Annotated in this window: 77 protein-coding genes, 1 tRNA gene, 3 pseudogenes, 1 riboswitch and 1 other annotated feature (2 of these 83 cut by a window edge); of the genes and pseudogenes, 74 read left to right on the top strand and 7 right to left on the bottom strand. The window is 38.4% G+C overall.

Annotated features, from left to right (window positions below):
• Positions 1-15: a sequence feature (most likely nonfunctional fraction of RNA operon), on the top strand; it begins 893 nt to the left of the window's first position.
• Between the two features lie 317 nt (positions 16-332).
• From FXF36_RS14700 to FXF36_RS14625, 15 genes and pseudogenes are all read left to right on the top strand, one after another.
• Positions 333-403 (top strand) — tRNA-Trp (locus FXF36_RS14700).
• Positions 404-773: 370 nt separating this feature from the next.
• Positions 774-1,061, top strand: coding sequence for a helix-turn-helix domain-containing protein (locus tag FXF36_RS14695; protein ID WP_243143528.1), 288 nt, complete (start codon positions 774-776; stop codon positions 1,059-1,061).
• Entirely contained in the window at positions 1,048-2,244 is a 1,197-nt protein-coding gene (locus tag FXF36_RS14690) for a type II toxin-antitoxin system HipA family toxin (protein ID WP_151625372.1), read from the top strand. The genes FXF36_RS14695 and FXF36_RS14690 overlap by 14 nt, the downstream gene beginning before the upstream one ends.
• A gap of 350 nt (positions 2,245-2,594) precedes the next feature.
• Positions 2,595-3,179, top strand: a complete 585-nt coding sequence (locus FXF36_RS14685; protein WP_151625370.1) for a 50S ribosomal protein L25 — start codon at positions 2,595-2,597, stop codon at positions 3,177-3,179.
• Between the two features lie 284 nt (positions 3,180-3,463).
• Entirely contained in the window at positions 3,464-3,586 is a 123-nt protein-coding gene (locus tag FXF36_RS16955; RefSeq protein WP_317617414.1) for a HepT-like ribonuclease domain-containing protein, read from the top strand.
• A gap of 71 nt (positions 3,587-3,657) precedes the next feature.
• Positions 3,658-4,116: a 2-thiouracil desulfurase family protein gene (locus FXF36_RS14670; RefSeq protein ID WP_151625368.1), complete on the top strand. Its 459-nt coding sequence runs from the start codon at positions 3,658-3,660 to the stop codon at positions 4,114-4,116.
• 52 nt (positions 4,117-4,168) lie between these two features.
• A complete protein-coding gene (locus tag FXF36_RS14665; protein WP_151625366.1) occupies positions 4,169-4,591 on the top strand; it encodes a hypothetical protein in 423 nt (140 codons plus the stop codon).
• 43 nt (positions 4,592-4,634) lie between these two features.
• Positions 4,635-5,354, top strand: a complete 720-nt coding sequence (locus FXF36_RS14660) for an NUDIX hydrolase (protein WP_151625364.1) — start codon at positions 4,635-4,637, stop codon at positions 5,352-5,354.
• A 175-nt stretch (positions 5,355-5,529) separates the two neighbouring features.
• Positions 5,530-5,937, top strand: coding sequence for a hypothetical protein (locus FXF36_RS14655; protein ID WP_015549251.1), 408 nt, complete (start codon positions 5,530-5,532; stop codon positions 5,935-5,937).
• A 1-nt stretch (position 5,938) separates the two neighbouring features.
• On the top strand, positions 5,939-7,108 hold the full coding sequence (locus FXF36_RS14650; RefSeq protein ID WP_151625362.1) for a hypothetical protein: 1,170 nt from the start codon (positions 5,939-5,941) through the stop codon (positions 7,106-7,108).
• Positions 7,109-7,131: 23 nt separating this feature from the next.
• Positions 7,132-7,480 (top strand): annotated as a pseudogene (locus FXF36_RS16950) (ATP-binding protein); the annotation flags it as partial.
• 41 nt (positions 7,481-7,521) lie between these two features.
• A complete protein-coding gene (locus FXF36_RS14640) occupies positions 7,522-8,157 on the top strand; it encodes an MBL fold metallo-hydrolase (protein WP_151625360.1) in 636 nt (211 codons plus the stop codon).
• Positions 8,158-8,193: 36 nt separating this feature from the next.
• On the top strand, positions 8,194-8,406 hold the full coding sequence (locus tag FXF36_RS14635) for a hypothetical protein (protein ID WP_151625358.1): 213 nt from the start codon (positions 8,194-8,196) through the stop codon (positions 8,404-8,406).
• Positions 8,407-8,412: 6 nt separating this feature from the next.
• Positions 8,413-8,781, top strand: a complete 369-nt coding sequence (locus FXF36_RS14630; RefSeq protein ID WP_151625356.1) for a zinc ribbon domain-containing protein — start codon at positions 8,413-8,415, stop codon at positions 8,779-8,781.
• A 125-nt stretch (positions 8,782-8,906) separates the two neighbouring features.
• On the top strand, positions 8,907-9,386 hold the full coding sequence (locus FXF36_RS14625) for a YbaK/EbsC family protein (RefSeq protein ID WP_151625354.1): 480 nt from the start codon (positions 8,907-8,909) through the stop codon (positions 9,384-9,386).
• A gap of 369 nt (positions 9,387-9,755) precedes the next feature.
• Here FXF36_RS14625 and FXF36_RS14615 read toward each other — a convergent pair whose 3' ends face one another.
• A complete protein-coding gene (locus tag FXF36_RS14615) occupies positions 9,756-10,658 on the bottom strand; it encodes a nucleotidyl transferase AbiEii/AbiGii toxin family protein (RefSeq protein ID WP_151625352.1) in 903 nt (300 codons plus the stop codon).
• A complete protein-coding gene (locus tag FXF36_RS14610) occupies positions 10,642-11,268 on the bottom strand; it encodes a DUF6088 family protein (RefSeq protein WP_151625349.1) in 627 nt (208 codons plus the stop codon). The genes FXF36_RS14615 and FXF36_RS14610 overlap by 17 nt, the downstream gene beginning before the upstream one ends.
• 231 nt (positions 11,269-11,499) lie before the next feature.
• Between FXF36_RS14610 and FXF36_RS14605 the strand changes: the two genes are divergently transcribed.
• The 9 genes from FXF36_RS14605 (at position 11,500) to FXF36_RS14565 (ending at position 19,186) form a co-directional block, all read left to right on the top strand.
• Positions 11,500-11,799 carry a nucleoside triphosphate pyrophosphohydrolase gene (locus FXF36_RS14605; protein WP_243143527.1) on the top strand — a complete coding sequence of 100 codons (300 nt, stop codon included), beginning with the start codon at positions 11,500-11,502 and terminating at the stop codon, positions 11,797-11,799.
• Positions 11,799-12,908, top strand: a complete 1,110-nt coding sequence (locus tag FXF36_RS14600) for an HNH endonuclease domain-containing protein (RefSeq protein ID WP_174819756.1) — start codon at positions 11,799-11,801, stop codon at positions 12,906-12,908. Before FXF36_RS14605 ends, FXF36_RS14600 begins: the two co-directional genes overlap by 1 nt.
• Before the next feature lie 172 nt (positions 12,909-13,080).
• Positions 13,081-13,293 carry a hypothetical protein gene (locus FXF36_RS14595; protein ID WP_151625347.1) on the top strand — a complete coding sequence of 71 codons (213 nt, stop codon included), beginning with the start codon at positions 13,081-13,083 and terminating at the stop codon, positions 13,291-13,293.
• 45 nt (positions 13,294-13,338) lie between these two features.
• The gene (locus tag FXF36_RS14590; RefSeq protein ID WP_151625345.1) at positions 13,339-14,847 is read left to right on the top strand and encodes a type I restriction-modification system subunit M; all 1,509 of its coding nucleotides are present in this window, start codon (positions 13,339-13,341) and stop codon (positions 14,845-14,847) included.
• 9 nt (positions 14,848-14,856) lie between these two features.
• The gene (locus FXF36_RS14585; protein ID WP_151625343.1) at positions 14,857-15,222 is read left to right on the top strand and encodes a hypothetical protein; all 366 of its coding nucleotides are present in this window, start codon (positions 14,857-14,859) and stop codon (positions 15,220-15,222) included.
• 65 nt (positions 15,223-15,287) lie between these two features.
• A complete protein-coding gene (locus FXF36_RS14580) occupies positions 15,288-16,427 on the top strand; it encodes a restriction endonuclease subunit S (protein ID WP_151625341.1) in 1,140 nt (379 codons plus the stop codon).
• Positions 16,428-16,471: 44 nt separating this feature from the next.
• Entirely contained in the window at positions 16,472-17,566 is a 1,095-nt protein-coding gene (locus FXF36_RS14575; RefSeq protein WP_151625339.1) for a PDDEXK nuclease domain-containing protein, read from the top strand.
• 79 nt (positions 17,567-17,645) lie between these two features.
• Entirely contained in the window at positions 17,646-18,632 is a 987-nt protein-coding gene (gene xerA, locus FXF36_RS14570) for a site-specific tyrosine recombinase/integron integrase (protein ID WP_151625336.1), read from the top strand.
• 11 nt (positions 18,633-18,643) lie between these two features.
• A complete protein-coding gene (locus tag FXF36_RS14565) occupies positions 18,644-19,186 on the top strand; it encodes a restriction endonuclease subunit S (RefSeq protein WP_167511407.1) in 543 nt (180 codons plus the stop codon).
• Here the strand turns inward: FXF36_RS14565 and FXF36_RS14560 are convergent.
• Entirely contained in the window at positions 19,183-19,953 is a 771-nt protein-coding gene (locus tag FXF36_RS14560; protein ID WP_202880048.1) for a restriction endonuclease subunit S domain-containing protein, read from the bottom strand. The genes FXF36_RS14565 and FXF36_RS14560 overlap by 4 nt on opposite strands.
• Between FXF36_RS14560 and FXF36_RS14555 the strand changes: the two genes are divergently transcribed.
• The 31 genes and pseudogenes from FXF36_RS14555 (at position 19,916) to thrC (ending at position 46,728) form a co-directional block, all read left to right on the top strand.
• Positions 19,916-20,788: a hypothetical protein gene (locus tag FXF36_RS14555; protein WP_151625332.1), complete on the top strand. Its 873-nt coding sequence runs from the start codon at positions 19,916-19,918 to the stop codon at positions 20,786-20,788. The two genes, FXF36_RS14560 and FXF36_RS14555, sit on opposite strands and share 38 nt — an antisense overlap.
• Before the next feature lie 10 nt (positions 20,789-20,798).
• Positions 20,799-23,894 carry a type I restriction endonuclease subunit R gene (locus tag FXF36_RS14550; protein WP_151625330.1) on the top strand — a complete coding sequence of 1,032 codons (3,096 nt, stop codon included), beginning with the start codon at positions 20,799-20,801 and terminating at the stop codon, positions 23,892-23,894.
• A 65-nt stretch (positions 23,895-23,959) separates the two neighbouring features.
• Complete coding sequence (locus tag FXF36_RS14545; protein ID WP_151625328.1) at positions 23,960-24,901, top strand: bacteriophage abortive infection AbiH family protein; 942 nt, start codon at positions 23,960-23,962, stop codon at positions 24,899-24,901.
• A complete protein-coding gene (locus tag FXF36_RS14540) occupies positions 24,888-25,112 on the top strand; it encodes a restriction endonuclease subunit S domain-containing protein (RefSeq protein WP_151625326.1) in 225 nt (74 codons plus the stop codon). Before FXF36_RS14545 ends, FXF36_RS14540 begins: the two co-directional genes overlap by 14 nt.
• Positions 25,113-25,132: 20 nt before the next feature.
• Positions 25,133-25,507, top strand: a complete 375-nt coding sequence (locus FXF36_RS14535) for a hypothetical protein (protein ID WP_151625324.1) — start codon at positions 25,133-25,135, stop codon at positions 25,505-25,507.
• A complete protein-coding gene (locus FXF36_RS14530; protein WP_243143526.1) occupies positions 25,507-25,854 on the top strand; it encodes a hypothetical protein in 348 nt (115 codons plus the stop codon). Before FXF36_RS14535 ends, FXF36_RS14530 begins: the two co-directional genes overlap by 1 nt.
• A gap of 611 nt (positions 25,855-26,465) precedes the next feature.
• Positions 26,466-26,786, top strand: coding sequence for a DMT family transporter (locus FXF36_RS14525; protein WP_151625322.1), 321 nt, complete (start codon positions 26,466-26,468; stop codon positions 26,784-26,786).
• A 205-nt stretch (positions 26,787-26,991) separates the two neighbouring features.
• Positions 26,992-27,255 carry a hypothetical protein gene (locus FXF36_RS14520; protein WP_151625320.1) on the top strand — a complete coding sequence of 88 codons (264 nt, stop codon included), beginning with the start codon at positions 26,992-26,994 and terminating at the stop codon, positions 27,253-27,255.
• Between the two features lie 240 nt (positions 27,256-27,495).
• On the top strand, positions 27,496-27,624 hold the full coding sequence (locus FXF36_RS16755; RefSeq protein ID WP_263008651.1) for a hypothetical protein: 129 nt from the start codon (positions 27,496-27,498) through the stop codon (positions 27,622-27,624).
• A 229-nt stretch (positions 27,625-27,853) separates the two neighbouring features.
• Positions 27,854-28,801 carry a hypothetical protein gene (locus tag FXF36_RS14515; RefSeq protein WP_151625318.1) on the top strand — a complete coding sequence of 316 codons (948 nt, stop codon included), beginning with the start codon at positions 27,854-27,856 and terminating at the stop codon, positions 28,799-28,801.
• Positions 28,795-29,037, top strand: a complete 243-nt coding sequence (locus tag FXF36_RS14510) for a hypothetical protein (RefSeq protein ID WP_151625316.1) — start codon at positions 28,795-28,797, stop codon at positions 29,035-29,037. Before FXF36_RS14515 ends, FXF36_RS14510 begins: the two co-directional genes overlap by 7 nt.
• Before the next feature lie 126 nt (positions 29,038-29,163).
• Positions 29,164-29,364, top strand: a complete 201-nt coding sequence (locus FXF36_RS16810) for a DMT family transporter (protein ID WP_317617413.1) — start codon at positions 29,164-29,166, stop codon at positions 29,362-29,364.
• Positions 29,365-29,420: 56 nt separating this feature from the next.
• Positions 29,421-29,981 (top strand): flavin reductase family protein, encoded by a 561-nt coding sequence (locus FXF36_RS14500; RefSeq protein ID WP_151625311.1) that lies wholly within the window; start codon positions 29,421-29,423, stop codon positions 29,979-29,981.
• A 315-nt stretch (positions 29,982-30,296) separates the two neighbouring features.
• Complete coding sequence (locus FXF36_RS14495; protein ID WP_090552674.1) at positions 30,297-30,644, top strand: type II toxin-antitoxin system RelE/ParE family toxin; 348 nt, start codon at positions 30,297-30,299, stop codon at positions 30,642-30,644.
• A gap of 6 nt (positions 30,645-30,650) precedes the next feature.
• A complete protein-coding gene (gene relB / locus FXF36_RS14490; protein ID WP_151625309.1) occupies positions 30,651-30,962 on the top strand; it encodes a type II toxin-antitoxin system RelB family anti-toxin transcriptional regulator in 312 nt (103 codons plus the stop codon).
• Between the two features lie 528 nt (positions 30,963-31,490).
• Positions 31,491-32,612 (top strand): ribonuclease III domain-containing protein, encoded by a 1,122-nt coding sequence (locus FXF36_RS14485; RefSeq protein WP_167511406.1) that lies wholly within the window; start codon positions 31,491-31,493, stop codon positions 32,610-32,612.
• A 9-nt stretch (positions 32,613-32,621) separates the two neighbouring features.
• Complete coding sequence (locus FXF36_RS14480; protein ID WP_151625305.1) at positions 32,622-33,083, top strand: hypothetical protein; 462 nt, start codon at positions 32,622-32,624, stop codon at positions 33,081-33,083.
• Positions 33,084-33,151: 68 nt separating this feature from the next.
• The gene (locus FXF36_RS16405) at positions 33,152-33,328 is read left to right on the top strand and encodes a hypothetical protein (RefSeq protein WP_167511405.1); all 177 of its coding nucleotides are present in this window, start codon (positions 33,152-33,154) and stop codon (positions 33,326-33,328) included.
• Positions 33,324-33,431, top strand: a pseudogene (locus FXF36_RS16945) (WYL domain-containing protein); the annotation flags it as partial. The gene FXF36_RS16405 and the pseudogene FXF36_RS16945, both read left to right, overlap by 5 nt.
• A gap of 233 nt (positions 33,432-33,664) precedes the next feature.
• Positions 33,665-33,967, top strand: a complete 303-nt coding sequence (locus FXF36_RS14470) for a GreA/GreB family elongation factor (protein WP_151625303.1) — start codon at positions 33,665-33,667, stop codon at positions 33,965-33,967.
• Positions 33,968-34,116: 149 nt separating this feature from the next.
• Positions 34,117-35,262, top strand: coding sequence for an exonuclease SbcCD subunit D (locus FXF36_RS14465; protein WP_151625301.1), 1,146 nt, complete (start codon positions 34,117-34,119; stop codon positions 35,260-35,262).
• Entirely contained in the window at positions 35,259-37,910 is a 2,652-nt protein-coding gene (locus FXF36_RS14460) for an AAA family ATPase (RefSeq protein ID WP_151625299.1), read from the top strand. The genes FXF36_RS14465 and FXF36_RS14460 overlap by 4 nt, the downstream gene beginning before the upstream one ends.
• A gap of 118 nt (positions 37,911-38,028) precedes the next feature.
• Positions 38,029-38,940: a DarT ssDNA thymidine ADP-ribosyltransferase family protein gene (locus FXF36_RS14455; RefSeq protein WP_167511404.1), complete on the top strand. Its 912-nt coding sequence runs from the start codon at positions 38,029-38,031 to the stop codon at positions 38,938-38,940.
• 18 nt (positions 38,941-38,958) lie between these two features.
• Positions 38,959-39,651, top strand: coding sequence for a DarT1-associated NADAR antitoxin family protein (locus FXF36_RS14450; protein WP_151625295.1), 693 nt, complete (start codon positions 38,959-38,961; stop codon positions 39,649-39,651).
• 256 nt (positions 39,652-39,907) lie between these two features.
• Complete coding sequence (locus FXF36_RS14445; RefSeq protein WP_243143524.1) at positions 39,908-40,447, top strand: Fic family protein; 540 nt, start codon at positions 39,908-39,910, stop codon at positions 40,445-40,447.
• 70 nt (positions 40,448-40,517) lie between these two features.
• Positions 40,518-41,435: a J domain-containing protein gene (locus FXF36_RS14440; protein ID WP_151625293.1), complete on the top strand. Its 918-nt coding sequence runs from the start codon at positions 40,518-40,520 to the stop codon at positions 41,433-41,435.
• Positions 41,436-41,473: 38 nt separating this feature from the next.
• Entirely contained in the window at positions 41,474-42,331 is an 858-nt protein-coding gene (locus FXF36_RS14435; protein ID WP_151625291.1) for a hypothetical protein, read from the top strand.
• Positions 42,331-43,017 (top strand): DUF4230 domain-containing protein, encoded by a 687-nt coding sequence (locus FXF36_RS14430; protein ID WP_151625289.1) that lies wholly within the window; start codon positions 42,331-42,333, stop codon positions 43,015-43,017. Before FXF36_RS14435 ends, FXF36_RS14430 begins: the two co-directional genes overlap by 1 nt.
• Positions 43,018-43,306: 289 nt before the next feature.
• Positions 43,307-44,665 (top strand): ATP-binding protein, encoded by a 1,359-nt coding sequence (locus FXF36_RS14425; RefSeq protein WP_151625287.1) that lies wholly within the window; start codon positions 43,307-43,309, stop codon positions 44,663-44,665.
• Positions 44,666-44,719: 54 nt separating this feature from the next.
• A complete protein-coding gene (locus FXF36_RS14420) occupies positions 44,720-45,121 on the top strand; it encodes a (deoxy)nucleoside triphosphate pyrophosphohydrolase (protein WP_151625283.1) in 402 nt (133 codons plus the stop codon).
• 116 nt (positions 45,122-45,237) lie between these two features.
• The gene (gene thrC, locus FXF36_RS14415) at positions 45,238-46,728 is read left to right on the top strand and encodes a threonine synthase (RefSeq protein WP_151625281.1); all 1,491 of its coding nucleotides are present in this window, start codon (positions 45,238-45,240) and stop codon (positions 46,726-46,728) included.
• Between the two features lie 227 nt (positions 46,729-46,955).
• Here the strand turns inward: thrC and FXF36_RS14410 are convergent, their stop codons facing one another.
• Both FXF36_RS14410 and FXF36_RS14405 read right to left on the bottom strand, forming a co-directional pair.
• Entirely contained in the window at positions 46,956-47,723 is a 768-nt protein-coding gene (locus tag FXF36_RS14410; RefSeq protein ID WP_151625279.1) for a hypothetical protein, read from the bottom strand.
• Positions 47,716-48,300, bottom strand: coding sequence for an RNA polymerase sigma factor (locus FXF36_RS14405; protein ID WP_151625277.1), 585 nt, complete (start codon positions 48,298-48,300; stop codon positions 47,716-47,718). The genes FXF36_RS14410 and FXF36_RS14405 overlap by 8 nt, the downstream gene beginning before the upstream one ends.
• 239 nt (positions 48,301-48,539) lie before the next feature.
• Between FXF36_RS14405 and FXF36_RS14400 the strand changes: the two genes are divergently transcribed.
• From FXF36_RS14400 to FXF36_RS14335, 14 genes and pseudogenes are all read left to right on the top strand, one after another.
• Positions 48,540-51,452 (top strand): glycosyl hydrolase 115 family protein, encoded by a 2,913-nt coding sequence (locus tag FXF36_RS14400; protein WP_151625275.1) that lies wholly within the window; start codon positions 48,540-48,542, stop codon positions 51,450-51,452.
• 160 nt (positions 51,453-51,612) lie between these two features.
• Complete coding sequence (locus FXF36_RS14395) at positions 51,613-55,494, top strand: endo-1,4-beta-xylanase (protein WP_167511403.1); 3,882 nt, start codon at positions 51,613-51,615, stop codon at positions 55,492-55,494.
• 128 nt (positions 55,495-55,622) lie between these two features.
• The gene (locus FXF36_RS14390; RefSeq protein WP_151625271.1) at positions 55,623-57,287 is read left to right on the top strand and encodes a bifunctional metallophosphatase/5'-nucleotidase; all 1,665 of its coding nucleotides are present in this window, start codon (positions 55,623-55,625) and stop codon (positions 57,285-57,287) included.
• 154 nt (positions 57,288-57,441) lie between these two features.
• The gene (locus tag FXF36_RS14385) at positions 57,442-59,556 is read left to right on the top strand and encodes a SpoIIE family protein phosphatase (protein ID WP_167511402.1); all 2,115 of its coding nucleotides are present in this window, start codon (positions 57,442-57,444) and stop codon (positions 59,554-59,556) included.
• Positions 59,557-59,647: 91 nt separating this feature from the next.
• Positions 59,648-59,744: riboswitch (THF riboswitch) on the top strand.
• Between the two features lie 69 nt (positions 59,745-59,813).
• A complete protein-coding gene (locus tag FXF36_RS14380) occupies positions 59,814-60,335 on the top strand; it encodes a folate family ECF transporter S component (RefSeq protein ID WP_151625267.1) in 522 nt (173 codons plus the stop codon).
• On the top strand, positions 60,328-61,602 hold the full coding sequence (locus tag FXF36_RS14375; RefSeq protein WP_151625265.1) for a bifunctional folylpolyglutamate synthase/dihydrofolate synthase: 1,275 nt from the start codon (positions 60,328-60,330) through the stop codon (positions 61,600-61,602). The genes FXF36_RS14380 and FXF36_RS14375 overlap by 8 nt, the downstream gene beginning before the upstream one ends.
• 42 nt (positions 61,603-61,644) lie before the next feature.
• Positions 61,645-62,709 carry a tRNA 2-thiouridine(34) synthase MnmA gene (gene mnmA / locus FXF36_RS14370; RefSeq protein WP_151625263.1) on the top strand — a complete coding sequence of 355 codons (1,065 nt, stop codon included), beginning with the start codon at positions 61,645-61,647 and terminating at the stop codon, positions 62,707-62,709.
• A 146-nt stretch (positions 62,710-62,855) separates the two neighbouring features.
• Positions 62,856-63,545 (top strand): annotated as a pseudogene (locus FXF36_RS14365) (methionine ABC transporter ATP-binding protein); the annotation flags it as partial.
• Between the two features lie 100 nt (positions 63,546-63,645).
• On the top strand, positions 63,646-64,305 hold the full coding sequence (locus FXF36_RS14360) for a methionine ABC transporter permease (protein ID WP_151625259.1): 660 nt from the start codon (positions 63,646-63,648) through the stop codon (positions 64,303-64,305).
• A 235-nt stretch (positions 64,306-64,540) separates the two neighbouring features.
• On the top strand, positions 64,541-65,260 hold the full coding sequence (locus tag FXF36_RS14355; protein WP_243143523.1) for a LytR/AlgR family response regulator transcription factor: 720 nt from the start codon (positions 64,541-64,543) through the stop codon (positions 65,258-65,260).
• Positions 65,261-66,619, top strand: coding sequence for a sensor histidine kinase (locus FXF36_RS14350; protein WP_151625257.1), 1,359 nt, complete (start codon positions 65,261-65,263; stop codon positions 66,617-66,619).
• A gap of 305 nt (positions 66,620-66,924) precedes the next feature.
• Positions 66,925-69,285, top strand: coding sequence for a glycoside hydrolase family 3 C-terminal domain-containing protein (locus FXF36_RS14345; RefSeq protein ID WP_151625255.1), 2,361 nt, complete (start codon positions 66,925-66,927; stop codon positions 69,283-69,285).
• Positions 69,286-69,311: 26 nt separating this feature from the next.
• The gene (locus FXF36_RS14340; RefSeq protein WP_151625253.1) at positions 69,312-69,863 is read left to right on the top strand and encodes a GtrA family protein; all 552 of its coding nucleotides are present in this window, start codon (positions 69,312-69,314) and stop codon (positions 69,861-69,863) included.
• 198 nt (positions 69,864-70,061) lie between these two features.
• A complete protein-coding gene (locus tag FXF36_RS14335) occupies positions 70,062-72,989 on the top strand; it encodes a glycoside hydrolase family 3 protein (protein WP_151625251.1) in 2,928 nt (975 codons plus the stop codon).
• Here the strand turns inward: FXF36_RS14335 and FXF36_RS14330 are convergent.
• Both FXF36_RS14330 and FXF36_RS14325 read right to left on the bottom strand, forming a co-directional pair.
• Entirely contained in the window at positions 72,934-74,355 is a 1,422-nt protein-coding gene (locus FXF36_RS14330) for a HAMP domain-containing sensor histidine kinase (RefSeq protein WP_167511401.1), read from the bottom strand. The two genes, FXF36_RS14335 and FXF36_RS14330, sit on opposite strands and share 56 nt — an antisense overlap.
• Entirely contained in the window at positions 74,352-75,062 is a 711-nt protein-coding gene (locus FXF36_RS14325; protein ID WP_151625247.1) for a response regulator transcription factor, read from the bottom strand. Before FXF36_RS14325 ends, FXF36_RS14330 begins: the two co-directional genes overlap by 4 nt.
• A gap of 177 nt (positions 75,063-75,239) precedes the next feature.
• Here FXF36_RS14325 and FXF36_RS14320 point away from each other — a divergent pair, with 177 nt between their 5' ends.
• From FXF36_RS14320 to FXF36_RS14300, 5 genes are all read left to right on the top strand, one after another.
• Positions 75,240-76,784: an efflux RND transporter periplasmic adaptor subunit gene (locus tag FXF36_RS14320; protein WP_167511400.1), complete on the top strand. Its 1,545-nt coding sequence runs from the start codon at positions 75,240-75,242 to the stop codon at positions 76,782-76,784.
• A complete protein-coding gene (locus FXF36_RS14315) occupies positions 76,762-77,526 on the top strand; it encodes an ABC transporter ATP-binding protein (RefSeq protein ID WP_151625244.1) in 765 nt (254 codons plus the stop codon). Before FXF36_RS14320 ends, FXF36_RS14315 begins: the two co-directional genes overlap by 23 nt.
• Positions 77,520-78,773, top strand: coding sequence for an ABC transporter permease (locus FXF36_RS14310; protein WP_151625242.1), 1,254 nt, complete (start codon positions 77,520-77,522; stop codon positions 78,771-78,773). Before FXF36_RS14315 ends, FXF36_RS14310 begins: the two co-directional genes overlap by 7 nt.
• Positions 78,774-78,851: 78 nt before the next feature.
• Positions 78,852-79,907, top strand: coding sequence for an HAD family hydrolase (locus FXF36_RS14305; RefSeq protein WP_167511399.1), 1,056 nt, complete (start codon positions 78,852-78,854; stop codon positions 79,905-79,907).
• A 375-nt stretch (positions 79,908-80,282) separates the two neighbouring features.
• Positions 80,283-82,999 carry the 5' portion of a S8 family serine peptidase gene (locus tag FXF36_RS14300; protein WP_151625238.1) on the top strand. 1,654 nt of this gene lie beyond the right edge of the window, so 2,717 of the gene's 4,371 nt are visible here — the first part of the coding sequence; it begins with the start codon at positions 80,283-80,285; its stop codon lies off the right edge, out of view.

Genomic DNA, 82,999 nt, shown 5'->3' with positions numbered 1-82,999 from the left:
ATACTAATAGATCGAAGGTTTATTCTAAAAGAGATGTAAGCGTGTTCTCGAGCACTGTATGAAGTTTTGAGGTTGTTATTAGCGTAATCCTTTATGGGGCGTAGCTCAGTTGGGAGAGCACCGCCTTGCAAGCAGGGGGTCAAGAGTTCGAATCTCTCCGTCTCCATTAAGTTCTTGTAGTACCTTGCAAGAACTTTTTTTATGAGAAAAATTTGAAAAAAATGTGAAGTTTTTGTGATTTTTCTCTTGAAAGCGACTAGATATTGTGTTATTATCATTAAGTCGCGTGGGTGAGGGACTCAAATCAATTTTGGGTTTTTCGCTTACGATTTAGGGGACTGGTCAAATGGTATGATAGGGGTCTCCAAAACCTTTGGTGGGAGTTCGATTCTCTCGTCCCCTGTTTGACTAAAGTGCTATAAACGTTGATTTTACGGCGTTTATGAGCACTTATTTTTTTGCTCATAAATCAAAAGTCACCGATTAAAGTCACGTAAACGTTCATGCAATGACACATATAAATACAATTAAAAATCCGAGGCTTTGAAAAAATCTCTGTAAATTTAATATAAGACATTCAAGATAGGGTCTTCTATGATAAATTTTTTAAACATCAAGGAGGCCCATTTTATTATGATATCCAAACAGCTGAGCCAGCTATATGAAGTAAAGCCGCTGAGTAAAATTGTCGAGAAAAAATGCTACTATAATGGCAAAACATTGGAAAATATAAGTAATAGTGATATAATAGTAGCAATTACGGGAGGTAAAATATGGATGTTAATATGAATTATTTATGGGATACACCAACAGATGTTGCTATGAGATTAGCAAGCAGGCTAAAAAGTATCCGTAAAAGAAAGAAAATCACACAAAAGGAGTTGGCCGGAAGAAGCAATGTTAGCTACGCTACACTTCGAAAGTTCGAAAAAACAGGGCAGATTTCACTTGAATCTTTTATAAAACTAGCAATGGAGTTGGGGGTCATTCAAGAGTTGAATTCACTTTTTACAGAACCTGTGTATACCAGTATTGAGGAGGTTATAAATGCGAGTAAATAAAACGCTGGATGTTTACTATCATGGGATGCAAGTAGGAACACTTGCAGAAACTCCAGATAAAAGAATTGCATTTCAATACTCATCAGAATGGCAGAAAAATGGATTCTCTATAAGTCCGTTCTCGTTGCCATTGCGAAATGATGTATTTGTGCCTAATGAACGTTCATTAGAGCGTTTTGGTGGATTGTTTGGGGTATTTGCAGACAGCTTGCCTGATAGCTGGGGCCAATTATTATTAGATAGACATTTAGAAACACTGGGAATAACAAGAAGTGGAATATCTACAATAGAAAGGCTTGCTTATGTAGGGAAGAATGGTATGGGAGCACTTGAATACCTGCCGTCCAAAGAATCCGATTTCGATTTCAAGGGTATAGGACTAGATTTTGATACTATTGCTAAAGAATGTGAAAATATCCTTTCATCTAAAGAATCAAATCAACTGGATATACTTTTTAAAATGGGTGGGTCTAGCGGTGGAACCAGGCCCAAAATTCTTATTTCTGAAAACAATAGGGACTGGATAATAAAGTTTCCATCAAAGAGTGATCCAGAAATAAGTGGGAAAAGAGAATTTGATTATTCATTGTGTGCAAAGGGTTGCGGTATTTCTATGACAGAAACCGAATTGATTCCATCAACTGTATGCGAAGGATATTTTAAAACTGAGCGTTTTGACAGAAGAGATGGTGAAAAGATATTTACAATTACATTTGCTGCGCTATTAGAAGCTGATTTTCGCGCACCATCATGCGATTATGAGACATTCTTTAAATTGACTAAAGTGCTGACAAAAGATGCAATTTATGACAAGGAGCAAATGTATCGCATTATGTGCTTTAATATAGCTGCTCATAACAGAGACGATCATACAAAAAATTTCTCATTCACACATTCGGACTTAAATGGATGGAAGCTAGCTCCTGCTTATGACATTACATACAGTGACACATATTGGGGAGAGCATACTACATCTGTAAATGGTAAGGGAAAAGATATCACTAAGGAAGATTTGATTAAAGTTGGATGTGATGCTGGATTGACAGAAAAATTCTGTTTAGATTGTCTTGAGGAAATAGAAGAAAAAGTAAAAATGTTAGATAACTACCTTAAGCCAAATCATAGAAAAACAAAAGAGCATATCCATTTCAAGGAACGCATTTCAGAAATCAATGGTCTATAAAAAATAAGATATTCATAAAAGAAATGTAAAGTTAGGAACAAAAAATTTTGACTGCCGAGTAAAGGATGGAGGGGTAGTTCCAGAGGTATCTTGAGGATGGCCTAGCAGTGAAAATCGTGGAAGTGTCTCTTGAGCAAATTGCTTCTTATGGATTAAGGGAAGAGCTGATTAATCAGGGCTATCATCCATGTGGTAGATGCCATCCGTAAATACTCGAATATTAGACTTGACTATTTTAAAGAAGAGGACTATAACATAGTCGAACACGAGAAAATACGAAACGCCAATTGAATATCGACATTCCGCAAATTTCCCTGCTCAAATATTTGTATTTTAGGAGGAAGAGACAAATGGATACTTACAGAGTACAAAGACGTGACATGGAAAAGAAAGCAAAGAGGTTGAGAAGAGAAGGCTACGTTACAGGTAACCTGTTCGGTAAGGATATCGAACAATCAATCCCACTCCAGTTCGAGGTTAAAGAGGCTGAAAGCTTAAGAAAGAGTGGACACACTCAGATGACCCTTGATTTGGAAGGAAAGAAGTACAATGTGTTACTTAAGGAGCTACATTATGATGCAGCCAAGCATCAGATTGTAGAGATGGATTTCCAGGAGCTTGTTAAAGGCGAGGTTATCCATGCAACAGCAGAGGTTGTTCTTGAAAACAAGGAAGCAGTTACAGAAGGTGTTTTAGAGCAGCTAGTATCAGAGGTGGCTTACAAAGCAAAGGCCGAAGATGTAGTTGAGAAGATTGAAATAGACTGTAGCTCACTGAGACTTGGTGATACAGTAACGGTTGCAGATCTTGCTATTTCAAAGAATAAGAAAGTTGATGTAACCACAAACGCTGACCAAGTAGTTGTTGAGGTTATTGCAGCAAAGAATCAGGTTGCTGATGCTGAGGATGAGGATTCTGCTCAGGCAGCTTCATAGGGAATAGTGTCGTAAGGAGTCTCCAAGTTGGAGGCTCCTTTTTAACTGCTCATTTCAAAAGTTGGCATAGCATCGATGACATGGTGAACAATTGTGAACATATGCAAAGAGGACCAGTTTGTGCTATAAATGTGGGCTGCATGAAGCCTTGGATGAATTATGAGCCTAGGACATTAAAAGAAATTATAGATGGTTACAGCCTTTGCACCTGCTAATATAAAAGATGTAAAAAGTGCACTATAATAAAATGAAATATTAAAGGATGGTATAAAAATATATGGAAAATGTTAAGTATGATGGCTATTACTTGGGGAGATATATTTGGATTACGAAATAAAATAGTTCAGGATTATGGGCAGGTGGATTTAAAGATTGTCTATAAAACATTAGTGTATGATAATTTATAGAAAAATATTGCTAAAACTGTCATAATTGAAAGCAAATGAAGAAGTGACATCAATTAGTGGAGACAACCAGAATGAAAATCATGGTTAGTGCTTGCCTGCTAGGGCAGAATTGCAAATACAATGGTGGCAACAACTACAGCAAGAAGATTGCACAGTACACAAAGGGGCACGAGGTGATTCCAGTTTGTCCAGAGGTGGCAGGTGGGTTGACTACTCCTAGGATACCTTGTGAGATTGTGAATGGGGTTGTCACTAATAAAAATGGCGAAAGCAAGGATAAAGAATTTAGAACTGGTGCTCAGCTTAGTCTGCAGAAAGCACTGGATGAAAAAGTAGACATGGTGATTCTTCAATCAAGAAGTCCTTCTTGTGGAGTGAAGCAGATTTATGATGGCAGTTTCACAGGAAAGCTCATTGATGGCCATGGAGTGTTTGCAGAGCTGCTGATTCAGAATGGAATTAAGGTGTTGGATGTGGAGGATGCTAAAAAGTATAAGACGGTTGAAGCTATTAGGCGGGTTCATCCATAGGAGGAACCGGTGATTAACGCGATAAAACTTAGTTAGTGATGGGAGAATTATTTTGAAAAAGGGGATAAGAATTCTATATTTCATAACTGTCGTAATAAGTGCTTTAGTAGGTCTTTGGCATTTCTTTGTACCATGGATGTTTCAATGGTACGACTATCTCCCGATGCAATATGAGAACCTAATAGTGGGTATAGATTATACGAACTATTGCTTCTCTTTATTGCTGTTTGGACTAAGTGTCATGCTTATAGTTTTAGGAAAAAGAGCATTGGCAATGAATCGTGAAGTGATTTATTTTTACTTCTTCCTAACAGTGGTTTGGATATTTAGAGCATGTCTTGCCAGCTTTATTGAACCGTGGCCATTACAACCTATTCCAGCAGCTGCAATTGGACAGTTGATTGCTTCGGATATTTTGGCAGTTATGATGGTAGTTGTAAGCCTGAACTTTATTAAAGATATTAGAAGGAATTGATGAGATTAGCACCTAAGAAAAAGTAGAAAGAGATAAGTGCATAATGACAGAAGAGATTTTTGACATCGTAGATGAAAAGGGACAGCCTACAGGAGAGACAGTGACTAGATCGCAGGCTCACGCTGAAGGTGTTAGACACAGAACTGCTCATATATGGGTGGTTCGTGACAATGGAGACAAAACGGAGGTACTTTTGCAGAAGAGAGCTTTAAACAAGGACTCTTTTCCAGGCAGATATGATACTTCATCAGCTGGTCATATCCAGGCGGGTGATGAGCCGTTGGAATCTGCAATAAGGGAGCTTTCTGAGGAGCTTGGTATTCAGGCTGATACAGATGATTTGAATTTTGCAGGAACATTTCCTATTCAGTATGAGAAGGAATTTCACGGCAAGATGTTCAAGGACAATGAGATTGCATTTGTATATGTGTATGATGAAGATGTAGACATTGATAAACTTACTATCCAGAAGGAAGAACTGGATAGCGTGGAATGGTTTGACCTGGAGGAAGTGTATCAGGCTTGCCAGCCACCGAGGGATGAGAAGTTCTGCGTTCCTATGGGTGGGCTGGAGATAGTTCGTAAATACGTTAGTAATCAAGAGAATGTGGCTAAGAGTATGTCTTTAGGAATATCTATGGGTATGCTTTTTGGAATGGCTATTGGAATTACCACTCACAAGATTGGCACATGTATGTGTGCAGGAATGATGTTGGGAATGATTCTTGGTTTGGTCAATGGAACAAGGAGGATTAGAGGCTGATTTAGTCAGTCTCTTTTTCATTGGATTTTATTTTTACATTTTAGAGAATGCTTGAGTAGTGCGGTTAGGCTGCTGAGGGAGTTTGTTGAGGGATAGGGATATTTCTTGACAATGCTTACATATATAGATACACTATACATACAACTATAGTGTATCTATATTACGAGGGAACAATATGGGAGCAACATATACAGCAGCACAAAAAGCTGCAACTCAGAAATATATAAATTCTACAGATCAAATAAGAGTTCGTACTGGTAAGGGTAATCTAGATTTTATTAAGAATCATGCCAAGGATATGGGAGAAACTCTTGGAGAATTTGTAAATAGAGCAATAATAGAGGCAATCTATCGTGACAGAGGAGATATCCTCGTTGAGAAAACACATAGTGATGAGTATGGGATATCTGGAAATCTACTTTTATCAAGTGATAATCATTATGAAATTGATTTTGTCTCGGATGGTAGAAGAATGATTAGGGTTTTGGATAAGCAGAATGATGTACCTTCAAATTATATTTCTGATTATGCTTGGATGGCGTTGGAAAACGAGTATGAAAATGAATTGTTAGGTGGTGAGTAAGATGGCAATGTATACACTTATGCGAAAAAATGAAGAAATAATGATGCTTCAAATTGGCGATGATGGAAATATCGTAAAACTTGGTAAAAAGTCTAATACTGCCATTTCGCCATTGCAGAACAGAACAAGTCCTAGAGGAATTATAGAATGGTGGAGAGATAGAGCAATTCCAATTAAGCAAGGAAAGATTGAAAAGATGCTTAGGGAAAATGGAATTGAGACAAATGGATTATATCTTACTCATAATTTGGGGTTGAGTTTAACGGATTATTATTGGATTAGGCCAATTGGCTCTGAGTTAACCTGGGAAGATGTTAACCTCTTTGACAATGATTTTAAAGAGAATTTGCTCCTTGGAAAGATTAATTATAATGATAATGAGGTTGAGGAATATCAGCCTAATTCTTCATTGCAAGGAAATCTTGAAAAGACTTGGATTATCGACAATGGAATTAGAAAACTAGTAAAAGGAAATCATGATATATATTCTAGCGAGAGCATAAACGAAGTTATTATTGGTGACGCGATTGTAGCACAAGGTCGTGATGCTGTAACATATTCGTTGCTTCACATTGATGGAAAAAATTATGATTATGGATGTATATCAAGCTTGTTTACATCACAGCAAAAAGAACTTGTTTCAGCTTATGCAGTAATGACTAGTGAACTTAAACCTAATAACATTTCTGGATATGAACATTTTATTAATGTTTGTGATAAGAATGGGTTAGATAGAAATATTGTTAGAGAGTACTTGGAATTTGAAATTCTTATTGATTTTATTTTTAGTAATAGAGACAGACATCTGACAAATATTTCAATCTTACGTGATGCAGATACCCTTAAGTTTATCTCTATGGCTCCAATTTATGATAGTGGTAAGAGTATGCTTGTGGGACGAGATATAGTACCAGTAACAGATAAATTTGTATTATCTCAAGAGTCTCAGGGATTTAGGGAGCATGAACTAGACCTATTAAAATATGTTCAAAACAGAAAGCTAATCGATGTAAATTTACTTCCTAAAGTAGAATATATTGAAGAAATGTACCACAAAGATTCTCAAGTTAGTGAGGAACGAATTAAGTTTGTAAAAGAAATGTATCTACGAAAAATAGATATGTATGAAAGATTTGCTAATGGAGAAAATTTGAGTGCAATAAGATTCTAAGGATAATTGAATAACATTACATGGAAAGCTTTGTTATACAAAAAGGCGAAAGATATGATATTAAGGGGCGTAAATACATAAGTACGCCGTCTAAGTACTATTATACAGATTTGGGGTTGAGAAATGCTCTTTTGAATTTTCGTCAATTTTGTCGTCAATCAAGGTAGCAAGAGATATTATATTCAGTCAGCATATGCATTGCCAAGTCAAGAGAAAATAGATCAGGAACAGGCATCACTAATCAAAATACCAGATTCATTTAAAAAGATTATAATTACTAGTGGAAATACACCAGTATGGCAAAATGAACAGGGGATTACTGTTATGGGACTGTTTGACTTTTTATTGAATGAAAATAGCCTTGATTCTTAATGTGAAATAATAACAGCTTATTGCTAAGTAAGGGTACACTAATGACAGATAAGATTAAAGTATTTAAGCACAACAGTATTTGCATTGATGTTGGAGACAGGGCGGTTTATGTAGATCCATTTGAGATGGATGAAACACCTCGTGATGCTGCATTTATATTAGTTACTCATGACCATTATGATCACTTTTCGCCAGAAGCCATTGAAAAGGTCGCTAATAAGAATACAGTGTTAGTTGTTCCTGAAAAAATGAAAAGCAAGGCAGCGGAAGTTGCAGCAGTGGTGGGCAAGATTGAATATGTTAATCCTGGTGCAAGTTATGAAGTAGAAGGATTACAGTTTGAAACTGTTGCTGCGTATAATATTTTAAAACCATTTCATCCAAAGAGTGCTGGTTGGGTTGGCTACATCATTTCTGTAGATGGAAAACGTATTTACGTAGCGGGAGATACTGATGCTACTAAAGAGGCTAAAGCCGTAAACTGCGATATTGCCCTAGTGCCAGTTGGCGGAACTTATACTATGGATGCAAAGAAGGCAGCTGAACTAATCAATACAATTGCACCAGAAGTGGCTATTCCTGTTCATTATGGTCTGATAACTGGAACTTCTAAGAATGCGGGAGAAGAGTTTTCTAGGTTAGTAAAGTTGCCTGTAAAGGTTGAAGTAAGGATATAGTAGAGGGAAAAATAAGTTAGAAAGAAGGAAATTAGCTTGAAGTACATTGTAAAAAGAATCCAAGAAGCAGATTATGGCTGTGAGGAGAGACCAGAGGGATATCAGTTTCAGGTGTTGCTCCGATTACGTGACGAGACAGGACAGGAGATTGATATGGAGGTGGCAGACGCAGAGCTGCTGGCCAAGGATATCAATGAAGGCGACTGGGTATTCTTTGATAAGGATAATGAGATTTTTAAGGAAAAGTAGAGGCTTATGTTTTTTATAATGGGAATTACTGATGGTCGCAAAGACTTTGATTTTAGTCAGACCGTAATATGCGATAGCTGTGGAAAGTATGGAAGATATCAGGTCTTCACGATATATACAGTCTTATCGCTTTTCTTTATTCCTACATTCAAATGGAATAGAAGATATTATGTTCAGATGAGTTGTTGTGGTACAGTCTATGAACTTGATCCGGAGATAGGAAAGCGAATAGCCGCAGGAGAAGAGCTTCAAATAAAACCACAGGATCTAACCAAGGTGAGCCAGGGCAGAGGTTTCTTTAAGCGTTGTAGAAATTGTGGCTATGAGACAGCTGAAGATTTTGATTATTGCCCAAAGTGTGGGTTGAGGTTTTAGCGTTCTTAGTAGAGAAAATGGTTTTGGCAGATTATAGATGAGATTTATAACTAGCAATAGAAATCTTTTATTTCCTGCTAATAGCATTGCTTCGCTATAATTGAATTTAACATGGAGGTATAGCGATGATTAATGAGAAGGTAAAAGCATTCCTAGATGAGAAGTCTCTGGGGGACAGGCTCACTGAGCATACAGAGACTATTGATACGGTGGAGCATGCTGCTCAGCAGATTGGTTGTAGCGAGCCAGAGATTGCGAAGACATTGTCATTTGTAGTGGATGAAAAGCCGGTTGTGGTTGTTATGGCTGGCGATGGCAAGGTGAACAGCTCAAAGTTTAAATCTTACTTTCATACCAAGCCTCATATGATTCCACGTGATCAGGTGCAGGAGATTACAGGCTTTCAGCCTGGTGGTGTTTGTCCTTTTGCTGTGCCTGAGGATATTCCAATCTGGCTGGATGTTTCTATGAAGCGATTCGAATATGTTCATCCTGCAGGAGGCAACGAGTATACATCCGTAAAGATTACTCCAGCAGAGCTTGAGAAAGCATCTGGAGCTGAAGGATGGGTAGATATTTGTAAAGGCTGGGAAGATGATGTATAGGATTTGCCAGGTTTGAACCTATGAAAGATACTGCGGAACTTCAAAAGTTGTACCTTTCAGATGGAGCGAAGGGCTCAGGTCTTGGAATTGATACAATAGCTTTAGAAAAAAAGTAAAGGACACAAGTAAGGGGACCATCCCTAGCAGGGCCTTCCAGGCCCAGGTCTGCCCGAGCTCCACAGACCACTCGCTGACGCGAGCAAGGAAGGATGGAGATCGGCTACGCCGATGGGAAAGAGGTATTATATGCATACATCTAGAATTTACAATGCTTTGAGGGGTGCCTTGAAGCATTGTATTTTTTTGTATGGAAACCTGTTGCAATGAATTAGGTTCCAGTGACAAAACTTTCACGAATTTGACGTATGATTAAAAAATATCTTTTGTAAACTCCATTATAAATGCCTTCACATCTTGATATGAAATCTCATCAGAAATAAGGTTTCTGGTGGTACGCTCGTAATCATTTTCGTAGAAATCTTTATCACAAAATTCTTTGATTGTTGCAGCTATATTTACGCTAGGCTCGGCGGAAGGAGCTACATTATCTTTTATTTCTAATCTATGATTACGAACCTCAGTGACAAGAGATTTGAAATTTTCATCTACTGCAACTTGCTGTCCAAGCTTATAAATATCATATAGATGGCGTGAGTTTCTTGCAGCTTTGTTTTGAATGTAGTAGTCACATAAAGCAAACAGCTTATCAATCAATGTTCGCTCTAAAGATTGCACCTGCATAGGAAATGGCAGAAGATTATACTCTTCAATTAATTCGGGTTCCTCATCTTTTAAAGCTTCATAGATATAGTTTCCTATCATTCTCTCTTCGGTTGGAAAAGCATAAGACATTAGGGCAGTTTCCAGCTTTACATATGTAGTCAAAAAAGGATTATCTACTATGGAGCTATATGCAAAATCGTAGTGATTGTAATCTTTATTACTTTCAATAGAATCCCAGTTTGCTATTGTAAATCCTAATTTATCTGCAATGGATTTTAAGATATCGTATTTAAGATTCTTTCTTCTGCTTTTCCCTAAATGCTCAGTGAATGTGATATCAATATCTTCTGAAAAACGATCTATTACTCCAAAGGCCTTCGAAAGAGAAGTGCCGCCTTTAAAGCAGATAGGATAATCACATGAAGAAAGCTCCCTGAGGATAATTGTGACATAGTAATCCTTCTCTATGATATCTTGGGCTTGACCCATCTTTTCTGCAGTAAGGGCGACAATATCGCCAAATAATTCTTTATCATTGTGCAAGTACATTGTCTAACCTCAATTCATAATAAAATTTGAATGCTGTAAGTGGAAACTTCCTTATATATTCATCCACGTCGCTTCTTTTTATGTTATGTGATTCAATAAATTTCAAAAAGCATTGTCTGGCTTCTTCATAATCATAATCTAAATATGAGTCTAAATCCGACAATAGATACAGCATTTGTAATATGTAAACATTTTCATCGGTGATGGTTGTAAGTGGTTTTTTTACATTAAATTTTCTGTTACCAATGATAACATCCCTAGGGGCTGAGTTAGTGTTGTTACTTACTATCTCAACTACATGAGGAACCTGAGTAGAGATGCCAATCTGATTTGCAAAGGTATTTCCAGTATAGAATCCATCAACCTTTCCATTCTTGACTATAAACCTATATTTGGCAACGGTATCTGCTGTTGGTCCAACTGCTGATTTAAGCCTGGTTTTCTTTGGAATATAATAAATGCCATTATCATACTTAACAAGCAACCCCTTTTTGCATAGCGTTGATAGTTGCTGGGTAAGGGCTGGCTTTGAAATGGTGCCATCATATATATCTGAGAAGAAGATTGGCTCACCTTCTTTATATTTATCTTTTATGTAGTTGTATATCATATCATCACCGCCTTAACAATCTGAAATATATAATATAATTCGTTAAGTATATATTAGCATGTTATTAGAATATGTCAAAGAAATAATTATTCAGGAGGACAAAATCATGGGTAAAGTTAGATTGGGTAGTCAGTTACAGAATGAGGACGAATAAAATAAGCCGCATAAATCCAGCTTTTATGCTATAATTTTACTAGCGTTTTGCTCAATAAATTCACAGGGGAAAATATATTGGGAAAATTAGTAAGGGACAAGATTCCTCAGATAATTAAGGACGATGGGAAGCGCCCAATAATTAGGACTTTATCCACTGAGGAATATTTAAAGGAATTAGATATAAAACTTAATGAGGAAGTGGCAGAATACCAGGCGGACAAATCTATAGAGGAGATGGCCGATGTACTAGAGGTACTAAATGCTATATGTGTAGCTAGAGGCTATTCTTTAGAGGAGCTAGAAAGGGTTCGTAAAGAGAAGTGCGAAGCTAGAGGCGCTTTTAAAGATCGTATCTATTGGGAGGGTAATCGCTGATGGTTCTGCCTTATTCTGATGAACTTCATATAGAATATCTTAGTAGACTTTTTGATAATACCAGCGAGTGCTACAAATTTTTCTGGTTTAAGGCGATTCTTGAAAAGGTAATTGCTGGCACCAATGAAATATCATTCGAAGAGCTTGTGGATGATATGATTGCGAATGCTTGGTATATGGTTACAGAGTACTGTCTGAACCTAGGGCCAAAGGATACTCTGGAGGATGTTGTAAAGCTCATCCAAAAGAAAAATCCTAGCTTTAAATCCAGCATCAAAAAGTCCGACCTTTTAGCGTATCTATCAGAAACAAAAGATAAAGAAATCATTTCAAAGAAGAGGACATTGATACTCAATGTACCTTATCGCCTTCAGGCTCCTTTTATGCCAGGAATAAAAGGCAAGGCCTGGGATGTTCCAAAAGATAATCTTGTGGAAAATATTAATAATCACAGTCACATTATGTATTACTTCTTGGGGCTTAATGGCCTGTCATCACGAATCATTGTGAGGGATGACTGGGCTAATTATTTCGTGAAAAATCAAGAGATAATACGAGGCTGGCTAGAGTATAATATGATTCTCTATCTGCAAAGAAGAAATCCAAACGTGCCTGGCATAGCAGACAAACTATATCCACCGCAGGAAAGAAAGCTGGATGATGTTAAGAAATACTGGAAGCTGATTTTGACGGTTTCTCCAGAGCCAGTGAAGGAGATTTATGGCGAGAACATTCTTACTTCAAAGGATATTTCTATAGATCATTTTGTGCCATGGTCGTACGTGGCACATGATGAGATGTGGAACCTGAATCCTACCACGAAAAGCATCAATAGTTCGAAGAGCAATAATCTGCCAGACTGGAATACCTATTTTAAACGCTTGGCAATGCTAGAGTATCAGTCGTACAGAATGATGCGTGAGTATGATGTGGTGCATAAAGAGTTTGAGAAATGCGCAAAGAAACATTTCAATGATGATAGATTAAGATATCGTATATACGAATCTGATATTGAATACGAACGATTTGAAAGGGAACTGGAGGCAGTGGTACTTCCGGTTTATAAGTCTGCTCAGAACTGCGGGTTTGGGGAGTGGAGGTATAATTAATAAAGATGGATAGATATAAAGTGATGTCGCAAACCATAACAGAAAAATATAGATTAGATGAAGTCAAAGAACTGCTAACAACTATTGAATCTCAAATATTACCTATAACAATATGCATACTGAATATGAACTCGCTTGTCTCGCTACGCATGCATCATGTTTTGGTAATAGAATGAATATTGGAACAACACATCATGGTATAGACATGAGAGCAAGAGATACTGGACATGAAGAGGCTTTGTTTCTTGCTATTTCATCGTTGATTCCATTGGTAGGATGCACTTATGAATGTTTGAGAGTTGATGCTACCTTTGTTCTTGAAAAGCTTAACAAATTAGCTATTCTTTATTTGAAAATGCTTTTGAAACAGACTAACATAGACTAATTATTTGGTAAACTAGTTATTAATTGATATGGAGGAAACAAAATAATGGCAGATAAGACAAATGCAAATATTGGATTTGAGAAACAACTGTGGGATGCCGCATGTGTGTTATGGGGACATATCCCCGCAGCAGAATATAGAAAGGTTATTATTGGCCTTATTTTCCTTAGATACATTTCTGCAGCTTTTGATAAGAGATATCAGGAGCTTGTCGATGAAGGAGATGGATTTGAAGATGATATTGATGCATATACTATGGAAAACGTCTTCTTTGTTCCGGAAGAAGCAAGATGGAGTACAATCGCTTCAGCTGCTCATACACCAGAGATTGGAACAGTAATTGATAATGCTATGCGAGCAATCGAAGCAGATAATAAAGTCCTCAAGAATGTATTACCTAAGAACTATGCGAGTCCAGATCTTGATAAGAGAGTCCTTGGCGAAGTCGTAGATATATTTACTAACAATATTGATATGAGTGACACTGAGGCAAGTGAAGATCTTCTTGGACGTACTTATGAATACTGTATCGCGCAGTTTGCAGAGAAGGAAGGCGTAGGTGGTGGAGAATTCTATACGCCATCAAGCGTGGTTAAGACATTAGTTTCTATTCTTAGACCTTTTGAAAACTGTCGTGTATATGATTGCTGTTGTGGATCAGGTGGTATGTTTGTTCAGAGTGCAAAGTTTATTGAAGCTCATTCTGGAAACAGAGGATCTATCTCTGTATATGGTCAGGAAGCAAATGCAGATACATGGAAAATGGCAAAGATTAATATGGCTATCCGTGGTATTGATGCAGACTTTGGACCTTATCAGGCTGATACATTTACTAATGATTTACATCCTACACTTAAGGCAGATTTCATTCTTGCTAATCCACCTTTTAACTATCATCCATGGAATCAGGAAAAGCTTACAGATGATGTTAGATGGAAATATGGATTACCACCAGCAGGAAATGCCAACTATGCATGGATTCAGCACATGATTCATCACTTGGCACCGAATGGAAAAATTGGTTTGGTACTTGCAAATGGAGCTTTATCTACACAGACAAGTGGTGAAGGAGAGATTAGAAAAAATATTATTGAAGACGATCTGATTGAAGGTATCATTGCAATGCCTACTCAGTTATTCTATAGCGTTACTATTCCGGTAACACTTTGGTTTATTTCTAAAAATAAACAGCAGAAGGGAAAAACGCTGTTTATAGATGCCAGAAATATGGGCCATATGGTTGATCGTAAGCATCGTGATTTTGATGATGAAGATATCCAGAAGCTTGCGGATACATTTGAAGCTTTCCAAAATGGAACACTTGAAGATGTTAAAGGTTTCTGTAAGGTCGCAACTACAGAGGAGATTGAGAAGCAGGATTATATTCTTACTCCAGGTAGATATGTAGGTATTGAAGAGCAAGAAGAAGATGGCGAGCCATTTGAAGAAAAAATGGATAGATTAACATCGGAACTTTCGGAGATGTTTGCAAAATCTCACGAGCTCGAAGATGAGATTAGACGAAAGTTGGGGGCTATTGGCTTTGATTTATAGAGGTATGAAATGAATACAATTGCATTAAGATTTGCAGATAATTTTGCACCAGATATGGGGACGATTGCTGCACATAGTGAATTGATAGAAAAGTATGGATATGTCTGGTATGGAAAGCTTGGATCAGCTGTTTCCCAGAAAGTAATAGATGAAATTATGAATAATAATATTCCTAAAATATTATTGATTCATAGTGGAAAAACGGGGAGATATTGGGCATATATAGAAAAGATTCAACATGAGATACCTGATAAGGAAAAAATACCAGAATACTATAGACATAATGCCGGTAATTTTAAAACTTGGTTTAAAGTGATACGTTTTGAAAACGCTTCAAGTAATGTTTTGAGTGTGTGTAAAGTAAAATCATCTTAAAGACCATTAGCAGAGGTCTCAAAGAGTAGTATGAGTCCATATTTTATTATACAGGTGGAAGGTGAATGATGGAAAAAGTAACATATTTGATTGAGGATATAGCAACAGTTTCTGCAGGCGGAGATCGACCGGATATAGTATCCGAGGTAAAAACCGAGAAAACTATGGTTCCTATATATTCAAATGGAATGGATAATGATGGGTTATATGGATATACCGACAAGGCAAGGGTAGAAGGGGATTCCGTTACGATTTCTGCGAGAGGCGTAAATGTCGGAATGGTATGTTATCGAGAAGAACCTTTTTTACCAATAGTAAGACTTCTATCGCTAGTTCCTAATAGAAATATTGTAGACGCGAAGTATTTATACTATGTTTTAAAAAATATTTCTTTTAGTGGAACTGGTTCTGCTCAACCACAAATTACTGCACCAATGATTAGAAAACAGGAAATAGTAATTCATAAAAATCCTATAACTCAAAAAAGAATCGCTAAAATTCTTTCATTATTTGATAGAAAAATACAGGTAAATGAAACTGTAAACGATAATTTACTTCAGCAATCTCTTTGTATTTATTCAGAAATGATTGGTAGTAGAAGCAAAGATGGATGTATAGGTGACTACTGCAGTATCAAGTCTGGCTTCGCTTTTAAAAGTAAATGGTGGCAAGATTCAGGAGTTCCTGTCATAAAGATTGGATCCATAAACCAAGACTGTTTGAACTTGTCTGATTGCTCATATGTATCAGAGGATAAAATATCACTTGCTAATGATTTTATAGTAGGTGGCGGTGATCTACTTATTGCTATGACTGGCGCAACAATTGGTAAATTTACAATGGTTCCTAAGGTGTCCGAGACAATTTTGGTAAATCAGCGTGTTGGAAAGTTTTTCCTTGGAGATAATCCAATATCTAGACTGCCTTTTATTTATTGTACGCTTAAACAACCAGAAATAGTATCGGAAGTGATCAACCGCGGTCAAGGAAGCGCTCAACCTAACATTAGTGCTTCTGACATCATGAGTATCCCGTGTGTAATTCCTTCTACTGAAGTAATAGATGAGTTTAATAAATCCACATCACAGATGTTTGAACTTATCATAAATAATCAGTATGAAAATGCGGTTCTTGGAAACACAAGAGACTCTATATTACCTAAATTGATGTCCGGAGAGCTAGATGTCTCTGAACTCAATCTTTAGGCCACTAAATTATCGTTTATATTAACCAAGAAAGGACTTATGAAATGAATACAATCATTAAATATGAAAATACAAACAATCTGGTTAAGGACATATGCACTATTATTGATGAAGCTAAACATTTTGCATATCAGACTGTTGATACTACATTAGTCCTTAGAAATTGGTATATAGGGAAACGTATCGATGAAGAGGTGCTTGAAGGAAAAGACAGGGCAAAATATGGAGCTGAGGTCGTTGATAAATTATCAATGGAACTGACTGGTATTTATGGAAAAGGGTATTCAAAACGAATACTGTATCAGTGCTTAAAAGTGTACCGTATGTTTCCAAAGATTGTGAACGAGGCTCGTTCACAATTGATACCAAATGAAAAAATGAACGAGGCTCGTTCACAATTGGGCTTGCTTTCATGGACACATTATAGAATATTAACACAGGTAGAAGATACAGCAGCTAGACAATGGTACGAAAAAGAAGCTTATGAGCAAGTTTGGAGCACAACAACGTTGCAAAGAAATGTTTCTTCTCAGTATTATTATAGAATTTTAAAATCACAGGATAAGCAGGCTGTTGAAGATGAGATGAAAGAATTGACATCGTCTTATCAGAATAAGTTGGAATTTATAAAAAATCCTGTTATTGCAGAATTCTTAGGGATGCAACAAGATACATCTTATCTTGAATCAGACTTGGAGCAAAGTATTATTGATAATTTGCAGAAATTCCTAATGGAGTTAGGGAAGGGTTATGCATTTGTTGCAAGACAACAGCACATTCATACAGAAAAGGAAGACTATTATATCGATCTTGTTTTTTACAATTACATATTAAAGTGTTTTGTTCTTATTGATTTAAAAACAAAGAAGATTACACATCAAGATGTTGGGCAGATGGATATGTATATCCGCATGTATGATGAGCTAAAAAAAGCATCAGATGATAATCCAACTTTAGGGATTGTCCTATGTACAGACACCGATGAGGACATAGCAAAATACTCTGTGCTTCATGAGAACGAGCAATTATTTGCTTCAAAGTATAAATTATATCTTCCGACAGAAGAGGAGTTAAGAGCTGAGATTGAGACTCAGAAAGAATTTTATTACTTGCAGAAAAAAGATGAAGAAAAAGAGTAAATAAAACTCTCATAGGCGGCGGGAGTAAATATACGGAACTGCCGCCCGTATCGTTCTTACATATATAAGGAGTAACGATATGAGAGATGAATTAATTTCTGAAGTAGTTCAGAGAATGTTGCCATACCTTGATAACAAGCAATTGGTAAATTTGCAAAAAAATTTAAATCAAGTTCTTCAAAGATATGATGTGGAACTTATTAATGGTGGCAACTCAGAAAATGATAGCCAGGAATTGGTAGAAAAATTTATTTCAGCGAAAAGAGTAGAAGGTTGTTCTGAAAAGACGCTGAAATATTATTTGGCAACAATTGAAACCATGATTTGCGGATTGGAGAAAGATGTCAGAATTATTCAAACAGAAGATTTGAGAAAATATCTTACAGATTATCAGATACAAAATGGCTCAAGTAAGGTGACTATTGATAACATACGAAGAATATTATCAAGTTTTTTTGCGTGGTTGGAGGATGAAGATTACATTATCAAGAGCCCTGTTAGGCGTATTCATAAAGTTAAGACTGTAAGTAATATAAAGGAAACTTATACAGACGAAGAACTTGAATTGATGCGTGATAACTGCGGAGAGTTAAGGGATTTGGCAATTGTAGATATGCTTGTGTCAACAGGTATGCGTATAGGAGAAATGGTTTTGCTGAATCGTAAAGACATAAATTTTAACGAGCGCGAATGTATTGTTCTTGGCAAAGGCGGTAAGGAAAGAATAGTCTACTTTGATGCCAGGACAAAAATACATTTACAAGAATATTTGAAAAACAGAGTAGATGATGATCCTGCTTTGTTCGTAACGTTAAGAGCACCATATAAGCGGATTCAAATTGGTGGCATTGAGCATCGACTCAGTGAAATGGGGAAGCGTCTAAATATTTTCAAAGTGCACCCGCACAAATTCCGGCGGACACTTGCTACAATGGCTATTGATAAAGGAATGCCGATTGAGCAATTACAAAGATTGCTTGGGCATCAGAGAATTGATACGACTTTGCAGTACGCAATGGTTAAACAGAGTAATGTTAAACTAGCACATAAAAAGTATATAGGATGAATAGGAGACAAATGAAGGCAGATTATAGAACTTTATCATCATTGGTAAATAGAAAAATTGGATATGGAATTGTACAACCAGGAGCAAGTGTTGTAGGTGGAGTTCCGATAGTAAAGGTATTTAATGTTATAGCTGGTTTAAATTCTTTAAGTGAACTTGATACAACAACAAAAGAAATTGCTGAGAAGTATTCGAGGACTTCGCTTCATGGGGGCGAACTAATTGTTAGTGTTGTAGGGACAGTTGGAAAAACTGCAATTGTTCCCAAAAGCTTCGAGGGGTGTAATTTGGTGAGGGCAACAGCGTTAGTAGATATACCAGATATGACTAAGGCATTATGGGTAAAGTATTTTATAGATTCAAACCAAGGGCAAAATTATATAAACACTAATCTAAATACAACTGTACAACCAACGTTAAATATTAAATCTCTCGAAGCAATGCCGATTCCGTTTTATGACGAATGTTATATAAAATGTGCTGTAGAATTGCTATCAAATATAGATAGTAAAATAAAAATTAACACGCAGATAAACGATAATTTAGCGGTCTAAATGTCAAGGTCTGAAACGTTAATCTCACCAGACATGAACTTTGGTAATAAAGAATCACGAAGTTTGGCAAGCTGTACATTCTCTTCAATGATTGATGCCATTTTCTGATACAAAACCGAAACGGCATCATCTAAGGGTTTTAATATAGAAAAGTCCTTCGGCATCATTAATGAATATTCAGGCAATGCTTTTTTACTTAAGTGCAAAACAGTAGTCCCATTTACATAGCCAAGACAATGACTCTTGAATTGCTGAGTTTGTAACAAGGCTGCGATTAAAAACTGTGATACCTGCGGATGCTTCGGCAATACCTTAACAACATCCATAGAAAATATGATGTCTTGGTAACCAGAGAGACTTAGTACAGGTTCTGCATTACCAATTACTTCAGCATTTTGAGTGAGGTCTGTATGAGCAACAAGTGTATCAAATAAAGTAGCGTGGTGCTCTGGTTTAAGCTTACTTGATGGAACAATTTCTTTATAACCATCAAGTTTGAAACCACCTTTGCGGTCAAAGTTTTTAATAGTTGCCATTGCAATTGATGAATCTTGAAGTTCGGCACCTTTATATGAGTAACCGCTTATGAATTGAGCAAACGATGATAATGGAGTTAATTTCCAATCGTTGGGGCATGCTCCTCCAAAAGGGGCATAATCGTTAAGCCATGCGTTGCATAAAGTATGTATTTGCTCAGCTAAATTATCGTTTATAAGAATAGGGGGAAATATGGGAAAAAGTGATATACAAATATTAAATGATAACATTTTAAGTATTACCAAAACGCAGGAAACCAAAGAAATTATTGATAAACTTACAATAGTGCTTCAACCACTGATAGACGCGAGTAATTTGATTGCTAAAGAAATCAAATTAGATTTTCTCCAAGAGCAAATTGATGAATATTTATATAAAGCCAAAGAGGATGCAGGACTATCACAGCTAGAATTTGAAGAAAAGTATTTAAATGAAAAAGCAGATAGTGAAAATTTGGGTAGAAATGGTTGGGTTGTCACTGAATATGGAAATCCTAGAGAAGTTTCTGAGTGGAATACATTATTAAAAGTTAAAGCACCCGAAAAAATAGTTGAGTATTTCGAAGGGGATTATCTATATGTGTTTACAAGTATTATAGATAATTTGAGCAAAAAATATATTAATGGTGCAGATAAGATCTATTTTGGTAAATCATATGATTTTTATATTAAAGAAGATTATATGTCCTCTGCAATGTATTTAGTTGGCTTAATTGAACAACGTTGTAAGAGTTTAATTAACTTTGGTGATTATAAAAAATATAACAAGATGTTTTCTGAAAAAGGATTTGAAATACAGCTAAACAAACATTTTAAAAATGTGTCAGGACATATTGTAAAGCGTTTTTTATTTTTGCAAATGTATCCTTCATTGATATCGTTTCTAAATAGATTGTTTGTTGATGGTGATTATAAATTTGAGAATGGTATAGAACCTCCGTATATTAATAGAAATTGGTTGCTTCATGGGAGAAGTACTAGGAAGATTGAAAAATATGAATGCATTCAGTTATTTAATGCGTTAAGTGTATTAGAATTTGTTTGTGAATTAAGCGAGAAAAAATAGGTGGGGAAATATGACAGCATTTTACACAGAAGCTGATTACGAGAATTCAATAATTGAGCTTTTTCAAAACATGGGCTACAGATATTTATATGGTCCTGATGTGGAAAGAGATTTTAACAGTCCAATTTATGAACCAGAATTAGTGGATGCATTAAATAGGATTAATCCAGATATGCCATCGGATGCGATTAATGATGCTTTGTTTAAACTTAAAAATTTCGAGAATGCTGAACTTGTTCAGAAGAATGAGTTGTTTATGGATTATCTTCAGCACGGGGTAGAAGTAAGATATACAATTAAAGGTGAAGAGCGCTCAGGATTAGTCTATCTTGTTGATTATAATAATGCCGCCAACAATTCTTTTATTGTTGCTAATCAGTGGACGTTTATTGAAAACAGCAATAAACGCCCTGATGTTTTATTGTTCTTAAATGGTCTTCCAGTTGTCTTAGTTGAGTTAAAGTCACCTTCTCGTGAGGAGACAGATGCATCTGAAGCTTTTCTTCAGATTCGTAATTATATTCATGAAATTCCATCCATGTTTATATACAATTGTATATGTGTCATGAGTGATCATCTCACATCTAAGGCAGGCACCATAACATCTGGTGAAGACAGATTTATGGAATGGAAAACTAAAGATGGCAATTATGAGAATACACAGTATGCTCAGTTTGATACTTTCTTTGAGGGTATTTTTGAGAAAGAAAGATTCTTAGATATTATAAAGAATTTCATATGTTTTTCGAGTGATGGAATAAAGAAAGCAAAGATTTTAGCCGGTTATCATCAGTATTTTGCTGTAAATAAAGCTGTACTATCTACTAAACATGCAACAGAGACAGATGGTAAGGGCGGTGTTTTCTGGCATACACAAGGTAGTGGTAAATCCTTATCTATGGTTTTTTATGCTCATTTACTGCAGGATGCATTAGAGAGCCCTACTATCGTTGTAATCACAGATAGAAATGACTTGGATGATCAGCTCTATGGTCAGTTTGCTAAGTGTAAAGATTTCTTGCGTCAAGAACCTGTTCAGGCTGAGAGTAGAGAACATTTAAAATCTCTCCTGGACGGTCGTCAGGCGAATGGAATTATTTTTACCACAATGCAAAAGTTTGAAGAATCTGATGAACCTCTTTCAGAACGAAGAAACATTGTTGTAATGGCAGATGAAGCACATCGTGGTCAGTACGGTTTAAGTGAAAAGGTTGATGCTAAGACTGGTAAGATTAAAATTGGTACGGCAAGAGTTATTAGAAATAGTTTACCGAATGCTACATATATAGGATTCACTGGTACACCTATTTCCAAGAAAGATAGAAGTACTAGAGAAGTTTTTGGGGATTATATCGATGTATATGATATGACTCAAGCGGTAGAAGATGGAGCTACTCGTCCTGTTTATTATGAAAGTCGTGTAATCAAGCTCAAATTAGATCAAGACACTTTGAATCTGATTGATACAGAATACGATATTATGGCTAATAATGCAGATCCAGAAGTCATTGAAAAGAGTAAACATGAGTTGGGACAGATGGAAGCTATTCTTGGTAATGAAGAGACTATTGCTTCGTTAGTTGATGATATTCTTGAACATTATGAAAACAATCGTGAGAACTTACTAACTGGTAAAGCGATGATTGTCGCATATTCTAGAGCAATTGCATTAAAGATATATAGACAGATATTAAAGAAAAGACCGTCTTGGACTGAGAAGGTTGCTGTAGTTATGACAGATAGTAACAAAGATCCAGAGGATTGGAAGGAAATTATAGGGAACAAGCGGCACAGGGATGAATTAGCAACTCAGTTCAAGGATAATGAAAGTCCGCTTAAGATAGCTATAGTTGTTGATATGTGGCTTACTGGATTCGACGTACCATCTTTGGCGACAATGTACATATATAAGCCAATGGAAGGCTATAACTTGATGCAGGCAATCGCACGTGTTAATAGAGTATTTAAGGATAAAGAAGGCGGTCTTATTGTTGACTATGTTGGTATAGTTTCTGCTTTAAAGGCTGCTATGAATGACTATACATCACGCGACAAGAAGAACTACGGTGATACAGATGTAGAAAAAGTTGCATATCCTAAGTTTTTGGAAAAAATGTCGGTATGTAGAGATTTGTTTTACGGATTTGACTATTCTAAATTTGTAACGGGAACAGATTTAGAGAGATCGAAAGCAATAAGTGGTGCGGTCAATTATATTGTTTCACCTAAGAAAGAGAGCGATAGAGAAACATTTTTGAAAGAGGCACTTATGCTTCACCAGGCTTTGTCGCTTTGTTCATCAATTGTAGAAGAAGAACTAAGAATTGAAGCAGCCTTCTTTGAATCTGTAAGAGTACTGGTTATGCGTCTTATTAATAAGGGAGAAGGACCAAAGATTTCTTTACCGGAGATGAATGCTCGAATCAATGCTTTACTTGAGCAGAGTATTAAGAGCACAGGAGTAATAAATCTTTTTTCTGATGTAAATGGGGAGTTTTCGTTGTTTGACCCTAAATTCCTAGAAGAAGTTGCCAAGATGAAAGAAAAAAATGTGGCCGTTGAATTGCTTAGAAAGCTAATTTCTGAACAAGTTATAGTGTATAAGCGTACAAATGTTGTTAAATCTGAGAAATTCAGTGAAATAATTCAGCAAGCTATGAATAGATATTTAAATGGCATGCTTACAAATGAGCAGGTTATTGAAGAGTTACTGCAGCTGGCTAAGCAGATTCAAAATGCCCAGAAAGAGGGAGAGAAGTTAGGCCTTACTGCGGATGAACTTGCATTTTATGATGCACTGACGAAACCACAGGCAATAAAAGACTTTTATGAAAACGAAGAACTAATTGCTATAACTAAAGAACTTACTGAAGCCTTGAGAAAGAATAGAACTATCGATTGGCAAAAGCGCGATTCAGCAAGAGCGAAGATGCGCATGATGATTAAGAAGCTCTTACGAAAGCATAAATATCCGCCAGAAGGTATGGATGATGCCGTGCAAACAGTTATGCTTCAGTGTGAACTTTGGACTGATAATTCTGAGATATCAGATGAACGAGTTACAAACTATGCAAATCGTTTGAATCAGTTTATTAAAGAAATCTAGAATTAAATTGTGATGGATTATAACTATACTTTTGGAAGGATAGACTTGTTTATTGAGAATAATTGATGAAAACTTTATTTATTATTGGAAATGGGTTTGATTGTTATGGTCATCAGTTGAAAACAAAATATACTGATTTTCGCAGATATATTATTAATAATTATCCAGACTATAACTACGATTATGATGGTCTTATAGAGTCCACTTTGATGCCAGATGGTGATAATGGGTATGATATGGATGCTTTAGTTGGTTCTATCATTTCTCTTATGGATAATTGTGCTAAGCCAGATTGGTCTGAATTAGAAGCATCGGCGGGAACTATATATGCAAGTAGTATTCTCGATCGAAATGAGCAGTATTTTCATGATGTTGATTGGAATGATGATGACAAAGCCATACGGGATGCCATATATAATAATGAAGATATTTCAAATGATATTACAAATGGGTTTATTCAACTAAAACAATTATTTGAAGAATGGGCTTTTGAAGATTTATCAAAAATAGATTTTTCTAATGTAAAAAAGATTCGAAAGCCTTCATTTAAAGATGCAGTATTTTTGAATTTTAATTATACAAGTACCCTAGAAGATTTATATGACATTCCAGTTAAAAATATTTGCCATATTCACGGATTTGCAAAGGATAACCAATCGTATATTCTATTTGGTCACGGAGAAGAAGAATCCATACATGTTCCCGCTGATTACTTTGGTGCAAATGAAGCATTTGATTCGCTTGTTCACTATATGCGTAAAGATACTTATGGCGCGATAAAAAGAAATCAGAAATTTTTCAATTCATTAACTAAAATAAATAAAATATACTCTTATGGTTTTTCTTTTTCTGATGTTGATATGTGCTATATAGAAGAAATATCTACTAGGATTAATCCACAAAAGGTACGTTGGTATTTTAATTCACATGATTGGAAAAACAATAAAGATAACATAGAAAAAATAAAAGCTTATGGATACAAAGTAAGAAAATGTGGCAGGTGGTAGTATATTTAAGGGCATACGTATTTCAGAATTAGAAGAAATGAAAATTATAAAACCGCCTAAAGCCATTCTAGAACTATTTAATGCGAGAGTTGCTGATATTTATATGCAGAAGGAAGAACTATTCAAGGAAAATGAAAAATTAAGAGAGTACATAGATTTTTTTACTGCCACTGCCTATAAATGGACAAGTGACGATAGTATAGTCCAGTAATTAGAAATCAGGAGATAATTTTGAATATTATTTATACTTATAAAAAAGATGCAGAAAAAACCATTAATAAGATGCAGAAGAGCGAACGCGTGTCTATTAAGGGAAAAATTGAGACCATAATTGGTGATTACTGTAATAATCATCGTCATCCCAAAGTTCACAAGGCAAGTAATAGACACTTTGGAATTTATTCAATTTCCCTTTATTTTGTAATAATAAATAGGGATACTCGAGCTTTGGTAACTATAGATGAAGATGTGATATTTGATCAGGTATTAGTTTCGGTTATGGCCATTGGAAATCATGACCAGTTAATATCTAAAATAGGCGGAATAGAAGAATCCTTGTATCAAAAGATGTTAAACGATTCCGATGGTGAGGAGGATGATATATAGTGGCACAAACAATAATGCTAAAAGATATGAACGGTGTTATATTTGAATCTAATGATAAGTTAAATGATGATAATAAGTTAAACTTGGTTGCTGTTTTAGCTGAATTAGAAGATGAGAATAGTCATAAGCATAGGGAATTTCCAATATCTCAACTTCATAAAGTAACTGGTGTTGAAGGCGTATATAGAGCATATATAAACAAAATTGAAGGCTGGCGAATTCATTTAACATATAACAAAGCAGAAAAGACTTTTGAGATTGTCGAACTCCTTTCGCCAGGAGAACATGACCGTGGTACAAAAAATAAAGTGATTAAAAGTAAGGCCAAGAAGTATAGGAATAAATAATAAAAAGAGAGCTCACTTATTTGAGTTCTCTTTTATATGGTTTCGTGAACACAAGATGTACTTATCAATATTTAATATTTTATACTAATCAAAACAACATGCTTCCGGTAAAATTAAGGGAATAATCTTGATTTTGCTGGAGGCATCTTTCGTTATTTGTGTTCACAAAATAATTGAGCCATATTATGAACAAATGTGAGATGCTTTATAAATTTGCAGCAGGGATTTCTCTGCAGCACTTTTTGTGGGGAATTATAACTGGCTCACTTTCAAGCTAGCGTGGGTGGCATCAAATATCAGTTCATCGATATGAAAGAAAAGTGTATGAGGACAAACTGGAGAAGCTTGACGTTGATTCCCATCAGCGAAGCCGATTACAATCCTTCCTTGCTCGCGTCAGCGAGAGGTCTGTGGAGCTTGGGCAGACCTGGCCCTGGAAGGGCCTGCTAGGAATGGTACAAGATATACAAAGTCCTTTAATTGTGTTATCATCACATCAATTAAACAAACAGACGCCCATTGCTACCGAGTAGTGGGATTCACGTCATTCCTTCACCGTTAGGTCTTAGCAGGTGGAGGAATGGCGTATTTTAATATATGGAGGTTTTTATATGAAGTGGATTTATCTATTGATTGCCGGAGCGTTGGAAATCACCTGGGCTGTGGCAATAAAAATGTCTAACGGATTTACGGTATTGATTCCATCTATTATCACAGGAGTAGGATACATAGCCAGTGCAGTATTTTTAGCAATTGCACTTAGACAGTTGCCTTTGGGTACCGCCTATGCCATGTGGACTGGAATGGGAATCCTTGGAACGACGCTGCTTGGTGTATTTCTTTTCCATGAAAAACTGGTGGTTCCACAGGTCATATGTGTTATTCTTATTGTAGTTGGAATTGCAGGACTTAAGATTCTTGCAAAGGAATGAGGATAAAAGGGAGCAATATGGTAGAAGATCACTCTGGGAGGGCCTACTAGTAGGAATGGTACCAAAATCATTAGTTGAATAGACTAATGACAAAAAAGTCAGTATAATCAAGGCCTTGAGCTGTCCGATAAACCGCGGTTGGATATGATATCTTATAATCAAGAACAAGGCAACCACTTATTGAATTTTTCAAGGAGGTTATAGTATGTTTGATGATTCAGGATTTGGCGGAAGTTCAATGTTTGATTCTAATCACGATGGACATCTTGATGCTTTTGAAAGAGACCATGCGGAATGTTTCTTGCATGATTGCGATACTTATGACCAGGTAATGAAAAAAGAAAGATATTATACTCCAAGTAGGAGATGTGGCGGAGGAAAAAGCTGGTCACAGACTTGGGAAGAATTAAAGATTCTGTTATTTTTCGATGTAGTGATAACAGTAATTCTAACCTTGATGGGATTGTAGAATGAATGCCCTTATTGTGGCAGGACATTATAAATAGTTTATATCAAGATTTTGGTTTTGTTTGCTCATAATTACGCAGATGTCGGAATGAAATGGTCCTTCCTCTGGATAGTACGATATCTGCCCATAGGTTTCTTCATAGGCCTATGGCTCAGTCCTGTAGGGGGATGCTTTACGAGGCCAGCAGGATCACTTTCTAAAATAATCAGTTGTTGCTGTTAGGCACATATTTTATAATAATTGAGTCGAATTAAGGATATTGGCTGCTGGGCAGTGCTCAGCAGTATTTTTATACGAGGAGAAAAGGTTATGAACAAGAAAGACAAAATGACAGTTGAAAATTTTGTAAGCACAGGTATGGATTTGTAGCAGATATCTTGGTGCAATCAAAGATAAGTGATGGCAAGAGACAGTGTGATGATGCTATTCGTAGAGTTGAGAGTATTAGGGAGGAGCTGCAAAATAAGCTTCGTGAGTTTTAAAATAAAGACGTGAAAATGCTGGGGCATAGGGGGAAGATGCTTGATATTTAGGGAAATGGATGCTATATTTAATTTGTAAAGTAAAATGGTATACAAATTAAAAAGAGAGCGAATCGATGAAAGAATACCTAGAAAAACAACTCAAAATGAATATAAGCATTGATGAATCTCCAGAAAATTATAAGGGACTTCCTTTGCTTTATAAGTCTCAGTATAGGATTTACAATGTTTCTTCAAATGGAGTTAACTGGATTGCACTTGAGCCTAAAAAGTTTATAGGTCTTGCGCAATTAAGGAAAAATAGGGCATTTTTAGAAAAAAATAAAGGGTTAAATTGCTGTTTATTTCTGAGTGATGCCACATTTTACTCTAAGGAGAAAATGAGGGAGGAAGGCATCCCGTTTGTTTTGAAGGATAAAGAAATTTTTTTACCTTTTATAGGAATGCTGCTATCTAATAATGGACAGAGAGACTTGAAACCAGTGCATCAGATTTCATTTTTGACCCAGAAGATTCTTCTTGTTGGACTATATGATGAATATGATAAGGCTACTGTTACGCAGATAGCTAAACAGTTAGAAGTGTCAAAGATGGCAGTTAGTAAGAGTTTTGATGAGATAGAGTACCTTGAAATAGATGTCATGGATAGTAAAGGGAAAAGTCGCGCTATAACACTAACAGGCGGGAAAAAAGAATGCTGGGAAAAGATAAAGCCATTTCTTAGAAATCCTATTATTAAGAGATTTGAACTGCAGGAGGACATAAAACTTTGCAGAAAGGCTGGTATTTCAGCGCTATGCGAATACTCGATGATTTCTGATAATTACTATCCAACCTATGCAGTTACAAAGCAGGAGCTTAGTGATTCTGGAATAAAAAAAATGAAAGAGGCTGTTAAGGGCGATACTATTGGCAGTGTTGTTCTTGAATTGGGATATTACATAGATACAATAAAAAAAGATGTGCAGGACCCATTAAGTGTTTTATTATCCATAGAGGATGAAATGGATGATGAACGTGTGGAAGGCTGTGCTTTAGATATGCTAGAGGAGTTTGTATGGTAAAAGGACTTGAAACATTTAGAAAGTATTTTGAAGGTGATGAAGACAAATACGTATTAATCGGTGGTGCAGCTTGTGACATTAATTTTACAAATAATGAGGCATCGTTTAGAGCAACAAGAGATTTAGATATGGTTCTTATTGTTGAAGCGCTTACTCCAGAATTTGGAGAAAAGTTTTGGGATTTTATCGATGAGGGTGGATATCAAAACAAAGCACCTCATTTATTGACTCATTAGAAACAGAACCGTTTGATGTTAACACATTAATCAATTATGGAGTTTCTACTGAAGAAATATCTGAAAGACTTCGAGAGGTGTTTTTATAAAAAATAACAAATTAAGATTACTAACGGATTTACGGTAGTGATTCCATCTATTGTTACCGGAGTGGGCTACATTGCCAGCGCAGTATTCTTGGCTATAGCACTTAAGCAGTTGCCGCTAGGTACCGCCTATGCTATTTGGACTGGAGTGGTTCGACCTAGAGGAAGTGTACCAGGCGTGTCAACCACCAAGGAATCAGAAGTTCTGTGTTCCTATGGGAGGACTGGAGATAGTTCGTAAATACGGTAAGATAAGTAGAGGCTAATAATCATTATAAAAAGAGGAGGGTTACAACTATGGGTAGAAAAGATTTTGGAGCGAAGCCACTGAGCTATCCACAGCCAGTATGGATTATTGCAACTTACGATGAAAATGGTGTTCCTAATGCTATGAATGCAGCTTGGGGTGGCATTAGTGAATCTAATGAGGTTTCTATTTGTCTATCTGTTGGGCATAAGACTTGCAAGAATTTTGAGAAGACGGGAGCTTTTACAATCAGTATGGCTGACGCAGATCATGTGGCAGCATGTGATTATGTAGGTATTGCATCAGGAAATAAAGATGAAGACAAGTTTGCCAAAGCTGGATTTACTGCTACAAAGAGTTCTTATGTAAATGCACCTATTATCAATGAGCTTGCTGTTTGCTTGGAATGTAGGGTAAAGAGCTATGACCACGACAGTTGTATCTTAAAGGGGGAGATTGTTAATGTAAGTGTTGATGAATCAGCTCTTACAGATGGCAAAGTAGATGTTAACAAGGTTAAGCCAATCACCTTTGACCCATTCAATAATGCGTATCATGTGGTTGGCGAGAAGGTCGGCGATGCATGGGGCAGTGGAAAGAGCTTGATGTAATGAAGAAGATATACCACTCTTTTATTCCAAGTTTTTAGCAGGAGAAGGAGTGGTATTTTTTTATAACATAAAGGCTAAATTATTAGCTCGAATTATTTCATTTAAGGTATCGCATTTCACTTTACAAGCTCAAATCATATCGCATATACGATATCTGAACTTTCTGGCATTGAGCTGTCCGATAAAAATACAATGTGTCGAGTAGAATATAATATAGAGTTGGACAGAGACCGAGGAGGTTCATGATGTTTTTATAAGCTGATATTGACACCCTACAATGTAGGGTATATAATAAAATTAATAAGGGAGTATAAAGTGAATAGAACATTTATAGAAGTACCACTTTTCACAAAGCGTTGGAAAGAAATAGGATTAAAAGACGATGATTTATTACGTCTACAGATTATGCTTTTAAAGGATCCACAGTCGGGACCTGTTATGGAAGGAACTGGTGGAATTAGAAAAGTAAGATTTCCTATAGAAAACAGAGGAAAAAGCGGAAGCATTAGAGTTTGCTATACTGATTTTGAAGAATATGAAGCAACTTATTTAATTACAGCTTTCAAGAAAAATGAACAGGAGAATCTTACAGAAGCAGAGAAGATAATATTAAAGAAACTTGTTAAGTCATTGAAAGAAGAAGCTGCTAATAATAGGGGGTGACCGTTTATGAGTTCTTTATTTGAGGATTTAAAGGAAGGCTTACAAGAAGCTATTGATTTTGAAAAAGGTAACGGCAAAGCAAAGACTACAACTTATATTATTGACCCAGTACGAAGTTACACTAATGTTGAAATTAAGGCCGTTCGTAATAAAGCTGGCATGACACAAGCTGTTTTTGCAAACTATCTTGGCGTTTCCAAGAAAACAGTAGAAGCTTGGGAGCTTGGAAGAACGCACCCTACTGGGCCAGCTAATAGATTGATTGAGATGCTTGATTATGGTAATACAGATAATCTTGCATTTATTTCGAGAGTGTAGGTGTATTATTGGATTTCTATGATGGTGATTTCAAGGTTGCTACTGAGTAGTGGGATTCACGTTATTCCCATCGGCGAAGCCGATTACGATCCTTCCTTGCTCGCGTCAGCGAGTGGTCTGTGGAGCTCGGGCAGACCTGGCCCTGGAAGAGCCTGCAGGAATGGTACAATAATACTTGAGTTATTTGCTAATGTAAAATAGTGTAAAAATAGTGTAATTTTAGTGGAGAAAAATTTTCAAAGCAACTGATTCTCGATGTGCCCTTTTATGATTGATTTAACAATTTACTTTGATTATAATCTTTTTGTAACTAAATATCGGGGCGTGATGCTTTTTAAATTTTGCGTTCTATTTGTACGAGATTTATTCCTGCATATGCAAGTGTGCTTGAGTAAATACATGAAAATAGAGAAGAAAATTTAAGATCCATGTCTAATGCAGACGATTACTATCTCACGAGTAGTCTATTTTGTGTTAGATTATTATGTCCCTTTCAGCAAGATAATTGCAGAAAGGATTTTTTATTTTATGGAAAAGAAAGACTTATTTGGTACCTTGGTACCGCAGCAGATTGGAAATTACAAATTTAAGAATGAAGCACTTCTAAAGCAAGCTTTTACTCGTCGTTCTTACACAGAAGAGAATGGCGGTGAGAACAATGAGGTATTGGAGTTCATTGGTGATAAAGCGTTAGATATTGCCGTTGTAAGATATCTTGTTCGTAAATACGGTAATGCTCCAACAAAAGATGATCTTAATAAAATGCGATGGACTGGTGAAAAGTATGACTATGAGTTTTCATCTAGCTTAGATGAAGGCAAATTAACTATTCTTAAACAAAGATTGGTTCAGAAAGACACCCTGGCAAGACGGATCGATGAATTAAGCATAGCAGACTATCTCATAATGGGAAAAGGAGATGTGCTGAATAACAGAGAGCAGGATAAATCTGTTAAAGAAGATCTCTTTGAGGCGATTATAGGCGCAGTAGCAATTGATAGTAATTGGGATTTTGAGATAATCCAGGAAGTTGTTGAGGTTATGCTAAATCCGGATTCTATCCTTGCAACAGATGCTGAGATTGATTATGTACGCTTAATATATGAGTGGGATGAATCCTATGGAAATAAGCCTTGGTTTCAGTATGAAGAGCATGGTGAAAGCAGCACATGCAATTTTCGCCGAGAGAATACTATTTATCAGAGTTGCAATTTGATTGGGAGCAAAGAACAACAGTATCTTTCAAGCACAACGAGAACATGTTTCGTTAAGATAGCAGATGATGTTCCTGCTTTTGCTGGATTTGGCTATTCTAAAAATGAAGCGAGAAGAAATGCTTGTAAGTTGGCATATGAGTATCTTGAATCACATGATATGCTTTTTACTATCAGAGATGAGATTGATGAACCAACAGTTGAGATGGCAATTAATCAGCTAGAGATTCTTGCAAGACGTGATTATATAGCTATGCCTGAATATGAATATCGCGAAGAACATGATGCTGATGGGAATCCTATCTGGTTTGTTACCTGTCATGTGGAGGGGTTTGATGTGACAATGTCAGCTGAGTCTTCATCCAAGAAGCAAGCAAAGAAGGAAGCCGCATTGGATATGTTGAATTACGTATTAGAGAATTATGAGGAGGAGTAGGAGAAGAACATGTTTGAACTTACATTTTTTGTCCCGGTATTGATAGTTGCCGGTGTCTGGGGATTTTTTCTTTTGAATTTTGCTAAAAATAATCGAAGTATTCTGGATGATGACATCCTAAGCGCAAATGAAAAGCAGCGTAAAGAAGCTGAGAGCAGCATGCGCGTGATTCGACTGATGACACCTGTATTAGTAATCGTGGTGGCTATAGCTGTTATTTTTCTGGTGAATGCATATCATCCATTTATAAAAGTCAGTGTAGAAGGTGTAGCGCTGATTGCAGGGGGACTTTTCTCCACTTACCTGGGCTGGGCACTTGGGATGATTTTCAGAGGACTCAAGGATCAGATGAGTGAAAAAGATTCCAAACTCTGTTCAAGTGTATTTATGATTTCTTTTATGGGCACAGGGATTATTTTGGTTGCGATTGGTGTCATAGCTTGCATTACTCAGCTTGCAGCATATTTTTAAAGCATTGTTCTGATTTGTGGTAATCTTTATATACAGAAGTGGCATGTATATAGAAAGTGGGTTTTATTATGATACAGCATGATGTTTCGTTTGAAACAAAGGATATGGAAAAGAATATGGATAACCTTTTCTCAATGCTTGATGAAGCAATTGATGATATGGAGAATGGAAGAGTTTTTTCAGAAGAAGAGGTTTGTGCAAAATTAGCAGAAGTTGGAGCCAAAGAAGGAAGGCAAGAAGTATAGGGGGAGTCCCTGGGCTCTTACCTGGGCGGATGAAAACTATTACCTGGTGGCCTATGACTCAGAGGATGGCAAGGTTAAGCATTACCGTGTAGACAAGATGATGAAGAAGACGATGATAATTAGTAGATAGTGATTGTTGCCGTATCTTAATTCAATTATACTTGAATTGATTTTAGGAAAGGAGGTAATTGCTTATGATCAATACCTCAAAATTCCTCCAGGAGATGGAGGCCTAATCTCGATTCGCCGGTTAAGCTTGGCTTCCCGCTCTAATATATTAGCTGCAGGGCTTATTGGCTTTGCAGCATTTTATTAATAACTGTATGGGGGTGAATAATGGTATCAGTTAAGGTGGGGACAATAGTGACATTACAAGATTACGTTATGGATGAGGTAGTAACTTTAGAAATAGTGGATCAGACAAAAAGAGTGCATTACGTAGGTAGGAATTTTGATAGTGATGAATACGAAATTAAATCTGTATATGTGTTAGAAAGCGGTGGCAATGGATTTACTTCGATTAGTTTAGAAAGTAAACTAGGAAAAGCACTTTGCGGTCATGTTGTAGGAGATGTAGTCGAATATAAAAATGATTTTGGAGACGATGAAAAGTTTAAAATATTAGACATTAAGTATTAATATAGTATTTGAAAAAAGCAGCGCTGTTGCGTTGCTTTTATTCAATATGTTCAGATAGAAACTGAAGAAGCTGCAAGCTAATCTATACAAAAAATATCATTCGATTAAATTTTGGGCATGGTGTTAGCTTTAAAAGAAAGGGTAAAACAATGAAATTACTACACACATCCGACTGGCATTTAGGAATGACATTTAGAGGGGGCGTTTCTTACTGGTTAGATCAAAAATATGTGATTAATGAAATATGTAAAATAGCAGTAGAAGAAGATGTAGATGGAATAATTATTGCCGGAGATGTATTTGATAAAAGTATTGCTTCTCAAGAGGCAATACAGATGTATGATGAGATAATGACATACATTTGTGCATCTTTAAATATGCCAGTATATCTAATCGCAGGTAATCATGATGGAGCAGAGAGAATTTCACAATGTAATGAACTTTTAAAGAAAAGTGGATTATACATTGCTGGTTCGTTAGATTCAAAACCTTACGTCGTTAATTGTGGGGATGTTGATATTTATTTACTTCCTTGGATTTCTACAGACAAGGTAAAATCGGTTTATTCTGTAGGAGAGGATAAAATTAAATCTTTAGAAGATGCCTATAAGATTGTATTAGATGATTATAGGTCGAATTTTGTTGAAGGTCATAAGAATGTATTGGTGTCACATGCATTTATAGTAGATGCAGAGACATCTGTAAGTGATAGGGCTGCTGAAGTAGGAAAAGCAACTATGATTGGTTCTTATGTATTTGATGGATTTGATTATGTTGCATTAGGACACCTTCACGGACCTCAGCAGATTAATGAGAAAATTAGATACAGTGGGACCCCTATGGCATATTCTTTTGGAAAAGAGGAGCATCAGGAAAAAAGTGTAACTATAATTGATACAGATAATTGGAGGCAAAAGATTATTCCAATTCCTCAATTGCACAAAAGGATAACTCTTACAGGAACATTTAATGAATTAATGAAGGCAGATTTTGATGAGGAAATCTTAAATGGCTATGTTCGTCTTGAAGTGACAGACAGTTACGTTGGAATGGATTCAATGGCTGCTTTTAGAGAAAAATATAAAAATCTGTTAGAGGTTTCTTGTAAAGGTTTTGAGCATGATGATGCCAAAATTACTATGACAGTAGATGAATTTGAAAAAGCTGATACTGATCCAGAAACTGTATTTAAGCGATATTGTGAGGATATTTTAGAGGAAACACCTAGTGCACATATGATTAACCTGTTTAAAAATGCATTAGTAAATTATGAGAAGGAGGTAGTTGAGGATTGAGACCATTAAAAATAGAATTTCAGGCATTTGGACCATATGTTGGTCACGAAGTTGTCGATTTTAAAACTATCTCTGAAAAGGGTTTGTTTTTGATATGTGGAAAGACAGGTATAGGAAAAACAATGATTCTTGATGCTATGACCTTTGCTTTATATGGAAAAAGCAGTGGCCATGGTAGAGATGATTTTGAAGCAATGAGATGTACAAATGCAGATTTTAATACAACTACATTTGTAAAGTTTGAGTTTGAAAATAATGGGTATTTTTATGTATTCGAACGTAGATTAGAGAGAAGAAGGAAGAATCTATCTCCAGCATATAATGTTATGAAGAAGGATGAAGATGGGGTTTGGAGACCACTTCTTGAAAATGCGAAAGAAAAAGCATTAAATGAAAAAGCTATAGAAATTATTGGACTAGAGTATGAACAGTTTAGACAGGTCATTGTTTTGCCACAGGGACAATTTGAGAAGCTTCTTACATCTAATTCTGATGAAAAAGAGAAAATATTAACAAGTATTTTCGGTGAAGATAAATGGCAGGAAATTGCAGAAAAGCTATATAAAGAGGTAGAGGATAGAAAAAATAATCTTAGAGATATAAAAATAAAAATCTTAAATAGTTTAAAAGAAGAACAATGTGAAACAATGGCTCAATTGAAGCTTGTAATTTCACATAAGGAAAATGAGCTTATATCTTTAGATGAGGAAAATAAAGAAGCAGATTATGACAATAAAATAAAAGCTATACAAGACGAGCTTGTGTTAGCAAATCGCTTTGCAGACTTACATTCGGCTGAGAAACGTTTTAATGAATTAAAAGCGACTGAACATGAAAGTAAGCAATGGGAACAAAAAGTTAAGGATTCTGAACGAGCCGAGAAAGTACGTTCATTTATATGCGCATCAGATAATGCTTTAGAACAGCTAAATAGTAGAAAAGAATCCGAAAAAAATGTGAGAGCGGATGCTGACAAAGCAAGAAAAAATGCCGAGTCTTCAACTTTGGAATTAGAAGAACATCTTAAAAAAGAAAAAGAAGTAGAAGAGAAGAAAAAAATAAAAATTCTGTATGAAGGCAAGCGTAATGATTATGAGGCATTAGATAAGATTTCAGGAGAACTTAAGGATTTAGAGGCGGAAGAAAAACAAGCTAGAGAAATAGAGGAAGTAGCAAAAAAAATTTATGAATCTTTTGGCCCTGTAATAGTAAATTTGCAAGAGGAATACTCTAAGTTAAATGGTGAACATGCTGCTCTTCTGGAAAGATATCTTGCTGGGATTACAGGCGAACTCGCAGCACAATTAAAAGATGGAAAACCATGTCCTGTATGTGGAAGCATTTCACACCCTAAGAAAGCTGTAAAAGGGGATAATAGTGTCACAAAAGAAGTTGTTGATGCCAAAAAGGAGGAATCTGAAAATAAATATGATGAACTCCAGAAAACATTAGAAGAGCAATCAAAAGCAAAAATTGATCTAGAGGCTAAACACTCATGTGTAGAAAAAAAGCATGTTGAGGTTGCTTCAAAAAATGTTGAACTTGACAAAATCAAGAAAAATCTTGTAGAGGATTTAGATTCATTAACAGAACTTAATAATAAAATTGAAGAATTAGATAAGGCTATTAAGGAATTCGCAAATAAAAAGATTAAGTTAGAAGAAAAAGCAGAAAAAGATAATATTTCTTTCAGGGAAGCAAATGCTAAAATTGAGCCTGCAGAAAATGAGACTAAAAAAGCAGAGTTGCTATATAAAGAATCATTAGAATCTGTAGAGGATGCCTTGAAGGAACATGGCTTTAGCTCCGAGGAGGAGGCCAAGGAGTTGCTTCTTGAAGAAACTGAATTAAAAGAGTTAAGTCAGAAAATCAAAGAATACGATACCAATGTTAATGCGGCAAAGACTAATTTTGATAATCTTTCAGTAGAGCTTAAAGGAAAGATAGAACCCGATATACAATCTTGCAATTTAAAATTAGAAGAGATAACTAGTGCTAAGGATTTATATACAGAAAGAAGAGGAGTAATTAATAGCGAAATAGTAAGACTTACAAAAAAGAAGAATATGCTTGAAGCTGATGGTGAAGGTATTGAAGAAAAAATACGCGAAGCCGAGGAGGATTTTGCTTTTGCTAAAAAGCTGAGAGGTGATTCGGGAACTGGTCTTCAAAGATATGTCCTTGGAATTATGTTTTCTTCTGTGGTTGCTGCTGCAAATCAAATGCTTGAAATGGTACATGGAGGAAGATATAGGCTTTATAGATCTGATGAAAAGGCTCAAGGAACTAATAAACGTGGACTAGAGCTTAAGGTTTTTGACAAGAATAGTGAGGATCATGAAGGAAGATTTGTGAGTACACTTTCAGGTGGAGAAAAGTTTTTAGCTTCTCTTGCGTTGTCGATTGGTATGTCTACTATAGCTCAAAAAAGTGGTATCAAGATAGAAGCATTATTTATTGATGAAGGGTTTGGTTCATTGGATGAGGATTCTATTAGTGATGCTATGAATGTATTAAATAGCATTCAAGAAGCAAATGGACTTGTAGGCATAATTTCTCATGTACAGCTTTTACAGGATAGAATTCCAACAAAGCTTAGAGTAGAAGAAATTGAAAAAGGTAGTCATATTATCCAGTCGATAGGATAGTTTTTTAAATTGTGTTTCGATTGGAAAGATGCCTTTTAGATTGAAAGACAATGAGTTGATATTTTATAGAGTTATTTATTGAAGAATGAATCACAATCATAGGGAGATTTATTTATATATGGAGATAGCAGACAAGCAGTTTGTTGCTGAATTACTACTTGAGGAGACAGTTTATCATAAGAAATACGGTGAAGGCGTAGTATGTGATGTTATTATAGATGATCAGCGATTAGATATAAGTTTTCAGGATTGTGATAAGCTTTTTAAGGTTGATGCAATAGAAAATGGTTTTCTTAGGCTTGTAAGTAATACATATTATGCAAAGTTGGAAGAATATAAAAACCGACAGAAGAAGGAAGAATATGCACTTGAATATTTAAAAGCAATATACGCTGAGGCTCAAGAGAAAAAAAGAAAATATGATCAAAAAATTAAAGAAGAATTAAGAGTACAAGACCGGAAAAAGATACTACAAGAGATGGCTAAAAGAAATATCAAATATTTTGTTCACTTTACGTCCTTACGGAATTTAGATAGTATTATTTCGCAGGGTTTGATGAGTCGAAAGAATATTTTAAATAAAGGAATAGACGCAGATTTTAATGATAATTCACGTCTAGATAATCATTTAGACGCTATATCATTTTCTTTGTCATCAATTGATGGACCACTTAATTATGTATTTTCTCAGAAGTACCCTGATAGACAATGGGTAGTATTATATTTTAATGCGGAAAAAATTGTATCATCAAAAGACGTTGCATTCTTTCCTGGAAATGCTGCTAACCATGAGTTGCGTGTAATACCCTGGGAGGATTTAACGGGATATAATGCGTTATGTAATTTATTGGAATATACTATGGGACCTGATTCGAATGTGACGATTACGCAAACAGAAATAATGGTTAAAGATTTAGTTGAAGCAGATTATATAGAGAAAATTAAATTCTATAATAAACAATTGTTAGATGAGTACAGAACAATATATCCTGAAATGGAAGACGTTTTTGGATATATTCCGGCAAGATAACGATACTTAGGAGGGATCATGGCTAATAGACCAGTATATATTTCGTTAGCAGAAAAACCTTTTTATAAAATTGCTAATACTGAATTTGAATTTTTTAGTGGGTTTTCTATCCAACAAAAACAAAGATCAATTAAAAGTTTACACGATGCATTTTTATTGTCGTGTCCTAATAATAAAGTCCTAGAGGTTTCACGTAAAAGTCCACTACAGATAGGAAATAAACTTAGTGCGTTTAATCTCAAATATAGAATGAATGGTAAATACTATCCTGTTGAGTGTTTATTTCAAGGAAGCAAAGTATTTGAGAATGGAAAAGTGTATCAAGATTTATATGAACGACAGCCTGGTGAAGCAAAGAAAGATGAACGTCTAAAGAATAGTGGCCGAATAGTAGGATTTAAGTTAGATAATACAGATTTTGAATCAGAACCTAAAGATTTTTTCTATAATTGGTTGTATATTAATGCGTTAAATAATGATGAGAATATTGGTAAAGAATTATTGGAATACGATAGTTTTACTGATATTGAGTTTAATCCTAAGAAATCAATAAATTGTCAGGCTATCGCTGTAGCAATTTATGTAGGTTTGGTAAAATCTAATAATTTGGAGGAAGCATTAAAGTCACCTGAGGAATTTAGAAAAGTAGTTTATGGATTAGATAATACTAAAAAGGACTATCAACAGATGAATTTGTTTGATTTTATGTAATTAGGCAAATACGACACGCAATAAACAATAGATTCCGGGAATTGCTAGCTTGAAAGTGAGCCACTCCATCGGCGAAGCCGATTACAATCCTTCCTTGCTCGCGTCAGCGAGTGGTCTGTGGAGCTCGGGCAGACCTGGCCCTAGAAGGGCCTGCTAGGAATGGTACAATAATACTTGAGTTATTTGCTAATGTAAAATAGTGTAAAAATAGTGTAATTTTAGTGGAGAAAAAATTTCAAAGCAACTGATTCTCGATGTGCAGAAATATGTTGAAAAGGGTGCATCAAAAGAGAAAATTGGTCTTAGAGGACCAATGCCACCCGGAATACTTTTTGCAGTATATGATTCGAAAACCGGTCATCCGGATTATATACCTCCAGAATACATTGATATTCCGAATCTGTTAGATGAATTAGTAGAATATGTGAATACAACAGATGATCATCCTCTTATTATTGCTGCGGTTGTTCATTATCAGTTAGTTACTATCCATCCATTTGAAGATGGTAATGGACGAACTGCCAGATTACTGTCAGGTTATATTCTAGATATTAATGGGTTTGGATTTAATGGAATCGGATCTCTTGAGGAGTACTTTGCTTATGACATAGAGGAATACTATGATTCTATTCAGATGGGATTACCTTCACTATACTATTCAGGTAGAGATAATCCACCGCATCCAGAGATTTGGTTAAATTATTTCCTTAGAATGGTTTTGTTGAGCCAAATATGGTCAGGGAAAGAATTCGTTCTTATGAGCTTAGTGAATTTGCAAAGACCCATGAAAAGGTGATAAAGAAACTGATAAAGAAACTGATAAAGAATTTAGAATAGTATATTTCGATGAAGGATACTAAGAATCAATGAATAAAAGTCAGGCCCGTAAAATCCTTGAATTGGATGGAACGGAAGATGAAAAGGAAGTAAAAAAGAAATATAGAAAGCTGATGCACAAAAATCATCCTGACAGCAGTGGCTCAGAGGACAGTGAGGCTGCAGTCAAGATTAATACGGCTTATGAGCTTATTATGAAAAGTTTTGATGGTGGAGATAAGAAGAAATCCACTGTTAAAAGAAAGCCTAAGGCCAAGACTTGGAATGCCAGGGAAAATAAGAATGCTTATTGTGTTAGGCCGATTTTTCATGAGGTAGAAGATTTTGATGGCAATAGCATAGGGACTATTGAGATTGCCAGAGGGAAATATGTATGGTCAAAGGATGAGGAGTTTTCTTTATTCCTGAAGAGCTTGTATGAAACAAGTAAGGGACTTATAGATAATGCCAGGCCATCACTTTTCTTTGAGGTACCAGATGTTATCAAGCAAAAGTATCTGGCGGACATCACTTACTTGCTGACAGGGCAGTTTATAGATAGCTCTTTGACTTTGAAGGAGCTTGGTGTTTTAGATGTAGATGCTTATAAGATTGATGCAATGGTGGAGCTTGATGTAAATGCCATTATGCCTAAGGTAGGCACCGCGCTATATCCAGCAGGTGTGTCTAATCATAGACTGTATCTGAGAAATAAGGGTGGAGAAATTATTGGTTATCTCAGTTTTAAAGATGACAGGCTGTACTATGTAATTATTCCACTACTTGAGCAGAAGAAGGCGCAGGTAAAGATGGTGGTCGCTGATAATACTCTGAAATCCAAAACAAGAAAGAAGTACGTGGATTTGGATTTATGGATTAGGCTTTTGGAAACTGAGACTTCAGGAATAGAAAGCACTAATCTTAAAATAGATGAGTTGTTAGAGGAGTATGCTAAGGAAGGCTTTTGAGATTATAAGATGAAAATCTATCGCGAGGATAATAAATTATGGATATGAAAACAACACGGATGGTGTTACTAACAAAAATATCGTTGCTGATTTTACTAACAGTGTTTTCTTTTTGTGTAGCTTCGACTAAGGCAGCGAAATTGCCTGTTTTTGAAAACTCAGCTACAACACTGGAGGAATCGAAGAACTTAGTTATGAAAGTGACTGGAGTGACTATAGGATTGTCATTTGTAATAACACTTTTACCTGATGATTGGGGAACACCATTAGCTGATTCGCTGGCTGATTTAAATAAATATTTGGTCTTAATGTTAGGGATGATTTTTTTTGAGAATCTATTATTATCACAAGGCGTGCCAATCATTTTCAGATTTTTAATTCCAGCAGCATTGGTTTTGTTTATAGTGTACTTAGTTTCAAAAAAGGAACTTATCAAGACTATAGCTACTAAATTGTTAGCGCTTTCTTTAGTTGTAATATTAGTAGTACCTTGTGGTACTTCTGTATCTAATTGGTTATGCTCAAGTTCAATGACATATGTTAACGAAACTATAACCATGGCTGAGGATGGAACAAATCAAGTTGAGGAAATAACAGAGAGCGGATCAACAGATAAAAGTTTTTATGAGAAAGTATCTAGGGTATTTAATACTGCCATAGGTGGAGTAAAGGATTTATTCAACTATTACAAGGACATGGTAGGTAAGTTTATTAACGCTATAGCTATCATGTTAGTTGCTTATTGTGTTATTCCTGTCGTGACATTTATTTTATTATTCTGGATACTAAATCAATTATTCCAGTTTGATAGTTTTAGGGATGGTAGTGCTGGTTTAAGAAGAGAAGTGAATAAGCTACTGACTCAAATGAAGAATAATAATGAGAAGGCTGAGTAATGAAAAAGATTATTATCTTAAGGGCCGTAAGCATTATTTGTATAGCTGCCTCTTTAATTATTCTCTTTATATTTAGAGATAGCAGTAATGTTTCACCTAAATATAGTGATGGTATAACTGTTGTTGATCCGAATACTATAGTTTTGAGTGATAGCGGTGTTAGGGTTTCTTTTTCTGATGTTATATTATCTAAGCGTAATGAAACAAGAAAGCTGGTTGTTTATGAACAGGAAGCTGAGGTTAGCTATGAAATTGAAGATAGATTGATAGAAGCACTTGATTGGGATCCTACAAAAAAACATCAAAAGGTGACCTATAAAGGAAAGGGCAGTTTTATTGTAAATCTTGATTCTTTAACTAAAAACAATCTTATTGACGATAAAGAAAACAAGATTTTGACTATTAAAATAAAGCATCCTATATTAGATACTATTGAGATAGATCCTTATAAAATAAAAGTTGATAATCAGACAAATGGTCTTTTGGCACTAGGGAAAATCAAGTTAACTGTGGCGGATTATAATGTAATTGAAAAGGAGCTAAAGGACAGATTAAAAGAGGCTTTTGATAACTCTAACAATGGACAGAAAGCTGATGATTTAGCATTGAAGGCTGTATATGATATTTACAATCCTATTGTTAAAGCGGTAGATAGTGATTATAAACTGAAAATTGAATTTGAATAATTTTTTCTATGAGGACTATATAATACTTTCCACTGTTTATATCGGGAGCACCAATACAGTTGATGTGGCATTACATATTTAGTTGGGTCTATCGTAGGTTTGGCAATAGATTGCAGAGATTTACAATAACTACAAGGATAATCAGCCTGTAGATGCTGATGGATATACGATGAACATTAACTGTTCTTAGAAGGATATTCTGCGTACTATCTGTAAAACATGAATAAACTATCTTGCGTACTATCCATAAATGACGTTAGAATTATCTTGCGCACTATAAGGAGGAAATATGATTAAACGTAAGATATACAGTAAAATACTTGATTGGAAAAATTCAACCAATGGAACAAAAGCTCTTTTAATCGAAGGGGCTCGTCGAATTGGAAAATCAACGGTGGCTGAAGAAATAGGGAAGAATGAGTATAAATCATATATCCTTATAGACTTCAATAAAGCTAGCAAGAAGATATTCAATTTATTTGATAATTTAAATGAACTGGATGTGTTCTTTCAAACTATTTCATTGGAATACAATACACGTCTGTATAATCGCGAGTCTTTGATAATATTTGACGAAATACAGAAGTATCCAAAGGCAAGGGAAGCTATTAAATACTTGGTAGCAGATGGTAGATATGATTATATTGAGACCGGTTCTTTAATCTCTATTAAGGAAAATGTTGAAGGAATAACAATTCCATCAGAAGAACGTAAGCTTAAAATGTATCCAGTTGATTTTGAGGAATTCATGGTATACATGGGCGAAGAGCTTCTAATTGAGTACATACGTGATTGTTATAATAAAAGAGAGCCACTAGATCAAAGCCAGCACAATAAAGCAATGCATCTTTTTAAAGAATATATGCTTGTTGGCGGAATGCCACAATCCGTTGTCGCTTTTAAAAAAAATGCAAGGGACTTCTATGCTGCCGATGTTGAAAAACGTGACATTCTCAATTTGTATAGAGATGACATACGAAAAGCTGCGAGAAAATATAATTCTAGAGTGTCGGCCATATTTGAAAATATTCCAGGCTATCTTTCTACTCATGAAAAGAAAATCGTTTTAAGTGAAATCGAGCCAGGAGCCACATTTGATAGATATGATGAGCCACTATTTTGGCTTGATGATTCTATGATATGTAATCTGTGTTACAAATGTAATGATCCTAACGTTGGATTAGCTTTGAATAAAAACGAATCCGCAGTTAAATGTTACATGGGTGATACAGGCTTACTTGTGAGTTTGGCTTTTGCTGAGAATGAAATAACGGAAGAAAAAGTTTTTGCCAATATTATGGACGGGAAGCTATCATTAAATGAGGGGATGCTTTATGAAAATGTTATTGCTCAAATTATAGCGTCAAAGGGCAAAAAATTGTATTTCTATACTAGGTACAGTGAAGAAAAACATAGAAATGATATTGAAATAGATTTCTTAATTTCAAATGATAGTAAAACTAATTACAAAGTTAATCCTATTGAGGTTAAATCTTCAAAGAATTACAGTGCCCTGTCTATAGGAAAATTTGTTGATATTTTCAAGCGAAAAGTTGATAATCCAATGATTGTGCATCCGAAGAACTTAGTAGAAGTTGACGGAATTCTAAGAATTCCATCGTACATGTTCGCACTGTGTGATGTATAAAAATACCCCAATTTGGACACACTATTTAGTAAAGTATCAAAATAGAGAGAATTGATGAAAACAATTAAAGTCGTTGCAGCAGTTATCTGCGATTCAATTGAAGAGAAGAATAAGATTTTTGCAACCGCAAGAGGATATGGTGATTTTAAAGGTGGCTGGGAGTTTCCTGGTGGCAAGATAGAAGCGGGAGAAACACCTCAGCAAGCTCTTGTAAGAGAGATACAGGAAGAGCTTGATACTCTTATCGAAGTAGGACCATTTATTGATACTATAGAGTATGATTACCCTACATTCCATCTGTCTATGGATTGTTTCTATTGTGAAGTGAAGGAAGGACATTTGGAATTAAAAGAGGCTGAAGCTGCAAAGTGGCTTACAAGAGAAAACATTGATAATGTCCCTTGGCTTCCAGCTGATATTACACTTATTGATAAGATAAAGGTGGATATGCGATAAATCACTAAACTTAAGGGAAAATTATGAAAGGAAAGTTTGGCATATTTTCATGTAGACTTTAGTTCTTCACTGTGCTACAGTATTCTGAAAAGATGTTTATAAAGAGAGGAAGAATCATGGCAGTAAATTATGTTAGTACAAGAGATGCAAACAAGGCTACAATCACAGCGTCACAGGCTATTTTGAAGGGCCTTGCAGATGATGGTGGATTGTTCGTTCCTACATCTATTCCAAAGCTTGATGTTCCAGTTGAGAAGCTCGCGGAAATGTCATATCAGGAAGTTGCTTATGAAGTACTTAAGCTTTTTCTTACAGATTTTACAGAGGAAGAGTTGAAGCATTGTATTAATAGTGCATATGACAGTAAGTTTGATACAGAGGAAATTGCACCACTTGTATATGCTGATGGAGCATATTATCTTGAGCTTTTCCACGGCGCAACAATTGCATTTAAGGATATGGCACTTTCTATTTTGCCACATCTTATGATTACTTCCGCTCGTAAAAATAATATTAAGAATGATATCGTAATTCTTACTGCAACATCAGGTGATACTGGTAAGGCTGCACTTGCAGGATTTGCTGATGTTGAAGGTACAAGAATTGTTGTCTTCTATCCAAAGAATGGTGTTTCAGCAATTCAGGAGCGCCAGATGGTTACACAGAAGGGTGATAACACACATGTTGTTGGAATTAAGGGCAATTTTGATCAGGCCCAGACTGGTGTTAAGGAGATGTTCAATGACAAAGCTCTTGCAGCAGAGTTAGATGCAGCAGGCTTCCAGTTCTCATCTGCAAACTCTATTAATATTGGCCGTCTTGTTCCACAGATTGCCTACTACGTATATGCGTATTCAAAGCTTTTAGGTGAAGAGAAGATTGCCAGTGGAGAAACAATTAACGTGGTAGTCCCTACAGGAAACTTTGGAAATATTCTTGCTGCTTATTATGCAAAGAACATGGGACTTCCTATTGAGAAGCTTATCTGTGCTTCAAACGAGAATAAGGTCCTTTACGACTTTTTCACTACAGGTGAATATGATAAGAACCGTGAGTTTATCCTTACAAATTCTCCTTCAATGGACATACTTATTTCAAGCAACCTTGAGCGTTTGATTTATCATATCGCAGGTGATGATGCTACAAAGAACAGCGAGCTCATGGAAAGTCTCAAGTCTACTGGAAAATATGAAATTACAGCTGACATGAAAGCTAAGCTTGATTGCTTCTATGGAAACTATGCTTCTGAAAAGGAGACTGGTGATACTATTAAGGCTCTTTATGATGAGACAGGCTATATCATTGATACACATACAGGTGTTGCAGCTAGCGTATACAACAAGTACAAGAAAGAGACTGGGGATGACAAGACTACAGTTATTGCATCCACAGCCAGCCCATTTAAGTTTACACGTGCGGTAATGGGAGCAATTGACTCTGCTTATGAGAAGGAAGAGGATTTCGTGCTTGTGGATAAGCTCTCGGAGCTTGGTCAGGTGAAGGTACCTAACGCAATCGAGGAGATTAGGACTGCGCCTGTAAAGCATGATACTGTAGTAGAAGTATCTGAAATGTGTGCAGAAGTTAAAAGATTCTTAGGAATATAATTAAATAAAATAAGAAGCGACCCTTGTAGTCTTTTGTGCTCCCGCAGGGCACCCCTCATACTCAAGCATGGGCCCCTAAGAAATGTAAGCTTCGCTTACTAGGGCAACATTTTCCATCGCTAAGCTCGGAAAATATTACCCCTGTCCCGCCCGGTGTAGGTCCCTCCCATGCTTGGCATGATGCTTCCCTGCTCGCGCTTGCCTAGATTATTGGGGTCGCTTTTTGTTTATTCAACTATTGACGAAATCATATTTTCGTATACGTCGCGGGAGCAGTTTGGTGTGACGTAAAGGGAATATGTGTAGGTGCTATCTTGCCACAGGGCGAGGTTGAAGAGGTTGGCTTCGGTGCCTTTGAGGGTGATGGTGTTGCCGTTTACTTCGAGGGTGTCCTGATAATTGTAGGTGTTATAGTCACCGCTGATGTCTTCAGAGCCAAGGGCTTTGCGGTAGCAGATTTCATTGTCGCCTTCACCATAGTAGATGATTTGTGCAGTCTCGCCTGCAATGAGAGTGTAGCTGGTTGAGGTAATCTTAAATGGAAGATTATCAAGCTCTTTGATTTCAAAGCCGGCAGCATCGCACAGTTCTTTCAATGAATTATATTCAACGATTGGATTTGCAATTGTAGTAGAGATATCATATTCTCCTTCTGTGGCTTCTTCAGTTTTGAAGGCTCCATCATTACTTGGAGCTCCTTTTGTTCCACCAGCTACATCTGGTTCAGCAGCTTCCTCTGTCGCAGATTCGTACGCGGAGTCTAAAAGATATGTTGAACCATCCATTTGCTTTGAAACATTACTTTGCATGTAAATTACACTTCCTCCTACTACCACAACTGCCAGCGCTGCGGCAATTGCAGTGTATTTCTTCCAATTGGTAAATCGGATGATATTAGAATCATCACCGAATTTCTTTATGTTATTCATTATTCTTTCCCTCGATTCATCTGAAAGTGAAATTCTATCCATAACTTCATCATATTTCTTACTCAAAATCATACGCCTCCTTTAGAATTTCTTTGAGCTTCTCACGACCACGTTTTAAGTTTGAACGGACTGTAGATTCCTTCATTTCTAAGAGCTTTGCAACGTCAGCGGTGGAATAGCCCTCATAGTAGTAGAGGTGAATTACCTCGCTATAGTTTTCAGGAAGCTCTTTTACTGCCTGCCACAGGAAGGATAAATCTTCACGTTCCTCGGCAACTAATTCTTCCATTAGCTCATCAGTCTGGCGAATGCGGTTGTATTTGATTTTGTTTTTTGCAAGATTTGCAGCAACCGTCATGCACCAGCTTTTTTTGTGGGCCTCATTTTCGAAGGAAGGTGCTGTTTTCAGATATTGAATCAGAGTTTCCTGCACAATTTCCTCGCTATCTTCCATATTGTGAAGGTAGGAGTAGGCAAAACGAAGAATGTCATTGCCATAGTCCTTCAAAATTTGCTCAGCAATAGAGTTCAGTTCAGCCCTATCTATGGAGTCACTTTTTATATTATTGATGACAGCATAATAGAGTTTTAGAAAGAAGTCTTTGATGCTGAAGCTGTCTTCAAGTTTAATACTGTAATCCATGATGTTCCTTTCTTTTGTTCGCTCTAATATGGATACAACTTAGGACTGGAAAATGTTGCAGGTGAAATAATTTATTTTCATATTATCATATTTAGAAACAGATTATTAGATATGAGGAATAGTAGTATACAAGTTTTTGCGCTTAATAGGTAAAGAATTATACTGTGTGGAAAGCAAGGAATTGATAAAATCTAGGATAGTTGAAATTATGGGGAAGCCTTGTATAAGGAGAAGAGAAAATGTTTGAATTATTTAAAGATGGAAGCCTGGCTACGATAGTGCTTGATGATAATGGCGTTCATGGAATGAAGAAAATGACTGAGATATTCGCAGAGGATATAAAGCGTGTTACTGGAAGAAAGCCAGAGATAGTGGAGGAGCTTCCAGGTGATAGCAAGTATGTTATTTATGTTGGCCTAGCTGAGAGCGAGGCTGTAAATAACCAATTCGTAAATGCGATAGACGTTTCAGAGATAAAGGGAAAGCGTGAGGTATATGGCATTTTCATGTTCAGAAATCCTGCAGATGCCACTCAGAAGATTCTTGCCATAATCGGAAGCGATAAGCGCGGTGCTACCTATGGAATGTTTAATCTTTCAGAGAAGATGGGGGTTTCACCTTGGTATTATTGGGCAGATGCAACTGTGAAGAGACGTTCCGAAGTTGTTTTCGATAAAGATATCTGTGTGGTATCAAAGGAACCATCAGTGCGATACAGAGGTTTCTTTATAAATGATGAACAGCCTTGCCTTGGAGAGTGGGCTAAGGAAAATTATGGCAGCATAAGTCCTTGTCCAATTCTTTATGAGAAGATTTTTGAGCTACTTCTTAGATTAAAAGGAAACTATATCTGGCCTGCTATGTGGCGTTCAGATTTTACATTGGATTACTTCGCAAATGCGGAACTGGCAAATGAGATGGGCGTTATTGTTGGAGCGTCTCATCATGAGCCTTGCTGCCGTTCTGGGCAGGAATTCCAGCGACTTCGTCATGACAATCCTCAGTATGGCGAGGATTGGAGCTTCCTTTCAAATGCAGAAGGCATTACAGAATTTTGGAAGGATGGCCTGATTCGTAACAAGGATTTTGAGAATCTGATTACAATTGGTATGCGTGGCGAGAACGATTCTTATCTTATGCCAGCAGATGCTACTCTTGAAGATAATATAAATGTTTTAAAGTCAGCCATCACTAAGCAGAAGGAGTTAATCGCAAAGTATGCACCTTCTGAGCATCCACAACTTCTTGCTCTTTATAAAGAGGTGGAGGATTACTATTACGGTGACGAGACCACAAAGGGTCTGAAGGATTGGGATGCCCTTGATAATGATATTATGATGCTTTGTGATGATAATTTTGCAAACGTCAGAACACTTCCAGATGATGACCTGCGCAAAAAGTCAGGTGGCTTTGGAATGTATTATCACTTTGATTATTTCGGTGAGCCAGTGTCATATCTTTGGATCAACTCATCACCTCTTTCAAAGGTGTGGGAGCAGATGACAATGGCCTATGATTACGGTGTACGTTCCGCATGGATTGTGAACGTAGGTGATATTAAGAATCAGGAGTTACCACTTAGCTATTTCCTTGATTTGGCTTATGACTTTGATAAGTGGGGCACATCAGCAATCAACCAGACAACTGTATATACGGAGAACTGGCTTAAGAATCTTGGATTTGATAAGGAGGTTGCAGTTCAGGGAGCGAAGCTCATTAATCAGTATGTTGGCTTGAATGCAAAGCGTAGACCTGAGGCCCTTCGTCCAGATACTTATCATGCTGTTCACGAGAATGAAGCCTTTGAAATGTTAGATCGTATATGCGATATGAATTTTGATGCGGACACACTGTTTGATAAGGTGAAGGCAACAGAGCTTGAGGAGTGCTTCTATCAGCTGATTTATTACCCAGTTAAGTCAGTAGGAGCAATCAACAACATGCAGATTTCTGCCAGCATCAATGCAAATTACATCAGACAGGGCAAGAAGATAGCCAATGAATATGCTGATGTGATTAGAAGCAATATTAACTATGAGCGCAAGCTGGTGGATGAGTATCATACAAGAAACAATGGTAAGTGGAATCACATGCAGTCTGTTTACCATATCGGATTTACGAATTGGAATGATGAGCAGTGTCAGTATCCAGTATGCCAGTATTACAATCCAGTGAGAGACAGTAGACTTATGGTAAGCATCGCTGACAGAGAGGATTTCACTGGGGCACACAGATGGACAAGACATGTTCTTCAGTTGCCACTTTGCTTCCAGTCAAGACCAGAGGCTGGCATTGAAATTGGAAATGGTGGCGAGAAGGAGCTTCATTACCACATTGACTGGGATGGCGATTGGCTTGAGATAAAGAGCGAGTACGATGATAATCCTATCAAGAAGAATGAAGCAGCAGTGATTGATAATTCTATCGTATATTATGTGAAGGTTCTCAGAGATAAGTGGGATAACAGTTCTTCAACCATGATTCGTATATACGGAGATGACTGCGAGGTTGTTGCTGATGAGTCAGAAAACGGTGGCAGCATTACCATGGTAGAGATTCAGGTAAACGTAACAGATTTGGATTTATCTGAGACAAATGAGCAATGCTTCCTTGAGGCTGATGGATGTATTTCAATTGAGGCAGGTCACTTCAGCAAAGCAATTCCTTCAGCTGTTGCTGAGTATAAGGAGATTAAGGACTACGGCAAGACAGAAAGCGGAATGAAGGCATATCCTCAGAATATCAGATTTGATAAAGAGGAAGATGCGCCAGCGCTTATCTATAATGTATTCTCAGAAGAGGATGCAGAGTTTACCTGTCATATTTATGCAGCAGCTTCTAATCCAGTTGTTTATAGAGGAAAGCTTGAACTTGGTGTTGCAGTAAATAATAATCCTAGAAATATCGTAAATACGATACCAGAAAAAGGCTTTGACCCATGGAAGTCTGAAAGCTGGAGAAAGGGTGTGCTTGATCAGATTCACATTGGAAGCTGCAAGCTTAGGCTGAAGAAGGGACTTAACGAAATTAAGCTGACAGCCATTGACCCAGCTGTGGTTATTGAAAAGCTTGTACTTTGGAAGGATGGAACTGAGATAAGAAAATCTTATCTTGGACCAAAGGAAAGTGTATTATACAAGGGCAAGAATTAGGCAAGAAAAGCCATAAATTATCAATAATTGTCGAATATGCATCGGTTGAAACTTTGTAGGGGATAAACATATAGTTTATCCCCCTTTTTACGTCTCCTTTGAATGTTAAAATAGCCTTACCGCGGTGTCTTTACATTAAAAAGAAGGAGAATATATGGGTATGGTAAAAAGAAGGCTTTACAAGTGTCTTTCCGTTGTTGCTATTTCTGCAATGATGGCAACCACTGTTGTGCCTCCTACAGTCAACGCAACTGAGGCTACTGATGTAGCTACTGAGGAGACAGTGGAAGAAGCTTCTGAGTCTGAAGATGCTGAAACCAGCGAGGAGTCTAAGGAATCTTCAAAGGACAGCAAGGAGGACAAGGAAGAGAAGACAGAGGAAAATTCTAAGTCAGAAGAAAAATCAGAGGATTCAAAAGACTCAAAGGATTCTAAGGACGAGGACTCTGAAAAGAAGGATTCAAAGAGGGATGAGTCTGAGGATGAGGAATCAAAGGACGATGCTGACAAGGAAGATGAATCTGACAAAGATAAAGAGGAATCTGAAGAGGAAGAAGATCAGGAGTGTGAAATCACATATCCAATGATTGATTTCGACAAGGATTACAGCAAAGGCGGCTCATGGGGTACAGAAGTAACTGTCAAGGGCGGCGCTTTTAAGATTTCTTACAGCGGACAGTATGCTGAAAAGGTTTTAGGTTTACCAGAGGGGATTAAAGGTAAGCAGGTTAAGGCTGTTAAGGTAAACATCAAGAAGGGTGATGTTCAGAGGTTTACTGTAAAGCTTCGTAATGAAGGCGAAGAAGTTAAGCCAGCTTACGGAACAAATGTTATTGAAAATACAGATAAGGCTGATTTCGACGGAATCGGCTTAATGACAACAGCTGACGGTTCAACATCTTATACAATCAGTAGCATTACTTTAACTCTCGTTGGAGAGGAAGCTGATTTCCCAAAGCCATCTGAGGTTGAGGAAGAGGTTGAAGAGAAGTCAATCGAGAGAGACATTCCTGATTTAAAGGACTATGTTTCATCTACAAAGGGTATTGGAAAGAATTCTTACACAGGTGCAGCTATCATGCTTTCAGAGATTTCTGACAAGACACTTATGGACCTTGTTGAGAAGCACTTCAATGCCGTTACATTTGGAAACGAGTTTAAGCCAGATGCTCTTTTCAACTATCAGAATGACAAGCCTTCAGAGGGCATGATTGTTGAGGAGACATGGACAGATTCAAAGGGTGTTACTCACGAGAACATGAAGGTTCCTACTCTTAATTTCTCACGTGCTGAGAAGATGCTTGATGCAATTAAGGATTGGAACGATGAAAATCCAGATGACCAGATAAAGGTAAGAGGTCACGTTCTTACATGGCACTCACAGACACCAGAATGGTTCTTCAAGGAGAACTATGATCCAAATGGTGATTGGGTATCTCCAGAGGAGATGACTCTTCGTCACGAGTGGTTCATTAAGAGTGTATTTGAGCATGTATTCTCATCAGAGTACAAGGATATGTTCTATGGATGGGATGTTGTAAATGAGGCATGCTCTGATGGCTCTGGCACATACAGAAGTGCAGATCCTAGTGAAAGATCAAACTGGGCTAGAATTTATGGTATTGGAAGCTCAGAGGATGCACCTGAGTACATTCTTAATGCATTTAGATTTGCAAACTACTATGCGCATGAGATGGGCCAGGATAACCTTGAGTTATACTACAATGACTATAACGAGTGCTCAGGCAACAAGCCAGATGCAATCGCGCAGTTACTTGAAAGCGTAAAGAAGCATGAGAAGGATTCAGTTCTTCCTACAAGAATCACAGGCTTCGGTATGCAGGGACACCACAATATGCAATCACCATCTAAGCAGCAGATTATCAACTGTGGTATTAGATACGGTAAGATTGTTGGTACAATCCAGGTTACAGAGCTTGACTTCAAGTGCAGCTCAGACTTCGGTGGCACAGATGCTGAGCTTTCAGCTGAGTACACAAAGGAAGCTTACAGATATAAGGATGTATTTGATGCTTATAAGGAAATCGACGCTGAGCCAGGTATCGATGTAAACAACATCACAGTTTGGGGCGTTATCGATCCTAACTCATGGCTTCAGACAAGCAGCAGTGTTGGTGGCGGAGCAAACGGCAGACAGAAGCAGGTTCCACTTCTTTTCGACGGCGATTACAAGGCTAAGCCAGCTTACTGGGCATTTGTTGATCCAAGCAAGCTTGAGCCTGCAATCAAGTCTATCACAGTAGTTCAGGCTTCAGGCAGCGATATCTTCGCTCACGGCAAGCAGGCAAAGATTGAAGGCACAGATTACAGCTTCGTCCCTGTTTGGGACAAGAACAAGGTTGCTGTTAAGGTTAAGGCACCAGGTGCTCAGAGTGTTAAGCTTTATGTAGATTTTGCTCAGGCAATGGAAGACGGTGCTGAGGTTAAGACAACTGAGGCAGCTGTTGATGAAAATGGAGAGTGCGTACTTGAGCTTGAGGGCGCAGAGGAGTTCGTTACCTCTTCTAAGTTTGCACTTGATGTTGTTGTTACAGATGAGGATGGCCAGCATGCATTCAACAACCTTCGACTTACACAGGATGAGGGAAGCAAGTACTTCGCCAAGGCACTTTGCAAGCCTTACATGTCAGTTGTAAAGGGTACACCAGTTGTTGATGGTGAGGTTGATGATGTTTGGGCAAATGCAAAGGATGTTGAGCTCACAATCACAGGTGGCTCACATCCAAATGCTACAGCTTCAGCTAAGGTTCTTTGGGATGAGAGCAAGCTCTATGTTCTTATGAACGTAAAGGATTCTGTTCTTGATGCATCAGCTAGCGCTGTTCACGAGAAGGATTCTGTTGAGGTATTCATCGATGAGAACAATAATAAGTCAGACGCTTTTGAGGATGACGACAAGCAGTACAGAATTAACTACTTAAATGAGACAAGCTTCAATGGTACAAAGTGCCTTGAGGAGAATTGCGAGCACGCTGTTACATTAACAGATGATGGCTACATGGTTGAGGCATCATTTGCATGGACAGATATCACACCAGAGGTTGGTCAGGCAATCGGTCTTGATCTTCAGATTAATGATGGTGCTGATGGCGGACGTATTGGTACAAGAACATGGTACGATGAGACAGGCAACGGCTGGAGTGCACCAAGAGTATTCGGCGAGGTTACACTTGTTGATGCTGAGGTTGAGCCAGAGGAGCCAGTTGAGGAAGTACCAACAATCTCAGTTATTGAGGATGTTGTTTATACAGGAAAGGCACTTAAGCCAGAGGTAGTTGTAGTTGTTGGCGACAAGACACTTGTTAAGGGAATTGATTACAAGGTATCTTACAAAAACAACAAGAACGCAGCTACAAAGGTTAGCACAGGTATGGGAGATGACTTTGATGAGAATCTTCCAACTGTAATCGTTAAGCTTAAGGGCGAGTATGAAGGCGAGCTTAAGGCTAACTTTACAATTGCAGCAGCTGATTTCGCAGGAGAAGGCTTTGAGTTCACAGCTCCAAAGAACCTTAAGGAGAAGTCAAAGGCTACAACTCCAAACGTTACTGTTAAGTTCAATGGTAAGAAGGTTTCTAAGAATGATTATGTAATCACTTACAAGCTTGGCAAGGACGGCAAGGAGATGAAGCAGCTTCCAGCATACGCTTCAAACGGCGATGGCCAGTACTATGCAGTAGTTAGAGCTAACAGCACAAACTTCACAGGCGAGAAGGAGGTTGCACTTGATGTTATCGCTGATGCACAGGTACACATCCTTTCAGCAAATCTTAAGTCTAGATACGTTAAGTGGGATGAGAAGAGAAATGTCGTCACTTTGAATCTTGAGTACAAGGTTAACAAGAACGACGAGGCTTCTTACTTCGGCGTAAAGAAGGGCACAGTAGTTAAGCTTCAGGTAGGCAAGGACTACAATGCTTGGATGGTAACTTACAGCAAGTGGCTTGGCGTTGGTCTTGCAACTGTTGAAGGAACAGATCCATTCTTCGGACACAGAGTTGTAGTAGTTTCTGTTAGATAAAAATTTTATAAAAAATAATCAGTTTTTTCAGGTCCCATTCACCCGTGGGACCTGTTTTTTTTATATAAATTTAGATATAATATGAGATGGATGGGGTATATTGACCCAAAAACCAAAGGAGGTAATTTATGAAAAAGTTACAAGGATTCAAGAGAGTAATCACTCTCGTGCTGGCACTTGCCATGGTTGTTACTATGGGATTCATGCCAGTGAAGGCTTACGCTGCTGAGACAAAGGCAGATGTTAAGTCGGTTGCAGAGCTTCCAAAGAGCTTTGAAGGAAAGACTGTAATCGTTCACACAAACGATGTTCACGGTCAGATTGACAAGTACTCACAGGTAGCAGCTCTCAGAAATGAAATCAGAGCAAGAGGCGCAGAAGTTATTCTTGCAGACATCGGTGATTTCAGCCAGGGTACAGCTTATGTAAGCACAACAAAGGGCTTATACGCTGTAACTATGATGAATGCAGCAGGTTATGACATTGCTACACTTGGAAATCATGAATTTGATTACGGTTATGAGCAGCTCAAGACAAATCTTGCAAGAGCTCACTTCAAGGTAATCTGTGCAAATGTTTTTGACAAGAAGGGTAACCCAATTCTTGATCCTACTTATGTTGCAACAACAGCATCAGGACTTAAGATTGGTTTCATCGGATTAGAGACACCTGAGACACAGACAAAGGTTAACCCAGCTCTTATTAAGGGCATCAAGTTTGCATCTAAGTCAGAGCTTTATACTTCAGCTCAGACACAGATTGATGCACTCAAGGCTCAGGGCGTTGACTTGGTTATTTGCTTAGGACATCTTGGTGTTGATGCTGAGTCTGCTGCTGATGGACACAGAAGTACAGATTTACTTGCTAACACAACAGGCATTGATCTTTTCCTCGATGGACACTCACATACAGTAATGACAGAGGGTGAGAATGGCGAGGCTGTTACTTCTACAGGTACAAAGCTTGAGTACGCTGGTGTAGTAGTTATCGACAACGCTACAAAGAAGGTAGAGAGCAAGTATCTTGTAAAGCTTGATGATGGCGTTCTTAAGGATGAAGGTGTTGAGGCAGTTTCAAAGACAATTACAGATTTAGTTGATGCTGAGTACAGTGTTGAGCTTGCAAAGTCTGACATTGATCTCAATGGTAAGAAGGCTCCTGGTGTTAGAACAGAGGAGACAAACCTTGGTGATTTAATTGCTGATGGTCTTAAGTGGAGCGTTACTAAGGAAAAAGGTGCTTTAACTGTTCCTGAGGATCACGTAGTTGCTATCACAAATGGTGGTGGTATCCGTGCTTCTATCAACGCTGGTTCAGTTACAAAGAAGGACATTAATACAGTTCTTCCATTCGGAAACACAGTTGCAGTTATTTATGTAAAGGGTTCAGTGCTCCTTGAGGCACTTGAAGCAAGTACATATTGCACACCAGATGCTGTTGGTGGATTCCCACAGGTTTCTGGAATTAAGTTTACTGTAGATACAAAGGTTCCATTTGCTCAGGGAGAGGCTTATCCAGATTCTACATACTATAAGCCAGCTTCAATTAACCGTGTTACAATCCAGAGCATCAACGGAAAGCCATTCAAGGCTGATGACACATATGCAGTTGTTACAAACAACTTCGTTGCAGCAGGTGGTGACACATACTACGCATTTGGTAGCGCAGTAAACCAGTTTGACACAGGTATTGTAATGGATGAGGCTGTTATGGATTACGTTAACACTCAGCTTGGCGGCAGGGTTAAGGCTTCAGACTATGGTGAAGTAAAGGGAAATATTACACTTAAGTAATTAAATATTTAAAGCAGGAAGGAGCTGACAGCAATGTCAGTTCCTTTTTTGTGACTATTCTGTGTCTTGTATGGTAATTAGCTGTGTTTTAATTAGAATAAAAATTGAGGGAATTTATGTTGATTCTCAATTATGTATAGCAGGAGTATGCTTTATGAAGAAAAAGGTGATGAGAATAATGATGATAGTGTCATCGTTACTTCTTGTTATGTTTGTTATCATCACATTTTATATTACAAACAGGGTCAAAAGGATACTGCTTGATAACTCTGAAAATTCTGAGACTCAGGTTGAGCAGTACACTGATAAAGCCATGCGCGATGCAGTTACGGAGCAGCTTACCGCCACCACAATGGGTTGCGCATACGTAATGAATGAAACCTTCAGAAATTTTGCAGGATCTGTTGAAATGATTGCCGATTCGGCAACCGAGATTTACAGCAATCCAGATAAGTACGGAAGGGCCAAAATCGAGCCTCTGGAGAAATCTGATCTAGGAAGAATCATGGGGCAATTCGTATATGCGGAGGACGTAAATCCTACAGATGCTGCGGTTTTAGAAGAGTTATATATGATTGGCAATCTGGAAGGTAGTATGCTTGCAATGTACGAGCAGTATCCGGAGCTTGGCGCGGTAAGCATCGGTACAGAGACTGGCCTTATGTTTCTTGCAGGTCCAGTGCTTGAAGAGCGATGGGATGCAGATGGTAATTATTCGCATTTGGATGCCAGAAAACGACCTTGGTACATAGGAGCAAAGGAAACTGAAAGTGCGTACTACGCAGAGGTTACCCCTGACTATGATACAGGAAGGCTTGCCATTATGTGTGGAGCTCCAATATACAAGGAAGATGACTTCGTGGGCGTAGCAGGCGCTGGACTTTATCTTGAAGGAATTGAGTCCATGATGATGAATGCCAGAATCAGCGATGCTGGAACCTCCTGTGTAATAGATAGATCAGGTAAAATTCTTTTCTCATCAAGTAATGAAGGAGAACTTCAGAGGGAATCAGTACTAGGAGATAAGGGGGATTCTGTTGGCTTCAACGATATTGTAAACAGAGCCTCAGAAGGCAAGGATGGTCTGGCACACATGGACGTCAATGGCGTTCGAAGCTTCGTGGCCTACTATCCGATAGAAACAGTTGGCTGGACCCTGATATCAATTGTTCCAGAAGAACTTGTTCTTGCTCCTAACGAAAGCCTTTTAGCATCACTGAAGGACAATCACTTGAAAGAGATGCATGATGTTCAGGCCACAATCGGAGCATCATTTCTCACAATTATTATGTTGATTATTATCATAGGTATAGCTGTTGCAGTGACAACTAATATTCTTAGCAACCATTTGGTTGAGCCTATAGAAGAGCTTACCTACAAGGTCGAGAATCTGGATGGTGATCAACTTGATTTCCAGTGGAACAAGAACACTGGTGATGAGGTTCAGAAGCTTGCAAATTCCTTCGGACTAATGACAGAGAGAATGAAGGAATACATCGTGGATATTAAGAATGCCACAGCTGAGAAGGAGAGGATAGGCACGGAGCTCACCCTGGCCACCAAAATTCAGCTTGGTATGCTCCCTCATGATTTTCCACCATTCCCTGACAGGGATGAGTTTGATATTTTTGCAACCATGACTCCTGCAAGAAAGGTTGGCGGCGATTTCTATGATTACTTCCTGATTGACGAAGATCATTTAGGACTTGTCATGGCTGACGTATCAGGAAAGGGAATTCCAGCTGCACTGTTTATGATGATTTCAAAGACCATACTACAGAGCTGTGCGATGCTTGGAAAGTCGGCAGGCGAGACCCTGACAAAGGCCAACGAAGCACTTTCGGCTAACAATCAGACTGACATGTTTGTCACTGTATGGTTTGGAATCCTTGAAATATCAAGTGGAAAGCTTACCTGCGCAAATGCAGGTCACGAATATCCAGCTCTCAAAAGGGCTGACGGTGCCTTCGAATTGTTCAAGGACAAGCACGGTTTGGTCATTGGAGGAATGGAGGGCATACGCTACAAGGAATATGAAATCCTTCTTAATCATGGAGACAAGATATTCCTATACACCGATGGCGTTCCAGAAGCCACCGATGCCGATGTCAAAATGTATGGCACCAGCCGTATGATTGAAGCCCTCAACCAAAACCCTGATGCATCGCCACAGGATATAGTCACCATCGTACACAACGACGTAAATGCTTTCGTAAAGGAAGCAGAGCAATTCGACGACCTTACCATGATGTGCGTCGAGTACCACTGACACCACGCGGCGGGGAGAATTTATTGTGATTTATTTGCGAAAAGCTATTGCAATTGCGGGAAAGGTCAACTATTATATTCGAGAAAACAAATGCAGAGTAGACTGTAAAGCGTTAAGTGCCAGGTGAACAGGGAGTTGTCATTTGGACGAAGGGTAAAACCGCGGTTTTATGGTCGCATCCCGCTGCTACATAAGAGTTGTATTTTAGATGCACCTCCATTGTAGGCAAACGGAACTGCAAAGGAGGTGCATTTTTTATGAAGAAACTTAGAGACACAAAGACACTTACTGTTGCAGCTATGCTTACCGCTATCGGTATAGTATTGGGATTTTTCAAAATCCCCGTGAACCAGTTTATTGAAATCAGATTTGGCTCGATGCCTATCTGTTTGGCTGGTATGCTATTCGGCCCTGGCGTGGGCGCAGTTGTAGGGGCGTTGGTTGATATCGGAGGATATCTGGTGAAGCCAACAGGTCCATTCTTTCCTGGATTTACGGTGAGCTCAGCCGTATCGGGAATAATTTATGGTTTGGTGCTTCACGGCAGAAGATTTACATTGCCTAGAATCGCAGTGGCACAGACAATTCACATGGTGGTCGTTGGAATAATATTGAACAGCTATTGGCTTAATCTTCTTTATTTCCAGAATGGCTACATTGCTACAATAGTGATGCGTTTGCCAAAGGAACTGATTATGCTTCCTATCAATATTGCAATTACTTATGTGTTGATTAAGGCCGTGGAAAAGGTCAGAAACAGAGGGCTGATTTTTGGATAATGGATTTGAGTTTTTAAAGAATCTTCCACATTTCGTTCCTCCAAAGTCAGGAGGAAAGAGGGCAGCAGATTTCTTTTCGCTGGATGCTGAGCTTGCGCTGCTTAAAAAGCTGGGCAATCCTCATCAGGACTTGAAATATATACATGTGGCAGGAACTAACGGAAAAGGTTCAACTTCAGCTTTTATCGCATCCATTCTCAAAGAGGCAGGTTTAAAGGTGGGGTTATTTACCTCACCTTTTTTGTATGCTTATAACGAGATGTTCAGGGTGAATGGAAATGATATTTCAGATGAGGATTTCAACAGGATTTTCTCATGTATAAAGCCGGCTTATGATCAGTTGGCCAGCGAGGGTATATATCCAAGCGAGTACGAAATACTTACTGTAATGTCCTTTTTATATTTCAAAGAAATGGGCTGCGACATCGTTGTGATGGAGGTTAGTCTGGGTGGAAGAGTGGACACAACCAATGTGATTCCTTCGCCTCTTGTAACGGTGATTACACCTATCAGCTATGATCACATGACGATTCTTGGAGACACCCTGGCAGAGATTGCATCTGAGAAAGCAGGTATAATAAAGTCTGGTACAGTGGTAGTTTCTGCCCAGCAGGAGGAAGAGGTACAGCAGGTACTTTCGAAAAAATGCGAAGGTCTTACTATAGAGTTGAGCTACTGCCCAAGTGCGACAGTTTTAGAACGCTCTTTGTCTGGTCAAAGCTTCAAGCTTGAAGACAGAGATGAGGTATTTGAGACAAAGCTACTTGGAACCTATCAGATTAAAAATGCTGCATTAGCAATTATGGCTGCCGAAAAACTTCGGGGCGCAGGCTATGATATTTCAAAGAAGGCAATTGTGGAAGGTATCAGAAATACAGAGTGGTTCGGTCGCTTTAGTCTTTTGCAAAATAATCCACCGGTGATTATCGATGGTGGGCATAATAGGCAGGGAGCAAAGGTTCTGGCAGACTCCCTGCGAGAATATTTTCCAGATAAAAAGATTACCTTTATTCTTGGAATCCTAAAGGATAAGGAAGTGGATATAATGCTTGATACATTGCTTCCTTTGGCAGAGCAAGTCTTTACAGTAGCAGTTCCAAATCAAAGGACTATGCAGCCTGAGGACTTGGCAGAGATGATTCAGGCGCGAGGATGCAAAGCAGAAGCGCTGACGGATGCAGATGGAATATCTTCGGTAATTCAGCAGGCTGAAGTTGTCTGCATAGCTGGCTCCTTGTATTTGCCTAGCGGTTTGGTAGTTGACTGATAGCAATATAGAAGGTATAGTCTAATCATAAATGGAGGATTTATGAAGGCACTGATAGCAATGAGCGGCGGCGTGGACAGTAGTGTTGCCGCTCTTTTAATGAAAGAAAAGAATTATGAATGTGTAGGCTGTACTATGAAGCTTTACGGCAATGAGGATGTGGATTTGTCTGAGACAAGCACCTGCTGTTCTCTTGATGATGTGCAGGATGCAAAGGATGTTGCAAGAAAGCTTGGCATGCCACACTATACCTGGAATTTCAAGGAGCAGTTCAGGGAGAAGGTAATCGATAATTTCATCGATTGCTACGAGCATGCTATGACACCGAATCCTTGTATCGAGTGTAACAAGCATTTGAAGTTCTGTGAGCTATATCGCAGAGCAAAGGAGCTTGGCTGTGACAAGATTGTAACTGGACATTATGCTCGAGTTCGTAAATGCGATAATGGATACCAGTTGCTTAAGGGAAAGGATGCAAGCAAGGATCAGTCGTATGTACTGTATTCAATGACTCAGGATGAGCTGGCCCATACAGATTTTCCACTTGGTGAGTACTCAAAGGATGAAATCAGAAAGATTGCTGAGAGTCATGAATTCGTAAATGCGAATAAGCCGGATAGTCAGGATATCTGTTTCGTCCCTGATGGAGATTATGTTTCTGCTCTCAAGCGTTTCACAGGAAAGGAATATGAGCCTGGTGATTTCGTGGATATGGAGGGGAAGGTCCTTGGAAAGCACAAGGGACTTGTCTGCTATACAATTGGTCAGCGCAAGGGGCTTGGCATTTCGGCAGCATATCCTCTTTACGTTGTAAGACTTGATACTGAAAAGAATCAGGTGGTTCTTGGTAAGAATGAGGATTTGTTCTCAAGAGATGTTTATGTTGAGAATATCAACTGGATTGGACCAGATGAGTTGCCTGAGACCTTCAGGTGTGCTGCAAAGGTACGCTATAGAATGTCAGAACAGCCATGTGAGGTTCAGCGTGTTGGAGCAACAGCTGCAAAGATTATCTTTGATGAGCCACAGCGCGCCATTACCCCAGGTCAGTCAGCTGTTTTCTATGACGGCGAGGTTGTCCTTGGTGGCGGCATAATAAAACATTAATAATTAATAAATAGCCTGCTATAAATATTTTTTATAGCAGGCTATAATTTTATTTTATAAGAGCATTTGCCCTCTTTTATTGACATAGTAAGTTGTAGGGTTTAAGGTGAAAGTACTGTTTTATGTTAGAAAGAGGGATTTTACAGATGTATGAAATCGAAATTAAGCATTTAACAAAGACCTTTGAGGATAAAGTGTCTAAGGTTGATGCTATTACAGATATTAATCTGAATATCGAAAAGGGTGATATCTTTGGAATCATCGGTATGTCAGGTGCTGGAAAGAGTACCTTGATTCGATGTCTCAATTATCTTGAGCGCCCGACCAGCGGTCAGGTTATCATCGAAGGTAAGGAGCTTGGTTCTTTATCAGAGAAGGAGCTTCGCAAGGAACGTCAGGAAATCTCTATGATTTTCCAGCATTTCAATCTCCTTCAGCAGAAGTGTGTTCTTGATAATGTTATGTTTCCAATCACACTTCAGGGAGTGAAGAAGGCTGAAACGAAGAAAAAGGCTATAGCACTTCTTGAAGAGGTAGGTCTTGCTGACAAGGCTAAGGCATATCCATCACAGCTTTCAGGTGGTCAGCAGCAGCGTGTTGCAATAGCCCGTGCTCTTGCAAGCAATCCAAAGATTTTGCTTTGTGATGAGGCAACAAGCGCACTGGACCCAGCTACAACAGCTTCAATTCTTTCACTTCTCAAACAGATAAATAAGGAGCATGGTATCACAATCGTGCTTATCACACACCAGATGTCTGTAGTGAAGGCAATCTGTAACAAGGTGGCTGTACTTGAAGAAGGTCATCTTATCGACACAGGCAAAATCGGAGAGGTTAGTCTCCCAGAGGACAAGTTTTTTTGGATTGATGGAGACAGTCGACTGAATGACAGAAGAACTTGTGCGGATAAAATCACAGATGCGGAGGTAGATGGTTATGTGGGATAGCACCGTTGTTAATATGATTTTAGAGGGAATACTACAGACCATTTACATGAGTGTAGTTTCCACATTTTTAGGATACGTTTTAGGACTTCCAATGGGAGTGCTCCTTACAGTTTCAGACAAGACAGGCTTAAAGCCAAACCCAGTTTTATACAAGGTTTTAGATGTGATTTCAAATCTGGTTCGTTCGGTACCATTTTTGATTTTGCTTATTTTGCTCATTCCATTCACAAGACTTGTAGTGGGAAAGTCTTATGGTAGCACAGCTACAATTGTACCACTTGTAGTTTCAGCGGCTCCTTACATTGCTCGTATGGTAGAGTCTTCCCTGAAGGAGGTTGATGCAGGTGTTATCGAGGCGGCAAAGTCAATGGGCGCAAGCAATACACAGATAGTTTTCAAGGTACTTCTTGTTGAGGCACGCACTTCGCTTATTACTAATGCTACAATAGCCCTTGGAACAGTATTTGGCTACTCAGCTATGGCAGGAGTCATTGGTGGAGGCGGACTTGGAGATATTGCAATACGCTATGGCTACTATCGTTATCAGGCAGACATCATGATTGTCACAGTTATTTTGCTTATTGCTCTTTTTCAATTTTTCCAGAACAGCGGAATGGCTATTGCCAAGAAACTGGATCACAAAAAATAATATATGAATTTAGCTTTTAAGAGGCTCTTTGGATTAATTCCAGAGGGCCTTTTTTGATAATTATATGAAGCTTTTACAAAATAGTCACAGATTTTACAAATAATCGGCGTATAATATACAACCGAGAATGCTTAATAAAGCTAACAAGGGAATCGTACCGATCCTCTTTGTTGATATTTAGCCAGGAGTTCTAATAGGGCTTCTGGCTAAATTATTTGCACAGAATTTAAGATTGATGTATTTTATTAACATGATTAATGTATGCATAGTTGAAGATGACCTGGAGCAGGCCAATCTTCTGAAGGATTATATAAGTAAATATGAGAGCACCAGTAAGGAGCAGTTTAACATTTCTTATCTGCCAGATGGAATTGATCTTGTGGACGATTATAATGGGCAGTTCGATATTATCCTTTTGGATATTCAGATGAAGCACCTTGATGGCATGGCAGCTGCGGAGAAGATTCGTAAAATCGATCCTGATGTTATTATCATTTTCATTACATCAACAGTTCAGTATGCGGTGCAGGGGTATGCAGTGGACGCGCTTGGTTATGTGCTTAAGCCAGTGCCTTTCACTCAGTTCACCCAGCTTTTTGACAAGGCTACCACTCGTGTAAAGTCAAAGCGCCAGCATGTGTATATTAAGGTTTCGGTGGATGATAAGCAGTTGAAGCTAGATTGCGATACTGTGCATTATGTTGAAAGCTCACGAAACAATGTTATTTTGCATTGCGACGATGAGGACTATGTGACAGCAGGACCTTTGAAGAAGTTTGAAGAGATGCTTATGACCCACGGCTTTAGCAAATGCCACAATGCCTATATTATTAATCTTTCATTTGTGGAGGCTGTTCAGAAGGAGGAGGTTATACTTACTTCTGGAGAGGTGCTTCCTATAAGTAGAGCTAGAAAAAAAGAATTTATGGCTGCTCTGACGGAGGATATTTTATAAATGGATTTAACTGCATTCTTAGACCCTGTAAAGCTGCAGGATACCCCAAGATTATTTACCGCTATAGCTGAATGGCTGGCGGTTTTTGTTTATTTTAATATATACAAAAGACGTCATCACGACTACATCTTCGTGGTGCAGTGCGTGTTTACCTGTATTATGTTGGTTCTTTTCCAGTTTGTTGCAGGTCTTTTGCCGCTCTCACTTTGGATTCCAACCATGATTGGTGCTGTGCTGCTTATGTACTTATCTTTATATCTTGTGCTTGATATCAAGCCTTTAGACTGTGGAGTCATCACTACCCACGCCTTTGTTTTGGCGGAGTTTGCAGCCAGTCTCTATAAGCAGCTATACGTGTGGCTTGTATATTTCATGGGCCAGAAGCAAATTATGGATTCTGTAATGATAATGCTTGTGGTGTACACACTGACGTATCTTATCTATTTCAATTTCGAGCGTGGCAATATTGCTCCAGATAGAAATCTTAATATTAGTCGTAAGGAGCTTATAAGTGTTGTGCTTACTGGTGTTGGTGCATTTATCATGTCAAATATTAGTTTTATAAGCATCCGCACACCATTTTCAGCTTCGGAAAATATGCTTTATGTCCGAACCCTTGTCGACTTTGGAGGAATGCTCATGCTGATGACTCAGATGGGACGTCGAAACGAGCTCACCCTGAAAAATGAAAGTAATGAGATTAATCAGCTTTTCCAGAAGCAGTATGAGCAGTACAAGCTGGCTGTGGATAATTCCGAGGCACTCCGTAAGGAGATGCATGATATGAAGCACTATGTAATGGCACTTAAGAATGAGGATGACCCTGCACGCCGTGCTGAGGTTCTTGAGGATATGGAACAGGCACTGGCCATTCAGGAATCCTTTATGAATACTGGAAACAAGGTCTTGGATGTTATCCTTACCACAAAAAGCCTTCAGTGCCAGAAGAAGAACATTACATTAAATGCCATGGTAGATGGCGATTTGCTGTCGGGTATTCACGTTAAGGATATCTGTTCACTCTTTGGTAATATTCTTGATAATGCTATCGAGGCAACCCAACAGATTGAGGATGCTGAAAAGCGACTGATTACACTTTCAGTTAGAAAGCGAAACCAGTTTATCATTGTGGAGTGTGAGAATTGTTCCGATGCCTCAAATGTAAGATTTAGAAGTGATCAGAGAAGAAGAATTTTCAGAAGCAACAACCTTCCTAAGACCTCCAAGGGAGACAATGTAAAGCATGGTTTTGGACTTAAATCCATCAACCAGGTTGCCGAGAAATACGGCGGTGCCATGCATTGCTCCTATGAATCCGGATGGTTCAAGGTAAAAGTGTTGCTGTCGAATAAGAAATAGTATGACTTCTTGTGGGCTACTTAAGGAAAAAGCCCACAAGAACTTGGCTTTGCCAAGCAATATTTTCTTTCAGAAAATATTGGTCCATGTCCGGTTCTTGATTTTCTGAGGAAAATCAAAAACCTATAGATTTTTGCTGACAATTTCATTGTTTGGTCAGCAAGAAGTCATATTTTGCAAGTTATCACGAAAAAATGACAAGTTGTCCTGCGGGGCGACTTGTTTTTTTATTGACGTGGTATTGTAAATTCATGATTGAGTGGCTCGTGGTTGTGACCAGCGGGCTAGATTTATGGAGGATATAGATGGACGCTAAAGAAATAATTTCAAAGCTTACATTGATGGAAAAAGCCGCTCTTTTGAGCGGTAAAAATGAGTGGGAATCACGCGACATCCCACGACTTGGTATAAATTCAATTACATTTTCGGACGGCCCTCACGGCCTTAGACGTCAGGAAGGTGCAGGAGATCATTTAGGACTTAATGCTTCACTTCCTGCCACCTGCTTCCCAACAGCAGCAACAGTTGCAAATAGCTGGGACCCAGAGATTGGTGAGGAGATTGGTGCAGCACTTGGCGAGGAGGCAGTGGCACAGAATGTTGATGTACTCCTTGGACCAGGACTTAATATGAAGCGCTCACCACTTTGTGGACGTAACTTTGAGTATTTCAGTGAGGATCCAATTCTTGCAGGAAAGATGGCTGCTGCTTACGTTCGTGGTATTCAGAGCCAGCACATTTATTCCTGCCCAAAGCACTTCGCAGTAAACTCTCGTGAGTATCGCAGAATGGCAATGAATGCAGTTGTTGATGAGCGTACACTTCGTGAGATTTACCTTACAGCATTTGAGATTGCTGTTAAGGAAGGCGGAGCAAAGACTATCATGTCTGCTTATAACGAGGTTAATGGCAAGTATGCTAATGAAAACGAGCATCTTCTTGTTGATATTCTTAGAGACGAGTGGGGCTTTGATGGAATCGTTGTAACAGACTGGGGCGCAAGCAACGACCATGTTGCAGGTGTTAAGTGCCAGTCAAATGTTGAGATGCCAAACCCTGGTCTTGATTCAGCAAGAGAGCTTATCAAGGCAGCTACTGAGGGTGAAGGTCGTATCACAGAGGAGGAGATTGATAGAGCAATCCTCCCAATCATTGAGGCAGCTATCTATTTCAAAGAGAACGATCATACAAAGGGCTTTGATAAGGAAGCACATCATGCAATCGCAAAGAAGGCAGCAATTAATTCAGCAGTTCTTCTCAAGAATGATGAGGATATTCTTCCTCTTAAGGCTGGCACAACAGTATGCCTTAAGGGACCTTTCGTAGAGAAGCCTCGCTACCAGGGCTCAGGAAGCTCACAGGTTAACTCAACAAAGGTTGAGACAATCGCAGAGCAGATTAAGAATTACGACCTTAAGGTTGTGGATGATCCTGAGAAGGCTGACGTTGTTTTATTCTTCTTCGGACTTGATGAAATTGCAGAGTCTGAGGGTGGCGACAGAATGTCAATTGATATTCCTGAGTATCAGATTAAGGAGCTTGAGGGACTTACAGTTTTTAACAAGCACATTATCGGTGTGATGTCTGCTGGTTCATCTGTAAAGATGCCTTGGCTTGGTAACTTACAGGCTCTTCTTCACGGATATCTTACAGGACAGGCTGGAGCATCAGCACTCCTTGATATCATCACAGGCAAGGAGATTCCTACAGGAAAGCTTACAGAGTCTTACCCATTCGCATATGCGGATTGTTCAATCGTAAATTACGCAGATACAGAGAAGAGAAATCTTCAGTATCGCGAGGGACCATTCATTGGATATCGTTATTACGATACAGCTGATGTTGCAGTTCAGTTCCCATTTGGATATGGTCTCAGCTATACAACCTTTGAGTATTCAGCACTTACTGTTTCAGAAAATGGAGTAAAGTTCACCATCACCAACACAGGCAAACGCGACGGTGCAGAGATTGCACAGCTTTATGTTGGTAAAGCAGAGTCAGGACTTATCCGTCCAAAGAAGGAGCTTAAGGGCTTCAAGAAGGTTTGGATTAAGGCAGGAGAGTCAGTAGAGGTTGAGATTCCATTTGATGACAAGACCTTCCGTTACTTCTCAACTGTTTCAAACAAGTGGGAGGTTGAAGCAGGCCAGTATCAGATTTATGTTGGAGCAAGTGTTGCTGATATCAAGCTCACTGGCGAAATCAGTCGTGAGGGAACAATCACAGAGTTGCCATATGACATCGAGCAGCTTCCAAGCTATAAGTCAGGAAAGGTTCGTAACGTTCATTACGAGGAGTTCGAGAAGCTTTATGCTAATCCACTTCCAGAGGAGAAGGTTGGACCACTTGATATCAACGATGCATTCTGCCAGATGGAAAATGCAAAGAGCGGAATCGGCAGATTGGTTTACAAGATTTTGAAGAAGAAGCTTGATCAGTCATACGAGAAGGGCATTCCTGATTTGAACGTAATGTTCATCTACAACATGCCATTTAGAGCAATGAGTAAGATGACTGGTGGAATGGTTTCCCGCGAGATGACAGAATCAATCGTCACCATTTTCAACGGACACTTCTTCCGCGGATTAGGCGGCGTAATCGGAGGCTTCTTCCGCAACCGTCGTGCAAATGCAAAATACGAAGCTCGTTTACATCAAAACGATTAGTTGGAGCTAAAGATTGGAGATTTGATATGAATTTTTGGAATAATTTTGCAGAGAAGCATCCTGCAGTTGCTAAATGGGTTCGTGAAGGCGGCTTATTCGTAATCGTAAGTAACGCCATCACAGTATTTAAGTATTTGTTACTTACATTCCTTCCAGCAGCCTTCGCATTTTTAGGCACTCGTTCATTTGGCTGGCCAGGAAAAGAGCTTACATTATTTGGTGAGACATTCCAGTGGAATATTTTGGGATATGACGATGCTCACGGTGGATTAGCTTACTTCGCAGCATACATGGTTGCAATGGTAATTGGTGAGTGCATCAATTTCCCAATCCAGAAGCTGTGGGTTTTCCGTAACCACGACAAGCCAGGAAAGCAGATTGCGTGGTACATCCTTGCATTCATCTTAATTACCTGCATCGTGAACTCAATCAACTGTATCTGGGTTGCTGTAGCAGGCAAGTTCGTAGCACCATTCGTATATAACATTGGCACTACAGTACTCAACGGAGGCGTTTCTATGGTTGTATTTTTCTTTGTAAACAAAATTATATTTCCAGAGACACCTAAGAACGAGTAATGATATCTTCAGTAGTTTTCTACTGCTGGTATATAAATGAGTCGGTTGGCATTAAGTTAAGATGAGCTGGTAGGTATCAAGCTCTGAGGTCTCTGAATGAGGCATTTAGCCGAAGAAAGAGACTCTCAGGCTTGTAGCCGTAACCAGCGGGCCAAAATACTTGGCGTAACCGACGGATTTAAGGAAGGAGAAGAGAGAATGTTATCAATCAACATTGCGGACGTAATTGCCGTCCTCGAGCAAATCAAAGTACAGCTCATAGTAGCAGGCATTGTACTTGCTCTCGCAATTATTGTTACACTTGTAGCAATCAAAATTAAGAAGCCTCTTAAGAGCTTCGTTAGAAAGCAGGCATGGCTTGTTTTCTTACTTACATTAGTGATTGTGGTATCTAATGTACTTCTTTCACCACTGTATTCAATGGTAAATATGGCCATGGGTGGTGGAACTATTTCAGAGGAAGCCATTGATGAAGCAAAGGCACTTTGTACTGAAATCGCAGAAGAGGGTATTGTTCTTTTAAAGAATGATGATAAGGCACTTCCACTTGCAAGCGGCGCAAAGGTTAATATCTTTGGTTGGTCTTCAACAAATCCAATTTATGGTGGTACAGGTTCAGGTGCTCTTTCAGCAGCTTATCCTACAGTAGATTTCCTTACAGGACTTACTGATGCAGGTATCGAGTACAACCAGGATCTTGTAGATTTCTACACAGGTTGGAGAACAGAAAGACCTACAGTAGGTATGATGGGACAGGATTGGACAATTCCTGAGCCAAAGCTTGATGAGTATGGTTCACTTATTTCTGATTCAAAGAGTTACTCAGACACAGCTATTCTTTTCATCGCACGTTCAGGTGGTGAGGGCGCAGACCTTCCAATGAGCTATGATGGAGAAGACACATTCTCAACAGAGGGTATGTTTGGTGCTTCTGGTGTTCGTTATTCAGATCAGTCTGATGATTTAGATGCATCAAAGTCTTATCTTGAGCTTTCAAACAGAGAGCAGGCTCTTCTTGACGAAGTTACTTCAAACTTCGACAAGGTTATCGTAGTAGTAAACTCAGCTAACGCTATGGAGCTTGGTTTCGTTAATGAGTATCCACAGATTAAGTCAGTTCTTTATTGCCCAGGTACAGGCCAGACAGGTTTTGATGGACTTGGCGAGATTATAGCAGGTCAGGTAAATCCTTCAGGTAAGACAGCTGATACTTTCGTGGCTGATTTATTTAAAACACCTACCGCTAACAACTTTGGTGATTTCGATTACACAAATATGTCAGAGTTTGGTGTTGACAACATGTTTGCAGAGGGCGGCAAGAGCTACCCAACATTCGTTAACTACGTAGAAGGTATCTACGTTGGTTACAGATTCTATGAGACAGCTTATGCTGAGGCACAGGCTGGCAACATGGAATTTGATTATGACGCACAGGTTTTATATCCATTTGGTTATGGTCTTTCCTATACAACTTTCAAGCAGGAGATGGGTGACATCACTACAGATGGCAAGACTGTTTCCTTCGACGTAACAGTAACAAATACTGGTGATGTTGCTGGTAAGGACGTTGTAGAGGTTTACTACAATCCTCCATACACAAACGGTGGCATTGAGAAGTCTGCAGCAAACCTTATCGAGTTCGCAAAGACAGGCACTCTTGAGCCAGGCGCTTCTGAGACAGTTTCTGTTTCATTTGCACTTGAGGATATGGCTTCATACGATACAGACGGAAATGGCTGCTACGTACTTGAGGCTGGTGACTATGAGATTTCTATCAACTCAGATTCTCACAACAAGATTGCTTCTGACAAGGTTACAGTTGCATCTACAGTAGTATATGATGAGTCTAACAAGAGAGAGTCTGACCAGGTTGCAGCTACAAATCAGTTTGATTTTGCAAAGGGTGAGAACTTCGAGTACCTTTCAAGAGCAGATGGATTTGCTAACTACGATGTAGCTACAGCAGCTCCTACATCATTCGAGCTTGGAGCAGATTACAAGGCTAACTATTACAACGAGACAAACTATGATCCAACAGTTTACAACAATGATTCAGATGTAATGCCTACAACAGGCGCAGACAACGGTCTCAAGCTTGCAGACCTTCGTGGCGTAGATTACGATGATGAGAAGTGGGATCTTCTTCTTGATGAAATGTCAGTAGCAGATATGAACACTCTTATCGAGCTTGGTGGTTATGAGACTTCAGCAGTTGATTCAATCGGCAAGGTTATGACATACGATTGTGATGGTCCTGCTTCAATCAACAACAACTTCACAGGACAGGGTTCTATCGGATTCCCAGCAGCAGTTATGATTGCGTGCACATGGAATAAGGACCTTGCACATGCATTCGGTGATTCAATCGGCCGTATGGCAAACGATATGGACGTATCTGGTTGGTACGCTCCAGCTACAAACACTCACAGATCTGCATTTGCAGGACGTAACTTTGAGTACTACTCAGAGGACGGCGTTCTTGCAGGTTGGATGTGTGCAAACGCTGTTGCTGGCGCTAGAGATCACGGCGTATACTCTTACGTAAAGCACTTTGCAACAAACGATCAGGAGACAAATCGTACAGGACTTCTTTGCACATGGCTCAACGAGCAGTCACTCCGTGAGATTTACTTAAAGTCATTCGAGATTACATTCAAGAATGCAGATGCTGGTGCAACAATGGTTGCATTCAACAACATCGGTGTAGAGCCAGCAGAGGCTTGCTCAGCACTTCTTAACACAGTACTTCGTGGCGAGTGGGGATTCCGTGGATTTGCCGAGACAGATTACTTCGGTGGATACGGATACCAGGATTCTGACCGTATGATTAGAAATGGTTGCGACCTTATGCTTGCAACATATTCTACACCACAGTCAACAGTTACAGATCAGACATCTGCAACATCTGTAATTGCTATGAGACAGTCAGCTAAGAACATCCTTTACACAGTTGTTAATAGCCGCGCTTATGATTCAGCAGTTAATACAGGACTTCCTACATGGGTTAAGATTCTTTATGCAGTAGATGCACTTCTTATTGCACTCATCGCATTCCTTGAGTACAAGGCTATTAAGAAGTACCTCGCTCAGAAGAAGGCTTGCGCCCCAAGCGTGGAGGAAGCGTAGAAGAGTATATAGGAAATTTTAATTCTATTGTGAATTGATTCTGGGAGGTGCGAGTCTTACTCGCGCCTCCTTGTCTTTTCATAAGGCTTGAAATACTGATGAGTCCGATTTTTGCGGACTCATTTTTTCTTGCCACAGACCTGATTCTGTTAGAAATTGAAAGCACTGCATTTTTATCATCATGGAATATGCGTATCTTTACAGGTTCTGTCTCATCAGCATACTTATCTATATTCGTAAATACGTTATTGAAAACTCTTAGCATATCATTCATGTTTACATGAATTTTGAAGGTATCCATCGGATCTTCAATTTCAAAACTAAAGCCCTGAGCCTCAAGTGGGAGTGAAAGCTCTGCTATCATTTGCATAAAAAGCTCTACACCGTCATATTCCTCCAAAGCCTCAGCAGGACGCTCAGGATGAGGGTCAAAGGCAAGAAAATATTCGAAAAGTCTGTCTGACATTTCTTTAATCTGATAACAGGTACTAAGTGCTGTTTCGATATATTTATCCATTTCCTCAGGAGAACTGTAGTGGTGCTCCTTTAGAATTTCAAGGTACCCCAATTGTGTGGTAAGTGGGGTCCTCAAATCATGAGAGAGGGCAGTGACCAGACTGTTATTTGCCTGCAAAGCCTTTTTTTCGTTTTGCATTTGCTGTGAAAGGGATATGCGCATAGCATTAAGACTATCGGCCACCTGAGAAAGCTCATCATTTCCACGAACAGGTATATGATAATCTAAATTTCCACCCTCTAATATTTTTATTCCACTTGTCACATCCTTTATATAATGAATTTTTTTGCGGACAAAGGTAATTAAAAGAAGAATTGTTATAAGAGCACTTATTGCAACGCTCAAATTCTGTAGTTGAACATACATATCGTACTGAACGTTGGTGTAAAGATAAAGTGTGGCATCACCATCCACAAGACGAATAGCAACCTTTGTCTTCTCAGGGAAGAAATCCTGGTACTCCCTTAAGGTTTCCTGAAATTCACTGTCAGAAAGCGAAATTGGAGAGACTTCGTCGTTGTCGTCTGGTGCATAGAAGGAATTATAGATAATATAATCATCTTTTTTTATGTAGAAGAAGTATGAATAATTTTTTTCATACCAGTTGGTAAATGCGGAAGTATCATCTGAACTGATTTGGTTTTCGTAGATATAGGTTTGAAGCTTGTCAGTATAAATGGAAATCTTGTAATTCTTGTAATCAGATTCTGTCCATTTGGAATAAGCTATCTGTGCGCTAAGAACCATTAATCCAAGATAGCAGATGAATCCTATTAAAAAAGAAATGAGCACACCAATAGCCAATTCGATGTAGAGTGATTGGGTGAAAAAATTCTTTATTTTTCTCATTGTAATTTGTAGCCCTTTCCCCATACTGTAAGCAGATGCCTTGGATTAGAAGGATCTTCCTCGATTTTGGTACGCAGGTTTCTGATATGAACCATGATTGTGGCATTTGAACTGTAGAAATATGGCTCATTCCAAATGGTTTCATATATAAGCTGAGCTGGGAAAACTCTACTAGGGTTTGAAATCAGTAGCTTAAAGATTTGATATTCAAGCTCAGATAAATCGAGCTGAACCTCTTGGCCCTCTGAATTCCGTGCAAAGACTTCGTTTCTATCCTTTGCCACCTTGAAAATATCATAGGAGAGAAATGCATCATCACTGGGAGCTTCTTTTCCCTTGTATACGTAGTACCTACGAAGGAGCGATTTTACCCTTGCTGTAAGCTCAGCGTGGGAAAATGGCTTTGATAAGTAGTCATCTCCACCTATTAAAAGTCCTAAGGATTTGTCAGAGTCAGTTCCCTTAGCTGTAAGGAATAGAATTGGCATCTGATAGTTTTCTCTGATTTTTTTACAGACGTCGAGACCAGATTGGCCTGGCATCATAATATCCAAAATAATAAGGTCAATTTCGTCGTTTACCATTTCAAGGGCTGTTTCACCATCACAGGCTTCACGTACTTCGTAGCCCTCGCTCTCCAGTAATATCTTTATAATATTTCTAATTTCTTCATTATCATCCACTGTCAAAATAGTTTGCTTCGGCATAATTCGTTCCTCATAAAATATCATCGGTTGATTGTATAGTAACACAAAAATCGTGATTAATCTTTGAAATCGGCTGTCTTAAGATTTCTTTAGAATCACCATAGGAATTTCTTTAGATTCACACTGTAAGATAACAGCTGTGAATTGAACAGAACAATGATTTCGGAGGTTTTAATAATGAAATTTAATAAAATAGCTGTTTCAGCAATGGTTATATCAGCAGTTGCAATTACAGCAATTGTTGGTGTAACTGGAATGAAGGCTGTAAAGGCAAAAGATACAGAGGAAGAATTGACAACTACAGTACAGGTAGCAAAGCAGGATATAGAAAAAACACTTTCAGCTACGGGAACAATTATTTCAGCAGAGCAGTCAACAGCGTTTGCTACAACTTCTGGTTCGTATCCAGTGGCAGAGGTTTATGTTAAGGTTGGCGACGTAGTGAAAAAGGGCGATAAGCTTTATAAGCTTGATATGATAACAATGGAGGACCAGCTAAAGTTTCAGAATCAGGCACTTAGCATTCAGAATCAGCAAAATGCCCTTGCAGCCCAGTCAGCTGCAGCAGCTCTTCAAAATGCTCAGGATAGTGGAGCAGTATCTGTAAATGATGCAAACAGAAGCCTTGCAGAGGCTCAGCAAAATCAGCTTGTTGCAAACAGAAATGTAAAAAGCGCTGATGATGCTTTAGGCGATGCAAGACGAGCTGAGGACAACGCAGAAAAAGAGTATAACAATGCAAAGTCAGAGTACGAAAGACTTAAAAATACAGATGGCACAGCTCAGGAAGATTTGGATAAAGCAAACGAGAGAGTAAATCAGGCTAAGAGCAGTTATGACTCAGCTACGTCAGCAAGAAAATCTGCAGAGGCAACTTTATCTCAGGCGAAGGATGCGGTTAATTCAGCCAATCGTTCATTAGATGGAGCCAATCAGGCTGCAGGTAAAGCCCAGACAGATGCAAATGCAAACATCATCAATCAGGCTCAGTCTGTAAAATCTGGAGAGCTTTCAGCGAAGGCAAGTACTCTTTCAAATCAGCAGGAGATTGCCAAAACAAAGGAAGAGCTTAGAAAAGCAATTGTATATGCCTCGCAGGATGGAACAGTTACCAATGTAAATATTAAGCCAGGCCAGAGCTACAGCGGAACAGATGCAGTAGTCATTGATAATGTTACTAATTTAAAGGCAACAGCTGACATTGATGAGGCACAGATTCCAAACATTGCAATGGGCCAGAAGGTCAGAATTAAAACAGATGCTACGGGAGATGAAATTCTCACAGGAACAGTAACATTTGTTTCACCTACAGCGACAAAAAACAGTAATAAGACAACAGAGAATGAGTCAACAACAGCATCAGTATCAAAGAGTAGAGCAACCTACAGAGTGGACGTAACTCTCGATGGGACAAACGAAGCACTTAGACTTGGAATGACTGCAAAGATGACTTTTGTTATTGCAAGCAAAAATGGAGCGCTTGCTGTGCCATCTGGAGATATTAAGACAGATGTAGATGGAAGTAAGTATGTATTAGTTCAGGAAAATGGTGAGAGCTCTAAGAACGTGAAGATTGAGACTGGAATCTCAGATGACTTCTTCACAGAGGTTACAGGTGGAACATTGAAAGAGGGCGATACAATCATTGAAAATTCATCTGAGGGTGGAAATGATGCAGTCCTTGAATCAATGGGAGCAGATGGAGGTATTTATCTTGATTAATGAGAAGGAGATTCTGTTATCTGCCAGAAATATCAGGAAAAGTTATTATATTGGCACTCCAAATGAACTTGAAATTTTACACGGTATAGACCTGGATATTCGTAAAGGCGAATTCGTTTCTATTGTAGGTCAGTCCGGTTCTGGAAAGAGTACGCTTATGAATATACTTGGAATATTGGACAGACAGACCTCAGGGGATTACACATTAAATGGCACTAATATTTCCGAGGCTCCAGCAAAGGAGCTGGCGAAGCTTAGAAATAAACATATAGGTTTTGTTTTTCAGACATACAATTTGATTGCCCGTACAGATGCTCTTTCAAATGTGGAAATGCCAATGCTATATGCAGGAATTTCACCAAAGGAAAGAAGAGAAAGAGCAAAGGAACTTTTGGAAATGGTTGGAATGGGAGAGCGTATGCATCACACTCCAGACGAGCTTTCGGGAGGACAAAAGCAGCGTGTTGCTATCGCCAGGGCCATGGCTAATGATCCAGATATTATTCTTGCAGATGAGCCAACGGGAGCGTTGGATTCTGGAACAGGCCGAATGGTTATGGATATATTTCATGACTTACATGAGAAACAGGGGAAGACAATTGTGCTTATCACACACTCAAATGAGTTGGCAGCAGAGACCCCAAGAATCATTACTATCAGTGATGGCAACATAATATCAGAGAAAATAAATAGTATGAACATAAGTGAAGCAGAACCTTTTGAAAGGAAAAACGTATGTTAGTAGAAAATTGCAAGCTTGCAATTATTAGTATAAAAGCAAATAAGATGCGAGCTTTCCTGACAATGCTTGGAATCATAATTGGTGTTGCTGCTGTCATAGCAATTATGACAGTTGGCAATTCCATGACCAAAGGAATTCAAAAGCAGATGGAAAGCTATGGCGTTCAAAATATATCAGTTAGTATTTATCAAATTGATTATTCTCAAGAACTGTCTGCTGAAGACGATGAAAATGCAAAATTCAAACCCGAAACAATTCACTCCCTTATTAAAAAATTCGACAATAAAATCAGTGCCGTTTCCGTCGACACTAGTGTAGGTTCAGGGACAGTTCTTGTTAATAATATAAAAGCAAATGTAAGTGTTAGTGGAGTAAGTGCTGGATATTTTAAGGCAAACAATATCAAGCTGCTTCATGGAAATTTTTTCGATCAGGTAGCTTATGAGCAGGGAAACAAGGTCGCACTTGTTTCCGATAAATATGCAAAACAGGTAGCAGGGGATAATTATAAACCAGAGGATGTGCTGGGAAAGGAATATGAGGTCAACGTGAATGATGAATATGTTCCAGTGACTGTGGTTGGTATTTTTGAATACAAGCAGGAGGGAGGAGCAGGTGGCTCATCAAAGAATCAGGTGACACCTATGTTTATCCCGCTATCTACAGCATGGAACATCACTCACAACAAGGATATCGAATATATCACTGTAGTTGCAGCAGAAGGAGTAGATGCTTCAGCACTAAGTAATGATATAAAGACATATTTGACAGAGGCGCTGAAAGACAAGCTTTCAGATACGCTTATGGTAGATGCATACAGCAATCAGTCAATGATTAAGGAAAATACCAAGATGCTTAATCAGATTACCATGGCAATTTCTCTCATTGCAGCAATAGCGCTTATCGTTGGTGGAATTGGTGTTATGAATATCATGACAGTTTCCATAACTGAACGTACAAGGGAAATAGGAACCCGAAAAGCTCTTGGCGCAGAGGATGCCATGATAATGCTTCAGTTTATAAGCGAGGCAATAATCCTTTGTCTCATTGGAGGAATTATAGGCATGATTATTGGTGTAGGTTTGGGAGATATCGCCTCTAAACTTATGGGATATGATCCAACTGTTTCTATTGCAAGTATATTTATATCAGTTGGTTTCTCACTTGCCATTGGTACTTTCTTTGGATATTCTCCAGCAAAGCATGCTGCGAAAATGAATCCAATAGATGCCTTAAGATATGAGTAAAGATACACAATTTTGACATAGTATTCCTATAGAATGTTCAATGACACAATAATTGAATATTTAGGAGGCAAGTGGAAAATGAGAATGAAAAATTTAGTTAAGCAATCGCTGGGGATTCTGTTAACTTGCGTGATGGTGATTTCTTTGAATATCACATCGTTGGCTGCTGAGGCAGATCCGCTGTCGCTTTGGACAGAAGGTGCAGCATCAAAAGCTGCACTTATGAATTACATGGCAACTATTACAGACGAGAACAGCCCTAATTTTATTCCTATTCAGGATAGAATAGCAGTTTTCGATTTGGATGGAACTCTTTGCTGTGAGACTGACCCTGTTTATTTCGACCATATGCTTTTACAGCACCGCGTTTTGGAGGACCCAACCTACAAGAACAAAGCTTCCGATTTTGAAAAGGAAGTTGCAAACAAGGTTATTGAATTTGCCGAGACAGGAAAGTATCCAGCAGGCATGGATAATGACCATGGCAAGGCTGTTGCATCAGCATTTGCAGGAATGACAGTAGATGAGTTTCTAGCATATGTAATCAATTACAGAAACACACCTACAAATAGCTATGAAGGTATGACAAAAGGTGATGCTTTCTACAAGCCAATGGTTCAGGTTGTAAATTTCCTTCAGGCTAATGGCTTTACAGTTTATATTGTAAGTGGAACGGACAGACTTATTGTCCGTGGTCTTGTGGCAGGCAAGCTTCCAATTCTTCCAAGAAACATTATTGGCTCTGATGAAACAATCGTTTCAAATAATCAGGGTGATGCAGATGGACTTGAATACGTATTTACGGATAAGGACAAGCTGGTTCTCGGAGGAAATTTTGTAGTAAAGAATCTGAAGATGAACAAGGTTACAGTCATTGCTCAGGAAATTGGACAGCAGCCAGTTCTTTCATTTGGAAACAGCACTGGTGACGCAAGCATGGCTGAGTACGTAACTACCAACAATAAATACAAGAGTCTTGCATTCATGCTTTGCTGCGATGACACTGTTCGCGAAAACGGAAAGCTCTCATCAGCTGAGAAGATGTATGGCCTTTGCCAGCAGTTCGACTGGGTACCTGTATCAATGAAAAATGACTGGACAACCATCTATGGTGAGGGTGTAACGAAGAAGTAAAGATTGCATATTAATTAGGAGGTCTAAGCGTTGGCTTAGGCCTCTTTTTTTACTCTAAAAATAATTGATAATCCCTTATTATAAAAATCTATAAATTATATCTTGACTTTATAAACACGTAATTTTATACTTTAACACAGCGAAGTGATAATACTTTAAATTAATATAAATTATTCCGCATATTTATGGATTTTGTCTTTGGAGGTTATATGATTTCACACCAGCAGATATGTAATATTTTCCATATAAAAACAGGATTATTGAATTGAAGATGGTGCCACGACTCGACATTAGAGACAGATATAATTGGTAAAAGAGTATCTAGCTAATGCTAGATACTTTTTTTATAAAAAACTACAAGGGAGGACTCATATTATGAGAAGGAACTGGATACCAAAGAAGGTATTGTCAGTAATTCTTGCGGCAGCTCTTGCTATGTCGCCAACTATTACTGCAGCCGCTAGTCCAGTTGACGAGTCAGCAGAAGTTACCGAGGTTAAAGAGACTGAGGATTCTGTTGCAGAAGAAGCTGCTGAAGCTGATGAGGCTAAGGAAGATGCTGAAGAATCTGAGGAGTCAAAGGAAGAGGCTGACGCGGCTTCAGAGAATGATTCGAAGACAGATTCAGAGGAAGCATCTGAGGAAGCTGAAGAGGCTACAGTGGATTTAGAAGCATTGGGATTAGATGCTGATGAGCCACTATTTGAGGAGGTAGATCCTCAGGAAGAAGGTCTGGAGGTCGACAAGACTGCATTAGGAGAGGAAGTTGAAGAAAAGGTTGAAACACCTGATCCTGATGAGCAGACCAGAGTAATTATTGTTATGGAGGGCGACAGCGTCCTCGATAAGGGCTACGATACAGAGGACCTGGCAGAGAACAAATCTGCTATGAAGGTTGCTGACAAGATCGAAGCAGCTCAGGAAAAGGAAGTTGAAAAGATTGAAAGAGAAGCTCTTGACGGAGAGGAACTCGAGGTAAACTACAACTTCTCTATTTTATCAAATGCTGTATCTGCAGATGTAGCATTTAAGGACATCGAAGAAATCAAGAAGGTTGACGGTGTCGAGGCAGTTTATGTAGCAGCAAAGCATGACCCAGAGGTTGAGGCTGAGCCAAACACAATCACATCAGGCGATATGGTTGGCAGCTACAACACATGGACAACAGGCTACACAGGTGCTGGTACAAGAATTGCAGTTATCGATACAGGTATCGATATTGACCATCCATCTTTCGATGGTGATGCATTCTCTGCACATCTTTCAGAGACAGCTGAGGATGCTAGCAAGACAGTTGCTGATTATGATCTTCTTGATGAAGAAGAAATCGCAAATGTATTGCCAAATCTTAACGCTTTCAAGAGAGATGCTGATGTAACAGCAGAAACTCTTTATCAGAATGAGAAGGTTGCTTTCGCATTTAATTATGTTGATAAGAACCTTGATATCACTCATGACAATGATGAGGAAGGCGATCATGGAACACACGTTTCTGGTATCTCAACAGCAAACTATTATGTTCCAAGTGCAACTTCTTCAACAGGATATGATAAGCAGGCAGCAGGCGTTGTTGGTATCGCACCTGATGCACAGCTCATCACAATGAAGGTTTTCGGTACAAACGGTGGTGCTTACACAGATGATTACATGGCAGCTATCGAGGATGCAATTCTCCTCAAGGCAGATGCAATCAACCTTTCACTTGGTTCAGCTGCAGCTGGTGAGTCATCAGACGCAGAGAGCTATATCAACGATATCTTCAAGAAGCTTGAGGGTACAAGCACAGTAGTTTCTATCTCTGCTGGTAACTCAGGTCGTTGGTCAGATAACTCTGTATACGGTGTAAACCTTAGCAAGGATGTAAACCTTGATACTGTAGGTTCTCCAGGATCATACCTTAATGCACTTACAGTAGCATCTGCTGTAAACTCAGGTTTAACATCATTCTATTTCTCAACTACAGATGATAAGCATGTTTCATTTGCTGATGGTTCTGATTCTCTTGCTCCTCACTTCTATGAGCTTGATACAACATCAGACCAGAGCGGAACAGAGTATCCATTTGTTTACTTTGAGGGCAAGGGTGAAGCTGCTGACTACGAAGGTGTTGATGTAGAAGGCAAGGTTGTTTTCGTATCACGTGGTGTTATCACATTTGCTGACAAGCACATGAACGCTGCAGCAGCTGGTGCAAAGGCAGTTGTTATATACAACAACCAGCCAGGTACAATCAGCATGACAATGCAGGGCTCAGACGCAACAATTCCTGTTTGCTCAATCACACAGGCTGATGGTGCAGCAGTTGCTGCAACAGGCGAGAAGGTTGCTGAGGGCGTTTACGAAGGAACAATTAAGGTTACTTCACTTCCTGAGACAGTAAGAGACGTTGCAGATGGCTACACAATGAGCGATTTCTCTTCAGTTGGTGTTCCAGGTACACTTGATCTTAAGCCAGAAATTACAGCACCAGGTGGAAATATCTTCTCTACAAGAGATGATGGATCTTATGGTCTTATGAGTGGTACTTCAATGGCTGCTCCTTCAATCGCAGGCCAGAGTGCACTTGTTCAGCAGTACATTCGTGAGAATGATTTAGCAGAGCTTAACGGCGTTTCAGTTCGTACACTTGCTCAGTCACTTCTTATGAGTACAGCGACTCCTCTTTATGAGGGCAATGATAGAGAAAATGGTCTTGAGTATTCTCCACGTGCACAGGGCGCAGGTCTTGCAAATGTTCAGGATGCAGTTTCTTCTCCATCATACATTCTTGTTGGTGAGAAGGAAGGCAACGATGGTAAGGTAAAGGCTGTTCTTGGTGACGACCCAGAAAAGACTGGTTCCTACTCATTCGATTTCGATATCTACAATATGGAAGTAGAGCCTCAGTACTACGTTCTTGATTCAACAGTATTATCTGAGCAGCTTTACGATTCAGAGGGTACTACATATTTCATGGGTACATCTCACGAGCTTAATCCTGAGGTTACATTAACAGCTGACGATACCAAGCTTGTTTATGACCTTAACGATGATGGCAAGGTTAACGCAAAGGACCGCAAGCTTCTTCTTCAGGTTGCAAACGGTACAAAGAC

The organism is Pseudobutyrivibrio xylanivorans, assembly GCF_008935055.1.
GTDB classification, from domain to species: Bacteria; Bacillota; Clostridia; order Lachnospirales; family Lachnospiraceae; genus Pseudobutyrivibrio; species Pseudobutyrivibrio xylanivorans_A.
The sequence above is the reverse complement of the archived record's forward strand: the minus strand, read 5'-3'. Positions and strand labels throughout refer to the sequence as shown.

What these genes read in the sequence shown, in the direction of transcription:
- FXF36_RS14695 (WP_243143528.1), top strand. Translation starts at nt 774, where the DNA reads ATGGATGTTAATATGAATTATTTATGGGATACACCAACAGATGTTGCT.
- FXF36_RS14690 (WP_151625372.1), top strand. Translation starts at nt 1,048, where the DNA reads ATGCGAGTAAATAAAACGCTGGATGTTTACTATCATGGGATGCAAGTA.
- FXF36_RS14685 (WP_151625370.1), top strand. Translation starts at nt 2,595, where the DNA reads ATGGATACTTACAGAGTACAAAGACGTGACATGGAAAAGAAAGCAAAG.
- FXF36_RS16955 (WP_317617414.1), top strand. Translation starts at nt 3,464, where the DNA reads ATGTTAAGTATGATGGCTATTACTTGGGGAGATATATTTGGATTACGA.
- FXF36_RS14670 (WP_151625368.1), top strand. Translation starts at nt 3,658, where the DNA reads ATGAAAATCATGGTTAGTGCTTGCCTGCTAGGGCAGAATTGCAAATAC.
- FXF36_RS14660 (WP_151625364.1), top strand. Translation starts at nt 4,635, where the DNA reads ATGACAGAAGAGATTTTTGACATCGTAGATGAAAAGGGACAGCCTACA.
- FXF36_RS14655 (WP_015549251.1), top strand. Translation starts at nt 5,530, where the DNA reads ATGGGAGCAACATATACAGCAGCACAAAAAGCTGCAACTCAGAAATAT.
- FXF36_RS14650 (WP_151625362.1), top strand. Translation starts at nt 5,939, where the DNA reads ATGGCAATGTATACACTTATGCGAAAAAATGAAGAAATAATGATGCTT.
- FXF36_RS14640 (WP_151625360.1), top strand. Translation starts at nt 7,522, where the DNA reads ATGACAGATAAGATTAAAGTATTTAAGCACAACAGTATTTGCATTGAT.
- FXF36_RS14630 (WP_151625356.1), top strand. Translation starts at nt 8,413, where the DNA reads ATGTTTTTTATAATGGGAATTACTGATGGTCGCAAAGACTTTGATTTT.
- FXF36_RS14625 (WP_151625354.1), top strand. Translation starts at nt 8,907, where the DNA reads ATGATTAATGAGAAGGTAAAAGCATTCCTAGATGAGAAGTCTCTGGGG.
- FXF36_RS14615 (WP_151625352.1), bottom strand. Translation starts at nt 10,658, where the DNA reads ATGTACTTGCACAATGATAAAGAATTATTTGGCGATATTGTCGCCCTT.
- FXF36_RS14610 (WP_151625349.1), bottom strand. Translation starts at nt 11,268, where the DNA reads ATGATATACAACTACATAAAAGATAAATATAAAGAAGGTGAGCCAATC.
- FXF36_RS14600 (WP_174819756.1), top strand. Translation starts at nt 11,799, where the DNA reads ATGGTTCTGCCTTATTCTGATGAACTTCATATAGAATATCTTAGTAGA.
- FXF36_RS14595 (WP_151625347.1), top strand. Translation starts at nt 13,081, where the DNA reads ATGAATATTGGAACAACACATCATGGTATAGACATGAGAGCAAGAGAT.
- FXF36_RS14590 (WP_151625345.1), top strand. Translation starts at nt 13,339, where the DNA reads ATGGCAGATAAGACAAATGCAAATATTGGATTTGAGAAACAACTGTGG.
- FXF36_RS14585 (WP_151625343.1), top strand. Translation starts at nt 14,857, where the DNA reads ATGAATACAATTGCATTAAGATTTGCAGATAATTTTGCACCAGATATG.
- FXF36_RS14580 (WP_151625341.1), top strand. Translation starts at nt 15,288, where the DNA reads ATGATGGAAAAAGTAACATATTTGATTGAGGATATAGCAACAGTTTCT.
- FXF36_RS14575 (WP_151625339.1), top strand. Translation starts at nt 16,472, where the DNA reads ATGAATACAATCATTAAATATGAAAATACAAACAATCTGGTTAAGGAC.
- xerA (WP_151625336.1), top strand. Translation starts at nt 17,646, where the DNA reads ATGAGAGATGAATTAATTTCTGAAGTAGTTCAGAGAATGTTGCCATAC.
- FXF36_RS14565 (WP_167511407.1), top strand. Translation starts at nt 18,644, where the DNA reads ATGAAGGCAGATTATAGAACTTTATCATCATTGGTAAATAGAAAAATT.
- FXF36_RS14555 (WP_151625332.1), top strand. Translation starts at nt 19,916, where the DNA reads ATGGGAAAAAGTGATATACAAATATTAAATGATAACATTTTAAGTATT.
- FXF36_RS14560 (WP_202880048.1), bottom strand. Translation starts at nt 19,953, where the DNA reads ATGTTATCATTTAATATTTGTATATCACTTTTTCCCATATTTCCCCCT.
- FXF36_RS14550 (WP_151625330.1), top strand. Translation starts at nt 20,799, where the DNA reads ATGACAGCATTTTACACAGAAGCTGATTACGAGAATTCAATAATTGAG.
- FXF36_RS14545 (WP_151625328.1), top strand. Translation starts at nt 23,960, where the DNA reads ATGAAAACTTTATTTATTATTGGAAATGGGTTTGATTGTTATGGTCAT.
- FXF36_RS14525 (WP_151625322.1), top strand. Translation starts at nt 26,466, where the DNA reads ATGAAGTGGATTTATCTATTGATTGCCGGAGCGTTGGAAATCACCTGG.
- FXF36_RS14520 (WP_151625320.1), top strand. Translation starts at nt 26,992, where the DNA reads ATGTTTGATGATTCAGGATTTGGCGGAAGTTCAATGTTTGATTCTAAT.
- FXF36_RS14515 (WP_151625318.1), top strand. Translation starts at nt 27,854, where the DNA reads ATGAAAGAATACCTAGAAAAACAACTCAAAATGAATATAAGCATTGAT.
- FXF36_RS14510 (WP_151625316.1), top strand. Translation starts at nt 28,795, where the DNA reads ATGGTAAAAGGACTTGAAACATTTAGAAAGTATTTTGAAGGTGATGAA.
- FXF36_RS14500 (WP_151625311.1), top strand. Translation starts at nt 29,421, where the DNA reads ATGGGTAGAAAAGATTTTGGAGCGAAGCCACTGAGCTATCCACAGCCA.
- relB (WP_151625309.1), top strand. Translation starts at nt 30,651, where the DNA reads ATGAGTTCTTTATTTGAGGATTTAAAGGAAGGCTTACAAGAAGCTATT.
- FXF36_RS14485 (WP_167511406.1), top strand. Translation starts at nt 31,491, where the DNA reads ATGGAAAAGAAAGACTTATTTGGTACCTTGGTACCGCAGCAGATTGGA.
- FXF36_RS14480 (WP_151625305.1), top strand. Translation starts at nt 32,622, where the DNA reads ATGTTTGAACTTACATTTTTTGTCCCGGTATTGATAGTTGCCGGTGTC.
- FXF36_RS16405 (WP_167511405.1), top strand. Translation starts at nt 33,152, where the DNA reads ATGATACAGCATGATGTTTCGTTTGAAACAAAGGATATGGAAAAGAAT.
- FXF36_RS14470 (WP_151625303.1), top strand. Translation starts at nt 33,665, where the DNA reads ATGGTATCAGTTAAGGTGGGGACAATAGTGACATTACAAGATTACGTT.
- FXF36_RS14465 (WP_151625301.1), top strand. Translation starts at nt 34,117, where the DNA reads ATGAAATTACTACACACATCCGACTGGCATTTAGGAATGACATTTAGA.
- FXF36_RS14455 (WP_167511404.1), top strand. Translation starts at nt 38,029, where the DNA reads ATGGAGATAGCAGACAAGCAGTTTGTTGCTGAATTACTACTTGAGGAG.
- FXF36_RS14450 (WP_151625295.1), top strand. Translation starts at nt 38,959, where the DNA reads ATGGCTAATAGACCAGTATATATTTCGTTAGCAGAAAAACCTTTTTAT.
- FXF36_RS14440 (WP_151625293.1), top strand. Translation starts at nt 40,518, where the DNA reads ATGAATAAAAGTCAGGCCCGTAAAATCCTTGAATTGGATGGAACGGAA.
- FXF36_RS14435 (WP_151625291.1), top strand. Translation starts at nt 41,474, where the DNA reads ATGGATATGAAAACAACACGGATGGTGTTACTAACAAAAATATCGTTG.
- FXF36_RS14430 (WP_151625289.1), top strand. Translation starts at nt 42,331, where the DNA reads ATGAAAAAGATTATTATCTTAAGGGCCGTAAGCATTATTTGTATAGCT.
- FXF36_RS14425 (WP_151625287.1), top strand. Translation starts at nt 43,307, where the DNA reads ATGATTAAACGTAAGATATACAGTAAAATACTTGATTGGAAAAATTCA.
- FXF36_RS14420 (WP_151625283.1), top strand. Translation starts at nt 44,720, where the DNA reads ATGAAAACAATTAAAGTCGTTGCAGCAGTTATCTGCGATTCAATTGAA.
- thrC (WP_151625281.1), top strand. Translation starts at nt 45,238, where the DNA reads ATGGCAGTAAATTATGTTAGTACAAGAGATGCAAACAAGGCTACAATC.
- FXF36_RS14405 (WP_151625277.1), bottom strand. Translation starts at nt 48,300, where the DNA reads ATGGATTACAGTATTAAACTTGAAGACAGCTTCAGCATCAAAGACTTC.
- FXF36_RS14400 (WP_151625275.1), top strand. Translation starts at nt 48,540, where the DNA reads ATGTTTGAATTATTTAAAGATGGAAGCCTGGCTACGATAGTGCTTGAT.
- FXF36_RS14395 (WP_167511403.1), top strand. Translation starts at nt 51,613, where the DNA reads ATGGTAAAAAGAAGGCTTTACAAGTGTCTTTCCGTTGTTGCTATTTCT.
- FXF36_RS14390 (WP_151625271.1), top strand. Translation starts at nt 55,623, where the DNA reads ATGAAAAAGTTACAAGGATTCAAGAGAGTAATCACTCTCGTGCTGGCA.
- FXF36_RS14385 (WP_167511402.1), top strand. Translation starts at nt 57,442, where the DNA reads ATGAAGAAAAAGGTGATGAGAATAATGATGATAGTGTCATCGTTACTT.
- FXF36_RS14380 (WP_151625267.1), top strand. Translation starts at nt 59,814, where the DNA reads ATGAAGAAACTTAGAGACACAAAGACACTTACTGTTGCAGCTATGCTT.
- mnmA (WP_151625263.1), top strand. Translation starts at nt 61,645, where the DNA reads ATGAAGGCACTGATAGCAATGAGCGGCGGCGTGGACAGTAGTGTTGCC.
- FXF36_RS14360 (WP_151625259.1), top strand. Translation starts at nt 63,646, where the DNA reads ATGTGGGATAGCACCGTTGTTAATATGATTTTAGAGGGAATACTACAG.
- FXF36_RS14355 (WP_243143523.1), top strand. Translation starts at nt 64,541, where the DNA reads ATGTATTTTATTAACATGATTAATGTATGCATAGTTGAAGATGACCTG.
- FXF36_RS14350 (WP_151625257.1), top strand. Translation starts at nt 65,261, where the DNA reads ATGGATTTAACTGCATTCTTAGACCCTGTAAAGCTGCAGGATACCCCA.
- FXF36_RS14345 (WP_151625255.1), top strand. Translation starts at nt 66,925, where the DNA reads ATGGACGCTAAAGAAATAATTTCAAAGCTTACATTGATGGAAAAAGCC.
- FXF36_RS14340 (WP_151625253.1), top strand. Translation starts at nt 69,312, where the DNA reads ATGAATTTTTGGAATAATTTTGCAGAGAAGCATCCTGCAGTTGCTAAA.
- FXF36_RS14335 (WP_151625251.1), top strand. Translation starts at nt 70,062, where the DNA reads ATGTTATCAATCAACATTGCGGACGTAATTGCCGTCCTCGAGCAAATC.
- FXF36_RS14330 (WP_167511401.1), bottom strand. Translation starts at nt 74,355, where the DNA reads ATGAGAAAAATAAAGAATTTTTTCACCCAATCACTCTACATCGAATTG.
- FXF36_RS14325 (WP_151625247.1), bottom strand. Translation starts at nt 75,062, where the DNA reads ATGCCGAAGCAAACTATTTTGACAGTGGATGATAATGAAGAAATTAGA.
- FXF36_RS14320 (WP_167511400.1), top strand. Translation starts at nt 75,240, where the DNA reads ATGAAATTTAATAAAATAGCTGTTTCAGCAATGGTTATATCAGCAGTT.
- FXF36_RS14315 (WP_151625244.1), top strand. Translation starts at nt 76,762, where the DNA reads ATGGAGGTATTTATCTTGATTAATGAGAAGGAGATTCTGTTATCTGCC.
- FXF36_RS14310 (WP_151625242.1), top strand. Translation starts at nt 77,520, where the DNA reads ATGTTAGTAGAAAATTGCAAGCTTGCAATTATTAGTATAAAAGCAAAT.
- FXF36_RS14305 (WP_167511399.1), top strand. Translation starts at nt 78,852, where the DNA reads ATGAGAATGAAAAATTTAGTTAAGCAATCGCTGGGGATTCTGTTAACT.